This is a genomic window from Gracilibacillus kekensis (assembly GCF_900143085.1).
Taxonomy (GTDB): domain Bacteria; phylum Bacillota; class Bacilli; order Bacillales; family Amphibacillaceae; genus Gracilibacillus; species Gracilibacillus kekensis.
On the sequence record NZ_FRCZ01000003.1, the window covers coordinates 230,686 to 346,028 of the forward strand.

Genomic DNA, 115,343 nt, shown 5'->3' on the forward strand with positions numbered 1-115,343 from the left:
TTATGGGTTTTTGGAGGAGTCATGGAAACAGATGAATATGGGGCAAGACCTCTTAAAGAAGAATGGCTTGTTACCATCGCGGGGCCGATGCAACATATTATTATCTTTATCTTTCTGTATGTAATGGAATATACGAACCTATTACCAGACTCAACGATCGCTTTAGCCTATCACTACAATACATTTATACTTATTGGAAATCTGTTGCCTATATGGCCACTTGATGGCGGAAAGCTTGTCCAGCTATGTTTGGATTCTTTTTTTTCTTACCAGGTCTCCCATCAATGGATGATTTCGATATCTTTGGTTAGTATTGTTGGTGTAAGTGTATTGGTTTATCTGCTGGATTGGTTTTCTTTAAGTTTTTGTTTACTTATGATTTTTTTTATTTTGGAAAATCGATTAGAATGGAAACAAAGATATTATAAATGGTGGCGGTTTCTATGGAATCGTTATAGTGAAGTCACCTATTTTCCAAAAGTGCAAATATTAGAAGTATCAACAGATATTCGTTTGATCGATGTTTTCCGTTTATTTAAAAGGGATACTTTTCATCAAATTAAAATGTACGATAAACATGGAAACATACACCTTTTAACAGAAAAGCAATGTTTACACAATTATTTTGAGAATAAAAACGTTCATGCACGCATGGAACAACTAATTACAAGCTAGGAAGAGAAAAAAATGAAAAAATTACATTTCCATACAAGTTTATCAGAAAAAATTGGATTCTTATTTGAAGATCAGCAATGTAAGGATATCTTTATTGATCGAATTACGGATGAGGCACGGTTAGGTTCTATTTATCTTGGAAAGGTACGTAACGTGGATCGAAGTATTCAAGCAGCATTTATTGACATTGGTTTAAATAAGGTAGGATTCTTACCATTAAAAGAAATACCTTTGTTAAAGAATAAGTCTGATCAATTAACAGATGGCGCTAGTATAATTGTACAGGTAGTGAAGGAAGCATACCAAGATAAAGGGCCACGCTTATCTGCAAACATTACACTTACAGCGTCACATATCGTTTACTTACCGTATGGCAGTCATATTGCAGTTTCCAAGAAATTATCCAATACTATAGCAGATCAGTACAAGCAAGTTATGAAAGAAGTGCTATTAGATTATGAAGGTTTAATTTTACGCACTAGTATCGAAAAGACCACAGAGGAAGAATTGAAACAAGAACTTAACAATGCAAGGAATCGCTGGCAGGAATTCAAAGATCTCGCCAAAGCTAAAAAAGCACCAGCTTTACTATTTCAAGTTCCTTTAGTGCCAGAGCAGATGTTAAGTCAATATCAAAGTATGGAATTTGATGATATAACTTTTGATAATCGTAAAACACTTCAAAACATGCAAGTGGCCTTTCCAAAGTTATCTGATAAGATGAGGGTTAGAAAAGAAGAGAACCAAATTGCTGGTAAAGATATGCAACATTGGTTGATAGAAGCTATTGAACCTGTGGTACGGACGCCGAATGGTATCACTCTCAGTATTGAACAAACAGAAGCCTTAACAGTAATTGATATTGATAGTAGTAGATTTTCAAGCCGACAAAATAAACAAGATACAGTTTTTCTCATTAATCAACAAGCCATTCCTTATTGTGCAGAGGAAATTCAAAAGCGTAATTTATCAGGAATAATCATGATCGACTTTTTAAAAATGGGTAAAAAAGAAGAAACAGCTCTCCTAAAACAAATGAAAGCCGCCTTAAAAGAAGACCCAATAAGCACAGAAGTATTTGGCTTTACACGGCTCGGTTTAATGGAAATAACAAGAAAAAGAGAACGAACGGGTTTACTCCAATTACTAACTAATTATTCCTCTCGTCTTCAACATCCGTTATCAACAGAAACAGTTGCTTATCAGTTGGAACGTGAATTAATTGGCTGGAATAATTCAAACATCGAAAGTCTGATAATAAGTTGTAATCATGAAGTGGCATCATTTTTTATGCGTAATCTGAAAGAATGGATAGAAGCTAAAATACATTATAATCTCTATTGGCAGTTAGACGAAAGCTGTAACGGGTATCACGTGATCCGTTCTGGAAGTAATCCTTTGATAGAGGGTTATATCAAGGAGAATAAGGAAAAAGTGATTGACAGGTTACTGTGAAATATGGTAAGATCGTCATGTTGTTTATGTAGCACCCGCTACTACAACCGCGCAGAACAGGTTTTAAAAGCTGGTTAAAAAGCTACCTGTATGGCGAGTCTGAGTTATATGAGGAGGTGCAAGAGAATGTACGCTATTATTGAAACTGGTGGAAAACAAGTAAAAGTAGAAGAAGGTCAAGTAATTTACGTAGAAAAGCTAGCTGCTGAAGCTGGTGAATCTGTAACACTTGATAAAGTACTTGCAGTAGGTGGAGATGACGCTAAGTTTGGTACTCCATACGTTGATGGAGCTTCTGTAACTGCTAAGGTAGAAAAACAAGGCCGTCAAAAGAAAATTACTGTATTCAAGTACAAGCCAAAGAAAAACTATTCACGTAAACAAGGTCACCGTCAGCCATATACAAAACTTACAATTGAAAAAATCAATGCGTAAGGTTTTTGTTTTATGATTAACGTGACAATTGAACGTGAGCAATCGTATATTAAATCATTTACACTGACAGGACATGCAGAAAGTGGTCCAGAAGGGCATGACTTAGTTTGTGCAGCTGTTTCTGGAATTACATTTGGGGCTGTCAATGCAGTGTTTGCGTTATGTGAGATTGATTTGGACATTGACCAGGCTGGCGATGAAGGCGGATTTTTAAAAGTTATTGTTCCTGATCTCAACAATGATTCACTTTTAAATAAAGTATCATTGTTATTCGAAGGAATGGTAGTCTCTTTACAAACCGTTGAGCAGGATTATGGTCAATATATATCCATCTCTGAAAAATAAGGAGGTGCAAAAACATGTTACGTCTAGATTTACAGTTTTTCGCAACGAAAAAAGGTGTAGGTAGTACAAAAAACGGTCGTGACTCTGAGTCTAAACGTTTAGGTGCTAAACGTGCGGACGGTCAAATCGTTTCTGGTGGTTCAATCCTTTATCGTCAACGCGGTACTAAAATTTACCCAGGTGTAAACGTTGGCCGTGGTGGAGATGACACACTTTATGCTAAAACAGATGGTGTAGTTAAATTCGAACGCCTTGGACGCGATCGTAAAAAAGTTAGTGTATATCCTGCATAAGGATATCAAAAAAGGCTCTAATCTTTTGAGGTTAGAGCCTTTTGTTTTGTAATCAAGGAAAGTATATAATCAGCGGTATCAAGACTTTTGTTATCAAAGTAGTCATTTTGAAATGTAGTGTATATGAATGCACCGCTCCGACTGTCTACTTCCCTTTCCATGTCGTTTTCCCTTCAGCTAACTTTTTCGAGAACAAACCGCTCAAAAAAGTGGATCTTCAGGTAAAACAGATGCCATAGGAGTGGAAGCGGACGGCCTACGCTATAAAGTGGTTCTACAACGATTGTGACAGCTAACTTGTTGAGGTTTATGAACAATATGAAGTAAAAGTCGCCATTTTACTACTTACACCCAGTGTAGCGCAATAATTAGCGTAGGCGCCCACTTCGACTCCTGGGGGATCAGCGTGATCTGAAGATCCACTTTTGTAAAGTGAACTTCTTTACAAAAGTTAGCTGAAGACACGCCCCCCGGAAAGCGAAATGGGCAAGCCGTAGCGGATTTTAAATCTATCAAACATTTCAAAATTACCACTAAAAAGATCGGGAGGGCTTTCCCGGTTTTTTTTAGATAAAGTAACAAAGCTTTTATACATATAGATGAAACAATAGCTTTAATGTGCTATAATTTGCTTATTGTGTGAGGAGTGAGCGGTTTGAAAGAACAAGATGTAGTCGAAATGTTGCGTCATTATCGACATGATTGGTTAAATGATTTACAACTGATTTTAGGCTATGCTCAATTGGGGAAATTAGATAAAATTCAAAGTAAGATAACCGATATTATAGAAAGATCAAACCAGGAACGTGGATTAGATCGCCTCAACATACCAAAAACGTTTGTGTGGCTCTATCAATTAAACTGGAGATCTGACGCTTTTGAACTGCAATTTCAATCTTTAATGGATCAAGAGACTCTATTTATCGATGATGATGCTTTGTTATCTAAAATACAAAAGATATTTCAAATATTACCTTCCTACCAGAAGGAATATCATCAATATAACGGCACGCTTATTTTTAAAAAAGTGAATCATACGATACATATTCACTTAACCTTCGATTTGGACTGGAATGATTTATCCGCACTAAAACAGGAGTTACAATCATTACCATTTATTAATGAAGTAAAAGAAGAGAAACTATTACGTATCGAATGGCAAGAATAACGAAAGAAGGTGAGACAACATGTTTGTCGATCAGGTAAAAGTATATGTAAAAGCTGGTGATGGTGGGAATGGTATGGTTGCCTTCCGCCGTGAGATATATGTTCCAATGGGGGGACCTGCTGGCGGAGACGGTGGAAATGGTGGTGATATCGTCTTTGAAGTTGATGAGGGTTTAAATACATTAATGGATTTCCGCTATCAAAGGCATTTTAAAGCAAAACGTGGCGAGAACGGTATGAGTAAAGGCATGCATGGAAAAAACACTGATCCACTAGTGTTACCTGTTCCACCTGGTACGACGGTTCGTGATGTGGCAACAGGGGAAGCGATTGCCGATTTAATTGAACATAAACAACGAGCAGTGATCGCTAAAGGCGGAAGAGGAGGAAGAGGTAACATTCGTTTTGCCTCTCCCAGAAATCCTGCGCCAGAAATTGCTGAGAATGGCGAACCAGGTGTAGAACGAGATATTCAAATTGAATTAAAATTAATTGCTGATGTTGGTTTAGTCGGATTTCCAAGTGTCGGTAAGTCCACACTATTATCAACTGTAAGTGCTGCCAGACCCAAAATTGCGGATTACCATTTTACCACTCTAGCTCCTAACCTTGGGGTTGTAGATACAGCAGATCAGCGTAGTTTTGTTTTAGCTGATTTGCCAGGATTAATAGAAGGTGCACACGAAGGAATTGGACTAGGACATCAATTTTTACGACATGTAGAAAGAACACGTGTTATTTTACATGTTCTGGATATGGCTTCAACTGAAGGTCGTGATCCTTATGACGACTTCGTGACAATTAATAAAGAATTAGAGCAATATGATCCAACATTGTTAGAACGCCCGATGATCATAGTTGCTAATAAAATGGATTTACCTGAAGCAGAGGAGCATCTTGCCTTTTTCAAGGAACAATTAGAAGAAGAATATCCGATTTTTCCAATTTCAACGGTAACTAAAACTGGTATACGTGACTTATTATTTGAAGTAGCCAATAAGCTAGAGGAAATACCGAAAAATTATCAGCCGATTGAAGAAAAAGAAGATCGAGTTGTCTACCGATTTGAAAAAGAAGAAAAAGCTTTCTCCATTACAAGAGATCCTGATGGAGCTTATGTATTATATGGAGATAAAATTGAGAAGTTATTTAAAATGACTGATTTTAGTCGTGATGAATCTGTCCAACGTTTTTCCAGACAATTACGAGGTATGGGAGTCGATGAGGCGTTGAGAAAAAGAGGCGCAGAGGATGGCGATACCGTTCGACTACTTGATTATGAATTCGAGTTTATGGAATAATAGTAGAGATGCTTTGAAGCGTGATCATCCGGTTAAATAAAGGGGAATAGGGATGTCTGCGAAAAAAGAAAAGTTCTATTTAGTAAGAGAAGATTTTCTGCCCGACGGTATGAAGAAGACGTTGGAGGCCAAAAAGTTATTGGAAAGCCAAAAAGTAGATTCGATTCATGAAGCGGCACGTCAGGTTGGAGTGTCTCGCAGTGTTTTTTATAAATATCGTGACGCTGTTTTTCCATTTCAACACATGGTGAAAGAACAGATGATTACATTATTTTTTCACCTAGAAGATCAAACAGGCGCTTTATCACATTTATTATCTGTGGTTGCACAAGCAGGTTGTAACATTCTAACTATTCATCAAACGATACCGATACATGGAAAAGCAAACGTCACTTTATCCTTAAATACAAATGGAATAACAATAGAAATTGATCAACTATTGTACGATCTTAAACAAATTGAATTCGTTAACCAAGTTGAAATTTTAAGTTCAGGTGTTTCATAAAGATACTTTAATCAGACATCCAATTGATAGCGAAACTTTAGGGGGAGCAAGCGATGACAGAAACAATCGGATATTTAGGGCCAAAAGGTACTTTCACCAAAATAGCGGTGGATTCAATGTTTAATGGTGAGGTAAAAAATGGTTACAGTACGATTCCTGAATGTATTGATGCTGTTGTAAATGACGAGGTAACTTATGCTGTTTTACCTTTAGAAAATGCAATTGAGGGTACTGTAAATATAACATTGGACTATTTAATTCAAGCTGAAAAAATAAAAATAGTTAGCGAAGTGATTGTTCCAATCCGTCAACATTTAATGGTGCATCCAGATAATGTTGAAAAATGGGAATCTCTAGAAACAATTTATTCTCATTCTCATGCAATTGCACAGTGTCACCGTTTTTTACGGAAGGAATTAGAGACTGTCCCAGCCCAGTCGATGACTTCAACTGGTGCAGCAGCAGAGTTTGTAAGTAAGCATCCTGAGCAGCGTATCGCAGCTATCGCGAATCACCTAGCGGCCAAAGAATATGGACTTTCAATTGTCAAAAAAGATATTCATGATTTTGATAATAATCATACTCGCTTCGTTGTTTTACATAAAGATCAAAGTGAGTTAACATCCAATAAACTTGAAGAAAAAGGTTATAAAACGACAGTGACGATCACTTTGCCTTCTGATCAACCTGGTGCATTGCATCAAGTTTTATCTGCCTTTGCATGGCGTAATTTAAACCTATCTAAAATAGAATCCCGGCCAATGAAAACGGGCTTGGGAAATTATTATTTCTTAATTGATATTGAACAGAAAATGGATGAAGTGTTAATACCGAATGCCATCACAGAAATGGAATCATTAGGTTGTAAAGTATCGGTATTAGGGAGTTATCCTTATTATTTACACAGTGGAAATGGTGTAACGCTTGCGGTATAATCCGCAAGCGTTTTGTTTTATAAGGTAGGAAAGCATATAAACAGCGGTATCAAGGCATTTGTTATCAAACTAGTAATTTTGAAATGTAGTGTATCTGAATCCACCGCTCCGGCTGTCCACTTCCCTTTTACCACGGGCACAAGTGCAACATCTACTCAAGCAAGCTTTCGTAGTGTTTTCTATGCAGCGGCGTTTTCCCTTCAGCTAACTTTTTCGAGCACAAACCGCTCAAAAAAGTGGATCTTCAGGGAAAACAGATGCCACAGGAGTGGAAGCGGACGGCCTACGCTATAGAGTAGTTCTACAAGGGATGTGACAACTAACTTGTCGAAGTTTAACAAAAAGTGAAGTAAAAGTCTTCATATCACTATTAACATCTATTGTAACGCATTATGTAGCGTAGGCGTCCACTTCGACTCCTAAGGGATCAGCGTGATCTGAAGATCCACTTTTGTAAAGTGAACTTCTTTACAAAAGTTAGCTGAAGACACGCCCCTTGGAAAGCGAAGTGGGCAAGCCGAAGCGGGTTTTAAATCTATTATCCATTTCAATATCACTACTAATAAGACCGGGTGGGCTTTCCCGGTTTTTCTCATTCTACTACAAAGCCTTTTTCTTTTAATGCTTCACAGGCTTGATCGAGTTTGCGTTCTTCGCTGGCAACAATGGTATGATTATGGACGCCATTAGTAAGTTCTAGTAAGTAAGGTGCATTTTTATCCTCTATTTTATTTACAAACTGATCAACATCTGCGCGGCTACTTATCATAAGAGAGGCCTTCAAGTCCCCATAAATTGGATGCTCAATCACTACGTTCTCAACGGTTGCACCAAAGTCAACAATTGTGTACAACTCTTCTTTCGTTTCATTTCGATCATGTTTGCACGCAATAACACGACGATAGTCCTCATTAGCACCATCAGTTTTCATATAAAGATATCCATTGCTAGTGGCAATAATCGGGTGATTCTGAGCTTTTAATAAGGATATGTCCTGGACAATGACCTGTCGACTTACATTCGCTTTTTCGGCGAGGTCTGTTCCGGTTAAAGGGATAGAGCTGTCATTTAACCAGGTAACAAGGCTTTCACGTCGCTCCTTACCAGTTAATTTTTTTCTCATAATTAGTTCTTTCCTCCTTCATTCGAACAAAAATTCTGTTTGATATTTCTACAATTTGTGATATATCCTGTTCTGTTGTTAGATGGCTAAAGGAAAAACGTATGTAACGATTACCTTCTTCTCTATCAGAGATAAAAGGCGAAATCGATCTTGGTATATTAGTGTATCCAATACTACATGCGCTGCCTGTTGAAATGTCAATACCATTACGATTATATTCTAGCATGACATAGTCTCCTTGCACAAAGTCTGCGATACAACCGACAATACTTGGACATTGTGCAGGACTAGTGATAGGTCGTAAAGGCACTTCTAGATTCTTTAATTTTTCACAAAAAAGCTCTCTAATATAGGTTAAGTGTTTTTTATTATGACTGATCTGTTGCTTTTGCTGGAGAGCAGATGCTGAAAAGGAAGCAATAGCTGGCACATCTACGGTTCCAGGTCTCAATCCATGTTCATGATTCGTGATGACAGGATGTGGCAAGAGAGTGACTTGTGGATGAAAATAAATAGCTCCCACACCTTTTGGACCAAATATCTTGTGGCTTGAGATCGTTAAACAATCAACATGAGGTAAAATGGGTTCTAAATCTATCTTACCAAACGATTGGATTGCGTCACTATGAAAATAGATATCTTGCTCTTTTAATTTCTTTCCTATGTCTGCAATTGGTTGTATGACTCCTGTTTCACCACTAACATGCTGGATGGAAACTAAGCTTGTATGAGGCTGAACAGTTTGTAACAACTCCTCAATATCAATTTGTCCATCCACGCCAAGTGGAAGAAAGGTCACTTCAATATCTTCAGATTTTGATAATTCCTGAAAATAATAGTAGAGAGAACTATGTTCTGCTTCTGAAGTAATAATATGCTTTTTTTCTTTAATAGGGGATGCACGAAGTAAGCTATCAACTGCTAGTAGGTTACTTTCTGTGCCACCACTGGTAAAAACTATCTGTCTTGGTTGAGTATGAAAGATATCTGCTAGTATTGCTCGTGCTTGATCTAATATATCCATCGCTTTCCCGCCTGTATCATGCAAACTACTTGCATTCCCAAAAAAGTTTTTAGCAACATCTTGATAAACTTCTAAGGCAATATCAGACATTGGAGTTGTTGCTGCATAATCACAATAAACCATGTAATCTTCCTTCCGTGGAAAAAATGCTTGTCATATTACATATTATATGTAAAGATAACTGTAAAGACAACTGTAAACTGAGGTGGAAGAATTTGCAACAAAAAGTGGTTATTATTGGAGCAGGAATCGCAGCACACGCATTGGCAAATCAATTGTACAGTCAATTTGACGTCACCATGATTACGAAGAAAAAATGGAAAAATAGTAATTCTTTTCGTGCGCAGGGAGGGGTTGCAGCGGCTATTGCTTCCAACGATCATTGGCGTATACATTTAGAAGATACATTAAAAGCAGGTGTGTATCATAATGACAAAGCACTAACTGAGTTGATGGTAAAAGAAGGGCAATCGATTTTAAAAACTTTGCTTCGCCAAGGATTTCCAGCTGATAAAGACGTTAGTGGTCAATTATTACTGGGAAAAGAAGGGGCACATAGTAAGCGAAGAATTATTCATGCAGGCGGTGATCAGACAGGTAAGTATGTAATCCAATACTATCAGCGGATTTTGCAAAATAAAATACATATTATCGAAAATCAATTAGCTGTTGATTGCGTCATTGAAAATGGCCACTGTACCGGTATCATAACAATCGATAACAAGGAACAGTATGTATTTCATCCAGCAGATCATGTTGTGCTTGCTACGGGTGGATATGGAGCTATTTATGATACGACATCCAATGACGAAACAACGACAGGAGATGGGATCTCGATTGCCTATAGGGCAGGTGCTGCAATTAGTGACCTGGAATTTGTTCAGTTTCACCCGACCATGCTTTCTGTTCCTGAAAAGCAAAATATTCTCATTTCAGAAGCAGTACGAGGGGAGGGAGCGATCCTGATAGATCGTGAAGGGCGAGCAATAATGAAGGATCAACATCCTCAAAAAGACTTAGCACCGAGGGATGTCATCTCAAGAATCGTTACAGCTGAAATTTCAAAGGGTAAAGAGATATTTTTGGATATATCTAAAGTAAAAAATTTTCCTCAAAGATTTCCTTTTATTACATCAATATGTGAAAGGTATAACATAGATTGGAAAAAAGGTACTATTCCGATTCAACCAGGTGCCCATTTCACAATGGGGGGAGTGGAAACGAATGAACACGGGGAGACCAGTATTCCCAGACTGTATGCGGTAGGTGAAGTCGCTTGTAATTATGTTCATGGCGCAAACCGTCTTGCCAGTAATTCCTTATTAGAAGGTATAGTTTTTGCTACAAGGTTAGCGGAACTTATACGTAATCAAAAACCGCTCACATCTAGTACAACAGCTCCAGTTACACATCGAGCAGCTATAAGCAGTTTCGCTCTTCCAGAAAAAGCTGATCTTAGAAAAAGGATGACTGCTTTTGTTGGCATTAATCGAAAATCTAATACTCTAAGAAAAATGTCAGATTGGTTAGGTCAATATACAATCATCAAAGATCAACCTCTTTACAATATTTCTTTATCAAAGAAGCAAATTGAATTGCAGCACATGCTGCTGGTCGCAAATTTAGTTACCAATGCAGCCGAAAGCAGGACAGAAAGCAGAGGTGCACATTATCGCATAGATTATCCAGATAGTGTAGTATCCTGGCGAGAAAAAAGAATTTATCATCAATTAAAAAGAGGTGTCGTAGTATGAACCATCTTGCATTAAAGCAACGTTTAACAGCTTTCTTTAATGAAGATATAGGTAGCGGGGATAAAACCTGTGAGGCACTGTTTCACGACCACTATCAAGTGGGGAAGGGGACATTCACCGCAAAACAAAATGGTGTATTTGCAGGAGAAAAAATTTTACAAGAAGCTTATTCACTGTACGATCCTCACATTAAGGTAAACCTGTATAAAAGAGATGGGGATATTGTGCAGAAAGGAGACGTAATTGCAGAAGTAACCGGTATGTATCACCACTTATTGACATCAGAAAGAGTTATTTTAAATGTAATTCAGCGTATGAGTGGAATAGCAACAATGACAAATAGAGCAGTGAAAGCTCTAGATAACGACAGAATTAGGGTAGTCGATACTCGAAAGACTACACCAGGCTTACGAATGATTGAAAAATATGCCGTTCGTTGTGGTGGTGGCTTCAATCATCGATTTGGTTTAGATGATGCCATTATGTTGAAGGATAATCATATCGCTGCTGTCGGTTCCATTGAAGCAGCTGTAAAGAAAGTAAGAGAAGTGTCTGGTCATATGGTGAAAATTGAAGTCGAAATTGAACAGGAACAGCAGTTAGAAGAAGCAATCAATGCCGGTGTGGATGTAATCATGTTCGATAATATGTCGCCAGATCAAATTAATCGCCTTATGGATCAGGTGCCAACTCATATTCTCACAGAAGCTTCAGGTAACATTACAGTAGAGAATATCCATCAATATAAAGAAACACGGATCGATATGATTTCGCTAGGTTTTTTAACACATTCGGCCCCAGGCTTAGATATTAGTTTTAACCTTACGGAGGGAACGAAATGAGTATAGCGTCATTATTTACAACACATCAACAATTACCAAATAAGTATCAACAAATGGATGAAAATGAAATGAAAGAACGAATTGCAACCATTAAACGCCAAATGGGTCATTCATTATTTATACCAGGGCATCATTATCAAAAAGATGAAGTCATCCAATTTGCTGATGCCAGAGGGGATTCATTACAATTAGCTCAAGTGTCTGCCCAGCAAAGTGCGAAATACATTGTTTTTTGTGGGGTCCATTTTATGGCAGAAACAGCAGATGTTTTAACCAATGATCAACAAAAGGTCATTCTACCAGATATGCGAGCGGGATGTTCGATGGCAGATATGGCGGATGATCAGCAAACCGAAGAGGCATGGGAAACATTAACGGGATATTTTGGTGACACCATACTGCCACTTACTTATGTGAATTCAACAGCAGCGATTAAAGCTTTTGTAGGTGTACACGGTGGTGCAACCGTTACTTCATCTAATGCTAAAAAAATGGTCAAGTGGGCATTTGAACAAAAGCAACGATTATTATTTTTACCTGATCAGCATTTAGGTCGAAATACAGCCGTAGAATTGGGAGTTCCTCTCGAACAAATGGCAGTCTGGGATCCAATTGCCAAGCAATTAGAATATGAAGGAAACAGAGAGGATGTTCGAATTATATTATGGAAAGGACATTGCTCCGTACACGAGAACTTTACTGTTAACAATATCAAACAAGTTCGTGAAAACCATCCAAATATGAACATTATCGTTCATCCTGAGTGTACATATGAAGTGGTTCAACAATCGGATCAATCAGGGTCAACGAAGTATATTATTGAAACGATTAAGAATGCACCGGCAGGAAGTGAGTGGGCGATTGGTACTGAAATGAATTTAGTTAACCGAATTATTAAAGAACATCCGGATAAACGTATTATTTCCTTAAATCCTTTTATGTGTCCGTGTCTAACGATGAATCGTATTGATTTGCCTCATTTACTTTGGTCACTAGAAGAAGTGCAACAAAATAAATCAACGAATCAAATAAAAGTTGAGAACAATATTGCTACAAATGCAAAGCTGGCATTAAATAGAATGTTATCTCAATCATAATGAGTGAAGAAGGATATCAAGATAATTACAGTTATCCTTCTTTTTTTATTCAACTTTTTAGGCGTATTGCATATGTTGATAAAGAAGATGGATTAGACCGAGACAAATGCAGTTCCATACTTAACATATAGAAAGGAGAAATTATTTTGAAAATTCATATTGTGCAAAAAGATGAGACATTATGGAAAATTGCGCAAAAATATGGTGTGAGTTTAGAGAATGTGATCGCGGCTAACCCCCAAATTTCAAATCCTGAAATGATCATGCCGGGAATGAAAATCAAAATCCCTACTGCTTCAGACAGTAAACAACAACCAGCACCAGGAAATAAAAAACAGCAAGTTGCACCAACACCAAGTCCTACTGCCAAAAAAGAGAAAAAGGAAGTAAAACCACCAAACCAAATTTTACCTTCTATTGAAGAAGACGAAGACAAGAAATGGGAACCACTTAAAAAGGAGATGCCAGCATTGCCAATTCATTTTAATAAGCAACAACCAGCACCACCTCAGCCAGCTCCAACGCAAACATCTCAAGATTTAAAATGGACCCAACTGACCAATAATTTTGAAACAAATATTCATCCGATGCAAATGATGGAGGATGAAAATGATGTGGCAGGGGTGCAAGAACAAATGAAACCTCAATACCAACCTATGCCACAACCGCAACAAATGCCGATGCCTTCACACCATCAAATGCCAATGCAAGCGCCTTGTTATTCAAAAGATGGTATTCCATACGGATTTGGCAACAGTGGACCTGGTCCCATGGGGCAAATGCAGCCATATCCTTTCCCAGATGGATCACAGCCTCAAGTAATGGGGGCACAACAACAACCAATGCACGGTTGGAATCAAGGTCAAATGCCAACTATGAATCAGCCACAAGGTCAATATGGTCAACAAATGCCATGGGGACCTTCACAAATGCCACAAAATCAAGGAATGCCAAATATGGCACAACAACCAATGCAGCAAATGATGCCACAACAAATGCAGAATCAACAAAATATGCAACAGCAGCCACAACAAATGCCTGGGGAGCCAATGATTCCACAACCAGGAATGCCTAATTATCCTTTAATGCCGATGCCATATGGTATGCAAGCACCACAGCAGATGCCTTACCAACCTTATGGTCCAGGTCAATCAATGAATGACGATTGTGGTTGCGGTGGAAACAGAGAAGAATAAAGATTAAAGACGATTCTTTAATAGAATCGTCTTTTTTTATGAGTAAAAAAAGGATATATGAAGGGATTCTTCAATAAGAAAAATCGGGAAAACCACTTTGTCCTTGTAGTAGTAATCCAGAAATGGATAATAGGTTTAACACCCGCTACAGCTTGCCCACTTCGCTAAATAAAGCGATACAACGGGTGTAAGTAGTGATATCGTTACATTTATTTCATATTGTTTATAAACCTCGACAAGTTAGCTGTCACAAAGGATGTAGAATCACTAGATAGCGTAGGCCGTCCGCTTCCACTCCTATGGCATCAGTTTTACCTGAAGATCCACTTTTATGAGCGGTTTATGCTCGAAAAAGTTAGCTGAAGGGAAAACGCCTTGGAAAGGGAAGTGGACAGCCGAAGCGATGGACTAATAGTCACTATATTTCAAAATAGCTACATTGAAAAAGCGTTGATAAAAATTAGAACATACTATACAAAAATAACTTATCTCTTTCATACTGATTTCTGTCTTATTTTCAGCTGAAAATGAATTTACATACTAGAGATTAGATATGTAATAAGTTTTTTTATTGAAAATATAGTTTGAAAAACTTGCAATAAGTGAATGAATGAAAGTAGGGAGCTGATTGGAATGTGGTGGAAGGGTTCTTATTTTAAGTATATTACGGCGTTAATTCTTTTATTAATTACTATCTTTTTTATGAAATTGATGAATATGTTTGATCCTTTTTTGACGATATTTAAAACTTTATTTTATCCGATTTTAATCGCTGGATTCTTATTTTACATACTACGACCAGTTGTGGAGTTCATTTCTGATAAGTTACATGTACCAAACGTCGTGGCGATTGTCATTACATTTATCTCGGTGGGTGGCATCTTGTACGGTGCGGGATATTTTTTAGCATCTACGATAAGGAAGGAAGTAGAGGACTTTTCCCATTTACCGAGTAAGCTAAGAGAAATGGCTGATAAAGCGAAAATGGAAGTGGAGAAAAAGGATATGGGACTGCTTTCGCCGAATTCAATTGAACATGAAATAACCAAGTATTTTAGTAATTTAACACAGCGGATGGGCGAGCACTTCACTGAAATTTTTACGACGGTCATGGGGGCTGCTACTCTTATGATTATAGTTCCTATATTAGTTTTCTTCTTTTTGAAGGATGGAAATAAGTTTAAGCTGTTTGCCACCAAATTTTTAAAAGATGAGAAGAAACAGGAGGCAAAATCACTGTTGTCGAAAGTAGATAAAACGATTGCTGCTTATATTATCGGTCAAGTAACCGTGGCGTTTGTTGATGGGGTACTGATGTACCTAGGCTATCTCATTATCGGAATACCGTATGCACTTCTTCTCGGGATTTTTGTGATGGTGACTGCTGTCGTTCCATTTTTCGGACCTATTATTGGGGTAATTCCTGCCTTGATTGTGGCGTTAATGCAAGATCCTGTAATGGCAATTTATGTATTAATTATTTTAATCGTAGTGCAACAGCTGGAAGGGAATTTAGTGGCACCTACCGTGCTGGGATCTCGTCTGAAAGTTCATCCCCTGACGATTATATTATTACTGGTGATCGCAATGCCACTAGCTGGATTTATAGGTATGGTGATAGCAGTACCTCTATATGCAGTAGGAAAAGTACTAGCGATTAATTTAGTGAAATATATTAAATTATACAGAGATACGATTCGTCTGGAAAAGGGCTGAATGAATAGACAAGCTTAAAGATGTTGTAACAAAAGTAAATAGGTCAGTAAAGTAATCTGCGAACATAATGTTTTTGATATTCTCACTTTTCTGAAGATATAATTTAAAATCAAGAGTATGAATAGCACGTTGATTTTAAATTGTCAGTTGTTATGATAAAGTAAGGATAGAAATAATTAAAAGATAGATTCAGAGAGGTGAGAAAGCATGGCAGGGCATTCTAAATGGAAAAATATCCAGAGACGAAAAAATGCACAAGATGCAAAACGTGGTAAAATATTTATGAAACATGCAAAAGACATTTATATTGCAGCAAAACAAGGTGGCGGTGATCCGGATATGAATCCTGGCCTTCGTTTGGCTGTAGATAAAGCAAAGTCAGATAATATGCCAAACGATAATATTGATAGAGCGATTAAAAAGGCAACAGGTGACTTGGACGGAGCGAACTTTGAAGAATTAACCTATGAAGGGTATGGACCTGGCGGAACAGCTGTCATGGTAGAGGTTTTAACCGATAATAAAAATCGTACAGCATCTGAACTGCGTCATGCCTTTAGCAAAAATGGAGGCAATTTAGGTGAAAATGGCTGTGTTGCTTTTATGTTTGATCGTAAAGGGTATATCGTAATTGATCAGGATAAAACGGATGCAGATGAAGACACCATGATGTTAGAAGTAATTGAAGCTGGAGCAGAAGAAATGGAAACCACTGAAGGAGCCTATGAGATATATACAGACCCAGAGGATTATCAAGACGTAAAAGGTGCCCTTGAAGAAAGTGGCTTCACACTAGAAACAGCAGAAATCACGATGATTCCGCAAACATTATCAGCTGTAGATGAAAGTGCCGGAAACAAAATGATCAAGCTAGTCAATATGTTAGAAGACATGGAAGATGTACAGGAAGTACATCATAATATGGATGCTGAAGATGAAATTATGGCACAATTATAATATCCTATGCTTTTTAAGTAGTTAACGGAGCAAGAACAAAAGAATTTTATAACTTAGTAAAATCCAGATGATTATTCGAGTTGACATCGAAATCATTTGGATTTTCTTTCGTATAAGGAAGATACTGCTCAATAACTGATTAGGAAAAGTAGTAATTTTGATATTGACAACATGGATATATTTCCTAAAACTGGACACCCTAATTAGTAACATAACTCGAATGGAGGGGTCCTAATGGGAAAGTTGTGGTTAGTATTAAACGGCATAGTTGTGATAATCATAGGGGTTATCGGGGTTCAAGCTCTTATGAATACAGAAGAAAATAAAAAGGCGGAAGTAGAAGAAGTACCTGTAGTTGCTCAAAATCCATTAACGATTGAACTTACTTTAGAAACGCATTATATAGATGGGAAAGTTGAACGGGAACATTTGGAAGAAACCATAGCATCAATGGAGGATTTTTGGTCTGAGTATGAAGACTGGCAAGTGATGGAGCAAAAAGAAGGTTTTATGCGTTTTCGAAAAGAAGTGGATGATATTTCCCCTTATTTGAAAGCAAATGGCTACTTTGGCATCAAGGATGGAAAGTTGACCATTTTTGAAGGCGTTCCACTGCAAGAAGCAGCAGTTCAATCCTTTTACCAAATTGACACAGAAGAGTTAGAATCACATCTTTTTGAAAAGCTTAAAGAAGGTATTAAAATTGACAGTAAACACGATTATACGAAAGTGTTAGAAACGTTTCGATCTTATCAAAATGCGGAAGCAGTAAATAGTTGAACGATGAGAAGTCATCGTTCAACTTTTGTTCTTTTATAGATAATAAATATACCTATCATGGCAATAAAAGTCATAGCGGCCATTATTTGATACATCGTTTGAGAGCCGAAATTGTCAAAAATAGTACCACCTGTTGTACCGCCAACTGCACCACCTAAACCAAAGCAAGTGGACATTAACAATGCTTGTCCCGTACTTCTTAATCGATTAGGTACAAAGCTGACTGCTGTTTGTAATGCCACTAACCAGAATAATCCAAAGGTAAGCCCTTGAGATATTTGTAAAAGGACAATCCATTCAGCAGATTCAATGAATCCGTACAGTAGCCACCGCAACGTAAATAACAAAGCTACAATACTTAATAAAAACAAATGATGAAATTGCATTATTTTTTGCGTTAAGAAATAAAAGACAGGGACTTCACTAAATGCTGCAAGTCCCCAAGCCGCACCAATCAAGAAAGTTGTTGCTCCTAAATTTTCTAAATGTAGTACAAGCATTGTATCGTTCATTCGGTGAGGAATCATAACTAAAAAGCAGAGAAATAGAAATAGCATGAAGTTTTTATTGCTCAATACTTCTTTTACTCCTGTTAAGGAGACCGGATCTGCTGAATGGTTATTATCTTTTAAAAATAGAGTCAATGATATTAATAATAGAATTAGCACCCAAAAGACAATATAAATGTTCTCGATGCCGATTAACGCTAGAACAGGACCTGAAGCAACTGCAGTCAACGCAAAACCAATAGATCCCCATAAGCGGATTTTGCCATACTCTCCGCGATTTTTAGTACCTAAGCTTTTGATTGCCATACTGTCAAGTAAAGGTCCAGCAGGTGACATCACAAAATGAAATAATAGAAAAGAGATAAAAACAACAATATAAGATGTGCTAAAAAAGATACTAAAGCTTACAGCGATCACAGCAAAATATAAAAATAGTAATAACCCTTTAATTGTTTTATATTTATCACTAATGAATCCAAAAAAAGGTTGCGCAATAATACTTACCATTGGCGCTATCCCTAATATCGTTCCAATCTCAATAGGTGAAAATCCTCTAAAACTTAAAAATAAAGGTAAAAATGGTAGTATAAGTCCTTTGTTACTCATATTAAGAAAAGTTAACGCTTTCAAAAATCTCAGCTGTCTTGTCCTTGTCATAAAAGCCCATCCTTTTTCTTTTTTCATTGTAATACTGTATCATAAAAGAAGAGATGATTTCATTCTTTTTGTCTCACACTACCTTGATTAACGATAAAGAATAAGCTATCATGAATACGAACGTATGATTGTAGGCGACAATAGAATTGGTTCAAAGAGGAGAACATGATATGATTGCATACATACAAGGAGAAGTATCAGAAATTACTGATCAAGCTGTTATATTAGATGTCAATGGGCTAGGTTACGAGGTGATATGTCCTAATCCATTTCGTTTTCAAGCAGACGTAGGTCAAAAACAAAAAATATATACCTATCATTACGTAAGAGAAGATGCACAAATATTATACGGATTTCAAAACCAGGATGAAAAATCACTTTTTTCCAAAATATTAAACGTTTCTGGAATTGGACCAAAAGGTGCACTGGCAGTACTAGCCACCACATCTGTACAAGATTTTGTTGTAGCGATTGAACAAGAAGATGAAAAGTTTTTAACCAGTTTTCCAGGGGTAGGAAAGAAAACAGCACGTCAAATGATATTAGATCTAAAAGGGAAATTACCTTTTGACTATCCTGAAGATAATTTATTCATAGAGAATAAGAGTACAGCGAAAGATAACCAAGCATTATTAGAAGCTGTCGAGGCTTTAAGAGCACTAGGATATTCTGACAGAGAAATCAATCAGATTAAACCAGCTTTAGCTAAAGAACAAAGTGATACAGCAGATACATACATCAGAAAAGGATTATCTTTATTAATGAAGTAAGAGAGAAAGGAGCTTCAAGATGGAAGAGCGGATCATATCACAAGAGACACTTGAAGAAGACATATCTGAAGAGCTCAGTCTCCGTCCACAATTATTAAAACAGTATATTGGGCAACATAAAGCTAAAGAAAACTTGTCAATCTTTATTGAAGCAGCCAAAATGCGTAATGAAGCATTGGATCACGTCCTATTATATGGTCCACCAGGACTTGGGAAGACAACAATGGCACAAATTATCGCCAATGAAATGGGGGTTCAGTTTAAACAAACGTCAGGACCTGCTATTGAACGATCGGGTGATTTAGCAGCTATTTTATCTTCATTGGAAGTCGGTGATGTGCTTTTCATCGACGAGATTCATCGTTTACCTAGAGCTGTGGAAGAGATTCTCTACCCAGCAATGGAGGATTTTTGCCTTGATATTGTAATCGGACAAGGGCCTAGTGCTCGCTCTGTTCAATTAGATCTTCCACCGTTTACATTAGTTGGTGCGACTACAAGAGCAGGATTATTGTCTGCTCCATTACGAGATCGTTTTGGTGTATTAAGTCGATTAGAGTTTTATGAAGTTGTAGATTTGTGTGCGATTGTTGAGAGAACGGCAGATATTTTTCAAGTGGAAATTGATAAAACAGCAGCCCTGGAGGTCGCTAGAAGATCACGGGGTACACCTCGAATTGCCAATCGTTTGTTGAAAAGAGTGCGAGATATTTCTCAAGTAAAAGGTGAATCGTCTATTTCGATTGAAACAACGCAAAAAGCATTACAAATGCTTCAAGTCGATCAAGAAGGATTAGACCATATCGACCATAAGTTATTGTTAGCCATGATGGATGGTTTTAAGGGTGGGCCTGTTGGATTAGACACAATAGCTGCTTCAATCGGAGAAGAATCACAGACAATTGAAGATGTCTACGAGCCGTATTTATTACAACAAGGCTTTATCCAACGTACACCAAGAGGAAGGTTAGTTACACCGAAAGCATATGCTCATTTTGACCGGGAGGTGCCACAGACTTGACGGAATTTGGCAAAATCTTTATCGTTATAGGAGTTGTCTTTATTATCGTTGGTCTTTTATGGGGTTTTATTGGGAAATTACCAGGGGACATCAGTTTCAAAAAAGGAAACGTCTCCTTCCACTTTCCAATCATGACCTCGATCATAGTGAGCATTATCTTAACACTAATATTCGCCCTAATCGGCCGTTTTAAATAAGCCCCGTATTCGTATTGAATTTCATTGTAAAACTAAACTGCGAAGTAAGAGACATAATTTTGAAATGATTTATCTATTAGTCAGCCGCTCGGGCTGCCCACTTCCCTTTCCGTGGGGTTTTCCCTTCAGCTAACTTTTTCAAGCATAGACCGCTTGAAAAAGTGGATCTTCAGGTAAAACGGTCCCACAGGAGTGAAAGTGGGCGGCCTACGCTATAAATAGTTACTACAACGGTTTTAACAGTTATAAACTTGGACTTTCTAGAAATGACGAGATAGTAGTTCAATATTCTTAACTCTTGCATCCACTGTAGAATTTTATCTAGCGCAGGCGTCCACTTCGACTCCTGGGGGATTAGCATGATCTGAAGATCCACTTTGAAAAGTGTTTTTCTTTTCAAAGTTAGCTGAAGAGCATGCCCCCTGGAAAGCGAAGTGGGCAAGCCGTAGCGGCTATTACGCAAATACTTTCATTCAAAATTACAACTCTTTTTATTACGCAGTTCGTGTCTACTATGATGTATTATTATTATTGTTTACGAAGACGGTGGTAGAGTAGAAGGAGTAGAAAGATGGAGATTGAAGATTTTGATTTTGACCTGCCAGAAGAACTAATTGCACAAACACCATTACAAGAAAGAGCAAGTTCTCGTTTAATGGTGCTAAACCGAGAAAACCGCAAGATTTCACACCACCATTTTTACGATATATTAGACTTTCTAAACGAAGGCGATTGTCTAGTATTAAACGATACAAAAGTATTACCTGCACGTCTCTATGGTATCAAAGAAGAAACCGGAGCAAAAGTAGAAGTCCTGTTATTAACCCAAATGGAAAATGATGATTGGGAAGTCTTAGTAAAACCAGCAAAAAAAATAAAAGCAGGAAGTAAAATCACCTTTGGTGACGGGCAACTTATCGCGACTTGTCTCGAAATCAAAGAACACGGTGGAAGAATACTTCGTTTTGAATACCAAGGTATTTTTTATGAAGTACTGGATCAATTAGGCGAGATGCCCTTACCGCCGTATATCAAAGAACAATTAGAAGAAAAGGATCGTTATCAGACCGTCTATGCAAAAGAACAAGGATCGGCAGCAGCTCCGACAGCTGGTTTACATTTTACCGAAACGTTATTGAGAAAAATTAAACAAAAAGGCATAGACATTGCTTTTATCACCTTACATGTTGGCTTAGGAACTTTTCGCCCTGTTAGTGTTGATAATATCAAAGAACACGAAATGCATGCCGAATTTTACCAAATGACACAAGAAACCGCGGATCAACTAAATGAAGTGAAAAAGAGTGGTAATCGAATCATTTCCGTTGGCACCACTTCAACGCGCACATTAGAAACGATAGCTCGAGATACTGGAGGCGTTTTTGAAGAGAGAAATGGATGGACTGATATTTTTATTTATCCACCGTATCAGTTTAAGGCGATAGATGGATTGATAACCAATTTCCATTTGCCTAAGTCTACGTTAATCATGCTGGTTAGTGCTTTAGCGGATCGTGATTTTATATTAGAAGCTTATCATAAAGCAGTAGATGAACGTTATCGATTTTTCAGTTTCGGTGACGCTATGCTGATTATTTAAGGAAGGGACATGAATCATGACAGCAATTAGATACGAACACATTAAAACGTGTAAACAAACAGGAGCGCGTTTGGGGAAAGTCCATACTCCTCATGGTACTTTCGATACACCAGCCTTTATGCCAGTTGGAACGTTGGCAACAGTAAAAACGATGAGCCCAGAGGAATTAAAAGAGATGGGTGCGAATATGATTCTATCAAACACCTATCATTTATGGTTGCGTCCTGGTGAAGATATTGTCAAAGAAGCTGGCGGACTGCACAAGTTTATGAATTGGGATGGTGCCATTCTTACAGACTCTGGAGGTTTCCAAGTATTTAGTTTAAGTGATTTGCGTAAGATTGAAGAAGAAGGTGTTCATTTTCGTAATCATTTAAGTGGTGAGAAGCTCTTTTTATCACCAGAAAAAGCGATGAATATTCAGAATGCATTGGGGTCTGATATTATGATGGCCTTTGATGAATGTCCGCCATACCCAGCGGAACATGATTATATGAAAAAATCCGTTGAACGTACAAGTCGTTGGGCAGAGCGGTGTTTGGAAGCACACGATCGCAAGGATGTACAAGGTTTATTCGGTATTGTTCAAGGTGGAGAATATGAGGATTTACGTCGATTAAGTGCACAGGATTTAACATCGATGGATTTCCCAGGCTATGCAATTGGAGGACTTTCGGTAGGTGAACCAAAAGATGTGATGAATCGTGTGCTGGAGTTTACGACACCATGGTTACCAACAGACAAACCACGTTATTTAATGGGGGTGGGTTCACCCGATTCATTGATTGATGGTGCTATTCGTGGTATTGATATGTTTGACTGTGTCTTGCCTACTCGCATCGCCAGAAATGGTACATGTATGACTTCTGAAGGTCGTTTAGTTGTGAGAAATGCTAAATTCGCACGTGATTTCTCACCATTAGATCCAAATTGTGATTGTCATGTATGTCAAAACTACACTCGTGCCTATATCCGACACCTAGTTAAAGCAAATGAAACATTCGGCTTCAGACTTACTACTTATCATAATCTATATTTTCTGTTAAAATTAATGGAGCAAGTTCGTGAAGCGATTATGCAAGACCGACTTGGTGATTTTAAAGAGGCATTCTTTGAACAATATGGTTTTAACAAACCGAATGCGAAGAATTTTTAGAAAGGGGGGGATTTTGATGGAAGCTTTAGCTACCTTTGCACCACTAGTATTAATGGTTGTGATTTTTTATTTTCTATTAATCAGACCACAACAGAAAAAACAAAAGCAAGTCCGTCAAATGCAGTCAGAGCTGAAAAAAGGGGACAAAATTGTTACGATTGGTGGTCTCCATGCTACTGTACATGCAATTGATGAAGATGCAATTGTATTAAGTGCTGGTGATGGTTCAAAACTTACATATGACCGTTCAGCGGTACGTGAAGTTACGGAACAAAGCTAATAATGAAAAAATAAAAATACCATGGCATTCAAATATGCTGTGGTATTTTTATGTGAAATTATAGAATGTGTGCTTTAAAGAATAACACTCTATCTCGACGGGATAAGTCTTTCGCTTTACGGGATATCAAAACTTATCCAGTGAAGCGACTACTATATCCCGTAAAGACATACGGTTATCCCGTTAATAGCTTTCCTTATCCGGTGAGGAGATGTAAATTGTTACAATAAATAATTTGTTCGTGACTGTCACTAATCAACACTTTCTTCCCCCGAAGATAAGTTAACCCCTATGATGGCTCCAATAATGGCAAGTAATAGATAGGCAATGTGGTTAACTAATTCGACTACTGAAAATCCTAGATGAAGGCCAAGAAATCGATAACAAAAAACGATAAACGTAAACAGTAAACTAGTGATGCTTCCAACTAAAATTCCTTTATGCTTCGCTTTTAAACCTGCAATCAAACCACCTGTAAATAATGCAATAAAACTAATAAATAACGTTGCCATTTTCAAAGTAGACTCGCCTAACGATGTAAAGCGCAATAATAATGTGAGAACAACACTAGCCAAAAGCATTACAACAACAACACCAACCCAGCCATATAACACACTCACTAATGTCTTCAACTTAATTCACCTCCAGAATAAGATAAAACTCCTCTTTCATTATGTATGCATGTCCGAAAAAAATAGAAGGGTAGGTTTTCGAATAGTTCTTAAAATTTCGAATATAGTTGATAATATAGCTTGTCAATCTATGTATTAGTCAGAAAGGAGACAATCCATGTCTGTAATTATCGCCATAGCTGTTTTTATAATAAGTTATATTTTCATAATGTCAGAAAAAATAAATCGAGCATTAGTTGCCCTTGCCGGTGGTGTTTTGCTGTTATTAACTGGTGTTTATGGTTGGGAGGATGCCATAACTTCATATATAGATTGGAATACAGTAGCGCTTTTATTTGCGATGATGGTTCTTGTTGCCATAACGAAAAAAACAGGGATTTTTAGTTTTATTGCAATTAGCTTAGCTAAGTTAGTGAGGGGGAAGCCAATTCCATTACTAATTGGTATCGGTTTTTTAACTGCATTAGGTTCAGCTCTACTGGATAATGTTACTACTGTTTTATTATTTGTCCCTGTGATTCTTACCTTAACAAATTTATTGAAATTACCATCTTTACCCTATCTTATTACTATTATTATGATGGCGAATATAGGTGGCACTGCAACATTAATTGGAGATCCACCGAACATTATGATAGGTCAAGCTGTCTCACACTTAACTTTCCTATCTTTTTTACAACACACTGCACCAATTGCTATTATTTTGTTTGTTTTAGTTACGTTTATTTTGTCTATTGTTTTTAAGAAGCAATTGAACAAAATAGATGAGAGTAATATAAAAGAATTAATGAAAATGAATGAATTTAGTTATATTATAAAATCCCCTTTATTATATCAATCAATTTCTATATTATTGTTAACCATTATCGGGTTTCTGCTACATCCGGTTTTTCATATTGATTTAACGATTATAGCTTTATCTGGAGCCATTTTATTATTGATTATTAGTGAGAAAGAAGTCGAAGCTGAAAAAGTATTCGAGCAAGTAGAATGGGTAACCTTGTTCTTTTTTATTGGATTATTTATGCTGGTAGGTGGATTGGAAGAAGTTGGTGTGATCGATGAATTAGCCCGATCGATCATGTGGATAACTGAAGGGGATATGACGTATACAGCACTGTTATTGCTTTGGGTTTCAGGTATTTTTTCTGGAATCATAGATAACATTCCATTTGTGGCAGCAATGATTCCTGTTATCAAAGAATTTGAATCTTACGGCATGGCCAATCTCGATCCTTTATGGTGGTCATTAGCTCTAGGAGCATGTTTAGGTGGTAATGGTACGTTAATTGGAGCTTCAGCAAATGTAGTAGTGGCGGGATTAGCAGATGCTCAAAATAAATCTATCGCTTTTTTAAAATTTATGCTCTATGGCGTTCCAATTGTGCTTTTATCATTAGTTATCGCAACCATCTATATTTATTTTCGTTATTTATTACCATTTCAACAACCGTTATAAGCATATAAGTTCTTTCTATGGGAAAACTAGCTATTACGGTGTAATCGTCCGTAATAGCTGCAATTCGAATTTTGAGTTCAATGACATACGGACGCTAACATCCCGATGAATGTAGTGTTACTCTATATCGTTTATTGAAGGATGTGGCTATGTTGGCAATAGATGAAATGTTTATGTTGATTTTTCGAACATTTTTTTATTATGTGATCGTTGTAATCATTTTTAGATTAATGGGGAAACGAGAAGTAGGAGAATTAAGTCTATTAGATATCGTTGTTTATATAATGATTGCTGAAATTGCCGTGTTGACGATAGAGGACTTAGATATTTTTTTTGGTTATGGCTTAATTCCTATGATCCTTTTACTAATTATTCAACGATTAACAGCGTGGATTTCTTTGAAAAGTCCTCTTTTCCGTACTTGGTTTGAAGGTAAACCCTCTATTATCATTGCTCAAGGAAAGATTGATGAATATGAAATGAAAAAAAATCGTTTCAATTTTGACGACCTTCTCCAGCAACTTCGGGAAAATGGTACAGAAAGTATTAATGATGTTTCCTATGCTATTTTGGAACCCTCAGGAAAGTTATCGATTATAGAAAAAGTAAATCAAAATAAAATACAAGGTAAAATGAATGGACTGGTTCTACCATTGATCGTGGACGGAAAAATACAAGAAAAAGCTTTAGCGGAAATAAGTGAAAGTGAAAAATGGTTACGTTCAGAATTAAAAAATCGTGGCTATGACAATATTAATAAAATTTCATTCTGTTCCATCGATGTCAATGATGAATGGTATGTCGATAAGAAAAATGAGATGTGATTAAACATATAAGAGTTATCTAAATTTAAATCCGAACGACTAATCATTCGGATTTTTTAATTGCATAAAAGAAGGATTATGCGACACTATTGTAGTGGTAATTATGAGATATTATATGTGCTTTACAATCGCTCCGGCTTGTCCGCTTCCCTTTCCGCGGTTTTTTTTCCTCAGCTAACTTTTTAAGCAAAGTGCGCTTAAAAAGTGGATCTTCGGATAAAAACTTCCCGCAGGAGAAGAAGCGGACGCCTGCGCTTTTCTAAGCTCTACAACTAAAGCAGAGGATGCATTTTTGCTTTAAATCACTATCTTTTGTGGTAATTATTTGTAGAAATAACCCCTAATATTAGCATTTGCAACAATTGTAGAATCTCATTGAGCGTAGGCGGCCACTCCAACTCCTATGGGACTCGTTTTTCCTGAAGATACACTTTTTCATGCGTTTTTTGCATGGAAAAGTTAGCTGAAGGAAAAACCCCATGGCATAGAAAACACTACGAAAGCTCTGCTTGAGTAGATGTTGCACTTGTGCCCGTGGTAAAAGGGGAGTGGCCAAGCCGAAGCGGTTACTACGCACATATATCATTTCAAAATTACTACATATCTAATTGCACACTTTCCTTCTTTTGCTCATTATTAAATCGAAGCGTGATTTGTTATGTGAATAGTGTTTTTCAGCTACGATTTTTTCGTAGTTGCTGAAGTTCATCTTTGCTAATGAATTGTAGACTGAAAAGAAAGATGATATATCCTACAAATAATAGTACAAGTAATAGAAAGAAGCTAACAATATCAGAAACTTGAAAAGAAAAAATCTCAATTAATAAAATGCCAAGCCAAAATGTTAATGCAATTAATAGAACCATTTTGAGTATCATTTTCAAAGGAATATAAAAGTGAATCGTTCGGTATAAGGTTATTAAATGAAAAACAGTTCCAATCATTACACCAACACACATTGCAATCGCAGCACCGTATATACCAACCTGTGGATTCGTCGCTAAACTAATTAAAATCGTAAATTTAATCATCGTTGCACCAATATTATTCCACATCGCCTGCTTCGCTAAATCTAGAGCCTGTAAGGTTGCGTTTAATGGAAATTGAATATACATGAATAAAAAGCACGGTGCCATAATTTTCAGGAAAAGACTTGCACTACTAGTTCCGTACATATACTGTAGGATACTGTCTGCAAAAAGCGTAAGCAATACTGTTGCAATCGCTCCAGAAGCGAAAGAAAGACGAATTGCCTGATGAATACGATAATGAATTAACTTTTTATGCTGATTTGCTTCTGCCTCACTGATATTTGGAACAAGAGCAACGGCGAGAGAGTGTGTGATAAATGTCGGTAAAAATAATAACGGCAGCGCATAACCTGTTAATGCCCCATATTGTTTGGTAGCGACTGAAGCTTGGAATCCTGCTAAAGCAAGACTTTGAGCAACTAAAATCGGTTCTAAAAAGTTGGATATCGAGTTAACAAGACGACTAGCTGTACTTGGAATAGCAATCGAGAAAAGTTGATGCAAAGTTTCTTTGCCACTAATCAAATAATTCCAAACATTTTTCCTCAATTTAATGCGTTTTTTGATTTGAAACATTCGTAACATAAATAATAGCGAAACTGCTTCACCGATAATAACAGCAACCATAGCGCCAGCTGCAGCAACTTCAATTCCATATGGAGCCAACCAACTCACAAGTATCATTATAAAGCCAATTCTTACTATTTGTTCAATTACCTGAGCATAACTTTGTGGTTTCATATTTTGTCTTCCCTGGAAGTATCCACGAATGACGGACCCAACTGCACTAATTGGTATGATTGGAATGATTGCCATCATTGGATAAAGTACACGGGAATCTGTTAATAAATAATTTGCAATATAAGGAATGATTAAAAACATTAAAACAGAAGACAGCAGACTAAGGCTGACAGTGATGGATAATGAAATGATTAAAATTTGTTTAATTTTTTTAGTATCCTTTTTTGCATCTGCTTCAGCCACTCGTTTTGCAATCGCGATCGGAAGTCCGATTTGAGAAATAGTATACATTAGAAAAAGGGTTGGCAATGCCATATTGTAAAGTCCGATACCTTCCTCACCCATTAATCTTGCCACAACAATTCTATTAATAAATCCTAAGAATCGAGTAATCATTCCTGCGATAATTAAAATAATGGTCCCTCTCAAAAAATTTTGTTTGGTCACTTTATTCGACCTACCTTCTCAAATGGAAAATTTTCATATACAATGAAGTATATGCATGATATGAGGACAAGCATGACACATTCAGATAGATTTTTAATAGAATATGGAGGAAACTACGATGACAACTAAAAAAGCGGTATCACTTTGGAAGAAAGAACTGCAAAGTGTTTTGGATAGTAAGGTAAGTGAATTTCAACTTTTAGAATATTCGAAAGCAACAAAAGATGATATTTGGAATTGTTTAGTGAACAAAGTATGGAAAGGAGATCCTGAAAAAGCATTACACGAGGTCGTTCAGGATATTTTTCATTTGCCGTCTAATGTATATATGATGTATTTAACACAACAATCATGGCAGGATAACAATTTACAGGAATCTTTAGATGCTTTGTTAGGAAACAATTAAAAGTGTCTAGCTTACTTGTCTAATGATCGATTAGTATAGTATTATAAGTGTGTTGTGAAATTCTAGGGAGGCTTTACATATGGTGAAAAGAGGAAGGCTCGTTGCTTTTTTTCTAATTGTACTGGTATTAGGAGCAACGATAGGGACGACCTATTCTGATGTAGCAAGTAAAATTAAACTTGGATTAGACTTACAAGGTGGTTTTGAGGTCTTATATGATGTCAAACCATTAGATGACGGTCAAGAAGTGACAACAAGTGTTCTAGAGGCGACCGTTGAGAATTTAGAACGACGTGTTAATGCTATTGGTATAAGTGAGCCAAATTTTAATATTGAAGAACCTGATCGGATTCGCGTTCAACTTGCGGGTGTCGAAGATCAAGACGAAGCACGTGAGATGTTAGCAACTACCGCTGAATTAACGTTCCGTGATGTCAATGGTAAGAAGTATTTAGATGGTTCAGATATTAAAGAAGGAAGTGCAAGGCAGGATTTTGATCCTGATACCAATCAACCCATCGTCACTTTACAATTTAAAGATGCAGATCGTTTTGGTGACACAACGAAAGAAATATATGAGGATCCTAACTTGGCGAATCAAGTTGTCATCTGGATGGATTACGAAGAAGGCGATACATACGAAGAGGAAATTCAAAAAGGGGAAGATTCAAAAATAATATCTGCACCTAGTATAGATGGTGTGATAAGAAGCACTGATATCATGATAGAAGGTGGCAACTTTACCATTGATTCCGCTCAACAACTTGCAGATCTTTTAAACGCAGGCTCTTTGCCCGTTGAATTAGAAGAAGAATATTCTACTTCAGTAGGTGCGCAGTTTGGTCAACAAGCACTAGATAAAACAGTGTTCGCGGGTATTTTAGGCGTATTATTAATTTTTATTTATATGATATTTTATTATCGATTCCCTGGTGTTATTGCTTCCATCACATTAAGTATTTATGTTTATTTAGTGTTATTAGTATTCCAATTAATGAATGGTGTACTAACATTGCCGGGTATTGCTGCGCTTGTACTAGGTGTTGGTATGGCGGTTGATGCCAACATTATTACCTATGAACGGATTAAAGAGGAATTGAAAGAAGGTAAATCTATTAAAGCAGCCTTCAAAGCAGGTAATAAGCATTCATTATCCACGATATTTGATGCTAATATTACGACAATGATTGCAGCTGCTGTATTATTTATATTTGGTACAAGTTCTGTCAAAGGTTTTGCGACATTGTTATTGGTTAGTATTGTATTAAGCTTTGTAACAGCAGTATTTGGTTCAAGGTTATTCCTGAGTTTTTGGGTCAACAGTAACTTTTTAAATAAGCGACCAGGCTGGTTTGGTGTGAAGAAAAACCAAATTTTAGATAAAAATAGTAAAGAAGAAGTGCAACCAACATTCTTTGGACGACAATTTGATTTTGTCAAACATCGCAAGAAATTTTTCCGTATTTCCATGGCTTTGGTAGTCTTGGGGATTGCTTGTCTAGCAATTTTCAGGTTGAATTTAGGCATAGATTTCACTGCAGGATCGCGTGTCGAAATATTGGCTGATCAATCCTTAACTTCTGAGGAAATAGAAGAAGGATTAAAAACGTTAGATTTAGAAGCAAGTGCACCAATCGTCTTATCAGGTGACGATCAAAACATTGCAGTGGCCCGTTTTTCAACGGAGTTATCACAAGAAAAAGTGTCCGAAGTTCGTAACTTTTTTGAAGAAAAATATGGAAGTGCACCAACCGTTAATACAGTGTCTTCTGTAGTTGGTAAAGAATTAGCTAAAAATGCGGTGTTAGCTGTTTTATACGCTTCGATCGGTATCATTATCTATGTCACCATCCGATTCGAATTCTATTCGGCTTTAACTGCAATTTTAGCCCTATTACATGATGCATTCTTCATTATTGCGTTGTTCAGTATTACAAGGCTCGAATTTGATATTACGATTATAGCGGCAATTTTAACAATTGTCGGTTATTCGATTAATGATACGATTGTAACGTTTGATCGAATTAGAGAAAATTTAAAGAAGAAGAAGCGAGTCAAATCGTTTGCCGAATTAGCTAAAATTATTAATCTTAGTTTAATGCAGACGTTAGCAAGAAGTATTAATACGGTCTTAACAGTAGTTTTTGCTGCCGTGATGTTACTTGTATTTGGTGCTTCAGCGATTACTAACTTCTCGTTTGCCTTAGTAGTTGGCTTAATAGCAGGTACTTACTCATCCTTATTTATTGCAGCACAGCTCTGGTTAGTATGGAGAGGAAAGTCAATCAAGGAAAAACCAATCGTTTATACAGAGAAAAAATACAACGACGGCCCCCAAGTATAATCCAAAAAGCAGAGCATGTCCAAAATGCTCTGCTTTTTAATTTGCCGTATAATAACTAAACTGCGAAGTAAGAGTCGTGATATTTTTGATCGAAAATATGTGCGTAACACTCGCTCCGACTTGCCCACTTCGCTTTCCGGGGGGCATGCTCTTCAGCTAACTTCGAAAAGAAAACCACTTTTCAAAGTGGATCTTCAGATCATGCTAATCCCCCAGGAGTCGAAGTGGACGCCTGTGCTAGATCTAGTTCTACAATGGATGCAAGAGTTGATAATAATGACTTCTATTTCGTTATTTAAGAGAAACACCTTATAGAAATCTTAAAATGATAACTGTCGCAAACGTTGTGGTATATATTCATAGCGTAGGCCGCCCACTTTCACTCCTGTGGGAATTTTTTCTCAGAAGATCCACTTTTTCAAGCGATCTTTGCTTGAAAAAGTTAGCTGAAGGGAAAAACCCACGGAAAGGGAAGTGGGCAGCCGAAGCGGATGTCTAGTAAATAAATCGTTTCAAAATTACTACTTCAGCAAATAAATATGCAAAAATTTACTTCGCAGTTTGTGTCAACTAATAATTATGAATCGAAAGTCTTATGATTAAATCGACATTGTTTACTTCATCCTATATAATGGGTATAGGAAATGTGAGATCATCGAAGGAGGTTGCATATGAAAGGACAAACGTACATCTTACTAGCGGTAGTTTTCGCTGTAGTAATTGCCATTTTTGCTGTTATAAATGTAGATGCGGTCGAAGTAGATTATCTCTTCGGAACTGGAGAAGCACCTTTAATTCTTATTATATTATTTTCAGTATTAATGGGTGCCATAATAACTGCATCTGTTGGCGTGATTCGTGTTATACGCTTGCAAAAAGAATTACGAGCAGCAAAAGCAGAAATTAATAACCTGAATTCACCTGAAAATCCTGTGCTGGACGTTGAATCTGAGCCAACTGAAACAAATGATTTAGAAGAAAACGACGATAAAGTAAAATAATTCTGTTTGCTACCCTTGATACACTTTTGTATAATAAGTGAGTCAGGGGTGAATTTATGTTAGAAAGTCAATCAAACTGGATTTTTACATATAACGAATCAAATAACGAAAATTTGGAAGAGTTGGCAGATGTAAACGTTTCTCCTGTTGTGAAACAATTATTACTTCAAAGGGGAATCAATACTACTGAAAAAGCCAATCATTTTCTGAATCCACAATTAGATCAATTACATGATACAACAGGATTTTCAGATATCGATAAAGCTGTTAATCGCGTGAAAAAAGCAATTGATGAAGGCGAAAGTATTCTTGTCTATGGAGATTATGATGCAGATGGGGTCACCTCTACCACAGTGATGGTGGAAGCATTGCGAGAAAGTGGAGCAATGTGTGATTATTATATTCCAAATCGATTTAAAGAAGGATATGGACCGAATGAGGACGCTTTTCGTGAAGCGCATCAACAAGGTTTTCAACTCATTATAACTGTAGATAATGGAATCGCAGGTGTAAACGAAGTGACAGTTGCTAATGAACTAGGAATAGATGTTATTATTACCGATCACCATGAAGTGCAGGAGAAACTACCTGAGGCGTTTGCGATTATTCACCCAAAATTTTCTGAGCAGTATCCATTTAAAGAATTAGCCGGTGTCGGAGTAGCGTTTAAATTTGCTGAACATTTATTAGGTTACTTTCCGAAACAATTCCTTGATTTGGTCGTAATTGGTACCATAGCTGACTTAGTGCCATTAAAAGAGGAGAATCGTATATTAGTTCATTATGGATTACAAGCTTTAAGTCGATCCGAAAGAAAAGGATTAAAGGCACTAAAGAAACTTTGTCAAATCGAAGGAAATGTAACTGAAGAGGATATTGGATTTCGCATTGGTCCTCGTTTAAATGCGGTTGGACGATTGCAAGATGCTAATATGGCAGTGGATCTTTTATTAACGGATGACCCACAAGAAGCAGAAGACTTTGCAAACTATGTCCAGCAGCTCAATACGGAAAGACAAAATATTGTATCATCTATTACAAAAGATGCTATTGAGCTGTTTGAACAAAGCAAAAATGACCATAATGTAATAATTGTAGCGAAAGAAGGTTGGAATCAGGGTGTATTAGGTATTGTTGCTTCTAAATTAGTACAAACTTATTATCGACCTGCAATTGTTCTAACAATCGATCCTGAAACAAAACAAGCCAAAGGATCCGCTCGAAGCATTGATGGATTCGATATGTTTAAAAATTGTATGGAACACAAAAACTTATTTACTCACTTTGGTGGCCATGCACAAGCAGCAGGAATGACCTTACCTGAAGAAAACATTCTTGATCTACAACAGGAATTAGATACATGTGCTGAAAAACAGCTAACAGAGGAAGATTATCGTCCACAACTCCAAATTAGTAGCAAACTAAATATTGTGGATATTGATATGAAACTATTAGAAATGCTTGATCAATTAGCTCCATTTGGTATGGGGAATCCAAAACCACTTTTTCATGTAGAAGCCACTCCAACCGACATTCGGCAAATAGGTGCCACAAAAAATCATTTAAAAATGAAATTCGTCGATTCTGGTGTTCAGATAGATAGTATTGGTTTTGGACTCGGTGATAAACTCCCACTAATAGCGAAGCAAACACCAATTGAGGTAATTGGTGAGTTGCAAGTAAATGAATGGAATGGGATACGTAAACCACAAATGATGCTAAAAGATATTGCTGTCAACAGTTGGCAACTTTTTGATTTCAGAGGCTCTAGAAGTTGGAAGCAAAAGGTTGATATCAGTCAACCTAATCAGATTTTTTTAAGTTTTCAAGGAATCGATAATCAAGATTTTCCTATTGTCGATATCGATTCGATATTAAACAGTGAAAAAACGATTGATAATTTATATTTAATAGATCTGCCTAATTCCCTGGAAGAAATACGAAAAATTTTTAAAAATGTTAATTTTAAACGATTGTTTGTTTGTTTTTCAACAGATGAAAATAACTATTTTCGATCATTGCCAACTAGAGATGAATTTAAGTGGTTATACCAACAACTATTAAATCGAAAATATTTTGACTATAAAGTAGATGCTCCAAAACTTGCAAAATTCAAAGGATGGAAACTAGAAAAGATTAAATTTATGTTTCAGGTTTTTCACGAGCTTCATTTTGTTACAAGAGAAGAGGGGCTCATTGTTCCAACGAATCAACCATCTAAAAAAGATCTAACAGAAGCGCAAGTATATCAAGAAAGAAAGCAATGGATCGAACTGGAAGAAGTATTAATTTATTCATCTTATACACAATTAAAAACATGGTTATCTGAACAAACAGACGTTGAGGAGCCTGAGGAGGAAATGGTTTATGGATTATAAAAAATATATTACGGTAGTAGAAGATTGGCCAAAGAAAGGTGTTAAGTTTAAAGACATTACAACGTTAATGGATAATGGTCCTGCCTATAAAGCAGCAGTAGATGAAATTGTAACGTATGCAAAAACAAGAGAAATAGACCTTGTTGTTGGTCCAGAGGCAAGAGGATTTATTGTAGGGTGTCCTGTATCTTATGCCCTGGAAATTGGTTTTGCGCCGGTTCGTAAAGAAGGTAAATTGCCTCGTGAAGTAATTAAAGTGGATTATGGGTTAGAATATGGAGAAAACGTTCTAACAATTCATAAAGATGCTATAAAACCAGGTCAACGCGTACTAATTACCGATGACTTATTAGCAACAGGTGGAACGATTGAAGCTACCATAAAATTAGTCGAAGAATTAGGTGGCATTGTCGTAGGATGTGCGTTCTTAATCGAATTAACATATTTAAATGGACGTGACAAACTAGAAGGTTACGATGTATTGACATTAATGGATTACTAATCCCGGCATAAAAAGATGACTTCAAAATAGAAGTCATCTTTTTTCTTGAGGCAAGAAAGTATAAAAATTCGAAGGTGTCTAGCTCCGAGCGCCAGAAACTAGGGGACTTCACGCATCGTCTTACGATAAAGAATATTTGCCGATTGGTGAAATCAGAGGCTTAGTCGCCCTTACGCCTTCAGTTGAAAGTCATCATCGGTTCGTAATCTCACCGTGATTCCTTTATCTCAGTTGATGCGCTCCAGTCGCTACGTTTCTAAGCAGGCGCTCTGCGCTTTTCTCAATACTATGATTTCATTAGCAGGTAAATGAAATAGATTCCTCCTATTAAAGAGACGATTAAACCAACAGGTATTTCAGAAGGAGACAGTATATTTCGGCCTATTGTATCTGCAGCTAGTAACAACAATGCTCCTAATAAAGCAGAAGTAATGAGCATCTGTTTATGACCTGCTCCAACTAATTTACGAGCTAAGTGAGGGACTACAAGACCAAGAAAGGCAATCGCTCCTCCGACAGCTACACTTGCACCTGCAAGTGCAACTGCAATAAAAAGCAGGAGCATCCTTTCCTTTTCTACATGCGTACCAAGACCTTGAGCCGTTTCATCCCCTAAATGCAACGTATCCAACGTTCTTGCTTTAAAAAATGTAATCGGGAGTAGAAATATAATCCAAGGCAATAATGCTAAGGTGTAGCTCCAATCCGTTCCAGCGATATTACCTGATAACCAGATCGTAGCTTGCGTAAAATTATCAGGATCCATTTTCAATTGATAGACAATAATTAAAGCTGAGAAAGCTGCGTTTATACCAATACCAACTAAGATTAATCGGATCGGAGAGACACCATTTTTCCAGGAGATCAAATAGATTAAAATAGCAGCCACTATTGCTCCTGCAAGCGCAGCTAAAGGTAGTACAAGAACTTGTGACGTCGGATTTCCTTGTGTTAAGTAAATAAATAACACGACTGCAAAACCTGCTCCGCTATTTATTCCTAAAATACCAGGATCAGCCAATTCATTGTGTGTCACACCTTGTAATATGGCACCGGAAATTGCCATGCCGGATCCGATTAAGAGTGCAATCACCATACGCGGAAGTCTGAAATCAAATAAGACAAGTTGATTCTGATCACTTCCTTGGCCGATCATGGTTTTCCATACATCACCCGGTGCGATGCGCATGGTGCCGATATTAAGAGAAATTAATAGTGTTATAATAATTGCGAGTATTAGTCCTACTATCAAAAATCCTGTTCTGCTTTTTCGAGAAGTCATTATATTCCTCTCCCTTCACGCCGAGCAAGGTAGAGGAAGATTGGAACCCCTACTAATGCAGTCATCGTACCTACTGGTGTCTCAAATGGCGGGTTTATCATTCGAGATGCGGTATCGGCTAGTACTAGCAGTAGTGCTCCTAAGATAGCTGCTGCAGGAATAATCCATTGATAATTTACACCAACAAGAAAACGTGTAATGTGTGGAATCACTAGACCGATAAAACCAATGGTTCCTGCGACTGCAACTGCTGCTCCAGTTAAAAAGAGTACTACTATTGTTGCAGTTACCTTAAGTACAAAGGTTTGTTGCCCCAATCCTTTTGAAACATCATCTCCTAAGTTTAGTACTGTAATAGATTTTGATAATAATAGGGCGACAACGAGACCGATTAAAACAATCGGTGCCAGCAACTGTACATGAGTCCATTGGACACTGGCCACTCCACCTGCATACCAAAAGCTCATATCTTTCGCAATATTAAAATGAATCGCTATACCAGACGATAGAGCACTTAACATAGATGTTACAGCAGTACCAGCTAATGCTAATTTAACAGGGGTAAGACCACTTTTAGAAATCGAGCCTACTCCAAAAACAATACCAGCTCCTAACCCTGCTCCTGCAAACGCCCATATCATCATAGAAAATGATGAAACTTGCGGTGTAATGGCCATAGCAACTGCGATCATAAAACTTGCACCTGCTGTCACTCCCATAATGGAGGGCGATGCCAACGCATTTCGAGTCATTCCCTGCATAATTGCTCCCGATACAGCGAGAGCAGCTCCAATTAATGCGGCGGCCAATCCGCGAGGTATACGTAAATTACGAATAATCTGATGTGCAGTTTCATTTGGATTATATTGTATAAGACTTTTCCATATTGTAGGTAAATCAACTTTTGCTGCACCATATAATGTAGATAGCCCAAGTGATAGTAACAATATAATAAACCCGCCTATAATTACGAAGGAAGCAATCAAAGGTCTAGACTTTTGTTTGTTTTTTTTATATAAAGACATTTTCAAGATACTCCTTAAACATTGAGAACAATTTTCACCGATTCTAGTATAATCGAAATATTAGGATTATGGTAGTAGAGCGGTTTTAAATTTGAAAAATATTTCTTGTAATTGAAAATGAAAATTGTTATCATTTATAAGATAAGATTACATCATGATAATTATAAGTGTATTACATATCAAAAGGGGGACATTTAAAATGAAATCATACAAAAAAAGTTGGTTAATAGTATTAGTCACAATGTTCTTGCTGTTTTTAGTAGCTTGTGGCGATGGAGGAGAAACAGATTCTACAGAAGCTACTGGAGAAGATAACGAAGATACAGCGACTCCAGCTACTGACAGTGAAACTGAAGAACAAGGCACACGAACAGTAACAGATGCGATGGGCAATGAAGTAGAAGTTCCAGCAAAACCAGAAAGAGTGATTGGGTCATATCTCGAAGACTATTTGATTGCATTAGGAATTGAACCCGTTGCCCAATGGTCGGTTCGTGATGGAGAAGATGTTCAGGATTATTTACAAGATGATTTAGAAGGTGTTCCAACGATTCCAAGTGAATTACCTTATGAAGCTGTAACTTCTTTTGATCCAGACTTAATATTAATGGATTCTGCTAGTATGGTTGAAGACAATAAGTATAATCAATATAACAAGATTGCACCGACATTTGTTGTAGGTACAGAAGAAAATAACGATTGGCGAGAAAAATTTCAGATTATTGCTGAAGTATTCGGGATGGAAGAAAAAGCAGAAGAAGTATTAGCGGAGTATGATACAAAAGCAGAAGAGGCTAAAGAGCAAATTCAAGCATCTATTGGTGATGAATCTGTTGCTGCATTATGGTTATTTGCCGATACTTTTTATATAGTTAGCGAGAACTTGTCGAGTGGTGATTTATTATATAATGAATTAGGATTGACAACTCCAAGTGTAGTATCGGAGATCTCTGAGACCACAACAGCAAATTGGTCGGAAATTTCTTTAGAGAAATTGGCGGAATTAGAAGCGGACCATATTTTTTTAGTAAATAGTGAAGATGGTTCAAGTGTATTAGAGGATCCAATCTGGCAAAATATTCCCGCTGTACAAAAAGATAACATTTATGAGTATGACCGAAGCGCAAGCTGGTTATATGGAGGACCAATAGCCAACAGCCAAATGATAGACGACGCTCTAGAAAGTCTAGTTGAATAATAAACAAAACGTTGAGCAATCACTGCTCAACGTTTTTTATGTAAAGGATTTATGTCACCTCAGTTACTGCACAAAAGCAGGAAAGTGTTCAGTAAGACTTGTGGTGATTTTGACATGAAACATGAGCATAATATCCGCTCAGGCTTGCCCACTTCCTTTTCCATGGGCTTTTTCCTTCAGCTAACTTTTCCAAGCAAAAACCGCATGGAAAAGTGGATCTTCAGGAAAAAGGACCCCATTGGAGTGAAAGTGGCCGCCTTTGCTGAATGAAACACTACAAATATTGCAAATGCTAACATTTTGAGTTGTTAAAGATGTGAACATATTTTTGTTAATTATTATAAGTAATCTAAAGATAAATTCATAGACGATACTGAATGCAAACATGATTATTCTTAATTGAGTTGTAGAACATTTCATAGCGAAGGCGTCCGTTTCCACTCCTGCTGGAAGTCTTTTCCACGTTGCTAACGGTCCGTAACAACCTGATAAGTTTCGCTAACAATCAGTGGCAACACCCCACTGATTGAAGTCTCACTTTATCCGAAGATCCACTTTTTAAGCGAACTGTGCTTAAAAAGTTAGCTGAGGAGAAAAACCCGCGGAAAGGGAAACGGACAAGCCGGAGCGGTTGCTACACACATAATATCTCATAATGACCACTACAGTTATGTCAGATAATCCATCTTTTGTTCAAAAGTATTTGCTTTTAAATTACGAGGAGATATTATTCTAAATCAGAGAAATGTATAAAATGTCGAGAAATGAAAAAGAATTTAAGGAAATATTAGTGTTTTTTTGATATGATAGATAAAACACTTTATAAATAGTGGAGTGGGACAGTCTAATAATAAAAGGTGATTACATGGCAAAAGATAAAATTTTAGCGCCTGAAGATATTTTTGAAAAAGCAAAAAGCTATTTGAATGACGAAGATATAGCTTTTATTAAATATGCCTATCAATATGCAGAAAAAGCACATGAAGGTCAATTTCGAAAATCAGGGGAACCCTATATCATTCATCCCGTACAGGTTGCTGGAATCTTACTCGATTTAAAATTGGATCCAGAAACAATCGCTGGCGGTTTTTTACATGATGTAGTAGAAGATACAGAAGTAACCGTTGAAGACTTAGAAGAAGCATTTAACGAAGAAGTCGCCATGCTTGTCGATGGTGTGACAAAGCTAGGTAAAATTAAATACATGTCAAAAGAAGCACAACAAGCTGAGAATCACCGGAAAATGTTTATTGCAATGGCTAAAGATATACGAGTTATTTTAATCAAACTTTCTGATCGTCTGCATAATATGCGAACCTTGAAACATTTACCTGCTGAAAAGCAACGCCGCATTTCCAATGAGACGATAGAAATATTTGCTCCATTAGCACACCGTTTAGGGATTTCAGCTATCAAGTGGGAACTAGAAGATACTGCACTTCGTTATTTGAACCCACAACAATACTATCGAATCGTGCATTTAATGAAACAGAAACGCGAAGAACGTGTCTATTATATTGAAGAAGTAATGGACGAGGTGAAAAAACAATTAGAAGAAGTTAATATCGAAGCAGAATTTTCTGGTAGACCAAAACACTTATACAGTATTTATCGCAAAATGATGCTTCAAAAAAAGCAATTTAATGAAATATATGACTTGTTAGCAGTTCGGATCATTGTTTCCAGTATTAAAGATTGTTATGCCGTTTTAGGTATCATTCATACTTGCTGGAAACCAATGCCTGGTCGTTTTAAAGATTATATCGCAATGCCAAAGCCAAACCTTTATCAATCATTGCACACAACGGTGATTGGGCCTAAGGGAGCCCCACTTGAAGTGCAGATTCGAACGAAAGAAATGCATGAAATTGCAGAATATGGGATTGCTGCACACTGGGCTTATAAAGAAGGTAAATCGGTAAAGCCATCACAACAATCAAATGAAGATCGGCTTGCTTGGTTCCGTGAAATATTAGAGTGGCAGAATGACGCAGATGATGCGGAAGAATTTATGGAATCATTAAAAGTCGATCTTTTTTCAGATATGGTCTATGTTTTTACTCCAAAAGGTGATGTCATAGAGCTACCAAGAGGCTCTGTACCATTAGATTTTGCTTATAAAATTCATACCGAAGTTGGCAACCATACGATTGGCTCAAAAATTAATGGCAAGATGGAACCACTTGATTACCAATTGAAAAATGGTGATATTGTTGAAGTCATGACTTCTAAGCACTCTTATGGTCCTTCTCAGGATTGGCTGAAAATGACGCAAACATCACAAGCAAAAAATAAAATAAAACAGTTTTTCAAGAAACAACGTCGTGATGAGAACGTAATAAAAGGCCGTGAAATGATTGAAACAGAAATTAAACACGCTGGTTTTGAACCTAAAGAAGTGTTGACTGAAGATAATATTCAACTTGCATTAGAGAAATTCAATTTTGCTACCGAGGAAGATATGTCTGCAGCAGTGGGGTATCATGGAATTACAGCTGCGCAAATTGTCACACGTCTTACAGATAAAATCAGAGAACAACAAGAAAAAAATAAAGATATTGAAGAAACGATTGAAGAAGTAAATGCTAGCGGACAATCGATGAAGAAAAAATCGAAGCGTGACTCAGGTGTGCGTGTCGAGGGTGTCGACAACATGCTGATACGTGTTTCTAAGTGTTGTAACCCTGTTCCAGGCGATGAGATCGTTGGCTATATTACGAAAGGTCGAGGTGTATCTGTACATCGTAAGGATTGTCCTAACGTCAATACAGCAGAAGCAGAGGATCGATTAATATTTGTTGAATGGGAGAACGAAGAGTCCGAAACAAAATCTTATCATGTGGATCTAGAGATCTCAGGTTACGATCGTCGAGGTTTACTAAATGATGTCTTGCAAGTTATTAATGAATCGAAAACAAACATCATAGCAGTGACAGGGAAATCAGATCGGAATAAAATAGCGATCATCCATGTTACCATTTTGATTCATAACATTAACCATTTACGGCGTATTGTTGATCGTTTAAAACAGATACAAGATGTATATACCGTTGAAAGAACAATTCAATAAAGGTAGGGAACGGATATGAAAGTAGTATTACAACGTGCATATGACGCTTCTGTTGTGGTTGGGAAAGAAATTATCGGAAAAATCGACCATGGATTTGTTGCATTCATTGGAGTAACCCATCAGGATACAGAAGAGGATGTCGATTACTTAGTTAATAAAGCCGTGCATTTGCGTGTGTTTGAAGATAAGGAAGGAAAGATGAATTTGTCTTTAAAAGACGTAGAAGGTAGCATCTTATCGATTTCTCAATTTACACTATATGGTGACACGAGAAAAGGTAGAAGACCTAACTTTATGAATGCTGCGAAACCAGAGCTTGCAGATAAGTTGTACCAAGAATTTAATGAAAAAATCCGATCGATGGGAGTTCATGTCGAAACAGGTTCTTTTGGAGAAATGATGGATGTTTCACTCACAAATAATGGACCTGTAACCATGATAATTGACTCAGATGAACGTAACAAAAAGAAATAATTTTATAGTATCAATAATAAACAGAAAGCTTGAGTTAACTAACTCAAGCTTTCTGTTTTTCAATAATTGCACATTATTTAAAATATGCCTGTAATCCTGCTACAATTCCTCTGCTTATTGCTTCTAAATAAACGATTGATTGTACATGCATTTCTTCGGTTTGATTGGAAATAAACCCTAATTCCAATAGTAAAGATGGCCGATGATTCGTTCGTAAAACTTGCAAATCACGTTGTTCGATTCCACGATCACTAGTATCTGTTTGACTAATGATACCTTCATGAACATATTCAGCTAATGGCTGATCGCGATCAGAATAATAATAAGTATCAATTCCTTTAACAGTCGGATATTCAGGGGTGCTATTATAGTGTAGACTTAGGAAAACATCCGCACGATGTAGATTGGCAAAAGTTACCCTGCTTGTTAATGGAATATATTGATCTCTGGTTCGTGTAAGAAACACTTCCGCTCCTTGATCCTCCAAAATCTCCTTCATCACATTTGCAGTTCGCAGTGTATAAAGGCTCTCATATCCTTCCGATGCTCCAATAGCACCAACATCTCTTCCCCCATGTCCCGGATCAATTACAATTCGTTTACCAGTAAGGTTACCACTTTGATTTATTTCCTTCGATTCACTAATTTTCGCTTTCTCCGTCTCACCATCGTCAACTTGTTCAGGCTCTTCAGTTTCAATTGAAGTTTCTGACTCAAGAATAGAAAAATAATCCTTATGTATCCATCCTTCTTCACCTGTTACTTGTATTTTTACCCAATCACCTGATTCCTCTAGTATTGGGTAGTTTTCTGGAGGATTGACTTGTGCTATAACATCATATTCTGTTCCAGGTCCAGTTCGTACGTTTAAATTTTCTCCTTCAATTTGGGCCTCTTTTGCATAAATAAGAACGGACATAGAAAAGATAAGAACAATACCGACAATTGTAACAAAACTCACTTTTTTCAAGGTAGGATTACATCCCTTCAACTAAGTATCACTTCTATCTTATCGAAAATAGAATAAAAAGTAAAAAAGGAATGAAAAAAGTCATGCGCACAAGCTATAAACATAAAAGAACTGCTGCTACAAATCATTTTCAGACAAATCATACTCATCAATACAAAGAATATCAGCAAAGAGATTATCAGACTGAAATTGCCGCTCAGTTCGATATCGCTTTACATTCTACACAGAAAATAGCGAAAAATAAAAAACGAACTTGACAACTCAGTAAATAAACGATTATGATATAAACAATTCTTAAATTTAAATGTAAATGAAAATACCATAGAAGGAAAAAGTAACGGAGCAAACAGTAACGAAGAGAGAGAATTCCCTGGCTGTAAGAATTCTTGTTAACTGACTCACGTGAAAGACATTCTGGAGGTTTCGTGCTGAAGTTGAGTAAGTATGAACGTAGGCAGGCGTTAACTGTTTGAGTGGGAGTATGCGTACTTCAACTAGGGTGGCAACACGGGTAATCTCTCGTCCCTTTTTTAGGGGTGGGAGTTTTTTTGTGCAAAAAATTCACTAAGTAAGTGGGGGAGATTAGATGAAAGCGCCTAGAGGAACACAGGATTTATTACCAGGTGTAACAGAAAAATGGCAATATGTTGAAGAGAAATTAAAAGAATTAAGTGGTCGTTTTCATTACCAAGAGATACGCACGCCAATTTTTGAACATACAGAATTGTTTCAACGTGGTGTAGGGGATACAACTGATATTGTGCAGAAAGAAATGTACACCTTTTTAGATAAAGGAGAGCGAAGTATTACTTTGCGTCCAGAAGGTACAGCTTCTGTTGTTCGATCATTTGTGCAGCATAAATTATTTGGGTCTCCAAATCAGCCAACAAAATTATTTTATATCGGACCTATGTTTCGATATGAGAGACCACAGCAAGGTCGAATGCGCCAATTTGTTCAATATGGTGTGGAAGCATTAGGGAGTGCTGATCCTGCTATCGATGCTGAGGTAATTTCGTTAGCAATGAACGCTTACCAAACATTAGGTCTGAAATCATTAAAACTAGCAATTAACAGTCTTGGTGATCAGGAAAGTCGCGAGAATCACCGTCAGGCATTAGTTGATCACTTTACACCAGTAAAAGAAGAATTGTGTGGGGATTGTCAAAACAGATTAGAGCAAAATCCATTACGTGTACTGGACTGTAAAAAAGATCGAGATCATCCGAAAATGCAAGATGCACCATCGATTTTGTCTTATTTAAACACGAATTCCAATGTCTATTTTGAAAAAGTCAAAGCCTATCTAGATGTAATGGGTATAGAATACCAAGTAGACCCGAATTTAGTTCGAGGGTTAGATTATTATAACCACACAGCCTTTGAAATTATGAGTGATGCTGAGGGATTTGGTGCTATTACAACGTTATCAGGTGGTGGACGATATAATGGCCTTGTACAAGATCTTGGAGGTCCAGAGACTCCGGGTATTGGTTTTGCATTAAGTATCGAGCGCTTATTGATGGCATTGGAAGCTGAAGGTGTTGTACTACCAATCGATGAACAATTGGATTGTTATGTGGTCGCATTAGGTGAAGATGCCAATTTAAAAGCGGCTGCGATTGTTAATGATTTACGTCAAGCTGGGATTCAAGTAGATAAGGATTATCAGGATAAAAAATTCAAAGGTCAATTTAAAGCAGCAGATCGCTTAAAAACAAAGTTCGTTTTAGTACTTGGTGATGATGAATTATCTAAAAATCAGATTGCTGTTAAAAACATGGAAACAGGTGAACAAGAAACAGTAGCTATAGATCAACTAATCAGACATATGCAAGGGATATTATAAGGGGGATAATTATGCGCACGCTAGCAGGAACATTACGAAAAGAACATGTAAATCAAGAAGTTACTTTAAAAGGTTGGGTCCAGAAGCGACGTGATTTAGGTGAAATTATTTTTATCGATTTGCGTGACCGTTCTGGTGTCGTACAAATCGTATTTAATGCTGAAAATGGCAAAGAGACGCATGCCATTGGTGACAGTGTACGAAGTGAATATGTAATAGAAATTAAAGGGAATGTCGTTGAAAGAGATCCAGAAACGGTTAATCCAAAAATTGATACAGGGGACATTGAAGTTTTTGTAACAGAAATCAATGTATTAAACGAAGCAAAAACACCACCTTTTTCATTAACAGATGATATTGATGTTGCTGAAGACGTTCGACTCAAATATCGTTACTTAGACTTGCGTCGTGAGGTAATGCAAGAAACATTCAAGCTACGTCATCAAGCAACACAATCAATACGTGAATTTTTAAACGAAGAAGCCTTTTTAGAAATGGAAACACCGATGTTAACGAAAAGTACTCCTGAAGGTGCTCGTGACTACTTAGTGCCCAGTCGTGTTCATGAAGGTTATTTTTATGCATTACCACAGTCACCACAGTTGTTTAAACAATTATTAATGGTATCAGGATTTGAAAAATATTATCAATTTGCCCGTTGTTTCCGTGACGAAGACCTTCGTGCCGATCGTCAACCGGAATTTACGCAAATCGATATCGAAACATCTTTCATGACAATGGATGACATTATTGAAATGACCGAACGTATGATGACTAAGGTAATGAAAGATGTAAAAGGATTAGATATCCAGACGCCATTTACACGGATGCCATATGATGAGGCAATGGAGCGTTTTGGTTCAGATAAACCAGATGTTCGTTTTGAAATGGAATTAGTTAATATGTCGAAAGTTGTTAAAGAGTCTGGCTTTAAAGTATTCCGCCAAGCTGTTGAAAACGGTGGAAAAGTGAGTGGCTTGAACTTAAAAGGCAAAGCAGACCTCTACTCACGAAAAGATCTGGACAATATGACAGACTTTGCTAAAATTTATGGAGCAAAAGGATTAGCTTGGTTGAAGGTCGAAGAAGAATCACTAGTTGGTCCAATTGCTAAATTTTTCTCTGAAGAAGAACAAGGACAATTCCGTCAGTTGTTAGATGCGCATGCAGGAGATATCCTATTCTTTGTAGCAGACAAGAAACAAGTTGTCTACGATACACTAGGAGCATTGCGCCAGAAATTAGCGAAAGATCATGATTTAATTGATGAGAGCAAATTTGAGTTTCTCTGGATTACGGATTGGCCATTATTAGAATATGATGAAGAAGCTGGACGTTATCATGCAGCACACCATCCTTTTACAATGCCATTCGAATCTGATTTTGATAAATTAGATACAGATCCTGGCGAAGTGCGTGCACAAGCGTATGACTTAGTATTGAATGGATATGAACTAGGTGGAGGATCGTTACGTATTTATAAACGTGAGATGCAAAATCAAATGTTCGAAAAATTAGGATTTACAACAGAAGAAGCAGAATCTCAATTCGGATTCTTGTTAGATGCATTAGATTTTGGCGCACCACCACACGGAGGGATAGCTTTAGGGTTTGACCGCTTTATTATGCTACTTGCAGGCCGTACAAATCTAAGAGATACCATTTTATTTCCGAAAACAGCTTCTGCTTCAGATCCAATGACAGATGCGCCAAGCGCTGTAGATCATAAGCAACTAAATGAACTGCATTTGAAATTAAAATAATGTAAAGAAATGGTTATGTAATTGTAAAGAAATTCGCTTGAATTAGCTTAAACAATATGCTATTATTTAACTACAAACTAATTGAAAAACAATCCTGATGTGTTCGTCGATTAATTGACGTTTTGACCGAACACCATTAACATCGGGAGCCTGGTGTTCTTATGTGGAGTGCAAGCCGCATTTACTTACGAATTGCATGCGGAAGCGTGAAGTATAGGACAGGGCACCCACCTGCTAGGAGCGGGATCAAAACTCATCACAGCGACGGCATAATTGGGATTGTCGATTTAATAGTTCAAGGCACATTAACCTATCTAGGTTAATGTGCCTTTTTGGTGGTATAGCATGAGCAAACTCGTGCCTATAGTCGTGAGTAAGCAAGCTTCGGTTGAGACACGTTTTAGCTGTTCATCAACATCCAAATGCCAACGAGAAAAGATCTCATCGGCATTTGATAGTAAATAAGTGATGAAAAAGCCGACGAGAAGTGATCTCATTGGCATTTGCTAGCTAATTAGTGGTGAAACTACTGATGATGAACCGTCTCATCTTCAATTCTCGAGTACTATTAATCAAAAAATAAGATACTATTAGCAATATTCCTATTTGCTAAGTATAAACTATCAAGATAATTCTTTTTAGTTACTTATCATTTTTTTATTAGTACATTTCACAGCGTTTATTTAGCAACCTGCTCTAAATTCCCGTTTTTGTCCATTCGGAATTTTGGAATTGGACGAGGTTCTTCTTCATCGAAAACGACCATTTTTCTAGCACGTTCAACTATTTGCATGAAAGCTTGGTAGTCTTCTTTCATTGTTTTAAGTTCATTTTCCAATTGTTTTGCTCTTTTTTGTTCAGTTTCTAGTTGTTGTTGTAATATTTCGTTTTCTTGTACTAGTTTCTGATGGTTCACTTGAGAAGATTGTGCTAGTTTTTGTTCCTTTTTCAAATATTGAAGATATCGAATGACTTGTTCAAGGTTAAGACTGTATTCTTCTTGTTTCGGTTCTTCTTTTGGTTTAACCTGTTTGTGATTGGAACTCCAATTCAATAAAGAATATACTTCGTCTTCAATCGATCTAGTTTTCTCCGTATCTTGTTGTTCAGGCTCTCTGACAACAGGTGGTGTATAAACATTCGATTGTTTAGCAATCGCTCGTTTTCTATCTTTTCGTTGTTTCTTCGCAATTTGCACCGCTTGTTCATAGTTTTGACGCACTTCTGCATTCCAACGGAAACCACAGGCAGCAGAAGTTCGGTTTAATTTATCCCCGACTTCATCAAAAGCTGTAAGTTGTGTACTCCCTTCTCGTATGTGACGTAAAACAGTTTCTGCTAATAACAGGTCATCTTCATGTGACCAGGCATCTTGACGTACTTTCGCCATGTATGTTCACTCCTTGCTTAATTCTGGTATATTTTTTAATAGATTTATATCGTACAAATCAATAAGCTTATTTGCTATTTTGACCAGAAAAGGAGTAAATTAAACACTATTTCTTCAACTTTTGATATATTTGTTGTAAATTTTTCTCAAACTTACCGGTATCTTTGGGGTGGTAATATTGTTTATTCTTTATTTTATCCGGTAGATACTGCTGTTTCACCCAACCGCTATCGTATGCATGAGGATATTTATAATCTACCCCGCGCCCGAGCGTTTCTGCTCCTTTATAATGTGCATCTTTTAAATGTGCAGGAATTTCGCCGGTGTCCCCACTTCGAATATCTGAGAGTGCCGCATCTAAAGCAGAATAAGCAGTATTCGATTTTGGTGACAAACACAATTCAACAATGGCAACCGATAATGGAATCCGAGCTTCTGGAAAACCAATTCTTTCAGCGGTTTCAACGGCAGCTAGTGCTCGTGGTCCTGCTTGTGGGTTGGCTAGACCAATATCCTCATAAGCACAAACGAGCATGCGACGAGATATACTTTCTAAATCACCGGCTTCAATCAGCCTAGCTAAATAGTGAAGTGCTGCGTCGACATCACTGCCGCGAATTGATTTTTGAAAAGCAGATAGAACATCATAGTGAGCATCGCCACCTTTATCATGTGAAAAGCTTTTCTTTTGCATACAAGCTTCGGCATTCGCTAAATCAATCACGATTTCGCCATCTTCACTCGGTGTAGAGTACGCAGCTAATTCTAAACCATTTAGAGCTGCCCGCAAATCACCATTACAAGCATTGGCAAAATGTTCTTTGGCTTCTTTTTCAACAACAAGCGGTAGATCCCCGAGACCATTTTGATCATCTGAAATGGCACGTTCGATTGCTTCAATAATATCAGATGGTTCTAAGCGGTATAATTCAAAAATATGGGACCTGCTTCGAATCGCAGGGTTAATCGAATGATATGGGTTGGCAGTTGTACAACCGATTAAGGTAATTAAATTGGATTCCACATGGGGCAGTAAAAAGTCCTGTTTTGCTTTGTCAAGACGGTGCACTTCATCTAAGATGACCACTAATTGTCCCGACATTTTAGCTTCTTCTACCGCAATTTGCATATCTTTTTTCTTATCAATTGCTGCATTTAATAATTTAAATCGAAGTTCTAAACTATTAGCAATCCCCATCGCCATCGATGTTTTGCCTGTACCAGGTGGCCCGTATAATATCATGGAATGAAGCCGGTTTGCTTCTACCATTCTGCGGATTGTATGTCCTTCACTGACTAAGTGTTGTTGTCCAATCACTTCATCAATATTTTTTGGTCTCATTCTGAATGCAAGTGGTTGCTTCACCATGTATGACATCCTTTCTTAATTATCAAACAAGCAACTTGACATTTTTTAGCTGCTTTTTTAATATAGGCAAGTATGTAATGACAAGTAACTTACTAAGAATTATTCTGCAAATAGTATACCATTCATGCTATAATAACAACTAATGACAAACATTGTATATAGATATTTTGAAGGGGAAAAATGAGGTGTAACCATGAAAATTTCGACAAAAGGGAGATATGGTCTTACCATTATGATTGAGTTAGCGAAGAATAATGGAAATGGTCCGATGTCGTTAAAAAGTATCGCAAAAGAGAATAATTTATCGGAGCATTATTTAGAGCAATTAGTTGCACCATTAAGAAACGCAAGCTTAGTAAAAAGTATTCGTGGTGCATACGGAGGCTATGTACTTGCGAAAGCACCGAATGAAATAACAGCTGGTGATATTATCCGTATTTTAGAAGGACCAATTACTCCTGTTGAAGGCATTGAAGAAGAAGAACCTGCAAAACAGGAACTTTGGATTCGTATTCGCGATGCCGTCAAAGACGTATTAGATACAACAACATTAGAGGATCTATCCACTTACGGGGAAAAAGGTACCCAGGATCCATATATGTTCTATATTTAAAGAAAAGGGTGGAACCATATGAACGCGATCTACCTAGATCATGCTGCAACCACACCGGTCCATCCGGAGGTTGTTAACGCCATGACAGAAAGCTTAAAAGAGAATTTTGGAAATCCTTCTAGTATTCATTCATTTGGGAGAAAAGCTAGACAGGTTTTAGATAAAGCAAGAACAATTGCAGCAAAGTCCATTCAAGCATCGGAAAAGGACATCGTATTTACGAGTGGTGGAACGGAAGCAGATAATTTAGCCATCACGGGCGTGGTAGATGCAAATAAGGAAAAGGGTAAACACATTATCACGACGAAAATCGAGCACCATGCGACATTGCATGCTGTTGAGAATTTAGAAAAAAACGGATATGAAGCTACCTACTTAGATGTAAATGAGCAAGGGTACGTCGATATAAATCAGTTAAAATTAGCCTTACGCCAAGATACGATTTTAGTAACTGTAATGATGGTTAATAATGAAACAGGCGTCATTCAACCAATAAGAGAAATTGGCAAGCTTTTAAAAGATCATCAAGCCTATTTCCATACCGATGCGGTCCAGGCGTATGGGATGCTGCCGATTAAAGTAAAGGAATTACAAGTTGATTTATTAACGGTGTCCTCTCATAAGATAAACGGACCTAAAGGTTTGGGTTTTTTGTATGTTGCACCTGATGTGGCACTGCACGCCTTGCAACATGGTGGTGAGCAGGAACGAAAGCGACGTCCGGGAACAGAAAACATGTCGGCAATCATTGGTTTTGCTGAAGCGATCAAACTTGCTCAAGATGAAAGAGAAACACGATATCAAACGTATCAAGCTTATCGAGATAAGTTTTTACAAATTTTAAGTGAGCAGGATGTAACTTTTTCAATAAATGGTGAAAACGGTGAACGGATACCGTCTATTATTAATTTGAGCTTTCCTGGTGCAAATGTCGAAGCATTGTTAACCAATTTCGATTTGAGTGGTGTTGCAGCATCAAGCGGTAGCGCTTGTACGGCAGGATCTGTAGAGCCGTCACATGTATTAAGTGCGATGTTCAGTGAAGAGAGTGCTTGTACAACAAATTCGATCCGGTTTAGCTTCGGACTTGCTAACGATAAAGCTAATGTGCAAGAAGCAGCAATGAGAGTTGCGAAAATAGTTAAAAGACTAACAAAATAAGGTGGTGAAAACATGAATAAAAACGAAGATACAAGAGTAATTGTCGGAATGAGTGGTGGAGTAGATTCATCCGTTACAGCTCTATTATTAAAAGAACAAGGTTATGACGTTGTCGGTATTTTTATGAAGAACTGGGATGATACCGATGAGTTTGGTGTATGTACCGCAACCGAGGATTTTGACGATGTTGTAAGAGTATGTAATCAACTTGATATCCCTTATTATGCGGTTAACTTTGAAAAACAATATTGGGATAAAGTATTTACGTACTTTTTAGATGAGTATAAAGCTGGCCGTACACCGAACCCTGATGTTATGTGCAATAAAGAAATTAAGTTTAAAGCATTCTTAGACCACGCCTTATCGCTTGGTGCAGACTATGTGGCAACAGGTCACTATGCCCAAGTAAATCGTAGTGAAGGCCGGGTCGAAATGTTGCGCGGTGTCGATGATAATAAGGATCAGACTTACTTTCTTAATCAATTATCTGAAGATGTTTTACAGAAAGTAATGTTCCCGCTTGGCCATTTACCTAAATCGGAAGTACGCCGAATTGCTAAAGAAAATGACTTAGCAACAGCGAACAAAAAAGACAGTACTGGAATTTGTTTTATCGGTGAACGAAATTTTAAAGATTTTCTTAGTGAATACTTGCCAGCACAACCTGGTAAGATGATGACATTGAACGGTGAAGTAAAAGGAGATCATGACGGTTTGATGTATTATACCATTGGTCAACGTCAAGGATTAGGTATTGGAGGTCCAGGTGGTCCATGGTTCGTCGTTGGTAAAAACTTAAAAGAAAATGTGTTATATGTTGGAGCAGACTACCATAATGATGCGCTTTATTCTGACGCACTGATTGCTGTGGATATCAATTGGATTAATGAAACACCGACAGAACCGTTCCATTGCACAGCAAAATTCAGATATCGTCAAAAGGATAACGGGGTAACCGTATATCCGAATCAAGATGGCACAGCAAAAGTCATATTTGATCATCCAGAACGCGCCATTACTCCAGGACAAGCCGTTGTCTTCTACCAAGATCAAGTTTGCTTAGGTGGCGGAACGATCGATGACATTATAAAAAACGATAAATTTTTAGATTATGTAGGTTAAAAAAATAAAGGGACAGCATGCATGTCGTGCTGTCCTATTTGTTTGTAACCCAATCTTAGCTAAAGCTTGTTAGTTGAAGTTTTGAAAAAAGAGATTAATCTAACGGACAAAATTCGTGTAAAAGTGAAAAAGTGTCCATAAGAATGATTCTAACGGACAAAATTTGAGCAAAAGTGAGAAAAGTGTCCATAAGAATGATTCTAACGGACAAAATTTGAGCAAAAGTGAGAAAAGTGTCCATAAGAAAGAATCTAATGGACAAAATTTGCAGAAAATCAAAAAAGTGTCTGTAAGAATGCGTCTTACGGACAAAATTCAGTGAACGACGAAAAAAGTGTCCATAAGAGTAGCTTCCGTAAAATAACCGACATTTGAATCAAACTTTTTTCACTAGACACAAGTTGCACGTCTGTTCATAATTAAGCTAAAATAATAAAAGGAGGTTTTACTATGTCAGATATCGATCAAGGGATTCAATATATGAAAGAAGGAAAATTAGAAGAAGCGGCACAGTATTTTACGGAGACAATCGAAAAAAACCCGAATGATCCCGTTCACTATATTAACTTTGGTAATCTACTTTTACATATGAAAGATTATGATCGCGCATTAGGATTTTACAAAAAAGCAATCGAGCTTGATGACCAAGCTGCAACTGCTTATTACGGATTAGGTAATGTCTACTTTGAACAAGATGACTTTAATCATGCAAAAGAAAACTTCCAAAAGGCGATCAATCTAGGATTAGAAGAAGCGGATGTCTACTTCATGTTAGGGATGACATTTTTATATGATGAGCAATTTAAATTATCATTACCTTATTTACAACGAGCAAGTGAATTAAATCCAGATGATGTTGATGTTAAATTCCAGTATGGGCTTGCCTTGGCTCAAACACAACAACTCGACCAAGCAAAAGAAACGTTCAATAAGGTACTTCATATAGAAGAAGAACACAGTGATGCACATTATAACTTAGGGGTAATTGCTTTATTCGATGAAGATGTCGACAAAGCGCTAGAACATTTTGACAAAGCATTAGAGATTCAACCTGACCACCTTTTAGCAGGAAATGGTAAAAAGCAAATTGAGAAAATGTTAGAAGAAAACGAGTAATGAGGGAGGGACTTTGCAATGGAAACTGGACAAATAGTTGAACAAAAAAGCTTTATTAAAGGTGAAATGATCCATACGATTTTTGAAAACAAACAAGAGCATTTTTCCATTGCAAAGATTAAAATCCTCGAGACGAATCAAAAATTCGATGAAGAGGAAGTCGTTGTAAAAGGTTATTTCCGCAGATTAGACCCAGGAGAAACGTATGAATTTTATGGAAGGGTGGTCGATCACAAACGTTTTGGCCGCCAATTTCAAGTGGATAGCTACCAACGATTTTTACCTGAATCAAAAGAAGGAGTAATCGCCTATTTATCTAGCGAACTCTTTCCAGGCGTAGGAAAAAAAACAGCAGAACGAATCGTGGAGACGTTAGGGGATTCCGCCCTTTCGCAAATCTTAAATGACCAATCCGTGTTAGGAAAAGTAAAAGGGTTACCTAAAGAAAAACAAGAAAAGATCTATCGTATCTTACAGGAAAATCAAGGTTTTGAGCATATTGTCGTTCAGTTATCAAAATATGGTTTTGGCTTAAAGATGGCGCAAAAAATGTATGCATCATTTAAAGAAGAAACACTAGAAACTTTGCAAACGAACCCATATGCATTTGTTTTCGAGGTAGAGGGTTTTGGTTTCTTGCGTGCCGATCAAATGGCACGAGAACACAATATTTCTCATGATCACTCAACTAGATTGCAAGCAGCATGTTTTTACCTTTTACAAAATAGTATTCAAGATGGGCATGTTTATCTTCCACTTGACCAATTAGTATACGAGATGGATCAGCTATTAGATGGTGAAGCAAATAACATTGCGGTAGATAAGATGACAAGCGAAATTGTGGAACTAAATAAGGATAAGCAGATTATCGCATTAGAAAAGAAAGTGTATTTACCTTCTTTATATTATTCTGAAACAGGCTTCTGTTCACAAATCAAACGAATCGCTGAGAAAAAAATAGAGCGTTCATTCACAGATGCGGAATTATTAAAAATTGTCGGTGCGATTGAAGAAGAAGAAACACTGAGCTATGGAAAAGAGCAATACCATGCAATGGAAACAGCTTTATCAGAGAAAATGTTTATCTTAACCGGTGGACCTGGTACAGGAAAAACAACGGTTATCAAAGGGATTATTAATGCGTATGCCGAAATTAACGATTATTCCTTAGACCCTGATGACTATAAAGAAGATGAAGAGTACCCATTTGTTCTAACAGCACCTACTGGTAGAGCAGCCAAACGAATGAAAGAGTCAACAGGTATTGAAAGTGTAACGATTCATCGATTATTAGGATGGGATGGACAAGAGACATTTGACCGAGATGAAAATAATCCATTAAAAGGAAAAATTCTTGTGGTTGATGAGTTTTCAATGGTTGATATTTGGCTTGCCTATCAACTATTCCGAGCGATACCTGACGATATGCAAGTATTAATTGTTGGTGATGAGGATCAGTTGCCATCTGTTGGACCTGGCCAAGTGCTTGCTGACTTATTACATAGTGGTGTGGTAAAATCGGTATCCCTGAAAGAGGTTTATCGTCAAAAAGAAGGTTCCAAAATCATTCAATTAGCACATGAAATTAAGAACAATCAAGTCAGTCCCGATACACTTACTAAGGCGAATGACTTTAATTTTTTCAGTTGTCCTGATTATCAAGTGGTTGACATTGTCAAACAAGTAGTGAAGAAAGCATATGATAAAGGTGTCGATCAACGTCAAATTCAAGTATTAGCTCCAATGTATCGTTCAAAAGCAGGCATTCATCGTCTAAATGAAGAATTACAAGCAATCATAAATCCTTCCCAACCGGGTAGGAGAGAAATGAAATTCGGTGATACGGTTTTTCGAAAAGGAGACAAGGTCATTCAACTAGTGAACCAGCCAGATGATGGCGTTTTTAACGGTGATATTGGTGAAGTTGTGGCAATTTTTGAAAAGGACGAAAATGTTGAACAAGAAGAACAAATTGTTGTCGAGTTTGACGAAAAAGAAGTCAACTATGCAAAAGCAGACCTAATGAATCTTATGCATGCCTATTGCACATCGATTCATAAATCACAGGGTAGTGAATTTTCAATCGTTATCGTCCCGATCATCAGAGGGTATAATCGTATGCTTCGCAAAAATTTAATATACACTGCAATTACTCGTGCCAAGCAGTCTCTTGTGATGTGCGGGGACAAACAGGCATTTTTGCGTGGGGTAAGAACAGAAGATACGAATCAAAGATACACTTCACTGGTTCACTTTTTACATGAACTATTTGATATAAGTGATACAAATGAGAAAAAAGTAGAAGATAAACCAAATGTAACAGCTGATGATAAATTATTGGCAGTCGACATTGGCCAAGAAAATTTCTCCCCATATGATTTCATGGAATAAGACACCTGTACGAATCCGTATATGTGTCTTATTTGTATATTTACAAAACATTTATTATGACAAAATATACCTTGCTACTGAAAACAAAAGCTCAGCTCAGGATAAAAGAAGAATTATGAGACATAACTCTAGGGGTAATTATGAGATGGTGTATGTGCTTAAAAACCGCTCCGGCTTGTCCACTTCCCTTTCACCACGGGCACAAGTGCAACATCTACTCAAGCAGAGCTTTCGTAGTGTTTTCTATGCCATGGGCTTTTTCCTTCAGCTAACTTTTCCAAGCAAAAACCGCATGGAAAAGTGGATCTTCAGGAAAAAGAATCCCATAGGAGTGGAAGTGGCCGCCTTCGCTTAATGAAGTTCTACAAAGATTTTAAGTGCTAATTTTTGCTTATTACAGATATGAGAATATTTTGTTAATTATGATAAGTAATCTAAAGACAAATTGATAGGTGATATTAAATGACGCCAACATGATGATTCTTACTTAGTTGTAGAGCATTAAAAAGCGCAGGCGTCCGCTTTCACTCCTGCGGGAAGTTTTTTCCACGTTGCTAACTGTCCGTAATCCCATTCTAGAAATTCTCATAATTCAAAAAAATAACTAATGGGATACGGTCAGTAACAACCTGATAAGTTTCGCAAACAACCAGTGGAAAAACCCCATTGATTGAAGTCTCACTTTATCCGAAGATCCACTTTTCAAGCGAACTTTGCTTTAAAAGTTAGCTGAGGAGAAAAAACCGAGGAAAGGGAAGCGGACAAGCCGGAGCGATTGTTACGCAGTTATAGAATCTCATAATTACCTTCTAAATTATTTCGCATTTTTCACTAACGTTATTTTAATAAATAAAAAATTATGTATAAATACGATCAAATGGGAAAGGATGATAACTAAAATGGAAAAGTGAGGGAATGTCTTGTGATCTGTCCGAATTGTCGCAGCAAGAATATTGGCACCATTGGTTCTCAGCAATACTATTGTTGGGATTGTTTTATTGAATTAACGGTACAAAATGATATCGTACACCTCCATGAAGTAGAAGCAGACGGTTCATTAAGTTCATTAAATGACTTATTTTCAGATGAGGAAAGACGTGTGGAAAGATGATATATGTTTAATCACTCAAAAATTCAAATAGCTCTAGGGCTAGTTATTCTTTGCCTTTCTGTCTTGTTTTTATATCTTATGTACATTCTTTTTCCTTTTTACAAGCATGTACTAATTGTTATGCTGCAAATTCTAGCACCTTTTTTAATTGCAGGTTTAATCGCTTATATTTTACATCCTATCGTTGAAAAAATACACGATTACCGCATACCAAGACCACTTGCCATTATTTTTATCTATCTTCTCTTTTTTGCGTTGGTCGGATATGGTATTTATGTATCTTTACCGATTTGGATTAAACAAGTTCAAGAATTAAGAGAAAATATTCCTCAATTCGTAGATTCTTATCGTAATTTTATTTATGATCTTTACCAACAGACTTCTTTTTTACCAGAAGAATTTCACAATAAATTAGATCAATTTTTCTCGAACATAGAAGAGACTCTTGGAGAACGACTTAGCATAATTATTAAAAATATACCTATGCTATTTGATATTTTTGTTGTGTTAGCAGTGGTTCCAATATTAGCATTTTATTTTTTGAAAGATTATAAGTTATTACAAAAAGGAATATTAAAAATAATACCTGAAAAATATCAAAACTTTACCAAAAGATTGGCACATGACATGGAAAATAGCTTAGGACAATATATACGCGGTCAAATACTTGTTTGTTTTCTAGTTGGATTGGTCAGTTATTTTCTATTAAAGTGGATCGATATGAGATATGCGATTGTGTTAGCAACAATTATTGGATTGACTAATTTTATACCGTATTTTGGTCCGATTATTGGAGCAATTCCAGCACTGTTGATTGCCTTCACGATTTCAACAGATATGATTATCTCTGTTTTTTTCGTTGTATTAGCCGTCCAATTGCTGGAAGGGAATTTACTGTCACCCTTTATAGTTGGTAAAAGTATTCATATTCATCCGGTGTATTTGATCCTTACTTTATTTGTTGCTGCTAAACTCGCAGGAATTATCGGAATGATATTTGCGATTCCGTTGCTGGCAGTGGGAAAAGTAGCCATTCCATTAATTTATCAAACTGCTAAACGTTCGTAATCTGGCTATTTAATATTGTATTACCAAGCAAAAGCAATTGACAGATAACCAAAACTTTTCTATAATATGCTAGCGAAGTCAATAAATAAAACGTTGAAAAACTCTAGTACTTGACCATCATTTGTAAGAGAGGAATTTCCTTAGGCTGAAAGAGATTCCAAATGCTCTGTTCTAGGAAGCTAGTTTGAAGTGCAGCTAATCCCTGCCGTATACCTGCGTTACAGGTGCTAAGGTGACAGTCTATTATGGCTGTAATTAGGGTGGTACCGCGGAAATAACTCTCGTCCCTGCTAGTATGTAGCAGGGATGGGAGTTTTTTGCTATATGTTAAACGAAAATGACCTAATTAAAAATGGAGGCGATAGATAATGAAAAGCTTAACATCTGCTCAGGTTAGACAAATGTTTTTAGATTTTTTTAAAGAAAAAAAACACGGCGTAGAACCGAGTGCATCATTAGTACCAAAAGATGATCCGACATTATTATGGATTAATAGTGGTGTGGCGACATTAAAAAAATACTTTGATGGTCGTGTTGTTCCAGAAAATCCACGTATTACAAATGCCCAAAAATCGATTCGTACCAACGATATTACTAACGTTGGATATACAGCAAGACACCATACATTCTTCGAAATGCTTGGGAACTTTTCGATCGGTGATTACTTCAAAGAAGAAGCGATTGATTTTGCTTGGGAGTTTCTAACCGGAGATAAATGGATCGGGTTTGATCAAGAAAAATTGTCGGTAACCGTGCATCCAGAAGACGAAGAAGCATACGTACTGTGGCGTGATAAAATTGGTCTTCCCGAAGAACGTATCATTCGCCTTGAAGAAAACTTCTGGGATATCGGCGAAGGACCAAGTGGACCTAATACGGAAATTTTCTATGATCGTGGAGAATCTTATGGAAAGGATGAAAGTGATCCTGAACTATATCCTGGTGGTGAAAATGAACGCTATTTAGAGATTTGGAATCTTGTATTTTCTCAATTTAATCATAATCCAGATGATACGTATACGCCACTACCGAAAAAGAATATTGATACGGGTATGGGGTTAGAGCGATTAGTTAGTGTAATTCAAGATACAAAAACAAACTTTGAAACAGACTTATTTTTACCAATCATCAAAGAAACAGAAGCATTAGCGAATACCAAATACAATGCCAGTGAAGAAACCGATGTTGCCTTTAAAGTAATTGCAGACCATATACGTACTGTGACTTTTGCAGTCAGCGATGGCGCTCTACCTTCAAACGAGGGGCGTGGTTATGTATTACGTCGTCTTTTACGCCGAGCGGTAAGGTACGCTAAGCAAATTGGAATCGAAAAAGCATTTATGTACCAGCTTGTACCAACAGTTGGGACAATAATGGAAGCTTTCTACCCAGAAGTAAAAGATAAGAAAGATTTTATTAAAAATGTTATTAAAACTGAAGAAGACAGATTCCATGAAACATTACAAGAAGGCCTTCAAATCCTGAATACGATTATTAAAGAAGAAAAATCTAAAGGGAATAAATTATTTCCTGGTAAGGAAGTCTTCCGTCTTTATGACACATACGGTTTCCCTAAAGAACTTACGGAAGAGTATGTGGATGAAGCAGGTTTTACAATCGATGAAGCAGGCTTTGAAAAAGAAATGGATAAACAACGTGATAGAGCGCGTAACGCCCGTCAAAAGGTAGACTCGATGCAGATCCAGGATAGTGTTTTAAGTGATATTAATGTGGAAAGTACTTTTGTTGGTTACGACTATTTGCAAACAGAAACAACGGTATTGGAACTTGTTGTTGAAAAGGAACGTGCTGAAACAGTGTCATCAGGTAATGAAGCCTATGTTATTCTAGCAGAAACCCCTTTTTATGCAGAGAGTGGTGGTCAAATTGCTGACAAAGGTACGATAACATTTGATAATGGTAAAGCGGAAGTGCAAGATGTTCAGAAAGCACCAAACGGGCAGAATCTGCACCGTATTCTTGTTCAAGAAGGGAATCTTTCCATAGGACAAGCAGTAAAAGCAGAAGTGGACCAAACATCACGTCAATATATTATTAAAAATCACACGGCTACACATCTTCTGCACCAAGCTCTTAAAGATGTGCTAGGAGAACATGTCAATCAAGCAGGTTCGTTAGTCGCAGGTGAACGCCTCCGTTTTGACTTTTCCCATTTCGGAGCTGTGACTGAGCAAGAAATCGTTGAAATCGAACAAAAAGTCAATGAAAATATTTGGGCATCTATTCCCGTTACGATAAGTAATAAATCGATACAGGAAGCTAAAGATATGGGTGCAATGGCCTTGTTTGGTGAGAAATATGGAGACATTGTTCGAGTGGTGGAAATTGGTGAATACAGTATCGAATTATGTGGTGGTTGTCATGTGCAAAATTCAGCAGAAATTGGTCTGTTTAAAATTGTTTCAGAATCAGGAATCGGTGCTGGAACGCGAAGAATAGAAGCTGTCACAGCTAAAGGTGCCTATCAATATGTCAATGGTAAGCATCAGTTGTTACAAACAGCAGCTACACAATTAAAAACGAAAGAAGAACAAGTACCAGAACGATTAGGTCATGTCTTTAAAGATATGAAAGAACAACAACGTCAAATAGAATCCTTACAAGCAAAACTTTCTCAATTGGAAGCTTCTTCGATTTTGGATGAGGCAAAAGAAATTAAGGGCATACATGTATTAGCTCAAAAAGTAGATGTGACAGACATGAATCAATTACGTCAAATGGTAGATGATATGAAGCAAAAGCTAGAATCAGGTATTATTTTACTTGCTTCCGTTAATAATGACAAAGTACAGTTAGCATCTGGAGTAACGAAAGATTTAGTTAACAAAGGCTATCATGCTGGAAACTTAATTAAAGAAACTGCCAAAATTTGTGGTGGTGGCGGTGGGGGCCGTCCGGATATGGCCCAAGCTGGTGGAAAAGATGCTAGCAAATTGCCGGAAGCTCTTGCGTTTGTAGAAAAATATGCTCAGGAACTACAATAATTTTGGTAATTTTTACGAATAACAGGTATAATAAATAGATACAAACACTAATCAATACAAGTGATGTAATCTAAATTTGGGGGTGCTTCCATGGATGGAATGGACAAGACAATGAAATTTGATTTTTCAGAAGAGCCCATCGAGCAAAACGTCGAAGAAGTATTACTATTAGTGTATAACGCGCTTGAGGAAAAAGGCTATCACCCAATTAATCAAATTGTAGGATATTTATTATCTGGTGACCCTGCATATATTCCAAGACATAAGGACGCACGAAATTTAATGAGGAGAATAGAGCGTGATGAGATAATTGAAGAATTAGTCAAATATTACATCAGCGCCAATCATAAGTAATGACAAAAGTATTAGGATTAGATGTAGGATCCAAAACGATTGGTGTTGCGATTAGTGATGCTTTAGGTTGGACGGCACAAGGATTAACCACCATTTATTGGCAAGAACCAGAGTACAAATCGATAGAGGATACGTTTAAACAGTTAATAGATGAACATACTATAGAAAAAGTAGTACTGGGATTACCAAAGAATATGAATGGATCGATTGGTTTTAGAGGTGAAGCTTCTCAAGATTTCGCTAAATTTTTAGAGGATACGTTTTCTTTAGATGTCGTACTGTGGGATGAACGTCTTACAACAATGGCTGCAGAAAAAGTATTGTTGGAAGCTGATATGAGTCGATCGAAGCGAAAAAAAGTAATCGATAAGATGGCAGCTGTGATGATTTTACAGGGCTATTTAGATAGTCAATCATAAGGAGGGTTATATAATGGCACTAGAAGAAAAAGAACGGATTATCATTCCGGACGAAAATGGGGAAGAACACCTATTTGAAGTGCTGTTTACATTTGATGTAGATGAAACAGAGCAGTCTTACGTAGCAGTTGTACCTGCTGAACAAAAAGAGGATGAAGAAGTTGAAGTATTTGCGTTCAGGTACGAAGAAAAGGAAAATGATGACGACTTAGCCCTTTTCCAAATCGAATCTGATGATGAATGGGATATGGTCGAAGAAGTACTAAACACCGTAGCAGATAACGACGATTTAGCTGAATAAACACCAAAAGCTGACTAGGATTACCTAGTCAGCTTTTTCATATAAATCAAGAAACAACTAGTTGAACCAAAGTAGGATATACTACACAACTTTGGTGGTAATTATGAAATGATTTGTGTGTGTAAAAACAGCTCCGGCTTGCCCACTTCCCATTCCATGGGCTTTTCCCTTCAGCTAACTTTTCCAAGCAAAAACCGCATGGAAAAGTGGATCTTCAGGGAAAAGTGTCCCATAGGAGTGGAAGTGGCCGCCTACGCTGAATGAAACTCTACAAATATTGCAAATGTTAGCATTTTGGATTGTTACAAATATGAACATTTTTGTTAATTATGATAAGTAATCTAAAGACAAATGCATAGATGATATGGAATAACGCCAATATGATTATTCTTTCTTTAGTTGTAGAGCATTAAAAAGCGCAGGCGTCGGCTTCCACTCCTGCGGGAAGTTTTTATCCGAAGATCCGCTTTGGTAAGTGGACTTTGCTTACCAAAGTTAGCTGAGGAGAAAAACCCGCGGAAAGGGAAGCGGACAAGCCGGAGAGATTGCAAAGCACATATAATATCTCATAATTACTACAAAAATAGTGTCGTATTGTCCTTTTTCTATGAGACTAATAAAGTCGGTTTTTGGTGTTTGTTTACGTGCTAGTATTGAAGTGTGTATTACAAAAGCGTTTGTCGTCTGGTTTCCCTTTTTTATATTTTATAGTATAATATACCGGGTGAGAGGGGGAAGTCTTATGAGCGACGATAAAAAAGACCAAAATGAAAAGTCGAAACCAAAACTTACATATAAAGAAATATCACAAGAGAGAGCGAAAGAAGCTAGTATTGCCAGAAAAATTATTATACTTGTCTTATTTTTGTTGACAGCATTAATTATCTTTGGGGGTTACACGGGCTATAATTATGTTAAAAAAGGTGTATCTCCAGTTGATCCCAATAGTGAAGAAACGATTGATGTGACAATTCCCTTAGGATCGAGTAGCTCAGACATCGCGAATATATTAGAAGATAATGGTGTTATCAATAACAGTTTAATTTATCGATTCTATGTAAAATTCAACAATATTTCCAATTTTCAAGCCGGAGACTACGCTTTGTCGCCGTCAATGACTTTAGCGGAAATTACTTCAGAATTGGAAACAGGATCTATTCAAGAAGAACCAGAATTAAGAGTAACAATTCCAGAAGGGCGCAATATAAACGAAATAGCGACCTTATACCAAGAAAACGCTGGTGTAGATAAGGAAGAGTTTTTAGAAAAAATGCAAGATACTAGCTATATCAAAGAGCTAATTAGTGAGTATCCAAATATTCTATCTGAATCTATATTACATGATGATATCATTTACCCTTTAGAAGGTTATCTGTTTCCTGCTACGTACGAATTTTATGAAGAGGAGCCTACAATAGATCAAATTGTGACACAAATGTTGAATAAAACAAACAATGTGATTGTTGCGTATTTTGATCAGGTGGATGCCTTAGACTTTACTATTCATGAAATTATGACCTTTGCTTCTCTTGTGGAAGAAGAAGCTCCGTCAGCTGATGATCGAAAGTTAATTGCTGGAGTGTTTTACAATCGAATGGATCAGGGTATGATGTTACAGACGGATCCAACAGTAATCTATGCTCACGGTGAACATATTTCTCGTTTAACGTACGATCATTACGAGATTGATTCGCCATACAATACGTATCAGGTAGAGGGATTGCCAGTAGGACCAATATCCAATTTCGGTGAAAGTTCATTAACAGCAATATTTAAGCCAAACAGAAGCGATAATTACTTGTATTTCTTAGCAGATTCTGAAGGAAATGTTTATTACTCGAGATCTTATGATGAGCATCAAGAATTAGAAGATCAGTATATTCATAATCAATAGTGTAGTGGAAAAGCAGGGGAGAAACTATCCCTGCTTTTGCCCTGTTTATCAGGTGAAACTGTTCGTATTGCATACACTAATCTACTAGTACTAACTATGAATGGTTATGTGGGTACTTGAATGTGTCCTTCCTGATGAGTTTCGTAAACAAATAATTTATAACCACCATTGACTGAAGTCTTATTTTATAGAAGGGAATGTTCATGTTTGATCGAAGAGAATATACTACATTACCTTGATCAAATTACACCATCATCAGATGATTGGGTAAATAAAATAGAAGCAGAAGCAGAAGAAAACCATGTTCCAATTATGGACAAGCAAGGGATTTTACTACTGCAACAACTTATCCGTCTCCATCAACCAGACAAAATACTTGAAATCGGTACTGCAATCGGGTACTCTGCTTTAAGAATGTTAGAAGCAAAGCCAGAAGCACAAATTGTCTCAGTTGAACGAGATAACGAAATGTATCAAAGGGCAATTCATAATATCCATAATCAAAATAAACAAGGACATATAGATGTGATTTTAGGGGATGCTTTAGAAGTAGAAGATTTGATCCATGATAAAGGTCCATATGATCTAATATTTATTGATGCTGCCAAAGGACAATATCGCCACTTTTTTGAAAAGTACCAATCTACTTTAACAGATAGTGGTTGTGTTGTGACTGACAATGTACTGTTCAGAGGGTTGGTTGTCCATCCGAGTGATGCTCCTAAACGGTTACAAAATTTAACGGCTAAAATTGATCAATATAATCAATGGTTAATCGAACATCCAGATTATCACACCACGATATTACCAGTTGGTGACGGCGTGGCAATTAGTTTGAAAAAGAAAAAGTAGAGGTGCGCAATCATGAGTAAGAAAAAACCCATAATTATTGGAGTTGCAGGTGGTTCCGGTTCAGGTAAAACATCGGTTACAAAGGCGATTCAAAATCGTTTCGTCAATCAATCTGTATTGGTAATTGAACAAGATTATTATTATAAAGATCAGTCCGAAATACCAATGGAAGAACGATTACAAACGAATTACGATCATCCGTTAGCTTTTGATAATGATCTATTAATTGATCACATCCAACAGTTATTAGATCATCAGACCGTTGATAAGCCTGTTTACGACTATACGAAGCATACACGCTCTGATCAAGTTATTCCAATCGAACCAAAGGATGTTATTATCATTGAAGGGATACTAATTTTAGATGATCCTCGCTTAATGGAATTAATGGACATTAAGGTTTTTGTCGATACAGATGCAGATTTACGTATTATTCGCCGGTTATTAAGGGATATTAATGAGCGTAGTCGTTCCATCGATTCTGTAATTAACCAGTATATACAGACAGTACGTCCTGCACACTTGCAGTTTATTGAACCATCGAAACGATATGCAGATGTAATTATTCCAGAAGGCGGACAAAATATGGTTGCAATTGATTTATTAGCAACAAAAATCGAAAAGGTACTTGAACGGGAGTAAAGTGATTATTAGAACAGAGTCAAGATTCTTATCACGATGAAATTAACTTGTGATCCTCTTACCGAAAAGATTCGAAGGTACAGCCTGATAAATTTTGGCATCAATCAGAGGCTGATCTAACCTTTCAGTGATGGAAGGCTCACATTATCATTACTATTCATTTGCCAAAATACTACAAAGAAAACTATTGAAAAAAAAGTGAAAATCTGAGATAGTAGTGTTTAGTAAATATTAAAGCAGTTACATAAGGGTATATGCTAATTTTCAGTGCTATTTAAATATAACAAATCATACAATGAAAATAATATTTCGAACACTGTTTATTAGCAATAGATAGAAGGAGTGTAGGATAATGCCAGAAGAAAAAGAATTTTACATGACAGAAGAAGGCTTACAAAAATTAGAAAATGAGTTAGAATATCTTAAGATTGAAAGAAGACAAGAGGTAGTAGAGCGAATCAAAATTGCAAGAGATTTCGGGGATCTATCGGAAAACTCTGAATATGATGCAGCAAAAGATGAGCAAGCATTTGTTGAATCTCGTATTGTACAAGTCGAAAATATGATTCGTAATGCGGTTATCATTCAAGATGAAAATGTAAGTCCAGATATTGTTTCATTAGGTAGAACGATTACATTTCAGGAATTACCAGATGGTGAAGAAGAAAGTTATACAATTGTTGGTAGTGCGGAAGCAGATCCATTTGAAGGCAAGATCTCCAACGATTCACCAATTGCAAAAAGCTTATTAGGTCATTCGATCGGTGAAGAAGTTGTAGTACCGACTCCAGCTGGTGAAATGAACGTAAAAATTATTAATGTAGAGTAATACAAATGGATGTCTTTAATAAAGACATCCATTTTGCTAATTATGTTGAAATAAGAAAGGTTTTAGCTTACGCTCAATAAAATAATCTTTGTTTTTCTCTAAGATAAATTGAAAGACGAGATTTTCTGGAACAGCATTGAATTGTAACGTAGTGTCATCAAGAAAATGAATAAATAAGAGCTGTTTTTCCTTATCATAGCTTATAGATTCAAACGTAGTAAGTTGCCATAGTTTGCGATCAAACGTAGTGGTTCTCAACATATCACACGCTCCTTGCATTTTCTTTCATTTATTATATTCCATATATATGGACAAACTCCTGCACGTATGACAAAAATAGAAAAAAATCGATCAATTTTCCTAAAAAGTTAGTTGCTTGTAGTGAAAAAAATTGTTTTTTAGTATAATGACGATTGGGAGGGTGGAACAATGGCAGACGAATTTGGAAATATTACGAGAAGAGACCGTTTTGAGAAAAAAAGAACGAATACTAAAGCGATCACTTGGTTTAGTATTGTTGGCGGTGTGTTAATCATCGTTATTATTTCGCTTATTGTTTTTGGAGGTAATGATCAAGATACCCCAATAGCGACAGAAGATCAGGATAATGAGGAAACAGAGGAAACACAAGGTCAAGATCAAGAAAATCAAGATGATACAGACCAGCCTGTTGAAACACCATCAGAAGAAGAGTCAGACCAACCAGATGAATTGGAAATCCCAGATGAAACCGAGGTAGACCAAGAGCAGGATTCAGGTACTGAGGAAGAGGAAGAAATTCAAGAAGTCGAATCTGATAATGAAAATGTCAGCTATGCTTATGAAGGTAATTGGGAGCCAATCGGTACAGAGCAACAAGGACCACATACCACTATATTTGAGAAAGAGTCGCAGGACTGGAAGGAAAGAATGCAAGCGATTGAGGTTGCAACTGGAATTCCAGTAGAAGAGCAAATTTCCTGGTACCATGGTAATGGTGGAGATCAAACGGTAGAAGCAACCGTTTCTCCAGATTCCAATCAGGATGAAGCGTACAAAGTAACTCTTGTCTGGATTGAAAATGAAGGTTGGCAACCGACATTAGTTGAAGAATTAATTGAAAATAAATATAATGAAAATTCAAGTAACAATACATCGGAAGGTAATGAAGGTGAGCAATCATCATCAGATGATCAATCAGCAAATCAACAGGAGGAATAAAATTGATCGGTATAATCGGTGCAATGGATGAAGAAGTAGAATTATTAAAGGAAAGAATAGAGATTAAAGAAACTACTAGAATAGCTAATAGTGACTTTTTTGTTGGTAATTTAGAAGGTAAAGAGGTTGTTTTATTAAAATCAGGCATCGGAAAAGTCAATGCTGCAATAGCTACGACGATTCTGTTTGAAAGATATCAACCAGATTTTATAATTAATACTGGTTCTGCTGGTGGATTTCATGCAGACTTAGAAGTTGGCGATCTAGTAATTTCTACTGAAGTAGTACATCATGATGTTGATGTTACTCCATTTGATTATAAATATGGTCAAGTACCTGGGTTACCGCCAACTTATCAGGCAGATCCGATTTTAATTGAAAAAGCAATGTTAGCTGCTAAACAATTAGAAGGAATCGAAGCAATGAAAGGTCTTATCAGTACTGGTGATGCTTTTATGCAGGAAGTAGAAAAAGTGAACTTTGTGCGCGATAAATTTCCAGAAATGATTGCTGCAGAAATGGAAGCAGCAGCTATTGCACAAGTTTGTTATCAATACTCTCGACCTTTCGTAATTATTCGTGCGCTATCTGATATAGCTGGAAAGGATTCTTCGGTATCCTTTGATACCTTCTTAGAAAAAGCAGCAACAAATGCCGCAAATTTAATTATCGATGTTGTAAAAAATACGAATTAAAAAGAAAATAGCTGTCGAATTATCGACAGCTATTTTAATTCATTTCGGTAATATTCATGAAAAACTTTCATTAAAGCTCTTTTTTCAATACGAGAGACGTAACTACGGGAAATTTTTAATTTTTTTGCTATTTCTCTTTGTGTCAATTCATCGGTATTTCCTAATCCAAACCGAGCAATAATAACTTCTTTTTCTCGCTTGTCAAGAACACGTAAGTATTTTTCGATCTTTTTTAATTCCATATGCAATTGAATAACTTCAGTAATATCCTCATTTTCTGCTTCTAAAATATCAATTAAACTAATTTCATTTCCTTCTTTGTCCTGGCCAATTGGATCTTGTAAGGAGATATCTTTTTTTGTCTTCTTCAACGCCCGTAAATGCATCAAAATTTCATTTTCTATACATCTTGCAGCGTACGTAGCTAATTTGGTCCCTTTATCACTAGAAAAGCTCTCAATGCCTTTTATTAGCCCTATAGTGCCAATTGAAATTAAATCTTCAGCATCTTCTCCAGTATTTTCAAACTTCTTCACAATGTGTGCGACAAGACGGAGATTGTGTTCAATTAATTTATTGCGTGCATAGTCATCGCCTTCTTGCATTTTTTTAATCATTTTTGCTTCTTCTTTTGCAGGTAGAGGTTGAGGGAATGTATTATTTTTAACATAACCAACAAAGAATAGTGCTTCTTTTATAATTGCTAAAATCCCAAACAAAATTGACAACATGACACCTCCCAGACACTAGGTATTAGCCCATAATTCATCATATGAGCAAACCTCGTCCATTGTGCCACATGGTCAAGCTAATAATTTACAATTAAAAAATGAGTGAACAATAGAAAGAAAGGTCGACATAAATTTAATGGTAATTTTGACATGATACAATTACATAGAAACCGCTTCGGCTTGCCCACTTCCCTTTCCGTGGGGTTTTCCATTCAGCTAACTTTTCCAAGCAAAAAGCGCATGGAAAAGTGGATCTTCATGGAAAACGCTACCACAGGAGTGGAAGTGGCCGCCTACGCTGAATGAAACTCTACAAATATTGTTAATGCTAGCATTTTGGATTGTTAAAGATATGAAGATATTTAGCTAATGATGATAAGCAATCTAAAGACAAATTCATGGGCGATATGGAATAACGTCAATATAATTATTCTTACTTTATTTGTAGAGCTTTATAAAGCGCAGGCGTCCGCTTCCACTCCTGCGGGAAGTTTTTATCCGAAGATCCACTTTTTAAGCGCACTTTGCTTAAAAAGTTAGCTGAGGAGAAAAACCCGCGGAAAGGGAAGCGGACAAGACGGAGCGATTGCAAAGCACATATAATATCTCATAATTACCACTACAATAGTGTCGCATAATCTTTCTTTTATTCATCAAAAAAGCCTAATATCCCAAAGGATACAAGGCTTAAGATTACTGTTGTTTCTTTTCAGCTAATGAGTCGGCATAGGCGTCTCTTGTTTTTCCGTCGTGTGACCATGGTTTAACGCCAGATGAATGGGCAGCGCGACCAATCATATGAGCAGAAACAGGAGCAGTTAATAGTACAAAAATGATCCCCAGGATAAGTTTGCCACTAACAATGCCGTGCTCCGCATATAAAAAGATAAACGCACCAATCATAATTCCTGCAATACCCAAAGTTGCTGCTTTTGTTGAGGCATGCAAACGGGTGTATACATCTGGAAAACGAATGACGCCAATTGATGCAGAAAGAACAAAAAATGTACCAGTTATTAAGAAAACTATGACGAATATGTCTAAGATGAATTCAATCGTCTCTGTCAATGATAACACCCTTTTCTAAATATTTTGCTAAGGCAATCGTACCTATAAATAATAAAATACCAATCAACAAGATGACATCATTTAATCTGGTGGTGGCAATCATAATCGCAACTAATCCGGCCATTCCCATTAAATTAATACCAATAGCGTCTAATGCAACCGCCCGGTCTGGGTTTGTTGGTCCTTTGACGACCCGATATAAAAGTAAAGCAATCGAAATAGTGATGACAACCATACAAATAGCAGTAACAGTTTCAATTATTTCATTCATCTTGTCACCTCCATGATCGCATCTTCAAATGTAGTTTTGATTGCTTCAATAGCTTCTTCCGTTGTATCAATATCCATTGCATGAATATAAATTGTATCGTTAGTATTAGATACGGAAACAGATAGTGTACCAGGTGTTAAAGATATCAACGATGTTAACATTGTAATCTCCCAGTTGCTTTTTAGCTCAGTAGGTAAAGCGAAAATACCTGGTTTATAATCTTTATGCGGTTTGTAGACCCATTTTACAATATCAATATTTGAGATTAATAATTCTTTTATAAAAAGTAGAACTAATTTGATCATTTTCCAGACACGAGTGAGATAAAACGCATCTGGAATGAATCTTCTTAACATAAATAACAACAATGCCCCAATAATAAAACCTTTAAGAAAGGACACTACTGAATAGGTCTCAGCTAAAAACATCCACATAATCGCAATAACTAAATTTAAAATTATTTGCAGAGCCATAATGATTTACTCCTTTAATACAGATTCAATATAGTTTTGTGGATTCATTAAATATTCACCAATACCTTCAATACTTGGATAGAACCATTCAGCTCCAACCCCAAGTAAAACCGAGAAGAATAGTAAAAAGGCAACCGGTAAAGCAAATCCTCTTGCTGCTTTTTTATCAGGAATGATCGATTCGTCTTTCTCTCCCCAAAACCCTCTTATAAAGATGCGTATAACAGACAACAGAATGAGTAGACTAGACGCTAAACCAATAATCGCGACTACTATGTGATTTGCTTCCATAGCACCTTGCAATAAGATCAGTTTACCGATAAATCCACTAAACGGTGGAATCCCCGCTAATACGAAAGCAGAAATGAAAAATAGCCAACCGAGTAGAGGATAATGATGAATTAATCCACGCATTTTTCTAAGGTCACTTGTACCTGCGAGATAGGCGATCGCGCCAACTAGTAAAAATAAGGCTGCTTTAATAATCATGTCATTAATTAAGTAATAAATCGCGCCTGTAAAACCTGTACTGTTATAAACGCCAATTCCAAGAAGCATAAATCCTACTGCTGGTATAATGTTGTAGGCTACCACTAATTTAATGTTATTCGTTGACAATGCGCCGATTGCACCAAAGATTAAGGTTAAGGCTGCAATCCAAACAAAGAATTCATGCGTAACATCTCGTTCATGTACAAAAATTAAAGAGAAAACACGGATGAGAGAATAGACCCCAACCTTCGTTAATAATGCACCAAATAATGCGGAAATCACCGGGTTTGGTGCGATATACGGTCTAGGTAACCAGTAATACAGCGGGAATAAAGCTGCTTTTGTACCAAATACAAAAAACAACATAATCGCAATTGTTGTAAGAATACCAGTTTGTTCAACTTCGCCTACACGTTCAGCAATTTGAGCCATATTAACCGTCCCTACTACTGAATAGAGGAAAGCAATTGTTGTTACAAATAACATAGAGGAGAATAAGTTAATTAACACATACTTGATCGATTCTCTTAATTGTACTTTTCCTCCGCCTAAGACAATTAATCCGTACGATGCCATTAATAATACTTCAAAGAAAACAAATAGGTTGAACAAGTCTCCAGTAATAAAAGCACCTGATACACCTGTAATTAATAAAAAGTAAAACGTGTAAAAATAAAATTCCTCTTGTTTTTCGTCTAAGGATTTCGGTGCATAAAACACACAAGCGATCGCCACAATATTAGTGGTTAAAACAAGTGCGACGGATAGCATATCTGCTACTAGAACGATCCCAAACGGTGCCATCCAATCTCCTGATTCTAATACAACCGAGCCATTTTGATGTACATAGAATAATATATATGTCACGACTGCCGTGTTGATCAATGTCAGTACTTGCGAATAAATACGCACTACTTTTAACTTTTTATGGAACAATGCCGCAAGCACACCAGCGATCAAAGGTATGACTATTGGTAATACTGCTAAGTTACTAATCATTTTCGCTACCCCTTAATTTATCCATATTATCTGTTCCGTTCTCTTTTGATGCTCGGTATGCAAGCACTAATAATAAACTAGTCACACCAAAACTGATGACTATAGAAGTTAAAATTAATGCTTGTGGTAATGGATCTGCGTAATTCTCGATTCCATCCTCAAGTATCGGAGGAGCACCTCTCTTTAATTCACCCATTGTTAAAATAAATAGGTGTGCACCATGTGAGATAAGTGCTGTACCAATAATAATACGAAGCATTTGTTTCTGTAACAGATTATAGACCCCTGTTGTAAACAAGACACCTGCAAGAATCGACATTATGATTTCCATCTATTCTGCCTCCTTCTTGTTACGCAGCTTGATCAGACCATAAATGGCAAGTGCTGCAATACCTAAAACGACAATTTCAAATAGGGTATCAATTCCACGCATATCTACTAAAATAACGTTGACAACATTATCGCCGCCACCTAATTTGTAGGATGTTTTTAGGAAATAGTCAGAGATTTTATCAAACAACTTCGTGCTGTGTGCGGATATCGCAACCACTGTCATTAAGGCACCAAATGCAATAGATATGACTAAATTGACAGCTTTTTGAGAGCCGGATTCCGTGCGTTCTCGTAAATTTGGTAAATGGTAAAAACATAATAAGAAAAGCGCAACAGTAATGGTTTCTACTACTAGCTGTGTTAATGCTAAGTCAGGAGCACGGTAGACAACAAATAATAGTGCGAGTCCGTACCCGACAACACCTAATATCAAGATCGCACCAACTTTATTGCGAATAAAGATCGTGCTAACAGCAGCAACTGCCATTACGATTGCGATAAGTACCTCATGAACAGTAATTTTAGCAAGATTGCTTGTATCCCAGGCAAATCCATCGGTGATAGCTAAGACGGTAAACGTACAAACAAGAATAGCGATCAAAATTAATGCCATATAACGACGAATCGATCCATTCATATAGGAGTTTGTAATTTTTGCTGAAGTTTTTTCCGATTGATCAAGTAAAAAGTCATACACTTTATTAAAGCTTAATTTACCAGGGAAGAAGCTATAGATACTTGACCAATTTTTTCTAAAGAAAGCAAGAAAGATTCCGACACCAACTACAATTAACGACATTATAAAAGGCGTTTCAAAACCATGCCAATAGTAAATATCTTTTTCAACTGGTGAGCCATAAATAGCTTCCGCTGTATGGGCAATAAAGCTGCCATTCACTAAATTAGGGAACAAGCCAATTACGACAACTCCAACAATTAAAATAATTGGTGAAATGAGCATTCCAATTGGAGCTTCATGTGGCTTAACCGGTAATTGGTCGAGTTTCTTTTCACCCATAAATGTACCGAATACGAGATACATCGAATAAACAAAAGTGAAAATACTGCCAAAGACCGCTAAATAGGGAATAGCTTGACTTAATACTTGTGAAATCCACATCGAATGATCATGTAATTCTAATGACGTCGTAAAAAACATTTCCTTACTATAGAACCCATTTAAGAATGGAAAAGGTACACTTGCCATCGAAAAGGTACCGAAAAAAGCGAGAGTAGCTGAAATTGGCATTAATGTTACTAATCCACCAAGTCTGCGAATATCTCTTGTACCTGTCTCATGATCGACAATCCCTGCAATCATAAACAGACTACCTTTAAATGTCGCATGATTTAAAATGTGGAATACAGCAGCAAAAATCGCCGCTTTGGTACCAAAACCAAGCATCGCCATAATCATTCCTAATTGACTGATGGTAGAAAAGGCGAGAATACCTTTTAAGTCTGTTTGTCTGACAGCCATATAAGAGCCCCAAACAAGTGTTAAAATACCAATTCCACTAACGAAAACGAAGAACCATTCATTTCCAGAAAAAATAGGTGTGAATCTGGCAACAAGGAATATCCCTGCTTTAACCATCGTTGCGGAGTGCAAGTAGGCACTAACGGGAGTTGGAGCTTCCATTGCATCCGGTAACCAGATATGAAATGGAAACTGTGCAGATTTTGTAAAGGCACCAAGTAAAATCAAAGCTAAGATTAAACCAAAATAGTCACTAGAAAGTATAACATCAGCTTGAGCAATCATTGCTTGAATACTAGTCGTTTCGGTAATAATAGAAAGTAAAATAAAACCACCAAACATACTTAATCCACCGAAAACCGTTATCAGCATTGATTTTAACGCGCCGTATCTGGAACGTTCTTTATAATTCCAATAACCGATTAATAGGAATGATGAAATAGAAGTTAATTCCCAGAATCCATAGAGTACAAATACGTTATCTGAAAGGACGACCCCAAACATGGCAGTCATAAATAACAGCAAATAAACGTAAAACTGATCTAATCTTTCTGAAGTATGAAGATAGAAAATTGAATAAAGTGTAACTAATGACCCAATACCACTAATCAATAAAACAAATAATAAGCTTAAACCATCTAAATAAAAATCCAATCCGATATTTAACGATGGTATCCAACTGTACGATTGACTAATCGGTGTAAAATTATTTCCAAGATTCGGAATAAAATAAATAAATACGGCTAACGGTGCTAGTAAAACGAAATAACCGGTATGTATTTTCTCTTTCCATTTGCTAAAAAACGGGATAAAAATGGCCAGCAATACTGGCAGAAATACAGCAAATAACATCTAATGGTGATCCCCCTTATGTAAATTTATACACTTTATCAAGTTGAAATCGCCCGTACTATCCCTTATCAAGAATCAAGTTTAGCTAATAAGCTAAGTGGGGATTTACGAACGCTAACTTCATGTAACGTTTTGCTTTCATTTAATAATTAAAATTTTAACATCATCCTTTTATATTTTAATCTAAAAATAGAACAGAATACAAGGGAGAGTTCTTGTCGTTACGATACTTAGAAGGATTTAGACGAGAAACTACCTATTTATATTATGCAAGCAAAAAAAATTTTCATGTACTGAAAAAAAGAAGCTGATATTTATTTGCAACTATCCCGTTTAATTACATAAAAAAACACTTAGACGGGTGCATAACCGACTAAGTGGGAATCCAAATTATTTAGTTGGTATAGTCGAGATGTTTCACTAATGAGCGTCGTTTCATCTCTTCCTCCATTAATTGTATAAATTCATAGCTAAGCTGAAGTTCCGTGGCTTTTTTATAGGATTCAATTAGCAATTCATCCGATAGGTTTTCCAATGCTTGTCCCTCCAATAGATAGGATGTTAGCTACATGTTATAGTTAATGTAGCATGAAATGAAAAAACGGACAACTGCAAACTTATCTACACCCGCCTGTTCATAACTTGTGTATAATTGATTGAAAAACCGCCCTAAACTTGATAGTACAAGTGTGGATAGTGTGCATAAAGTTATCCACAAGGATTTTTTTGTTGTAAAATGTCGTACGATTATCGGAATATAATTCATAATACCTGTAAATTTAGGGCGATTTGTAATATTATGTGGTATAATTTCGTTTTCTGGTAAATTCCTTTGAACAAACTTAAAAAATTGTTTATGATAGGGAAAGATATGTATATTAATCGGAAGATAGTTGAGGTGTAAACGCATTGCTGAAAAAATTTTTACCAAATGAACATGTACCCCGTGTATTAGATATAACTCCGGCTAAGTTACGTGAAATGGGAATAAAAGGTGTAATTACTGATTTAGATAATACCTTAGTTGCTTGGAATGTAATGGATGCAACCCCTGAAGTAATTGAATGGTTTAAGGAAATGAATGAAAATGATATAAAAGTTACGATTATTTCGAATAATGAAAAAGAACGTGTTCGTGTATTCTCTGAACCGTTAGATACACCATACGTATATAGTGCTAAAAAACCACTAATTCGAGCCTTTAATCAAACAGCAAAACAGATGGGCTTTAGAAAAGAAGAGATTGTAGTAATAGGTGATCAACTGATGACTGACGTTCTCGGTGGTAATTTTGCCGGGTTTCATACAATATTAGTCGTTCCAATTGTGAAGACTGATGGTAAAATAACACAATTTAACCGAATGATTGAACGAAGAATTTTAAATTGGATGCGAAAAAAAGGCATGATCACATGGGAGGAAAAATAATGGAAGAAGCATTACATTGCGAAGGTTGCGGTGCAGAGATACAAACAGAAGATAAAACGAAATCAGGTTATGTGCCAAAGAGCGCACTTAATAATGAGCATATTATATGTCAAAGGTGTTTCCGTTTAAAGCATTATAATGAAGTACAAGATGTTGAATATACGGATGATGACTACCTACGAATGATCAACCAAGTTAGTAATACCGATAGCTTAGTAGTTAAAGTAGTCGATATATTTGATTTTAACGGAAGCTTTATTACCGGATTACAACGATTAACAGGTAACAATCCGATCATCTTAATAGGAAATAAAGTCGATCTTTTACCAAAATCGACAAATCGAAACAAATTAATTCATTGGATGAAAAAAACAGCGAGTGATTTTGGTTTAACGGTACAAGATGTATTTTTGGTTTCTGCTGAGAAAGCTCAAGGTTTCGATCAAGTCGAGAAAGAAATAGAGGCACGCCGAAACGACAAAGATGTCTATATTGTCGGTTGTACAAACGTTGGTAAATCTACGTTTATCAATCAATTAATTCGTCGTTCAAGTGGCGTTAAAGATGCGATAACTACGTCCTATTTTCCTGGTACTACATTAGGCTTTATCCAAATTCCTTTGGATAGAAAATCTTACATGTACGATACACCTGGCGTCGTGAATCGCAGACAACTTGTTCATTATGTAACAGATAAAGATTTAAAAGTTATTACACCAAAGAAAGAAATTAAACCAAAAGTCTATCAGTTACAAGACCAACAGACCTTATTTTTCGGAGGTTTTGGCCGATTTGATTTTGAAAAAGGGATGAAACAATCGTTTGTTTGTTATTTTTCCAATCAGCTAATGATCCATCGTACAAAGTTAGAACAAGCAGATGAATTTTATCAAAAACATGTTGGTGAACTACTACAACCACCTAGTCCAGAAACCTTGGAACAATTGCCGGAGCTAACAAAACAGACTATAAAAATACCTCTAAAAAAAACAGATATCGTGATACCTGGACTTGGCTGGATTACCGTTCCAGATGGTGGTGTAACCATTTCGATTCATGTACCAAAAGGTGTCAACATATCATTACGACCTGCATTAATTTAGGGGAAGGGGAAAGAAAATGGCGTATAAACTTGGATTGATTGGCCATCCAATCGGACATTCACTTTCACCATGGATTCATGATCAATTTTTGGATTTGGCTCGATTAGATGGGGAATATAAATTATATGAGGGAGACCATCAAGCACTCCCAAATGTTCTAAAACATTTAAAAGAAAAAGCAGTTGATGGCTTTAATGTGACCGTTCCGTATAAACAGGTGATTGTCGATTATCTGGATGAAATGAATGAGGATGCTAGAATTCTTGGTGCCGTTAATACGGTTGTAAATGAAGGTGGAAAATGGAAAGGGTATAGTACAGACGGTGAAGGATATGTTCGATCGATTGTAGAGCCATTTCCAAACCTTTTAAAAAATCAAACATCTGTGTTATTATTGGGGGCTGGTGGAGCAGCACGCGGGATTTACCGTGCACTCGTTCAGCAACAAGTAAAAACTGTAGACATTGCTAATCGTTCTAAGGATAAAGCAGAAGCCTTTTTGTCTTTACGAACAGGTGAGGTGAAAACTTCTGTATTAAGCTATCATGAGGCAGAGGCACAGCTTTCCGAATATGATCTTATTGTCCAAACAACTTCTGTTGGTATGAAACCAAATGTAGAGGATCAGATTATACAGTTGGATAATTTACGCAATGACACAGTTGTGAGTGATATTGTCTATCAGCCGATCACAACTTCATTACTAGAAGATGCGAAACAGCGTGGAGCCAAGATACATCATGGACACGCGATGTTACTATATCAGGGTCAATTAGCTTTTGAGAAATGGACGAACAAAAATTTAGATGTCGCACATTTAGTCGACCGCTTAGAAAATAAATTAAGAGGTGAATAATTTGAAATTAACAGGAAAGCAAAAGCGCTTCTTACGTGCCCAAGCCCATCATTTAAATCCGATCTTCCAAGTCGGTAAAGATGGTGTCAATGACAACATGATCAAACAAATCAATGAAGCATTGGAAAAACGCGAGCTGATCAAGGTTTCCATTTTACAAAATTGTATGGAAGAAAAGGACGATGTTGCAGAAGCATTAGCAGAAGGAACGGATGCTTACATCGTGCAAATTATTGGTAACACGATCGTCTTGTATAAAGAATCTGAAGAAAATAAGCAAATCACATTGCCATAGAGAAGGTGTGACAATGAAGCGAATTGGACTATTCGGCGGCACCTTTGACCCACCACATTACGGTCATTTATTGATGGCAGAACAAGCCTATCAGCAATTGGAATTAGATGAAATTTGGTTCATTCCGTCTTATCAGCCACCACATAAAGACGATGCGAAGACAACGGCCAAAGACCGGGTTGATATGACGACAGCAGCAATTTTTGATAACCCTGCCTTTAAGGTTGATACGATTGAAGTGGAACGTGAAGATAAATCATATACGCTCAACACGATTAAACGGTTAAAAGAATCCTATCCAGTTCATCAGTTCTATTTCATTATTGGTGGTGATATGGTTGAGTATTTACCAAAATGGCATCGAATCGATGAATTAATCGGAATGCTCACTTTTGTTGGAGTAAATCGACCAGGATACAAAATGGATACACCTTTTTCAGTAAAAGAAGTGAAAATGCCATTAATCGATATTTCGTCGACGATGATCCGTGAAAAAATGGGTCAGGGACAGTCGATCCGATATTTGACGCCACCAAGCGTGATCGATATTATTAATAAATACAAGTTATATTCATAACATGTAATAGTGTTTCCTTTTTGTCAGGGGAGAGTGAAGAAAGTGGAAGCCGATAAAGCGCTGAAAATAGTAGAAAAACAACTAACTAAAAAAAGATATGAGCACACTGTCCGTGTTATGGAGACAGCTTTGGATTTGGCAAAGCATTACAAAGTAGACGAGCAAAAGATCGAATTAGCAGCCATACTCCACGATTATGCCAAGTATCGTGATCCCAAAGAGATGAAGCGCTGGATTATCGAAGAAAAATTACCCCATGATTTACTGGAGCATCATCCAGAATTATGGCATGCACCAGTTGGAGCAAAAATGGTTGAGCGTGAATTGGGAGTTAGCGATCCACAAATAATAAGTGCTATTCATTGGCACACTACAGGTAAACGGCATATGTCTGTCATGGACAAAGTGATTTTCATTGCAGATTATATTGAACCAGGTCGTGATTTTCCTGGTGTCGATGAAGTTAGAGGGATCGTGTATCATGATCTCGATCAAGCGTGCTGGTTAGCTGCACGCAATACGATAACTTTTTTAATGAGTAGAAATCAACCGATTTATCCAGATACATTTCAGTTATATAATGAAAAATTAGGGAGGAACATGAATGGAAAGTAAACAATTAGTAGATCTAGTAGCAAAAGCGTGTGATGATAAAAGAGCAGAGGACATTGTTATATTGGATATGAACGAGGTATCTTTAATAGCAGAGTATTTTTTAATCTGTGAAGGTACTAACGAACGTCAAGTCCAAGCGATCGCACGTGAAGTGAAAGATGTAGCAGATCAGCAAGAAATTAACGTCAAACGTATGGAAGGCTTCGATCAAGCAAGATGGATACTTGTAGATCTTGGAGGTGTTGTCTGCCATATCTTCCATCGTGATGAACGTAATTATTATAATTTAGAAAAGCTGTGGGGAGACGCCCCGCAATTAGAAGTGAAATTATAAAAATGGCTTACTCGAAACTAGCTTACGTCTATGATCTCCTTATGGACGATGCCCCATATCAAGAGTGGCAAGCCTTTGTCGAGCATTTTGTGAAAGATGGAAAAATGCTTGACCTCGGCTGTGGCACAGGTCGGTTGTCAGAGCGTTTTTCTCGCGCTGGCTTTGACGTTACAGGAGTTGACTTTTCAGAAGATATGCTGGCATTCGCTCAATCCCATACATCAGGCGTTCAATATATTCAGCAAGATATCCGTGAACTGGAAGGATTGACTGATTTCGACGTAGTTGTTAGCCTGTGTGATGTGATCAATTACATTACTAATGAAGAAGATGTAGAAAAAGTATTTCAAAATGTCTGGAATAGCTTAAAAGAAGGTGGAAAGTTTATCTTCGATGTTCATAGCCTTAAACATTTTGAAGAGGATATGATCGGTGAAACGTTCTCTGAAATTTACGATGATATTTCTTACGTCTGGTTTTGCGAAGCTGGAGAAGCACCTGGAAGTGTTGAACATGATCTAACTTTTTTTCTCCAGGATGAAGAATCCGGAAAGTATGAGAGATTCGATGAACAACATAGTCAGCGAACTTTTGAGGTGGCCGTCTATAAGCGACTACTAGAAAAAGCCGGATTCCGAGATATCTGTGTTTATGGCGATTTTTCAACCGAATTAATAGATGATGTGGAGAAAAGTGAACGTATTTTTTTCGTATGTAGCAAATAAGAAGGCTAGAGATAAAACTCTGGTCTTTTTTTTGGGTTTACGCGAGCTCTTATTCGGTGGAAAGTAAGCATTATTGACGAAAAAGAGTCTCATCGGCAATAGCGCATCGAAAAGCCAGTAAGGTGCAGACGAGAGAGAGCCTCATCGGCAATAGCGCATCAAAAAGCCAGTAAGATGCAGACGAGAGAGAGCCTCATCGGCAATAGCGCATCGAAAAGTCAGTAAGATGCAGACGAGAGAGAGCCTCATCGGCAATAGCGGAAAAGAATCTAACGAATCAATTGTTAACTGCACACCAAAGTGACTCCATGATGAATCAAAAACCCGAATATACTTTAGTAGAATTGAAAAAAGGTATCGTTTGCGAAAATTGTGGTTCACTTGAAACAGAAATATCCAATCAATATCTGTACTGTAATCATTGTCAGACAAAAGAAGATGCTACAAAAGCGATCGTCCGAACTATTGAGGCATACGCCACATTATTTCCAACAAGCGCGATTACTACAAAACAAATGGAAATTTGGTGCGGTTATACAGTGACTATTAACCGTATTTACCGTGTCCTTCAACGTTATTATCATCCCCAAGGTAAAAACCGCTGGATCTACTACACACGAAAACAAACTTAAAATTCCACCGTATAAAACTTTATGTTTATTTGAAAAAGCCTGAGGGAATTTAAACAGAAAAGCTGATAGGAGAAAAGGAGCCTGTAAAAATGAGTATATTTTCAAAAGATGCATTAGCGTATGAACATATCGTTATCACGGGTGCAACTGGTGATATTGGATTTGATACAGCAAAGGTTATCGCAAGTATGGGTGCCAGAATCACCATCAATGGCCGAAACGAAATAAAACTAGAAAATCTAAAACAGGAATTACTCGAAATAACAAATGAAGATTCGATTGCCGTGATCGCAGCTGATATAACAAAAGCTCAAGAACGAGAAAAGCTAGTATCTAAAGCAGAAAAACGCTTAGGTGTGATAACAGGTTTAGTTAATGCAGCAGGAATTTCTGGTGGTGGAACCGTTGACCAATTAAGTGAAGAAGAAATAGAGAAAATCATGCAAGTAAATTACTTATCAACCTTCAGTTTAACCAAAATGATTTACCAAAACATGATTAAACAAAAGAAAGGCCATATCGTCAACGTTGCTTCCTTATCCGGATTACGTGCAACCCGTGGAAACAGTGCGTATGCATCAAGTAAATTTGCACTCGTTGGCTGGACCCAGTCGTTGGCGGTTGAAGCTATTGAACACAATATAAGAGTAAATGCAGTATGTCCAGGGTTTGTTGATTCTGAAATGGCAACTCAAGCTATTGAAAGAAAAGCAGAACAGAATGGCATCAGCTATGAAGATCAATTGGAAAAAGTGAAGCAAGGACTACCATCGGGACGTTTAACAACCACGACAGAAGTAGGAAATACAATTGCATTTCTATTAACAGATGCGACACCAAACATCGTCGGTGAATCAGTTAAAATTTCTGGAGGTAGTGTTATGCGCTAATATAATAAAAAAAGCCCATGCATTGAGGGCTTTTTCTTTGAGTCCTAATTAATGACAGCATTACTGATCTTTACCGTCATCCTTATAATATAAATAAAATGCAACAATAATTACCAATGCGATCGATATAATAACAGAGGTCTGTAACAATTTTTGTATGTATTCAAAAATACTTAAGCTTCTTTCTGTATACCAACCATCGTTAGATCTTATTTGCTCTGAATCAGATATAGTTAATATACTGAAATAAATTCCAATTATAAGCCCGTATATTAAGGATTTTACAAGTTTTTTTTCATATTTCACAAAAAAGCGGATATTAACCTCTCCCTCCTATGTCACTTTATCACGATGTAATTGTGTGTGTCACTCCCACTGCTTTTAAAATTATACTGTAACACATATTTTTTATGGGATCATGCACAGAAACGATCGAACAACATGTAGAAATTGAACGAAGATTGCGGAAGATGAGAGGAGAGGGACAAATTCATTGCCCCACCTTTAATAGTAATATATCTCTGTCTGTACTTAGATGGAGTTATAAAAACAGAATGTATGTTCTTATTCTGATTTTAATATAAATCACAAATATAAGCAAGTATTTATGAACAAAGGAGCGATAGAGTTGAAAATTTTTTTCCGTATATTATATTCGATTCTTTTATTTGGAGCAGGTGTCTTACATTTTCTTCGTGAACGTGACTTTCGAAGAATTGTACCAAAAGCACTTCCGTTTAGACGTGCGATTGTGTTAATCACGGGAATTTTCGAAATGATTTTTTCTATTACCCTTTGGGTGAAAAAAGGCCAGCACATCACAAGCAAATTACTAGCTCTTTTCATGATTGCAATTTTCCCAGCCAACATTTACATGACTGTTAAAAGAATTTCTTTTCGTCCATGGCTAGAACTGGTAATGGAAAATTTTTCTTGAATTTTCTTAGCTAGGGAGGATAGTATGAGTGAAAAACAATGGGATATAAAAGAAGTTAAACGAATGAAAAAGAAAAAATTATTTCAATATAATTTTGTAATGGTATTTATAAGCCTGCTGATCAGTTATTTTATTGCAAATGATTCAGCAATTATCCTCTGCGGAGTATTTTGTGTGATCTTCTGGCTACTTGCCGCTAACTCGTTATACATCTTGATTACTGAAAATACGATTGGAACAAGTACAAGCAGACGATTAAAGGAATATGACAAAGATCGATTGGGAAAAAAACGCTGGAGACGTAATACCCTTGTTCAAGCTATATTTATCAATCTGTCAGCCATTGGTATGACATGGTTCTTATTTGTTATAGATTTTGACTCTATCACATTGAACTTTCCTTGGAGTTTTTTCCATTTATTGGTGGTTGGATCGGTTATAATATAGGTGAAATATTTAGAATGAGTGAATTATAAGTAGTATCAGAATGATGACAAAGGGAGTAACAGATATATGTCAAAATATAAAGACGATTCTTCTCGTGATTTGAAAGAAAAGGTGGCCACAGTTGCAGGAATAACTTCCCTTGCTATCATGGTGCTGGTCTTTGTATTAGGGTTATATTTTTTTGGAATGGCTGGACTTTTTGATCTGCTTGGTGTGCAATACAAATCGATCTGGTCAATAGTCATCTTTGTTATAAGTTACTTTTTACTAGGTATGATTTCAGACTTGTTTTTCAAAGTTATTTTCAAATTGTCAATTCGAAATATAACAGGAAAATTTAAAATACTTGCTATGAAATTTAGTTTGGTAGCAATCTCTAATTGGTTGGTCCTGTTTACTGTGGATGAGTTCATGGAAAGTATTATTCTATCCATAAGAACGGAAATTATTATAACCTTAGTGATAGTGTTATTAGAAATTGTTTTTGATGATAAAAAGGATTCGATTGCTAAAACCGATTAATATAGTGATAACTTGTCCAAGTACAACATTTTTACATACTGCTATAAAATATAGGAGAACAAGTTGCTCATCATCTACTAGTAATAGTTTTATATTCTAAAAGGTATTTAGTCCTCCTATGAAATACTTGCCATCATACTAGTTTTTTTACAGTCATAGCAATAACCAACAAACCTTCATGGTAACAGTATCACTGATGACAAGTGTTTGCACCATCATCCATGGATTACTTCTCTACATCTATCAAATCATTTGAAAAGAGCACCATAAGGGACGCAGGAACAGTGTCCCGTCTTGATATAGATAGGGTGGAACGAAGAACCTGTCCCTCTGTCCCTCCGAAGATAGGGTCTACAAAACCAAACGGCAACTGTTATAATGGAAGAAGGATATTTTTTCTAGGGAGAGTTGCGACGATGAACTGGAGAATGTTTTTTAAACGAGACTTAAAATTTCGGAAGCGGCTTGTCAGACTGCATCACTCAAACGCTATTCTATTTTTCTTATTAAGTATTACCGGATTACTTCTCTATTCAACTTACTTCCGTTCTATTTTTCCTGCTACTCGTGTGTGGATGAAAGATGCTCACATATGGATCGGGTTTATTAGTGTGTTGCCAATCTTGTTTTATTTACCGAAAATGGGAAAGCATTTGTTAACGCTCCGAAAACGGAAGAATCACCGCATCAATCTATACTTCATTTTTGTGATTATTTTTACATTAATCTTTTCAGGGCTTATCCTAACCTTTCAACGACATTTCCCGCCACTGATGAGCTCCTACTCGTTAATCATTCATGATATAGCGACCTGGATAGGGCTACCATATGTTATCTACCACAGCGTGACCAGAAGTCTTTGGTACAAACGATTACTTTATCCAAAAGAAGAGTCTACCAACGAACAAGACCAAGAACCCACGATAATTGATAAAAGGAATCCACTTTTGAAACGTCGTACATTTTTACGTCGATTATCAGGTGGCATTATAGCGTTTTTTACTATTATAATAGTTGGGAACTGGTTAAAAACGTATTTCCCAGTGAATAAATCTGATCTATCTGGTGGAAATAAAATGGTCCCATTACCAGAAACCGATAATAAGCTATTATCTTCCAATGGGAAACAAGGTGAATTTCGTTATTATACTATTACGGAAATGCCTACATTTACCAATGAAAATTGGTCGTTAACCGTTGATGGATTAGTCGATAAAAAATTAGAGTACAATTGGGAACAATTTTTGAAATTAGAACGAAGCTCTCAATTAAGTGACTTTCACTGCATTACAGGATGGAGTGTTTATGATATTACATGGGAAGGCATTCCATTAAAAAAATTACTAGAGAAAGCAGGTGTGAACCAGCAAGCGAAGTATGTGAAATTTTATTCAGGGGATGGTGTATATACTGATACACTATCACTCTCAGAAGCAATGATGGAGGATATGATGGTTGCAGTATTAATGGATGGTAAATTAATTTCTCAAGAAAATGGAGGACCTGTAAGACTAATTACGCCAAGACTGTATGCATACAAATCAGTGAAATGGCTTGTGCAAATCGAGTTAATTGAACAAGAACATATTGGCTACTGGGAAAAAAGAGGTTATCCTCAAAACGCTTGGGTTAGAAAGTATTAATAAGGGACAAGGGGACAGGTACCGTGTCCCGACCTGATATAGATAGGATGGGACGAAGAACCCTCTGTCCCTACATATAAACATAGAGGATTCTTTCTTATATATCTATATACTATTGATTATTTTTCTTAATAAAATCTTTAATCAAACGATCAGTTTCTTTTCTCTCCTCCTGTGACTCATGGGGATAGGCATATATACCTTTATGGTTTTCATCAATACATCGAGTTGTTTCCTCTAGTGTCTTCTCTTTGTTAGTGTACTCATGCTTTATCATGATATCTCTCTCATTTCCTATATTATAACCTAACTAGCTGATGCGAGGAAACTGTATCCATTACCATTCGGCTAGGAAGACCCATCAGCTAACAAACAATAACTGACAAAAATAATGCCACAATACATGATATAATAATACTATTGTAAAAATACTATAAAAGGAAGATTACTCATGAGTAAATTAAGCAATTGTCTACAGATGATTCAACTTCTGATGGCGCGACCGAAATTGAAAATTAACGACCTGGCAGAAGAACTAGAAGTGAAGCCTAGAATGGTACGAGTCTATCGTGATGAACTAGAAAAAGCAGGTATCTACATCGAAAGTGAACGCGGCACTAATGGTGGGTATTCGCTTGATAGAAGGTCGATTTTGCCGATACGAAATTTCAATTCTACAGAAGTGCAAGAGCTGCAAATTGCAATACAATCCTATCTTTCTAAGCAACCAGACCTGGAAACAACATTAAGCAACGCCTTAGAAAAAATTAAAGCATCACAGCGCGACCAATCCTTAAGCAGTAAGCATTTTTATTTTGCCAATGATTATTTAATAAACTCAGAAGTTGGTAATGAATCGGAGCATTATAAAAACCTTTATCAAGCCTTTAATCAACGAAAAAAAGTAATGATTACATATGAAGCAGCATCAACAAATACCGTTACCATTAGAACGATACATCCATATGCATTTGTTGTTTATGATGAGAATCTATATTGTGTTAGTTATTGTGAGGAAAAAGAAGCGATGCGGACATTTAAAATATTACGAATTCATGATGTTAAAGTACTCGATCAAAACTATTATTTACCAGAAGATTTTGATATTAGAGAACAGTTTCCTCATCTAGGGTTTATTCGAGATCCACAAAAGGTGGAGTTGATCATTGAAACACCATTTTCCAATCAAGTAAAAGAGTCGATTTACAATGATGATCAGGTAATTGAAGCATTACCGCAAAATGCCATTCGATTTAAGGCTACGTTAAATGGGGAACAATCCATAAAAAAGTGGATCCTAGGTATGGGTACAAAAGCCAAAGTGATCGCTCCAGAAAAATTAAAAGATGAAATACAAAAAGAAATAGAGCAAATGTTAGCACATTATAATTAAACTAGAAGCTAATTGTAGAATCTGTTCAACAAGTACGCATTCATCTAAAAAGGAGAGAAGATTCATGTTTAAACAAATTATTTTCTCGAGATCTATTTGTTATGGCACGTTTCCTGAGTTTGAGGTGACAGTAAAACAAGACGGTAATGTAAAATGGCTTGGCGGCATGCATGTGAAGCAACATGGAGAAGCTGAATTTAATCTTGGTAATGACCAAATAATCCAGTTAAATCAATTGCTGCAATCGTTTGACTTTCGCAACTTTGAATATCCCAGTCCTACGATATCTGCTACCGATCTACCATTTTGTACAATCTTGGTAACTTATCAAAATGGAGCGATGAAAGAAGTGGAACATTATTTAGGAGATTTTGCAGAAGAAGGGTCACAAGCACATGAAACATTTCAGGCATTAGAAGGTTTTGAAAATAAGATAGAAGAAATCATTGATCTAGAAAATTTCATTGGGGCGGAATAATGTTGATGAAATTAAGGGTAAATATTATATATAAGAAACCACGCTACATGTGTTTTAACACGTTATGTTGCAATATATGATTTTATCAAAGATATGCAGAAATTAGAAAAAGTAACTTCCGGGCTTTCAGAACATAAAGGTTACGCTATTATAATCACAAATGATCAAGCATACTGGAACCCTGGTAAGAAAATGAATCCTGTTGATAAAGCCTTTCATATCCATAATGGTGCTGAAATAACTGGGACATTATCTTGGGGTGAAGAAGCTTCGGAAGGTACAAGGAAAAATAGAGAAGCGGATTTATTCCTGAATCAAAGCTATCGACCGAGTTGGCGGCCTTATTTATCTTTAGACGTAGAAAAGAATGGAGAAGTTCAGGTGTAACTAATTGAATTTTAGTCACATTCTTGAATAGTATGGTACTGGCCGGAGTTGAAATTTGGACCGATTAAAACGAGTGAGGAATATTATTTTAATAATTTAAAGTATTTAATTTTTTTGGAGGTACACTATGAATGATCTTGTAAATAATCAAAAAGAAAAATATAAAGCTTGGGTGACGGAAAACTTAGGAGAAAAAACAGGGATGTGGTACACTCCATATCTTGAAAAACTTGGACACCTTTTAGAAAAGTATGGATTAGCTAGCGGCTATCAGGAAAATTTCTTTGAATATCAATCCTATTCGGAATTTAAAAAGATCTATCAACAAATGATGGAACAAAGAGATGAAGATATTGAGAGACTAGTAGCAGGTAAAAGTACACCTCGATATCCAGAAAAATTTGGTAAAAAAAGAATTCAATTTAGAAAAAAATATGCGGAAGATGAATATAATCGTAGCGAAAGAAGTAAGCCTGATAATATTGGTGGGATACCTGACTGGGGCGTTTTAATGCGGTCCTATTTAATATTTTTATATTATGATGAAAATCCTACTTTAACTTATCCTAAAAAAGAAAAGAAAATCGCAAATCAAGAAGATGAAATTGATAACAGCATTAATTATTGGGTTATTTCACCAGGTGAAAATTCGAGATTATGGGATCAGTTCCACGCAGAAAATATGATTGCACTTGGTTGGGACTATTTAGGGAGTTTAATAAACTATGATTCTAAGGAAGCTGTTGAACGAACAATAGCTGAACAAAGAGCGGATGGTGTTCGACCTGTTAATGATACAAAGGCCGTGTGGGATTTCTATCGTGAAATTCAAATAGGCGACGTTGTATATGTAAAAGCAGGAATGAAAAGAATCCTTGCACGTGGAGTCGTTACGGGAGCTTATTACTTCGATGATGAAGCATCAGAGTATAAACATAGAAGAAAAGTAGAATGGGTTCAAGTTGGAAATTGGGAACTACATCAGTCTTTTGCTCAAAAAACGCTAACATGCCTAAATGCTTATCCGAATTTTATTCAAGAAATTGATCAAGTAATGAATGAAGATTTTATTGATCCGAAAATTGCTGAAGTAAATGAATTTCGAAATTGGTTATCCAATCAAGTTACAGATACAGGAGCTGGCTTGAATGATAATACAGTTACCCAAAAAGTAAATGCGTTAAAGGATATAGAGCAATATTTTGATGCTCCAATTTTTGGTGAAACTGATATTGAGCAACTAAAACGGTTGAAAGATGCCGTTGTATCAGATGAAGCCTATAAAAAGTATAAAGGGGTATCGGGAAGCTCAATTGACTACTACATTCGATTTATTGAGTCTAAGCCTACTGTTCAAGAAAATGAATCTTATACAATAGAAGAATTTCTTTCGGATGTTTTTATCAAGGAGAAAGAGCTTAGACGTCTAATTTCTCTACTTGAAAATAAGAAGAATCTTATTTTGAAAGGTGCACCGGGAGTAGGTAAAACGTATATTGCCAAACGTTTAGCGAATGTAATGATGGAAGAAAAAGATGAAACACGAATCCATATGGTTCAGTTTCACCAAAGCTATAGTTATGAGGACTTGATTGAAGGATTCCGTCCAAAAGCTGAAGGAGAAGGCTTTGAACTTAAACAAGGTCCGTTTGTGAAGTTTGCTAGAAAAGCAGCACGAGATCCAGAACGAGACTATTTCTTTATTATTGATGAAATTAATCGGGGGAACATGAGTAAAATATTTGGAGAATTAATGATGCTGATCGAAGCTGATAAGCGAGGCGAGAAAATCAACCTCCTATATTCTAATGATATGTTTTCGGTGCCATCGAATTTATACATAATTGGAATGATGAATACAGCCGATAGAAGTTTAGCTTTATTAGACTATGCACTGAGAAGAAGATTTTCGTTTTTTGAAGTTAAACCAGCATTCCACAATCAGACATTTAACTCGTATGTAAATGGATTAAATAATCCAGAAGTGTTAAATCGTATCATTGCTGAAATTAAAAGCTTAAATAATCAAATTGTGGAAGAGCTAGGGACAGGCTTTGTAATTGGGCATAGCTATTTTGTAGGTGATGCTTATAAAGTTGATACGGCAGCTCGTGTAGAAGAAGTAATCGAATTTGAAATTATTCCACAGCTATTCGAGTATTGGTTTGATGATGAACAGAAAGCAAATGATTGGGCAGAACGACTAAGAGGTTGTTACGATGGAAAGAAATAATAATATTCCAATTCGTAATATATACTATATGCTTTCTTATGCATATCAAACGTTAAATCTTGCCGAGTATAAACGAATTGGAACAGAAAAATTTGAGAACGTCAAAGAGCTTTACGCAGAAATTTTATCGATAGGTATACCTGTGTTGATTCGCGGTGGATTAAGTAAAGATTATATAAGTGTTGAAGAGACTTCCAATGTTATTAAGGGGAAAATCGACATCAATTCTACGATAAAGAAAAACGCTTTGGTAAATAAAAAAATCGCAGTCGTTTATGATGAATTTTCTGAAAATATTTTATTGAATCAAATTATTAAAGCTACACTTGTTTACCTATCGCGTTCAACTAAAATAGATCAAAAAATGCGTCGATTATTTTATGGTATGCTTCCTTATTTTACTAAAGTGTCAGATGTAGAGATAGATTTGAAGCTATGGAAAAACGTAAGATATAACCGCCAAAACATACGTTATCAATTTATTGTAGACGTGTGCAGATATCTTTATGAGCAGTTGTTATTTGATGAAAGCACTACGTCACAAATGATGAAAGAGGCTCAAGACGAACAAAGATTATCGTCTTTATATGAAAAGTTCATCTATGCATTTTTTAAACGTGAAACGAAATATAAGGTATCCCATCCTCAAATTAAGTGGATGGTTGATGATGATTTCACAGAAGCCTTACCGATGATGCAAACAGATCTTGTGCTTCAAAAAGATAATAAAACATTGATTGTGGATGCGAAATTTTATTCTGAGAATATGGTAGCAAGGTTTGAAGGCGGAGCTGCAAAACAAAAATCCAGTAACCTTTATCAAATATTTACATATATAAATAATTGGAAAAAAACACCGGATGAAACGGTTGCAGGTATGTTACTTTATGCGAAAACAACCGCATTAAATCAACCTAATCATATCTACCAGGTTAAAGGTAATCAAATTATAGTGGTATCTCTTGATTTACAACAAGATTTTAACAGGATAAAAGAAGACTTGTTAGCATATGTCAATCATTGGGACAGAGGGACAGGTTTCTTGTCCCGTTGATCTGTTTTTTAACACGATTCTAATAGTCTGTACCCCCTTCACTACAAGAATCAAGCAATAGCAAAGAGTGCAAGTTGGGATAAACGGACGCTAATTTTCTGATAAGTTTTGTTAACAATCAAACTCCCACTGATTGAAGTCTCACTTTATACTGTTAGGTTTTGTATGAAAGTAGATCCAATTCAACAAACAATATCTAAAGAAATTTAAAGAAGCAACTTTTTAGGAAGGGAATGCACGTTCGTATTATTTGTGTTATACTAAAAATTGGATAATGTTCTTTTAGGGTAAGGTCGGCTAATCCCCTTATGAAAGGGGGTGATGCTTATGAGTATGTATGAGAGTTTTATGGTACTATTTGGATTTGGTACCTTCTTGATTGCATTACTCGCATTGATCGTTTCGTTGATCAATAGAAAATAGACCTCCCTATTTGCCCTGAAAAGTAATTAGGAGAGGTCTAACTCTATGTGTTAGCCGATCCCACTGGGGGAACCGCTTATCCATAACCCGTAGTATCAGCTACGGGTTATATTATATGCATTTCTTATTGCAATTATAACATATAGAAAAGAAATTGTCATAATTGTAAAAATGAACCTATGTATGGACTACGGGGATAAAATTAGAAATATGCTAGTAATTAGATTCCTTTAACACGAATTTCGTGACTTTGCTAATGATAGTTCAATTGAAGGGTTCTATATCCAGAGGTGAATGAAAGATCCAATAGATAATGAATTTTATTTTGGCACATAGGGATAGGCCTTTTATTCTTAACTCTTTTAAGGTTTTTCAAACATCTTCTTGCTTTTTATTTAGATTTAATTTACAATAAAAATAGAACATATATTCGCATTTAGTCATCATTTCATTTAAGAAAGAAGATGATGATAGTGACGTTTCAAAATCCACACGATAAGTTTTTTAAAGAAACTTTTTCGAATGTGGAAGTTGCCAAGTCCTTTATCCAGCATTATTTGCCCACGAGTATTGTTAACCTCATTGATACAGAAAGTATCCAACCACAGAAAGATAGTTTCATCTCAAAGGAATTACGAGAATATTTTTCTGATTTGCTTTTTCAAGTTAAGTTAAATGAAACTGAAGCCTATTTGCATCTTTTATTCGAACATAAAAGTTATCCAAGTAAAACAATTGTATTTCAATTATTGAGGTACATGATCGAAATTTGGGAAGCAAAACTGGAGAAAGAAAAACAAAAAGAACTACCGATTATTATTCCTGTCGTTATTTTTCACAGTGAAAGAAAATGGACTTATCCGAAAAACTTAGGTGACATGGTGCAAGGTTTTGATGCGTTTCCTGAAGATATTAAACAATATATACCAGACTTTGCATACATTTTGTTTGATGTGTCAAACTACGATGATGAAGAGATTAAAGGTATCGCTCAACTTAAAATTATTTTAACATTTTTTCGAGATCTGACCACGAAAAATAAACAAAATTCAATTAAAGCAGTTAAACGATCTATCTACTATTTACAACAACTAGAAGATCAAGCAACAGCCATACAGTATCTAGAAACATTGCTACGCTATGTGTTTCACTTAGATCGTCAGCTTACAAAAGCGGATTTTCATGATATGATAAATTATGTAGAAAGTTCTTATTCTGAAGGGAGCGAAATGGTGATGACTTTAGCGGATTTATTCCGGGATGAAGGCAAAAGAGAAGGAATTAAAGAAGGTAAAAAAGAGGGAATGCAAGAAGGAATGCATAAAGGAATACAAGAAGGTTTAGCAAAAGGAAAAACACAAGCATTAACCAGCACCGTCATTCGTCTACTCACAAAATTTGTAGCTCCATTACCAGAAGAGTTGAATCAACAAATACAAAAACAAGATACCGAAACACTAGAAGCAATAATTGAACATATAGATGAATTTGACACATTAAATCAAGTGAAGAAGTACTTGAAATAAGAATTCACGAATTAGTTTTCGTGGATTTTTTTTACAAAAACTATTTATCATTTAAATAAACAATTAACAAAATACATAAAGAGTTATTAATTTTGATTATAATGAGACATTAGATTCGACCCAACGTTTATTCTTATGACAAAAAACGTCCTCAACTTACAAAACATGTTTTTCATGGTAGGATATACAATGGTGAGATTTTTATTCTAAAAGATTGATTATACATAAAGAACGTAAACACTAGGGGGAAATATGAAACGTTTAATTTGGATTGGGTCTTTTACATACTTACTTATTGGATTTACACACATTATTCTTGGATCAATATTGACCGAGATTTTGGATTATTATGATCGAAGTTACACAGATGGTGGTATTTTAATTGCTAGTCAATCGGTTGGCTTCTTGGCTGGGGTGATTTCAGCTTCTTATCTATCTCGAATCATTGGTAGAAGAAGGACACTTATATTTTCATTTGTATCAATAGCACTCTCACAAATCATGTTTATGTCGCTTGTGCCATGGGAATTTTGGTTTTTTATTGCAATATTTGCTGGATTTGGTTTTGGTATCATTGAACCGTTAGTAGGAGCGTTAATTATCGATGCGATCAATGATAAACCAGCGATTGCTTTTAGTAGATTAGAGGTGTTTTTTGGTCTTGGTTCTTTAATCATGCCAATTATCTCCGGATGGCTGGCATCCACTGATTTGTGGCGCTATTCCTTTCTCGTGTTAGGCATATACGCAGTAGTAATCTGTATCTTTTGGATGAAAACATCATTTGGTTCCCTGGAAGAGCATATGGGTAAAGTCAGCCAACCCAAAACAAAAGGTCAAGTGCAGTTTTCACCAAAACATCGTGTGATTTTAGCTATGTTTATGATTTTTTTCATCGTATATGTAGGTTTAGAGATTAGTGTTATGAATTTCTTACCATCCATTTTAGTAAATCAAGTAGAGGCAACAACATTTGCAGCAACATTATCTGTGACCATTTTTTGGGGAGCAATGGTTGCTGGTCGTTTAGCAGCAGGACATTTAGCGGAATGGATGCAATATGCTCGCTATCTCATCATTTGTTGTACTGGAACAGTTGTTTTTATAGCGATTCTAGGAATGGCAACTAGTCTTTGGCTAAGCTATGTGTTAATAGTGCTGATTGGTTTAATGATGGCGGGTGTATTTGGAATAGCGATCGTCTATGCGACTGCATTGTTACCTGGAAGCACGGATAAAATCACCAGTATTCTAATAGCCTCAGGTGGAGCGGGTGGTATATTCTTTCCTCTGTTAACAGGGAGTTTAATGGACCATGCGACAACAACAACGGTTGCGTTTGTGCTTGCTGGCTTATCAATTTTGATGATTATTATAATCCTTTATGCACGTAATTATCAAAAACAACAAGTTTAATTTGTGTCAAATATTTAAATGAAACTTTTACAGCTTGGTTAACGTATTTAATTTGCACAAGAAATATAGGAGGAGATATATAAATGAATCAAAAACGGTGGATTGCATTAGTTGTTGCTGCTGGGTTATTTTTGACTTCAATCGCTTTTCAGTTTTTCTCAAGTGTAGCAACAGCTGATTTTGAGAACTTATTTAAATTCGAAGATCCGAGCCAGAACTTTGGTGAAAAAGTTGTGGAAAATGGATCAGGTAACAGTAAAATAGCAGTGCTACATTTAAATGGTGTTATCCAAGATACGACACCGAGCTCATTAATTAATACGAGTTCCTATAACCATAAACGATTTTTGGATATGCTAGAACACGCTGGTGAAGATCGTCAGGTTGATGGCATTATACTACGTGTTAATACGCCTGGTGGCGGGGTCGTGGAGAGTGCTGAAATCCATGATAAAATCTTAGAAATTCAGGAAGAGCATGAGAAACCAATTTATATTTCCATGGGTAATACAGCTGCATCGGGCGGTTATTATATTGCTGCACCTGCAAATAAAATTGTGGCACATCAAGCTACATTGACGGGTTCGATCGGTGTTATTATGGAAAGTTTTAATTTTGCAGAGTTCGCCGATGAACATGGAATTGATTTCAATACGATTAAAAGTGGTGAATATAAAGATATTATGTCGATGTCTCGTGAAATGACAGATGGCGAACGTGAAATTTTACAAACGATGATCGATGATATGTATGCAGAGTTTGTGAACGTTATTGTCAATGGCAGAGAGTTGTCGGAGGAACGTGTCCGTGAATTAGGAGATGGTAGAATCTATACAGGAGCTCAGGCACAAGAAGTGGATCTCGTCGATGAGCTTGGTTCATTAGATGATACGATTGAAATGATGAAAGAGGATCATGAACTCGCCAATGCACAAGTCATTGAATACGAAGCCGGTCTAAATTTTAATCAATGGATTGGTGGAACGGTTCAAAGCATGTTAGGAACTGAATCAGATTTAATTGGAATTAAAGACTTGTTACGAGAAAATAATGCGCCACGTGCAATGTATCTTTATTCACAATAAGGAGGTATCGAAATGACTGAAGAAGTAAATTATCAAGATGCTCATTCAACATCTGATGTTCGCTATGCAGGATTTTGGATGCGTTTTTGGGCATATCTCGCTGATTTAATTATTGTTTTTAGTGTGAACGGAATTTTGCTTGTTCCTTTTCATTTTATCGACAATGGATTCCAGGTAGATATTGGATTTTGGACAGTTACAGGGATAATAAGTTCGATTGTCTTTTATCTTTATTTTTTATTGATGACAAAGTTTTATCATCAAACACTTGGTAAAATGATCTTCGGATTAAAAGTGATTCGTGAAGATAGTCAATCGTTAAAGTGGAGTGATCTTCTTTTTCGAGAGGTAATCGGAAGGTTTATCCACCGTGTCTTTTTTATCGCGAGCTTTTTATATTTGTTTGTGGCATTCACTTCACAAAAGCAAGGACTTCATGACATGATTGGTAATACCAGAGTTGTGATGGAAGCTAAATGATCGGTTTTATTCCTTCTAAAGAATAGTATGAACCCGTTTGGTGAATATAATAGGGTAAGCTATTCGATAACGGAGGTGTTCAAATGACGAAGGATTCCTATGCACCAAAAGAAAAGCTTCATGGCAAAGGCAAAAAGCCAGCTGAACAAAGACGTGGTAAAGCTTCCTCATCTGCACGAAATGTGGATAATTAATAAAATGGGACACGAGTTTGTGTCCCATTAAAAAAATTTCTAATAATCAAGTATTACTTCCACTGAACTTACTTTGTATCAATTTGTGGTATTGTTCTGTTTCTTCATCATTTAAATTTGTTGTTTTTTTCTTTAAAATCACCGCTTGAACATCTGACAAATATAAAAAGTATCGATGCTCATCACTCCTTAGCTTTACGAACTGTTCCCAATTAAAGAAATCTTGTTTATTTTTAATGATTCTTTCCAATCCATCCTCTTTAATGGTTATCGTTTGTGGTCCTAAAATTCCTACTGGTTTATTTTTTCTGTAGACTTTTCTAAAAATTAATAAAATTGCCCACCTGAAAAATCGTGGAAAAAAATAAAAAAAGAGAAACGAGACTAATATTATACTCGCGAATTCAAACCAGGAGAATGACCATTCATATGAATAAAGCATACTTCTGAAAAGAAAGATTGATAAAAGAAGAAAAACAGAAATGCTAAAAAGCCATTGTGTTATTTTTATATATTTTATGAAAAATTTAGAGTGAAGTAATAAATTTTCTTGCAAAGCTACGAAATCTTGTTCTGTTATTGTAAATTTAGTAATCAATTTTTTTTTCATTCCTTTCATTATATAGTAAAATATTAACATATTAGCTTATTATTTCAAAATAAATATTGATACAATCTACTTAAATTAAACAAGATTCATAGGAATACAACGTTAGGCTTGCTTGTATTCCGGTCAAGGAGAATTAAATGAGACTAAAAACTTTTGCCTTTATCATTATATTTTTATTATTAACAGCATGTGAGAATTCATTGACTCAAGAAGAAATTCTAGATGAGTCTGTTAACAACATGACAAAGTTAGACAGCTTTGCTTTTACTTTAAGCTCAGAATTTACCGATGGAATGGATAATATAACGACTCTCGAATTAGAAGGAGAGACGCGAATGGATCCACTAGAGGCTTCCATTGAAGTAGTGCAGGATATTTATGAGGAAGAGCAAGAGTCGAATACCTATTATGTAGATGATATGGTTTACTATAAAATGGGAGAAGAAGTAGAAGACTTAATCAAAGTGGAGTTAGATGAAACACCTTCCCAATTAATAACTGCTGTTCAAGTTTTCCAATCTGAACAAGATAAATTAGAATTTGAAGAAGAAGAAAATGAATATGTGTATACATATACCACCTCAGTTAATAATACATCTTTTTTAGAGTCTATATATCCCGATTACCTTCATTCAGCATCATTTGAAAGAATAGCTATGGATTTTGAATACACCGATAATATTGAATTGCACACGGCAATTAAGATTGATAAAGAAACGTTCCTAATAAATGAATTGGCTATTGAATATACAGGGGATTATAACGTTTTGAATAAGGATGATCCTCCGACGATTTCTGAGAAAATTCAATTTAACTTTACAAAACATAATACGATAGAGGAAATAAATTTACCCGAAGAAGACATTCAAAACGCTAAAACTTTTATGGAATTCTTTGGATTAGATGATGTGGAAATCGATGAAAATAAATTAATAGAAGAACGAAATATTGAAGAGGAAATTAAAGGTAATACAAGTGGCAATTTGATGAATGAGGGACGTTTGGCAACAGATGGAACATGGCTTTACTATTCAGTTTCTAAAAAGGGACTCTTTCGTAGTAAATTAGATGGAAATGAGAGAGAACAATTATCTGAAAGTGAAGTTTCTAGTATTAATATAGCCGATGATTGGTTATTTTTTATTGACAGAACAAAAGGACACCTTGTATACAGAATGAACAAAGATGGTTCGGGACAAAGACAAGTGAGTGGTGTTTATGCAGAATATTTAACAGTGGTAAACGGTTGGGTCTACTATATTCCTAATGTCAATAACCCCACTGGAGACACTCATATTTTGAGGTCAAAAACGAATTTAACAAACAATGATATTATTGTCGATCATTCCAGACAACTAATTGTGGCTAATGGTTATTTAATTTATAAGGATTATGGCCAAACATTGCGTGTGATTGACTTACTCGATGATGAACTTAGACCTGATTCACTATTTGCTAATGTAGAAGCGCGAAATTATGCTGTTTCTGGTGACTGGTTGTATTATGAAAATGTTGAAGATAATTATACTATTTATCGAAAAAATTTCAAAAGTAGAATAGAAGAAAAGTTAGTAGATCAGCATAGTGACAGTTTTAATATCGCGGGGGATAACGTGTTTTATCGAAACATGGATGATGATGGTAGACTATACAGATATAACATTACTAGCGATGCAAATCAAAAAATTTCAGAAACTGCAGTCCATAAATTACATGTTGTGGAAAATTACTTATATTTTACACTACTTGAGAATTATGAGCCCGAGTGGTATCGAATGAAGCTGGATGGTCATTATATTGAAGAGGCAGACTTTTAAAAAGTAACGGCTTTGTCCTGTCTCACGGTTCATTAGTTTAAGTCAACTGCTGACTCATTTTTACAAAGAAAGGAGTAGTCTATGACATTACAACAATTAAAATACGTCATTGAAGTGGTTAGAAGTCAGTCGATTAATAAGGCAGCACAGCGTCTTTTTATTAGTCAACCTAGCCTTTCGAATGCATTGAAAGAATTAGAGGAGGAAATCGGGGTTACGATTTTTTTGCGGACAAATAAAGGAATAACGATTACACCAGAAGGGTTCGAATTCTTAGGATATGCAAGACAAGTTGTTGAACAGGCTGAACTTCTGGAAAATCGCTATGACAAGAGCCGAACACCTCAGCAGAACTTTGCGGTTTCTTCACAACACTATGCCTTTGCTGTCAGTGCTTTTGTTCGATTGTTAAAAGACTATGACAGGGAAGAATACGAGTTTACCTTAAGAGAAACGAGAACCTATGAAATTATTGATGATGTTAAAAATTTGCGTAGTGAAATCGGCATTTTATATGTGAATGACTTTAATGAAAAGATCATACATAAATTTCTGCGCGAAGCGAATTTAACTTTTCATTCTCTGTTTATTGCTAATCCACATGTGTTTATTAGTTCTACTAATCCATTAGCAAAAAGGGAATCAGTAACATTAGAGGATTTGAATCCTTTCCCATACTTATCCTATGAACAAGGGGAATACAATTCATTTTATTTTTCGGAAGAAATTTTGAGTACGCTGTCTAGGCCGAAAAATATTCGGGTTAGTGATCGTGCGACATTGTTCAACTTACTTATTGGTCTTAATGGTTATACGATATCAACTGGTGTCATAAGTCACAAATTGAATAGTAAAGATATTATTGCCGTGCCATTGGACGTGAATGAAGAAATTCATGTTGGCTATATTACTCATAAAAATGTTACCAATAGTAAACTGGCAGAGATTTATATTCAGTATTTAAAAGAAATAATTGATGAAGAACTAGATTTGTTATAGTTTTAAACTATAACAAAGGATAGATTATTTATGTTACTTTATAATACTCTTATTATGCTAGACTTACTTTAAATCACATAATATGTAAGTTAACTAAGGGAGAGTTTTTATGACACAGACAAATTTCAAAGCACCATTCAGAGCAGACCATGTCGGAAGTTTATTACGACCAGAACGGATTCATCAAGCAAGAAAGGATTTCCATGAAGGAACGATTGATGCGGAGCAACTTCATGTAATAGAAACTGAAGAAATTAAGAAAATCGTTGATAAGCAAATTGAAGTAGGATTAGAAGCAGTGACAGATGGGGAATTCCGTCGTCGTTTTTGGCATACAGATTTCCTCGAACATCTAACTGGAGTAGAGGGCTACGTACCAGATCACGGATTCGCTTTTAAAGGGGAAGAAACAGAACGATATGATGTACGCGTGATTGATAAGATTTCATTTAATCAGGATCACCCACATATTAAAGAATTTATTGAATTTAAAGAAATAGTAGGGGACCGTGCAGTAGCAAAACAGACCATTCCAAGTCCAAATCAATTATTTAATGCAGGAATCCGAAATAAGGATATTTACCCGGATGTAGAAGAGTATACGAAGGATGTAATCCAAGCCTACCGTGATGCAGTACAAGCTTTTTATCAAGCTGGATGCCGTTACTTGCAGTTTGATGATGTTTACATAGCCGGACTAAATGCACCAGAAATTCCTTTTAATGATAGTGGCTATTCACGTGAAGAGTTGATTGATTTAGCCTTGCGTGTAGTGAATGGGGTACTAGAAGTAAAACCAGATGACATGACAATTACGACACATCTTTGTCGTGGAAATTATCGTTCGAAGTGGGCATTTGAAGGAAGCTACGCTAAAATTGCTCCTACCTTATTTGCGAAAGAAAATGTAAATGGCTTTTTCCTTGAATATGATGATGATCGCTCAGGAGATTTTACGCCACTGGAGTTCATTCCAAACGGAGGGCCGAGGGTAGTCCTTGGTGTATTTACCTCAAAGCATGGGGAATTAGAAGATAAAGAAAACATCCTAGCTCGTGTCGAGGAAGCTACACAATATGTCTCATTAGATCAGTTGTGTATCAGCCCACAATGTGGCTTTGCCTCCACTCATCATGGAAACATCCTAACAGAAGAGGAACAATGGGCTAAATTAAAATATATTGTAGATATATCAAAAGAAATCTGGAATTAAGTTGAATCAGTTTTTTTGATTAATGAATATAAGAGAGCCATTGAGTTTATGTGAACTTGATGGCTTTTTTATATTGACGAGAGCACATCTCATCGGCATTTCAGCAGTAATTAAAGAGTAAAATGCAGACGAGAGCACATCTCATCGGCATTTCAACAGCAATTCAAGGGTGAAATGCAAACGAGAGCACATCTCATCGGCATTTCAACAGTAATTCAAGAGTAAAATGCAGACGAAAGCATGTCTCATCGGCATTTCAGCTGTAATTCGAGAGTGAAATGCAGACGAGAGCACATCTCATCGGCATTTCAAAAGTAGTTTTGGCGGATGTCCCAGACGAGTGCTCATTGTACCAGAAAATTAACAAGTAATTCATTATAATCCCAAAACTCCATGAAAGCCTGCCATAGAGAAACATCACATCCAGTATATAAATGTATGAAGCTTATAAGAACAAATTAAGCATAGATATCAAGTACTAAGTATTACTTTTTCTATTGTAAAATAATGATATAATGGTAGAAAATGAGAATAGAAGATTTGACAGTTATGAGGATGTGATGGATATCTTACAATCAGAACGTGAAAAAATTGTAGGTCAAGAGATGGTGAAGTTGTTAAAACAAGGATATTTAAGTGAAGAAGAGTTCATGAGAGTGATGAACTCCTACAAACAGTACGTTAACGATCAAGAGCAAGAATTAGCTGATATACATACTGTAATTCGTGAAACTGATTCAGAAATTAACAACAAAGAGGACAAGCAACAATTGGCAATAAATAAAGAAGTTTCAAACAAAAAAGAACCAGAAATAAAACAAAAGGTAAAACCACAAAAATCGAAGGAACAAATTAGAGAAAGAAATATCACATGGCTTTTAATTTTAGGGGTGGCTTTCCTTTTAATTAGTGGTTTGGTGGTGGCAACTAGTACTTGGGAACAAATGGGTGCATTGTTAAAGGTTGTTACACTGGTTGGTGTTTCGGTATTTTTCTTAGGATTAAGCGGCATTTCTTCATCTGTATTAAAGATTGAAAAAACAGCTTTTGCCTTTTTAACACTAGGCAGTTTATTGTTTCCGATTGCTATCATAGCTATTGGCTACTTCGGATTATTTGGTGATTATTTGACGTTGACTGGTGAAGGGAAATATCTACTTGGTATTATTTGTACACTACTGCCATTGCCTTTGTATGCAAGAAACGCAGTGAAAAATAATTCTAGATTATTTGTTTGGATTTTCTTCTTGTTTATGTCTTGTTTCGCAGGATTTGTTGTTGCAGCAATGAATGTATCTGTAGATTTGTTTTATTTTCTTATTATGGTCTACAATGCTGTTTTATTATACGGATATCACCGTTATCGTCATCTTGAAAGCATTCGTTTATTTATGAAGGAGTTACCAGCATACGCACAGTTGAATTTGGTGATCTCTACCTTATTGATGCTTTTTGTGTATAACGATTCACTCTTTTATAGCTTTAATGTTTTATTAACGGCACTTATTTATATATCAATGGTATATGTCTATAATACAAAATCTTACCAGCTTGTCTTCAGTGGGTTATTTGCATACGGTGTATATCAATTCACGGAAAATTCCTGGTTACAATCGGTAGATTTATTTGTATATGGTTTGCTTGGTGCAGCATATCTTGTCTTCGCTTATTTAATGAGAAAGGATGCTTACTTAGCTAAAGTATTTCATTATACAAGTGGGGTTATTTCACTGTTTGCCTTTATCTATATTAGCTATCAAGGTTTACTAATCAGAGGAAACGAGCAATCCTGGACCCTATTATTCGCATATTTAACGATAGCAGGTACATACATTTACTTATCGTCAATTACAACAAGACAAGTATTTCGATGGCTGGCTTCGATTTTTATATTCACGAGTGGTCTTGAACTTTGGGATTTAATGTTTGAATCTTTCTTAAGTATCCAACTATTTAGTTTTATTTTTGCCAGTCTATTGTTTATCTGGATAGGTGATCGAACGAAATTAAGCTATTTACAGACGATAAAAACGAGCACTTACTATCTATCAATTATCGTGATGTTACTAGCCATTGTTTATGGTTTAATCCTAGAAACGTACTTTGAGGCTTCATTCATGTTCTTAATAAGTGGTTGTCTGGCATTAATTGTTACGAAATCCCGATCTAACACAACAAAACAAATTGGCCTATGGTCGCATGCGATTAGTTGGCTATTAGCGTTTATTGTCTTATATCCTGAGATTATCAGTCGTTTTATGACATACTATAATGAACTGAATATTGCATTTCACACGGCTATTGCCGGAATATTATTATTAGTTATCAGTCTTATCTGGAAAAAGGCAAATAATGTATTACTAGCTGAGACGACATTTTACACAGGTCAGGCTAGTTACTTAATGGCGATGTTTTTACTATTGGTAAACTATCCAATTAATGAAGAATTCGTTCGTCCAGCTTTATTACTAATAGGTATTGGTGTGTTTGTCTGGCTTGTACGCTACGCACGAGTTGGGCCACTGTGGTTACTTGTAGCTGTGATCACCGTTTCTTTCTATGCTTCTTTAATTCGTACGTTTGCTATTGAAGAGTTTGAAGCTATCATGTGGTATATCATGTTTGCTCCAGTACTTTTAATAGTAATTGGGCGAGTAGCTGGAAAAGTGACGAAAGAGTTGAAGATATACTTCTTCTGGTTTGCTCATTTTATTCTAATCATGATAATAACTAGTATTTTAGCGGATTATATGTTTGAGCAGTTGCTTCATCCAACGATCTTAGTCATTCCATTTATTCTTTATCTGTATAGTATGGTGATCATGTCCGAAGAGTGGGAAAAGAAAGTGTTCCTATATGCAGCCATGTCGATGGTGCCCTTTTTAGTGACGGCAAATGTAGCTTATTATAATCTTGAACAGTATGTTTCCATTTCGTATAGTTTGATTGTATCTACTGTTTTATTTTTCGTGGCATGGCTATTTGTTCGCCCAATCTGGAAAAAGCGAGTGGAGTGGTACATGATCCCGTTTGCAAACTATAGTTTGTTGATGGTCATTGCGGTCGAACAAATAACACATGTAATAGAACTGATGATCATTGTCGGTTTTCTTTTACTAAATCTCTATTTATTACACATCCGAAAATGGTTAAACGTGCTTGTACTACCATTATTATTGACAATATTAATGTGGAATAGGCAGAGTTATATTGATAACGATCTTTCAATGTTTATCATAAGTATTGGTAGTTTTATAGTCTTACTTGTAGCAGGGCGTATTTTTTATCAAACCCTTGTTGAAATAGTCTCTAAAAAATGGATGATTGACTGGTACTCGGTTGTTGCCGTCCTCTATTTGGGATATTCCTTGAATTTTGCAGAGTCAATTGGGATCGTCTGGATTAGGATACTTCCATACGTATTGCTAGCTATTTGGCTATTTCTACAAGCGAATAGAATCCAACAGCAGTTAATGCAGAAAGTATTCATCACATCTGCTGGGATTAGTTTATTACCAGCTTATTATATTATCTTGCAAGAATATCTGGTACACATTTCTGACTTGTTTCATGCAGAGTTAATGGTATTACCGATACTAATATTGTCGATCGTAATGGAAAAGAAAACTTGGAAAAATCACAAACGTATTATGTCGCAAGTGCAAACAGTAATTCTCGTGCTCATAACCGTTTACTTAGTAGTGGATGCGATTCAAAGTAATACAGTATGGGATGCGCTTATTGTCGGAACACTATCGTTAGTCGCCTTATTAATAGGTATGAGTTTCCAGATTAAATCGTATTTCTTTGTTGGTCTGGGTACCTTATTATTTAATGTCATTTACCAAACGAAACCATATTGGGGCAACATGCCATGGTGGGGATACCTATTAATAGCAGGGATCACCTTAATCACGATTGCAAGTTACAATGAATGGACAAAACAACGGCAAACCGAAGGAAAGCTAATTAAAAAATTCAAACAATTAATGAACAGATTGAAAGAGTGGAATTAAAAAATGATTTTTTTTTGTGTTGATCAAAGATCCACTTTATAAAAGCCGAGGATGGAATCCATAGTTTAGCTATTGTATGATAAAGTTTGTATTAATTAGTAAAAGTAAAGAGGGGTTATATGAAAGATATTGGATTAGTATTAGAAGGTGGGGGAAGTAGAGGAGTATACACAGCGGGGGTTCTTCGCTTTCTGATGGAACAAGATCTATACTTTCCCTACGTAATTGGTGTATCAGCAGGTGCATGTAATGGTTCCTCCTATATATCTAAGCAAATCGATCGTAATCGAATCACAACTATTGATTATGTGGATCACCCTGAATATTTATCATTTCGAAATTGGCTGACAAAGCGCCAAATATTTGGAATGGATTTTATATTTGATAAACTCCCAAATCAGTTAGTACCATTTGATTATCAAACGTTTAATGATGCTGAGCAAGAATTTGTTGTAGGGGTAACAGATTGTCATACTGGAGAACCTTTGTTTTATCGTAAATCACAACATGCAGATGATATGATCACTTTACTAAGAGCTTCAAGTTCGTTACCTTTAGTTGCTCCAGTTGTTCAATTCGACCAAAAATCATTAATGGATGGTGGCATCTCTGCACCTATCCCAGTTCATCAGTCTCTAAAAGATGGGAATCATAAAAATGTAGTGATATTAACCAGAAACAGAGGATATTATAAAAAACCTCAATCATTCAGTTGGTATATTAATAAAAAATATCAGCAATATCCTGGTTTACTCAAAGCATTAAAAAGACGTCATCAGGAATATAATGACACAATTAATTATCTGTTTGAAGAAGAAGAAAAGGGAAACATTTTTATTATCTGTCCAACTGAAAAATTAACAGTGGGACGAATTGAAAAAAACAAAAAGAAATTGACTTCTTTATACAACAGGGGCTATCAAGATACCCAGGACTTACAGCAATCCTTGCGAGAATTTTGCAATACGAAATGAGGATATAAAAATGAACACTATTATCTTTGATGTGGACGATACCTTGTACGATCAGGCATTATCCTTTCATCAGACTTTTAGAAAATTAGTAAAAGAAAATAGTACATATCAAGAGTTGGATGCCATTTATCGCGCCAGCAGAAAATATAGTGAACGATTATTTGATCAGAGTGAAAAAGGCGAAATTACAACATTTGAATGGCAAACCGGAAGATTTATCAAGGCTTTAAACGACTTTAATATATCGATCAGTTCTGAAACTGCTTCTGATTTTAACGATGTCTACAAACAGCAACAAGGAAGAATAACACTTTTTCCTGAAATAAAAGAATTATTATCTATTCTAAAACAAAAAGGAACACAACTGGCTATTCTTACGAATGGGGAAGAACAACATCAAACGATGAAAATAAAACAACTAGAATTACACAAATGGATCCCTGAAGAAAATATTTTTATCTCGGGCTCACATGGAATTGCAAAACCGAATAAAGAAATCTTTGACATCGTCACAGACAAATTAAAATGTGATCCAGTGGAGACCGTTTATATCGGTGACTCGTTTGAAAAAGATATCATCGGAGCGAAACAAGCAGGATGGCAAGCCATTTGGATGAATCATCGGAACCGAAAAATACCTAAAGAGAGTACAGTTTTTCCAGATCTGGAATTACAACATGCTAGAGAAATATTATCCTATTTTGAAGATAATAAATATTAAGGAGATGGTAGGGATGGCCGAAAAACCTTCCGAGTTTAATAGTTTTAAAAAATGGACACCCCAAGACGGCACTCATGAAAATAAAATATCTATCTTATTATTTGTTATTGGCTGGGGATTGGTCTTCATTTGTATTTTGCTTAGTTTATTTGTAGTAATGAATAACATTAATTTTATGCCACTTTTGTTAGCTGCCGGGGCAGGAATTATTGCTGGTGTCGTTTTAATAGCTATTGCTGAAATAATCAAATTGTTAACTAGTATTAACGATCAATTGAAAAAGAAACGTTAATTGATTCATTTCATATAGAAAGGATGCAGCAAAAATGGACGAAAAAGTGGGTCAGTGTGCAGAATGTAATCAAGCGGTCTATTGTAAAGCTGGATTTCTGGATGGGGTCTATCAAGATGGGAAATTGTTATGCGCCAGCTGTGATGATAAAAAGGAATAATATTTGATTTTTCGTGCATACTGATATGCCTGGTAGGGTATAACAACCTTAGGAGGGAATCAGATGAGATATATTATTATAGGCGGCGTTGCAGCTGGAATGAGTGCAGCAATGGAGATTGTTCGTACAGATGAAAAAGCTTTTGTGACTGTATTAGAGCGGGGCAAAGACTATTCCTATGGCCAATGTGGATTGCCATACATTATTAACGGTGTTGTGCCATCTACCAAAGATGTAATAGCACGAACGGTAAGTACCTTTCGAGAGAAGTATGGTATTGATGCCAGGATATTCACTAAGGTGACGGGTATAAATGTAGAACAACAGATAGTACGTGGCATTCAAACAGAAACAAATCAGACATTTCAACTAGAATATGATCGCTTACTTATTGCTTCTGGAACAGATCCAGTCGTACCAGATTGGAAAGGCATCGATTTAAACGGAATTCATACATTAAAAACGTTAGTAGATACAGATAATTTAAAATATGACATATCAGATAATGTTCAAAACGTAACCGTAATTGGTGGAGGCTATATTGGGTTAGAAATGGCGGAAAGCTTTCAAACGTTAGGCAAGAAGGTGAAACTGATTCAACGCGGCAACCAATTAGCGACTATATTTGATAAGGATATGGCAAAGTTAATTGAAAAAGAGGCAGTCAGTAAAGACATTAATCTTATTTTAAATGAGGAAGTAACCGGTTTTTCTGGTGAGAACAGAGTGGAAACGGTTGAAACGGATAAAGGCTCTTACCAAACAGATTTAGTTTTGTTAAGTATCGGTGTTCGACCGAATACACAATTCTTTAGTGAAACAGAAATTCATAGGAATGGACAGGGTGCGATATTTGTAAATGCTCATATGGAAACCTCGATTCCAAATATCTATGCTGCCGGTGATTGTGCGACACATTATCATATTGTGAAACAATTAGACGATCATATTCCTTTAGGTACGACCTCAAATAAACAAGGGCGAATTGCTGGTGCCAATATGGCCGGAAATCCTTTAACATTTAAAGGGATCGTTGGAACGTCGATTATTAAATTCTTTGATCTAACGTTAGGTCGGACAGGTCTTACTGAAATAGAAGCGAAAAAGCTAACGATCCCATATGAAGTAGAAACGATGTCAGCACTTGATCATGCCGGGTATTATCCAGATAATGATAAATTAAAGATAAAATTGATATATAACAAGGATACTAAGTTATTATTAGGCGGACAAATTATTGGTAAAGAGGGCGTTGATAAACGAATAGATGTGCTAGCAACTGCTTTATACAATAAAATGACCGTTGAGCAATTGACTGACCTCGATCTTGCCTATGCTCCACCATATAATGGCGTATGGGACCCACTACAAACAATGGCAAGAAAAATTTAGTGGTAATGAAACCTTTTTATAATGAGTGTAAGTATTTCACATTTAAAAAACCCCAGTGCTGGGGTTTTTTTGCATTCAATAATAACAGCGTTTATAATTAGCGCTTATTTTTGATCACCCTGTTTTGGCTTCATGACGAAACCAGCCATAATAATACTTAATGCAAATAATGCAAAAGCTGTTAACCCCTTTTCAAGTAGTAAACCAAATACAATTACAGATAAACCACTAAGTATGAATATACATTTGAGTAATGTTGCTCGACTTAGCATCTATATCACCTTTTTTATTTACATTATTTGCAATTATACTATAATAACCTCCGTCTAAACAACTATAAAAAATGCGGATTTAACATAGGACAGCTATGCTAAGAAAGGCCTTCTTTAGCGATAGCTGCTAGTTGTAGCCTTTCCAGACTATGACAATAATCTGTCATAATATCTCCATTAACTTGCAATTTTTCTTTTTTTAAATAGAGGACTATTTTATCATGTGTATACCAATCGCCTTTCTCAGCTATTTTCTGTTTGGAATTTGGCCATGAATCAATTAGGGTTGGACTATATATCCGAGGTGAATTTGGTTTGATTGTGCAACCTTCGAGACTTGCATTTGTTACTTTGCCAGGCGTATTTTCATTAATTGTTTGAAACATGTTTGGCCAAAAGTCAGCTCTTGAGCCAGTATGTCGCTGCTTCTTTGCCCAATTAAAAATTAGAATATAATATTGCTGATCAAAAAGTAAGTGATATAATCGTTTACCTAGCTGAATTCGGTCATCAAGGGATGCGAAATGGAGCACAGATTGCCCGATTAGTTTCACTTCATGGTCAGCTTTAAAAGGTAAAAGAATGTGGTTTAACTGCAGTATTTCCTGTATTTTAAATTTTACGGATTTAAATATTTCTAATTGATAGTCACTGTGCTGTATCACCCTTTTTTCAATATAGCTTTGTTCATTGATAATTAAGGCAGTTGTAAGCAGATGACGATCCTTTTTTTGATAAAAGTAATTCCATACAACTTCCATAAAATAAGAGACATCCAATGCCGGTAACAGATGAAAAAGGTTTTGGCCGTTTCTCACGCTCTCTTTGAATAAAAGTAATTGCGGATAAGCATCTTGAAAGATCAACCAATTGCCACGTTCCAAAAATGCGAAAAAACGCTTAGCATCTTCGACGCTTAATATTTTGCCTAATAAACCGCCTTTTAGATCTGTCATATTCCAACCAGCATTTCGCGATACCATATGTGCTAAGAAAGCCCATTCAATTTCGGGAAACTGTTTATAAATTTCGAGATAGGCCGCCGTCCTCGTAATATTGTTCCTATTATGTTTGATTGTTTCTTGATGGATTGTTTTGATGACATTTCTTTCACTGGAGGAATATGATGGGTTGTTTTGCTTTTGATGAAGCATTTCTTTTAATTCTTTTAAGACAGGGTCTCTTTTGAAAAAGTTAAAAATGTGAAATCCCCCCTGAGTAACTTCTTACTATCAATGTATTACATCAAATTAACTATATTCCTATTATGATATAGAAAACGAAGGATTATACCAAAACCGAGTCCATTGTTAATAAATGAACAACAATTATATACAATTATTTACAAAAATATCACCGTCTTTTAATGTTGCTGAAGTATTATGAAATCGTACATATTAAAAGGAGGGAAATGTTTTGAAGTACAAAGCAAAGTTTAAACGAATGTCCGTAGTACTTATTGCTTTATTGTTGTTTTCTAATTTGTCACCATATGTTACGGTACTGAACGCTAATACGGTTCAATCGACAGATTCTGTTGAAGATGTGCTTACTCAAGAAAGTACTTCGAAGGAGCAAAACATAGAAGTAGAATCAAAAGAGCCACCGTCTGAAAAAACAACAGAACCTGAAAAAGAAAAAGAATTACATATAACTGATGATCGTTCAGAAGTAAGTGAACCTTTTTTAGAAGAGGAAGAAACGAAGGATACGGATGCAATAGAACAACATAACTCCGAAGAACCCACAGAGAAACCTCAACAAGAAAGTAACAAAAATGAAAAATCTCAACCTAAACAGCAGTTAGAAACAACCACAACTATTGATTTTCAAACATTACCATCACTTCTTATCACGGAAATTATGCCAAATAATGATGGAGCAGATAATTATGAATACTTCGAAGTCTATAATAATTCAGATCAAACCATCGTTTTGGATTATTACACTATTGCCTTACGCTATTTAGATGGAAGTACGAAAGATGACATTCCATTTGAATTTCCAGAAGTGAAGATTGACTCCGGTGAAACACTGGTGTTTTGGCGCAATCCAGGACAATTATCGGTAAATGATTTTAATTCATTTTATCAGACAGATCTCCCAAGTGACAAAATTGTTATGTATCAAGGAACCGGTTTTTACAATAGTGGAGATAGAGGCATTGTGATTGAAGATGCGAAAGGGGAAGTAGTAACGATCGGCTATCTTGGATCTGACATTGATTCCGGAAAAGTCGTGACATATCAATTTCCCACTGAAGGAATAGAGATGGAGAAATATCAAACATTAGTAGATCCATCCCCCGGGCAAGTTGAAGAAGAACAAATCCCAGCGGAGCGTGTGGTAACAGATCGTCACACACAACCAACGATTGATCATCAACAAGCAGAAGAGGTGGAGGAAGGAAAATCGGTAACCATTCAAGCCACGATAACCGACGATCAACAAAAGGTAAATGCGGAGTTGTTTTATCGTTCGAACAATGAAAAATATAAACAACTCGAGATGAAAGAAAAAGATGAGAATATATATGAAGCTTCGATCGAGGCCGAAAATGTTACAGTTGGCACGTTGGACTATTATATAATAGCGAAAGATCCAAATCATACGGTGCGCTTACCTAAAAATGAAGATTTTTCAGTAGACGTTATGACAACGGAAGAATCAGAAGAGGATTTTCAACAATATCCACATTTACTTATAACAGAGCTTTCACCTAATACAGCTGGACCAGGCACAGATTATTTTGAGTATTTTGAAGTATACAATAACAGTAATCAAACGCTTCCTTTACAGCAATACGCTTCTATTTATTATTATACAGACTCTGGAAAAGAAGTTTCTTTTCAAGTTCCTGCTGTAGAGATCGCGCCTGAAGAAACGCTTGTATTTTGGTATAATAATGGTAATCGAACATTAGCAGATTTCAATAATAATTTTTCTACCAATTTATCAAATGATCAAGTAGTACAGGTAACTGATTCTTCTTTTCCTGGTTTTGCGAACGGAGGTAATCGTGCTTTAATTATTCGTAATGCAGAACAAGAAGAAGTTGTTTACGCTGATTATGACGGAGCGGATAACGATAACACAGGAGCGGTTATCCAGTACAAATATCCATTAGAAGGAACATCCATGTTAAAGTGGCGACCATTGGCTGCCCCTACTCCAGGGACAGTAAATGTCGATCAAGTACCAGTAAAACCTGTCGATCTGCCGGAACCAGAAATGGATACATCGCCCCCGGAGATTCATCATGAGCCAATTAAAGAAGCAAAGGAATTTTCAAGTATTCTGGTAGAAGCAACTATTACTGATGATGTCGCGATTCCTACTGCAACATTGTATGTAAAAAGTGCAAATGAGGAATATCGTAGTATATCCATGACATCTTCTTCGGATGATCCATCAAAATATAATGTAGAAATAGCAGGTACGTTTGTGGATGGAGATTTAACCTATTATATTGAAACTACTGATGGTGTGAATATCTCAAAATCAGATGAGTTCGTAATCAAAATACAACGAGAAGAACTTGATACAAACAACTTACCACCGTTATTGGTAACAGAGGTTGTGCCTGATTCTACGAATGTGGGATCTGCTGATGGTTACGAATTTATTGAAATCTATAATAATACCAATCAACCAATTCCATTTGAACATTATAAAATGCAATACAGGTATGGTAGTGATCCTGCAAGTGATGTCATTTGGCCATCCGTACCCGATGATCTTATAATACCTGCCCAGGAAACGTTAGTTTTTTGGATCATTAATGGACAAAATAATGAAAAGACAGTGGCGGATTTTAATGCCAATTACGATTCTAAGTTAACAGAAGGCGAAGATATTGTCAGAATAGAATCAGCAGGTATGGCGAATGGAAGTATGAGAGGGTTGATCGTAGCTTCCAATATCGGTCATGAATACGCAATTGCCTATTATAATGATGCAGATACAGAAGATGATACACTTCCCAATAAAGGTATTGTCTATAAATATCCATCTGATGGTTCAAACAATATGGAAAAAATAAGTGCCGGATCATTGGATGCAACTCCAGGTATGGTCGAAGAATATCAAATCCCAAATCAGCCAGTACAAGTTATCAATGATACAACACCACCATCTATAGAGACAGTTTCAGAGCAAAGTACTATTAAACAAACAGAAAACCTTGATATAACAGCAAAAGCTTTTGATGCAGAAGAACTAAAGACCGTATCTGTTTATTATCGTACAAATCCAAATAAAGAGTTTATCAAAGCAAATATCGAGCAAAGTGATCAAGAGGATCAATTTTCTTACCGTATATATGCGCCAGAAATGATTGGTCAAACAGTGGTAGAATATTATTTTACGGCCTCTGATGGAGTGAATACGGTGGAAACAGAAATAAAAACAGTTTCCATTGAAAATAACGCAAATGATGATCCATTGCGATTAAATGTCTCTGATCAGGAAATTATCAATGAAACATTTATTCTAAAAGGAACTTCTGAGCTTGATGACCCTTCCAATTTAAACTTAATGATTGACGAAAATCAACTGGAAGGTGGTTATCGTGCTATTGAAAATACAGCCTATTTTGCTTTCGAAGTAAGTGGGATTAATACCTATTTCCAAAATGGCGTCACAATCGGGGATGAAGTTATTCATATCTTTGATGATTGGATGGCACAATGGGAGACGATAACAGTACCTCTTGATCCAAATTTTTTAGCAGTTGGAGAAAATATAATTTCAATTCGTGCAGGAAATAAAGCAAGTCCTTGGGAAGGTGATCCAGATGAAAATCGAGATGATTTTAATTTGAGAAATGTTCGCCTTGTGTTAGCGGATGGCACGATATTGACGGATCCTAATCATATTAATCAAGACAATGTGCTGGATATGGGAGATGATGGAACAGATCGAATTGTAGAGGATTTTACATTCACGATAAGTGAAGACATCGCTAATTCTTATGCCTATGCGTGGGACACCACTAATGTTTCCGATGGTACTCACCAGATAACAATTTCCGACTCTAGTAATGAAATCAAGAGAGAAGTATACGTGGATAACACGGGTCCTAGTATTGAATCAACTATCGTAAATGGTGAAACGATTAAAGGAAGCTTTACCATTGATGCTGTGATAACTGATGAAATTGCCGGTGTTAAAGATTTCGAGGTTGTATTAGATGGTAAACAAATTCAATTACCTTATCAAACATCATCGGGAGATCTATCACCTGGAGAGCATGTGTTGACGATTAATGCGACAGACGAAGTAGGAAATGACACCGAAAAAGTATATACTTTTGAGACAGTAGAAGAAAATCCATTAAAACCTGAAAATAGTACAGTTGATAAAGCGAAAGGTGATCCCACATTAAAGGTTCGAGTAAACGATCCAATGGGAGACAAGCTCGATGTTGATTTTTACCAAGGTTTTCAATATAAACCTTCTGATACAGAGGTAGTAGCTTCTTATCAAGGTTCGTCGCCCATTGAGCCACCTGATACAAATCAGTTATCGGATGCAAGCGCATTTGCAGAAAATGACATTTCTGCCGTTTCAGAAAAAGATGGTAAGTATGTCGTTACAGATGATACGGATCAGTTCCCTTATCACCGCTTTGATGTGGAATTAGATCCTTCGATTGATGAGGAAGATCAGGTTGAATTAGAATGGCATGGAAATTCTCTAGAAGGACGCAAAGTAACGATGTATGCCTGGAATTTCACAACTTCTAAGTGGGATATAGTAGACTATCAAATTGCAGGAAGTGAAGAT

General features: G+C 36.3%; 109 protein-coding genes, 1 other RNA gene and 2 other annotated features (2 of these 112 only partly in view). Of the genes, 87 read left to right on the plus strand and 23 right to left on the minus strand.

Annotation, left to right across the window (positions count from 1 at the left end; translation table 11 throughout):
- The 9 genes from BUC25_RS08970 to pheA all read left to right on the plus strand — a co-directional run.
- Nucleotides 1–675: the 3' portion of a site-2 protease family protein gene (locus BUC25_RS08970; RefSeq protein WP_073201536.1), read on the plus strand. The gene continues 180 nt to the left of window position 1, outside the view; only the last 675 of its 855 coding nucleotides appear in the window; its start codon lies off the left edge, out of view; its stop codon occupies nt 673–675.
- A 12-nt stretch (nt 676–687) separates the two neighbouring features.
- Nucleotides 688–2,130 carry a ribonuclease E/G gene (locus tag BUC25_RS08975; protein WP_073201537.1) on the plus strand — a complete coding sequence of 481 codons (1,443 nt, stop codon included), beginning with the start codon at nt 688–690 and terminating at the stop codon, nt 2,128–2,130.
- A gap of 35 nt (nt 2,131–2,165) precedes the next feature.
- Nucleotides 2,166–2,241, plus strand: a sequence feature (ribosomal protein L21 leader region).
- Nucleotides 2,242–2,256: 15 nt separating this feature from the next.
- Complete coding sequence (rplU, locus tag BUC25_RS08980) at nt 2,257–2,565, plus strand: 50S ribosomal protein L21 (protein WP_058307251.1); 309 nt, start codon at nt 2,257–2,259, stop codon at nt 2,563–2,565.
- A 12-nt stretch (nt 2,566–2,577) separates the two neighbouring features.
- Nucleotides 2,578–2,910 (plus strand): ribosomal-processing cysteine protease Prp, encoded by a 333-nt coding sequence (locus tag BUC25_RS08985; RefSeq protein WP_073201538.1) that lies wholly within the window; start codon nt 2,578–2,580, stop codon nt 2,908–2,910.
- Between the two features lie 14 nt (nt 2,911–2,924).
- Nucleotides 2,925–3,203: a 50S ribosomal protein L27 gene (gene rpmA / locus BUC25_RS08990; protein ID WP_073201539.1), complete on the plus strand. Its 279-nt coding sequence runs from the start codon at nt 2,925–2,927 to the stop codon at nt 3,201–3,203.
- Nucleotides 3,204–3,858: 655 nt separating this feature from the next.
- Complete coding sequence (locus BUC25_RS08995) at nt 3,859–4,371, plus strand: Spo0B domain-containing protein (RefSeq protein ID WP_073201540.1); 513 nt, start codon at nt 3,859–3,861, stop codon at nt 4,369–4,371.
- A gap of 19 nt (nt 4,372–4,390) precedes the next feature.
- Nucleotides 4,391–5,671 (plus strand): GTPase ObgE, encoded by a 1,281-nt coding sequence (obgE, locus tag BUC25_RS09000; RefSeq protein WP_073201541.1) that lies wholly within the window; start codon nt 4,391–4,393, stop codon nt 5,669–5,671.
- Between the two features lie 52 nt (nt 5,672–5,723).
- Nucleotides 5,724–6,176, plus strand: coding sequence for an ACT domain-containing protein (locus BUC25_RS09005; RefSeq protein WP_073201542.1), 453 nt, complete (start codon nt 5,724–5,726; stop codon nt 6,174–6,176).
- 53 nt (nt 6,177–6,229) lie between these two features.
- Nucleotides 6,230–7,111, plus strand: coding sequence for a prephenate dehydratase (pheA, locus tag BUC25_RS09010; RefSeq protein ID WP_073201543.1), 882 nt, complete (start codon nt 6,230–6,232; stop codon nt 7,109–7,111).
- A gap of 592 nt (nt 7,112–7,703) precedes the next feature.
- Here pheA and BUC25_RS09015 read toward each other — a convergent pair.
- On the minus strand, nt 7,704–8,234 hold the full coding sequence (locus BUC25_RS09015) for a transcription repressor NadR (protein WP_073201544.1): 531 nt from the start codon (nt 8,232–8,234) through the stop codon (nt 7,704–7,706).
- A complete protein-coding gene (locus BUC25_RS09020) occupies nt 8,212–9,381 on the minus strand; it encodes an IscS subfamily cysteine desulfurase (protein ID WP_073201545.1) in 1,170 nt (389 codons plus the stop codon). Before BUC25_RS09020 ends, BUC25_RS09015 begins: the two co-directional genes overlap by 23 nt.
- A gap of 92 nt (nt 9,382–9,473) precedes the next feature.
- Between BUC25_RS09020 and nadB the strand changes: the two genes are divergently transcribed.
- The 7 genes from nadB to BUC25_RS09055 all read left to right on the plus strand — a co-directional run bounded on the left by nadB (nt 9,474) and on the right by BUC25_RS09055 (nt 17,600).
- Complete coding sequence (gene nadB / locus BUC25_RS09025; protein ID WP_170862669.1) at nt 9,474–11,012, plus strand: L-aspartate oxidase; 1,539 nt, start codon at nt 9,474–9,476, stop codon at nt 11,010–11,012.
- A complete protein-coding gene (nadC, locus tag BUC25_RS09030) occupies nt 11,009–11,854 on the plus strand; it encodes a carboxylating nicotinate-nucleotide diphosphorylase (RefSeq protein ID WP_073201546.1) in 846 nt (281 codons plus the stop codon). Before nadB ends, nadC begins: the two co-directional genes overlap by 4 nt.
- Nucleotides 11,851–12,951, plus strand: coding sequence for a quinolinate synthase NadA (nadA, locus tag BUC25_RS09035; protein WP_073201547.1), 1,101 nt, complete (start codon nt 11,851–11,853; stop codon nt 12,949–12,951). The genes nadC and nadA overlap by 4 nt, the downstream gene beginning before the upstream one ends.
- Nucleotides 12,952–13,097: 146 nt before the next feature.
- On the plus strand, nt 13,098–14,147 hold the full coding sequence (safA, locus tag BUC25_RS09040) for a SafA/ExsA family spore coat assembly protein (protein ID WP_073201548.1): 1,050 nt from the start codon (nt 13,098–13,100) through the stop codon (nt 14,145–14,147).
- 633 nt (nt 14,148–14,780) lie between these two features.
- Complete coding sequence (locus BUC25_RS09045) at nt 14,781–15,863, plus strand: AI-2E family transporter (RefSeq protein WP_073201549.1); 1,083 nt, start codon at nt 14,781–14,783, stop codon at nt 15,861–15,863.
- Nucleotides 15,864–16,070: 207 nt separating this feature from the next.
- Nucleotides 16,071–16,820, plus strand: coding sequence for a YebC/PmpR family DNA-binding transcriptional regulator (locus BUC25_RS09050; RefSeq protein ID WP_073201550.1), 750 nt, complete (start codon nt 16,071–16,073; stop codon nt 16,818–16,820).
- A gap of 234 nt (nt 16,821–17,054) precedes the next feature.
- Complete coding sequence (locus tag BUC25_RS09055) at nt 17,055–17,600, plus strand: BofC C-terminal domain-containing protein (RefSeq protein WP_073201551.1); 546 nt, start codon at nt 17,055–17,057, stop codon at nt 17,598–17,600.
- Between the two features lie 11 nt (nt 17,601–17,611).
- Here the strand turns inward: BUC25_RS09055 and BUC25_RS09060 are convergent, their stop codons facing one another.
- Entirely contained in the window at nt 17,612–18,766 is a 1,155-nt protein-coding gene (locus tag BUC25_RS09060) for an MFS transporter (RefSeq protein WP_073201552.1), read from the minus strand.
- 170 nt (nt 18,767–18,936) lie between these two features.
- Here BUC25_RS09060 and ruvA point away from each other — a divergent pair, with 170 nt between their 5' ends.
- The 6 genes from ruvA to yajC all read left to right on the plus strand — a co-directional run bounded on the left by ruvA (nt 18,937) and on the right by yajC (nt 23,790).
- Entirely contained in the window at nt 18,937–19,536 is a 600-nt protein-coding gene (ruvA, locus tag BUC25_RS09065; protein WP_073201553.1) for a Holliday junction branch migration protein RuvA, read from the plus strand.
- 19 nt (nt 19,537–19,555) lie between these two features.
- Nucleotides 19,556–20,557, plus strand: a complete 1,002-nt coding sequence (gene ruvB, locus BUC25_RS09070; RefSeq protein ID WP_073201554.1) for a Holliday junction branch migration DNA helicase RuvB — start codon at nt 19,556–19,558, stop codon at nt 20,555–20,557.
- Nucleotides 20,554–20,754: a DUF2905 domain-containing protein gene (locus BUC25_RS09075; protein ID WP_073201555.1), complete on the plus strand. Its 201-nt coding sequence runs from the start codon at nt 20,554–20,556 to the stop codon at nt 20,752–20,754. The genes ruvB and BUC25_RS09075 overlap by 4 nt, the downstream gene beginning before the upstream one ends.
- A 571-nt stretch (nt 20,755–21,325) precedes the next feature.
- Nucleotides 21,326–22,354, plus strand: a complete 1,029-nt coding sequence (queA, locus tag BUC25_RS09085) for a tRNA preQ1(34) S-adenosylmethionine ribosyltransferase-isomerase QueA (RefSeq protein ID WP_073201557.1) — start codon at nt 21,326–21,328, stop codon at nt 22,352–22,354.
- A 16-nt stretch (nt 22,355–22,370) separates the two neighbouring features.
- Nucleotides 22,371–23,510, plus strand: a complete 1,140-nt coding sequence (tgt, locus tag BUC25_RS09090) for a tRNA guanosine(34) transglycosylase Tgt (protein WP_073201558.1) — start codon at nt 22,371–22,373, stop codon at nt 23,508–23,510.
- Nucleotides 23,511–23,526: 16 nt separating this feature from the next.
- On the plus strand, nt 23,527–23,790 hold the full coding sequence (gene yajC, locus BUC25_RS09095) for a preprotein translocase subunit YajC (RefSeq protein ID WP_073201559.1): 264 nt from the start codon (nt 23,527–23,529) through the stop codon (nt 23,788–23,790).
- 251 nt (nt 23,791–24,041) lie between these two features.
- On the opposite strand, the gene BUC25_RS09100 is transcribed toward yajC, so the two are convergent.
- Nucleotides 24,042–24,422: a TIGR04086 family membrane protein gene (locus BUC25_RS09100; protein WP_073201560.1), complete on the minus strand. Its 381-nt coding sequence runs from the start codon at nt 24,420–24,422 to the stop codon at nt 24,042–24,044.
- A gap of 157 nt (nt 24,423–24,579) precedes the next feature.
- On the opposite strand from BUC25_RS09100, the gene BUC25_RS09105 reads away from it, so the two are divergent.
- The gene (locus tag BUC25_RS09105) at nt 24,580–25,881 is read left to right on the plus strand and encodes an ArsB/NhaD family transporter (protein ID WP_073201561.1); all 1,302 of its coding nucleotides are present in this window, start codon (nt 24,580–24,582) and stop codon (nt 25,879–25,881) included.
- A 152-nt stretch (nt 25,882–26,033) separates the two neighbouring features.
- Nucleotides 26,034–26,705 carry a DUF421 domain-containing protein gene (locus BUC25_RS09110; RefSeq protein ID WP_084543440.1) on the plus strand — a complete coding sequence of 224 codons (672 nt, stop codon included), beginning with the start codon at nt 26,034–26,036 and terminating at the stop codon, nt 26,703–26,705.
- Between the two features lie 674 nt (nt 26,706–27,379).
- Here BUC25_RS09110 and spoVB read toward each other — a convergent pair.
- On the minus strand, nt 27,380–28,924 hold the full coding sequence (gene spoVB, locus BUC25_RS09115; RefSeq protein WP_073201562.1) for a stage V sporulation protein B: 1,545 nt from the start codon (nt 28,922–28,924) through the stop codon (nt 27,380–27,382).
- A 118-nt stretch (nt 28,925–29,042) separates the two neighbouring features.
- Here spoVB and BUC25_RS09120 point away from each other — a divergent pair, with 118 nt between their 5' ends.
- The 5 genes from BUC25_RS09120 (at nt 29,043) to BUC25_RS09140 (ending at nt 35,555) form a co-directional block, all read left to right on the plus strand.
- Nucleotides 29,043–29,330 carry a post-transcriptional regulator gene (locus BUC25_RS09120; RefSeq protein WP_073201563.1) on the plus strand — a complete coding sequence of 96 codons (288 nt, stop codon included), beginning with the start codon at nt 29,043–29,045 and terminating at the stop codon, nt 29,328–29,330.
- A gap of 79 nt (nt 29,331–29,409) precedes the next feature.
- Entirely contained in the window at nt 29,410–31,674 is a 2,265-nt protein-coding gene (secDF, locus tag BUC25_RS09125) for a protein translocase subunit SecDF (RefSeq protein WP_073201564.1), read from the plus strand.
- 671 nt (nt 31,675–32,345) lie between these two features.
- Nucleotides 32,346–32,675, plus strand: a complete 330-nt coding sequence (locus tag BUC25_RS09130; protein ID WP_073201565.1) for a LapA family protein — start codon at nt 32,346–32,348, stop codon at nt 32,673–32,675.
- Between the two features lie 56 nt (nt 32,676–32,731).
- Nucleotides 32,732–35,053, plus strand: coding sequence for a single-stranded-DNA-specific exonuclease RecJ (gene recJ, locus BUC25_RS09135; RefSeq protein WP_073201566.1), 2,322 nt, complete (start codon nt 32,732–32,734; stop codon nt 35,051–35,053).
- A complete protein-coding gene (locus BUC25_RS09140) occupies nt 35,043–35,555 on the plus strand; it encodes an adenine phosphoribosyltransferase (protein ID WP_058307281.1) in 513 nt (170 codons plus the stop codon). The genes recJ and BUC25_RS09140 overlap by 11 nt, the downstream gene beginning before the upstream one ends.
- A gap of 286 nt (nt 35,556–35,841) precedes the next feature.
- Here the strand turns inward: BUC25_RS09140 and BUC25_RS09145 are convergent, their stop codons facing one another.
- Nucleotides 35,842–36,837, minus strand: a complete 996-nt coding sequence (locus BUC25_RS09145; protein ID WP_073201567.1) for a FecCD family ABC transporter permease — start codon at nt 36,835–36,837, stop codon at nt 35,842–35,844.
- Nucleotides 36,837–37,862: a FecCD family ABC transporter permease gene (locus BUC25_RS09150; protein ID WP_073201568.1), complete on the minus strand. Its 1,026-nt coding sequence runs from the start codon at nt 37,860–37,862 to the stop codon at nt 36,837–36,839. The genes BUC25_RS09145 and BUC25_RS09150 overlap by 1 nt, the downstream gene beginning before the upstream one ends.
- A 199-nt stretch (nt 37,863–38,061) precedes the next feature.
- Between BUC25_RS09150 and BUC25_RS09155 the strand changes: the two genes are divergently transcribed.
- From BUC25_RS09155 to dtd, 3 genes are all read left to right on the plus strand, one after another.
- Complete coding sequence (locus BUC25_RS09155; RefSeq protein WP_073201569.1) at nt 38,062–39,060, plus strand: ABC transporter substrate-binding protein; 999 nt, start codon at nt 38,062–38,064, stop codon at nt 39,058–39,060.
- An 865-nt stretch (nt 39,061–39,925) separates the two neighbouring features.
- Nucleotides 39,926–42,130 carry a RelA/SpoT family protein gene (locus tag BUC25_RS09160; RefSeq protein ID WP_073201570.1) on the plus strand — a complete coding sequence of 735 codons (2,205 nt, stop codon included), beginning with the start codon at nt 39,926–39,928 and terminating at the stop codon, nt 42,128–42,130.
- 15 nt (nt 42,131–42,145) lie between these two features.
- Entirely contained in the window at nt 42,146–42,604 is a 459-nt protein-coding gene (dtd, locus tag BUC25_RS09165; protein WP_073201571.1) for a D-aminoacyl-tRNA deacylase, read from the plus strand.
- A 73-nt stretch (nt 42,605–42,677) separates the two neighbouring features.
- Here the strand turns inward: dtd and BUC25_RS09170 are convergent, their stop codons facing one another.
- Nucleotides 42,678–43,565 (minus strand): N-acetylmuramoyl-L-alanine amidase family protein, encoded by an 888-nt coding sequence (locus tag BUC25_RS09170; protein ID WP_244535169.1) that lies wholly within the window; start codon nt 43,563–43,565, stop codon nt 42,678–42,680.
- 92 nt (nt 43,566–43,657) lie between these two features.
- On the opposite strand from BUC25_RS09170, the gene BUC25_RS19150 reads away from it, so the two are divergent.
- The 4 genes from BUC25_RS19150 (at nt 43,658) to ssrS (ending at nt 47,470) form a co-directional block, all read left to right on the plus strand.
- Nucleotides 43,658–43,831 carry a hypothetical protein gene (locus BUC25_RS19150; protein WP_170862670.1) on the plus strand — a complete coding sequence of 58 codons (174 nt, stop codon included), beginning with the start codon at nt 43,658–43,660 and terminating at the stop codon, nt 43,829–43,831.
- Between the two features lie 56 nt (nt 43,832–43,887).
- Nucleotides 43,888–44,104, plus strand: a binding site (T-box leader).
- Nucleotides 44,105–44,160: 56 nt separating this feature from the next.
- Nucleotides 44,161–45,423, plus strand: coding sequence for a histidine--tRNA ligase (hisS, locus tag BUC25_RS09175; protein ID WP_073201572.1), 1,263 nt, complete (start codon nt 44,161–44,163; stop codon nt 45,421–45,423).
- An 11-nt stretch (nt 45,424–45,434) separates the two neighbouring features.
- A complete protein-coding gene (gene aspS / locus BUC25_RS09180; protein WP_073201573.1) occupies nt 45,435–47,186 on the plus strand; it encodes an aspartate--tRNA ligase in 1,752 nt (583 codons plus the stop codon).
- 88 nt (nt 47,187–47,274) lie between these two features.
- Nucleotides 47,275–47,470, plus strand: a non-coding RNA gene (ssrS, locus tag BUC25_RS09185) — 6S RNA.
- Nucleotides 47,471–47,865: 395 nt separating this feature from the next.
- Here the strand turns inward: ssrS and BUC25_RS09190 are convergent.
- Nucleotides 47,866–48,576 carry an RsfA family transcriptional regulator gene (locus BUC25_RS09190; protein ID WP_073201574.1) on the minus strand — a complete coding sequence of 237 codons (711 nt, stop codon included), beginning with the start codon at nt 48,574–48,576 and terminating at the stop codon, nt 47,866–47,868.
- Between the two features lie 106 nt (nt 48,577–48,682).
- Nucleotides 48,683–49,945, minus strand: coding sequence for a replication-associated recombination protein A (locus tag BUC25_RS09195; protein ID WP_073201575.1), 1,263 nt, complete (start codon nt 49,943–49,945; stop codon nt 48,683–48,685).
- Nucleotides 49,946–50,138: 193 nt separating this feature from the next.
- Here BUC25_RS09195 and cymR point away from each other — a divergent pair, with 193 nt between their 5' ends.
- The 15 genes from cymR (at nt 50,139) to greA (ending at nt 66,823) form a co-directional block, all read left to right on the plus strand.
- The gene (gene cymR / locus BUC25_RS09200; RefSeq protein WP_073201576.1) at nt 50,139–50,558 is read left to right on the plus strand and encodes a cysteine metabolism transcriptional regulator CymR; all 420 of its coding nucleotides are present in this window, start codon (nt 50,139–50,141) and stop codon (nt 50,556–50,558) included.
- 18 nt (nt 50,559–50,576) lie between these two features.
- Nucleotides 50,577–51,719: a cysteine desulfurase family protein gene (locus BUC25_RS09205; RefSeq protein ID WP_073201577.1), complete on the plus strand. Its 1,143-nt coding sequence runs from the start codon at nt 50,577–50,579 to the stop codon at nt 51,717–51,719.
- 12 nt (nt 51,720–51,731) lie between these two features.
- Nucleotides 51,732–52,841: a tRNA 2-thiouridine(34) synthase MnmA gene (gene mnmA / locus BUC25_RS09210; RefSeq protein ID WP_073201578.1), complete on the plus strand. Its 1,110-nt coding sequence runs from the start codon at nt 51,732–51,734 to the stop codon at nt 52,839–52,841.
- Nucleotides 52,842–53,291: 450 nt separating this feature from the next.
- On the plus strand, nt 53,292–53,957 hold the full coding sequence (locus BUC25_RS09215; RefSeq protein ID WP_073201579.1) for a tetratricopeptide repeat protein: 666 nt from the start codon (nt 53,292–53,294) through the stop codon (nt 53,955–53,957).
- Nucleotides 53,958–53,975: 18 nt separating this feature from the next.
- Nucleotides 53,976–56,348, plus strand: a complete 2,373-nt coding sequence (recD2, locus tag BUC25_RS09220; protein ID WP_073201580.1) for an SF1B family DNA helicase RecD2 — start codon at nt 53,976–53,978, stop codon at nt 56,346–56,348.
- Between the two features lie 922 nt (nt 56,349–57,270).
- Nucleotides 57,271–57,459 (plus strand): hypothetical protein, encoded by a 189-nt coding sequence (locus tag BUC25_RS09230; protein ID WP_244535163.1) that lies wholly within the window; start codon nt 57,271–57,273, stop codon nt 57,457–57,459.
- Nucleotides 57,460–57,462: 3 nt separating this feature from the next.
- Nucleotides 57,463–58,527, plus strand: a complete 1,065-nt coding sequence (locus BUC25_RS09235; protein WP_073201583.1) for an AI-2E family transporter — start codon at nt 57,463–57,465, stop codon at nt 58,525–58,527.
- Between the two features lie 368 nt (nt 58,528–58,895).
- Nucleotides 58,896–61,532 (plus strand): alanine--tRNA ligase, encoded by a 2,637-nt coding sequence (alaS, locus tag BUC25_RS09240; RefSeq protein WP_073201584.1) that lies wholly within the window; start codon nt 58,896–58,898, stop codon nt 61,530–61,532.
- A 90-nt stretch (nt 61,533–61,622) separates the two neighbouring features.
- The gene (locus BUC25_RS09245; protein ID WP_073201585.1) at nt 61,623–61,886 is read left to right on the plus strand and encodes an IreB family regulatory phosphoprotein; all 264 of its coding nucleotides are present in this window, start codon (nt 61,623–61,625) and stop codon (nt 61,884–61,886) included.
- Nucleotides 61,886–62,305, plus strand: coding sequence for a Holliday junction resolvase RuvX (gene ruvX, locus BUC25_RS09250; RefSeq protein WP_073201586.1), 420 nt, complete (start codon nt 61,886–61,888; stop codon nt 62,303–62,305). Before BUC25_RS09245 ends, ruvX begins: the two co-directional genes overlap by 1 nt.
- Before the next feature lie 13 nt (nt 62,306–62,318).
- On the plus strand, nt 62,319–62,606 hold the full coding sequence (locus BUC25_RS09255) for a DUF1292 domain-containing protein (RefSeq protein WP_073201587.1): 288 nt from the start codon (nt 62,319–62,321) through the stop codon (nt 62,604–62,606).
- Nucleotides 62,607–63,348: 742 nt separating this feature from the next.
- A complete protein-coding gene (gene mltG / locus BUC25_RS09260) occupies nt 63,349–64,500 on the plus strand; it encodes an endolytic transglycosylase MltG (protein ID WP_084543424.1) in 1,152 nt (383 codons plus the stop codon).
- Nucleotides 64,501–64,707: 207 nt separating this feature from the next.
- Entirely contained in the window at nt 64,708–65,352 is a 645-nt protein-coding gene (locus BUC25_RS09265; RefSeq protein WP_139251801.1) for an O-methyltransferase, read from the plus strand.
- 12 nt (nt 65,353–65,364) lie between these two features.
- Nucleotides 65,365–65,994, plus strand: coding sequence for a uridine kinase (udk, locus tag BUC25_RS09270; protein ID WP_073201588.1), 630 nt, complete (start codon nt 65,365–65,367; stop codon nt 65,992–65,994).
- A gap of 352 nt (nt 65,995–66,346) precedes the next feature.
- Nucleotides 66,347–66,823, plus strand: coding sequence for a transcription elongation factor GreA (gene greA / locus BUC25_RS09275; protein ID WP_073201589.1), 477 nt, complete (start codon nt 66,347–66,349; stop codon nt 66,821–66,823).
- 36 nt (nt 66,824–66,859) lie between these two features.
- Here the strand turns inward: greA and BUC25_RS09280 are convergent, their stop codons facing one another.
- Complete coding sequence (locus BUC25_RS09280) at nt 66,860–67,084, minus strand: KTSC domain-containing protein (RefSeq protein WP_073201590.1); 225 nt, start codon at nt 67,082–67,084, stop codon at nt 66,860–66,862.
- Nucleotides 67,085–67,252: 168 nt separating this feature from the next.
- On the opposite strand from BUC25_RS09280, the gene BUC25_RS09285 reads away from it, so the two are divergent.
- A complete protein-coding gene (locus BUC25_RS09285; protein WP_073201591.1) occupies nt 67,253–68,023 on the plus strand; it encodes a YrrS family protein in 771 nt (256 codons plus the stop codon).
- 2 nt (nt 68,024–68,025) lie between these two features.
- Entirely contained in the window at nt 68,026–68,718 is a 693-nt protein-coding gene (gene mtnN / locus BUC25_RS09290; protein WP_073201592.1) for a 5'-methylthioadenosine/S-adenosylhomocysteine nucleosidase, read from the plus strand.
- Nucleotides 68,719–68,747: 29 nt separating this feature from the next.
- On the opposite strand, the gene sigK is transcribed toward mtnN, so the two are convergent.
- The 8 genes from sigK to sda all read right to left on the minus strand — a co-directional run bounded on the left by sigK (nt 68,748) and on the right by sda (nt 75,952).
- Entirely contained in the window at nt 68,748–69,449 is a 702-nt protein-coding gene (gene sigK / locus BUC25_RS09295) for an RNA polymerase sporulation sigma factor SigK (RefSeq protein ID WP_073201593.1), read from the minus strand.
- A gap of 693 nt (nt 69,450–70,142) precedes the next feature.
- Nucleotides 70,143–70,517 (minus strand): monovalent cation/H(+) antiporter subunit G, encoded by a 375-nt coding sequence (gene mnhG / locus BUC25_RS09300; protein WP_244535164.1) that lies wholly within the window; start codon nt 70,515–70,517, stop codon nt 70,143–70,145.
- Nucleotides 70,501–70,788 (minus strand): Na(+)/H(+) antiporter subunit F1, encoded by a 288-nt coding sequence (locus BUC25_RS09305; protein WP_073201595.1) that lies wholly within the window; start codon nt 70,786–70,788, stop codon nt 70,501–70,503. The genes mnhG and BUC25_RS09305 overlap by 17 nt, the downstream gene beginning before the upstream one ends.
- On the minus strand, nt 70,785–71,261 hold the full coding sequence (locus BUC25_RS09310; RefSeq protein WP_073201596.1) for a Na+/H+ antiporter subunit E: 477 nt from the start codon (nt 71,259–71,261) through the stop codon (nt 70,785–70,787). Before BUC25_RS09310 ends, BUC25_RS09305 begins: the two co-directional genes overlap by 4 nt.
- A 6-nt stretch (nt 71,262–71,267) precedes the next feature.
- Nucleotides 71,268–72,749, minus strand: coding sequence for a Na+/H+ antiporter subunit D (locus BUC25_RS09315; RefSeq protein ID WP_073201768.1), 1,482 nt, complete (start codon nt 72,747–72,749; stop codon nt 71,268–71,270).
- Nucleotides 72,745–73,083, minus strand: a complete 339-nt coding sequence (locus tag BUC25_RS09320; RefSeq protein WP_073201597.1) for a Na(+)/H(+) antiporter subunit C — start codon at nt 73,081–73,083, stop codon at nt 72,745–72,747. Before BUC25_RS09320 ends, BUC25_RS09315 begins: the two co-directional genes overlap by 5 nt.
- Complete coding sequence (locus tag BUC25_RS09325) at nt 73,084–75,417, minus strand: Na+/H+ antiporter subunit A (RefSeq protein WP_073201598.1); 2,334 nt, start codon at nt 75,415–75,417, stop codon at nt 73,084–73,086. It abuts the gene before it with no gap.
- A 394-nt stretch (nt 75,418–75,811) separates the two neighbouring features.
- The gene (gene sda, locus BUC25_RS09330) at nt 75,812–75,952 is read right to left on the minus strand and encodes a sporulation histidine kinase inhibitor Sda (protein WP_073201599.1); all 141 of its coding nucleotides are present in this window, start codon (nt 75,950–75,952) and stop codon (nt 75,812–75,814) included.
- A gap of 374 nt (nt 75,953–76,326) precedes the next feature.
- Here sda and BUC25_RS09340 point away from each other — a divergent pair, with 374 nt between their 5' ends.
- From BUC25_RS09340 to BUC25_RS09410, 14 genes are all read left to right on the plus strand, one after another.
- Nucleotides 76,327–76,845 carry a YqeG family HAD IIIA-type phosphatase gene (locus tag BUC25_RS09340; protein ID WP_073201601.1) on the plus strand — a complete coding sequence of 173 codons (519 nt, stop codon included), beginning with the start codon at nt 76,327–76,329 and terminating at the stop codon, nt 76,843–76,845.
- Nucleotides 76,845–77,948 carry a ribosome biogenesis GTPase YqeH gene (gene yqeH, locus BUC25_RS09345; protein ID WP_073201602.1) on the plus strand — a complete coding sequence of 368 codons (1,104 nt, stop codon included), beginning with the start codon at nt 76,845–76,847 and terminating at the stop codon, nt 77,946–77,948. Before BUC25_RS09340 ends, yqeH begins: the two co-directional genes overlap by 1 nt.
- Before the next feature lie 16 nt (nt 77,949–77,964).
- A complete protein-coding gene (gene aroE, locus BUC25_RS09350) occupies nt 77,965–78,804 on the plus strand; it encodes a shikimate dehydrogenase (protein ID WP_073201603.1) in 840 nt (279 codons plus the stop codon).
- Nucleotide 78,805: 1 nt separating this feature from the next.
- Nucleotides 78,806–79,099, plus strand: coding sequence for a ribosome assembly RNA-binding protein YhbY (yhbY, locus tag BUC25_RS09355; RefSeq protein WP_073201604.1), 294 nt, complete (start codon nt 78,806–78,808; stop codon nt 79,097–79,099).
- 13 nt (nt 79,100–79,112) lie between these two features.
- On the plus strand, nt 79,113–79,676 hold the full coding sequence (locus BUC25_RS09360) for a nicotinate-nucleotide adenylyltransferase (protein WP_073201605.1): 564 nt from the start codon (nt 79,113–79,115) through the stop codon (nt 79,674–79,676).
- A 42-nt stretch (nt 79,677–79,718) separates the two neighbouring features.
- Nucleotides 79,719–80,291, plus strand: coding sequence for a bis(5'-nucleosyl)-tetraphosphatase (symmetrical) YqeK (yqeK, locus tag BUC25_RS09365; RefSeq protein ID WP_073201606.1), 573 nt, complete (start codon nt 79,719–79,721; stop codon nt 80,289–80,291).
- The gene (rsfS, locus tag BUC25_RS09370; protein ID WP_073201607.1) at nt 80,281–80,625 is read left to right on the plus strand and encodes a ribosome silencing factor; all 345 of its coding nucleotides are present in this window, start codon (nt 80,281–80,283) and stop codon (nt 80,623–80,625) included. Before yqeK ends, rsfS begins: the two co-directional genes overlap by 11 nt.
- Before the next feature lie 2 nt (nt 80,626–80,627).
- On the plus strand, nt 80,628–81,350 hold the full coding sequence (locus BUC25_RS09375; RefSeq protein ID WP_073201608.1) for a class I SAM-dependent DNA methyltransferase: 723 nt from the start codon (nt 80,628–80,630) through the stop codon (nt 81,348–81,350).
- A gap of 311 nt (nt 81,351–81,661) precedes the next feature.
- The gene (locus tag BUC25_RS09380) at nt 81,662–81,982 is read left to right on the plus strand and encodes a hypothetical protein (protein ID WP_073201609.1); all 321 of its coding nucleotides are present in this window, start codon (nt 81,662–81,664) and stop codon (nt 81,980–81,982) included.
- A gap of 89 nt (nt 81,983–82,071) precedes the next feature.
- Entirely contained in the window at nt 82,072–82,872 is an 801-nt protein-coding gene (locus BUC25_RS09385; RefSeq protein ID WP_073201610.1) for an SDR family NAD(P)-dependent oxidoreductase, read from the plus strand.
- Between the two features lie 628 nt (nt 82,873–83,500).
- Complete coding sequence (locus BUC25_RS09395) at nt 83,501–83,809, plus strand: DoxX family protein (protein WP_211619567.1); 309 nt, start codon at nt 83,501–83,503, stop codon at nt 83,807–83,809.
- Nucleotides 83,810–83,833: 24 nt separating this feature from the next.
- Nucleotides 83,834–84,256 (plus strand): hypothetical protein, encoded by a 423-nt coding sequence (locus BUC25_RS09400; RefSeq protein ID WP_073201612.1) that lies wholly within the window; start codon nt 83,834–83,836, stop codon nt 84,254–84,256.
- A gap of 66 nt (nt 84,257–84,322) precedes the next feature.
- A complete protein-coding gene (locus BUC25_RS09405) occupies nt 84,323–84,778 on the plus strand; it encodes a YrvL family regulatory protein (protein ID WP_073201613.1) in 456 nt (151 codons plus the stop codon).
- A gap of 416 nt (nt 84,779–85,194) precedes the next feature.
- Entirely contained in the window at nt 85,195–86,421 is a 1,227-nt protein-coding gene (locus BUC25_RS09410; protein WP_139251802.1) for a molybdopterin-dependent oxidoreductase, read from the plus strand.
- Between the two features lie 112 nt (nt 86,422–86,533).
- On the opposite strand, the gene BUC25_RS19345 is transcribed toward BUC25_RS09410, so the two are convergent.
- Nucleotides 86,534–86,698, minus strand: coding sequence for a hypothetical protein (locus tag BUC25_RS19345; protein WP_170862671.1), 165 nt, complete (start codon nt 86,696–86,698; stop codon nt 86,534–86,536).
- Between the two features lie 174 nt (nt 86,699–86,872).
- Here BUC25_RS19345 and BUC25_RS09415 point away from each other — a divergent pair, with 174 nt between their 5' ends.
- The 10 genes from BUC25_RS09415 to BUC25_RS09460 all read left to right on the plus strand — a co-directional run bounded on the left by BUC25_RS09415 (nt 86,873) and on the right by BUC25_RS09460 (nt 96,896).
- Nucleotides 86,873–87,814, plus strand: a complete 942-nt coding sequence (locus BUC25_RS09415) for a helix-turn-helix transcriptional regulator (protein ID WP_073201614.1) — start codon at nt 86,873–86,875, stop codon at nt 87,812–87,814.
- Between the two features lie 64 nt (nt 87,815–87,878).
- Complete coding sequence (locus tag BUC25_RS09420; protein ID WP_073201615.1) at nt 87,879–88,292, plus strand: DUF6438 domain-containing protein; 414 nt, start codon at nt 87,879–87,881, stop codon at nt 88,290–88,292.
- 93 nt (nt 88,293–88,385) lie between these two features.
- Entirely contained in the window at nt 88,386–88,679 is a 294-nt protein-coding gene (locus BUC25_RS09425) for a hypothetical protein (RefSeq protein WP_073201616.1), read from the plus strand.
- Nucleotides 88,680–88,806: 127 nt separating this feature from the next.
- Nucleotides 88,807–90,912 (plus strand): AAA family ATPase, encoded by a 2,106-nt coding sequence (locus tag BUC25_RS19155; RefSeq protein WP_139251803.1) that lies wholly within the window; start codon nt 88,807–88,809, stop codon nt 90,910–90,912.
- Complete coding sequence (locus tag BUC25_RS09435; protein WP_073201617.1) at nt 90,899–91,966, plus strand: 5-methylcytosine restriction system specificity protein McrC; 1,068 nt, start codon at nt 90,899–90,901, stop codon at nt 91,964–91,966. The genes BUC25_RS19155 and BUC25_RS09435 overlap by 14 nt, the downstream gene beginning before the upstream one ends.
- A 327-nt stretch (nt 91,967–92,293) precedes the next feature.
- A complete protein-coding gene (locus BUC25_RS09440) occupies nt 92,294–92,389 on the plus strand; it encodes a putative holin-like toxin (RefSeq protein WP_073200242.1) in 96 nt (31 codons plus the stop codon).
- A gap of 467 nt (nt 92,390–92,856) precedes the next feature.
- On the plus strand, nt 92,857–93,915 hold the full coding sequence (locus BUC25_RS09445) for an Rpn family recombination-promoting nuclease/putative transposase (protein ID WP_073201618.1): 1,059 nt from the start codon (nt 92,857–92,859) through the stop codon (nt 93,913–93,915).
- 252 nt (nt 93,916–94,167) lie between these two features.
- Complete coding sequence (locus BUC25_RS09450; protein ID WP_073201619.1) at nt 94,168–95,331, plus strand: MFS transporter; 1,164 nt, start codon at nt 94,168–94,170, stop codon at nt 95,329–95,331.
- Between the two features lie 83 nt (nt 95,332–95,414).
- On the plus strand, nt 95,415–96,416 hold the full coding sequence (gene sppA, locus BUC25_RS09455; protein WP_073201620.1) for a signal peptide peptidase SppA: 1,002 nt from the start codon (nt 95,415–95,417) through the stop codon (nt 96,414–96,416).
- A 12-nt stretch (nt 96,417–96,428) separates the two neighbouring features.
- The gene (locus BUC25_RS09460) at nt 96,429–96,896 is read left to right on the plus strand and encodes an RDD family protein (protein ID WP_073201621.1); all 468 of its coding nucleotides are present in this window, start codon (nt 96,429–96,431) and stop codon (nt 96,894–96,896) included.
- Nucleotides 96,897–97,136: 240 nt separating this feature from the next.
- Here the strand turns inward: BUC25_RS09460 and BUC25_RS19350 are convergent, their stop codons facing one another.
- Nucleotides 97,137–97,340, minus strand: a complete 204-nt coding sequence (locus BUC25_RS19350) for a YcxB family protein (RefSeq protein WP_170862672.1) — start codon at nt 97,338–97,340, stop codon at nt 97,137–97,139.
- A 497-nt stretch (nt 97,341–97,837) separates the two neighbouring features.
- Here BUC25_RS19350 and BUC25_RS09470 point away from each other — a divergent pair, with 497 nt between their 5' ends.
- The 9 genes from BUC25_RS09470 (at nt 97,838) to BUC25_RS09505 (ending at nt 109,284) form a co-directional block, all read left to right on the plus strand.
- Nucleotides 97,838–99,517 carry a DUF6612 family protein gene (locus BUC25_RS09470; protein ID WP_073201623.1) on the plus strand — a complete coding sequence of 560 codons (1,680 nt, stop codon included), beginning with the start codon at nt 97,838–97,840 and terminating at the stop codon, nt 99,515–99,517.
- Between the two features lie 81 nt (nt 99,518–99,598).
- Nucleotides 99,599–100,516, plus strand: coding sequence for a LysR family transcriptional regulator (locus tag BUC25_RS09475; protein WP_073201624.1), 918 nt, complete (start codon nt 99,599–99,601; stop codon nt 100,514–100,516).
- A 109-nt stretch (nt 100,517–100,625) separates the two neighbouring features.
- Nucleotides 100,626–101,729, plus strand: a complete 1,104-nt coding sequence (locus BUC25_RS09480) for a 5-methyltetrahydropteroyltriglutamate--homocysteine S-methyltransferase (RefSeq protein ID WP_073201625.1) — start codon at nt 100,626–100,628, stop codon at nt 101,727–101,729.
- Nucleotides 101,730–102,289: 560 nt separating this feature from the next.
- On the plus strand, nt 102,290–105,745 hold the full coding sequence (locus BUC25_RS09485; RefSeq protein WP_073201626.1) for a hypothetical protein: 3,456 nt from the start codon (nt 102,290–102,292) through the stop codon (nt 105,743–105,745).
- Between the two features lie 119 nt (nt 105,746–105,864).
- Nucleotides 105,865–106,719, plus strand: a complete 855-nt coding sequence (locus BUC25_RS09490; protein ID WP_073201627.1) for a patatin-like phospholipase family protein — start codon at nt 105,865–105,867, stop codon at nt 106,717–106,719.
- Between the two features lie 10 nt (nt 106,720–106,729).
- Nucleotides 106,730–107,440, plus strand: coding sequence for an HAD family hydrolase (locus BUC25_RS09495; RefSeq protein WP_073201628.1), 711 nt, complete (start codon nt 106,730–106,732; stop codon nt 107,438–107,440).
- 13 nt (nt 107,441–107,453) lie between these two features.
- Entirely contained in the window at nt 107,454–107,732 is a 279-nt protein-coding gene (locus BUC25_RS09500; protein WP_139251806.1) for a hypothetical protein, read from the plus strand.
- Between the two features lie 34 nt (nt 107,733–107,766).
- Nucleotides 107,767–107,892 carry a hypothetical protein gene (locus BUC25_RS19695; protein ID WP_280174051.1) on the plus strand — a complete coding sequence of 42 codons (126 nt, stop codon included), beginning with the start codon at nt 107,767–107,769 and terminating at the stop codon, nt 107,890–107,892.
- Nucleotides 107,893–107,955: 63 nt separating this feature from the next.
- Nucleotides 107,956–109,284: a CoA-disulfide reductase gene (locus tag BUC25_RS09505; RefSeq protein WP_073201630.1), complete on the plus strand. Its 1,329-nt coding sequence runs from the start codon at nt 107,956–107,958 to the stop codon at nt 109,282–109,284.
- 104 nt (nt 109,285–109,388) lie between these two features.
- Here BUC25_RS09505 and BUC25_RS19355 read toward each other — a convergent pair whose 3' ends face one another.
- Nucleotides 109,389–109,556: a hypothetical protein gene (locus BUC25_RS19355; protein ID WP_170862673.1), complete on the minus strand. Its 168-nt coding sequence runs from the start codon at nt 109,554–109,556 to the stop codon at nt 109,389–109,391.
- Between the two features lie 98 nt (nt 109,557–109,654).
- Entirely contained in the window at nt 109,655–110,710 is a 1,056-nt protein-coding gene (locus BUC25_RS09510) for a DUF2515 family protein (protein ID WP_084543427.1), read from the minus strand.
- Between the two features lie 262 nt (nt 110,711–110,972).
- On the opposite strand from BUC25_RS09510, the gene BUC25_RS09515 reads away from it, so the two are divergent.
- Nucleotides 110,973–115,343: the 5' portion of a lamin tail domain-containing protein gene (locus BUC25_RS09515; protein WP_244535165.1), read on the plus strand. Its footprint extends 1,497 nt past the window's final position; 4,371 of the gene's 5,868 nt are visible here — the first part of the coding sequence; the start codon lies at nt 110,973–110,975; its stop codon lies beyond the right edge, outside the window.

Excerpts from the sequence above, each read along its gene's own strand:
- BUC25_RS08975 (WP_073201537.1), top strand. The coding sequence starts at position 688 with ATGAAAAAATTACATTTCCATACAAGTTTATCAGAAAAAATTGGATTC.
- rplU (WP_058307251.1), top strand. The coding sequence starts at position 2,257 with ATGTACGCTATTATTGAAACTGGTGGAAAACAAGTAAAAGTAGAAGAA.
- BUC25_RS08985 (WP_073201538.1), top strand. The coding sequence starts at position 2,578 with ATGATTAACGTGACAATTGAACGTGAGCAATCGTATATTAAATCATTT.
- rpmA (WP_073201539.1), top strand. The coding sequence starts at position 2,925 with ATGTTACGTCTAGATTTACAGTTTTTCGCAACGAAAAAAGGTGTAGGT.
- obgE (WP_073201541.1), top strand. The coding sequence starts at position 4,391 with ATGTTTGTCGATCAGGTAAAAGTATATGTAAAAGCTGGTGATGGTGGG.
- BUC25_RS09005 (WP_073201542.1), top strand. The coding sequence starts at position 5,724 with ATGTCTGCGAAAAAAGAAAAGTTCTATTTAGTAAGAGAAGATTTTCTG.
- pheA (WP_073201543.1), top strand. The coding sequence starts at position 6,230 with ATGACAGAAACAATCGGATATTTAGGGCCAAAAGGTACTTTCACCAAA.
- BUC25_RS09015 (WP_073201544.1), bottom strand. The coding sequence starts at position 8,234 with ATGAGAAAAAAATTAACTGGTAAGGAGCGACGTGAAAGCCTTGTTACC.
- BUC25_RS09020 (WP_073201545.1), bottom strand. The coding sequence starts at position 9,381 with ATGGTTTATTGTGATTATGCAGCAACAACTCCAATGTCTGATATTGCC.
- nadC (WP_073201546.1), top strand. The coding sequence starts at position 11,009 with ATGAACCATCTTGCATTAAAGCAACGTTTAACAGCTTTCTTTAATGAA.
- nadA (WP_073201547.1), top strand. The coding sequence starts at position 11,851 with ATGAGTATAGCGTCATTATTTACAACACATCAACAATTACCAAATAAG.
- BUC25_RS09045 (WP_073201549.1), top strand. The coding sequence starts at position 14,781 with ATGTGGTGGAAGGGTTCTTATTTTAAGTATATTACGGCGTTAATTCTT.
- BUC25_RS09050 (WP_073201550.1), top strand. The coding sequence starts at position 16,071 with ATGGCAGGGCATTCTAAATGGAAAAATATCCAGAGACGAAAAAATGCA.
- BUC25_RS09055 (WP_073201551.1), top strand. The coding sequence starts at position 17,055 with ATGGGAAAGTTGTGGTTAGTATTAAACGGCATAGTTGTGATAATCATA.
- BUC25_RS09060 (WP_073201552.1), bottom strand. The coding sequence starts at position 18,766 with ATGACAAGGACAAGACAGCTGAGATTTTTGAAAGCGTTAACTTTTCTT.
- ruvA (WP_073201553.1), top strand. The coding sequence starts at position 18,937 with ATGATTGCATACATACAAGGAGAAGTATCAGAAATTACTGATCAAGCT.
- ruvB (WP_073201554.1), top strand. The coding sequence starts at position 19,556 with ATGGAAGAGCGGATCATATCACAAGAGACACTTGAAGAAGACATATCT.
- queA (WP_073201557.1), top strand. The coding sequence starts at position 21,326 with ATGGAGATTGAAGATTTTGATTTTGACCTGCCAGAAGAACTAATTGCA.
- tgt (WP_073201558.1), top strand. The coding sequence starts at position 22,371 with ATGACAGCAATTAGATACGAACACATTAAAACGTGTAAACAAACAGGA.
- yajC (WP_073201559.1), top strand. The coding sequence starts at position 23,527 with ATGGAAGCTTTAGCTACCTTTGCACCACTAGTATTAATGGTTGTGATT.
- BUC25_RS09105 (WP_073201561.1), top strand. The coding sequence starts at position 24,580 with ATGTCTGTAATTATCGCCATAGCTGTTTTTATAATAAGTTATATTTTC.
- BUC25_RS09120 (WP_073201563.1), top strand. The coding sequence starts at position 29,043 with ATGACAACTAAAAAAGCGGTATCACTTTGGAAGAAAGAACTGCAAAGT.
- secDF (WP_073201564.1), top strand. The coding sequence starts at position 29,410 with ATGGTGAAAAGAGGAAGGCTCGTTGCTTTTTTTCTAATTGTACTGGTA.
- BUC25_RS09130 (WP_073201565.1), top strand. The coding sequence starts at position 32,346 with ATGAAAGGACAAACGTACATCTTACTAGCGGTAGTTTTCGCTGTAGTA.
- recJ (WP_073201566.1), top strand. The coding sequence starts at position 32,732 with ATGTTAGAAAGTCAATCAAACTGGATTTTTACATATAACGAATCAAAT.
- BUC25_RS09140 (WP_058307281.1), top strand. The coding sequence starts at position 35,043 with ATGGATTATAAAAAATATATTACGGTAGTAGAAGATTGGCCAAAGAAA.
- BUC25_RS09145 (WP_073201567.1), bottom strand. The coding sequence starts at position 36,837 with ATGACTTCTCGAAAAAGCAGAACAGGATTTTTGATAGTAGGACTAATA.
- BUC25_RS09150 (WP_073201568.1), bottom strand. The coding sequence starts at position 37,862 with ATGTCTTTATATAAAAAAAACAAACAAAAGTCTAGACCTTTGATTGCT.
- BUC25_RS09155 (WP_073201569.1), top strand. The coding sequence starts at position 38,062 with ATGAAATCATACAAAAAAAGTTGGTTAATAGTATTAGTCACAATGTTC.
- BUC25_RS09160 (WP_073201570.1), top strand. The coding sequence starts at position 39,926 with ATGGCAAAAGATAAAATTTTAGCGCCTGAAGATATTTTTGAAAAAGCA.
- dtd (WP_073201571.1), top strand. The coding sequence starts at position 42,146 with ATGAAAGTAGTATTACAACGTGCATATGACGCTTCTGTTGTGGTTGGG.
- BUC25_RS19150 (WP_170862670.1), top strand. The coding sequence starts at position 43,658 with ATGCGCACAAGCTATAAACATAAAAGAACTGCTGCTACAAATCATTTT.
- hisS (WP_073201572.1), top strand. The coding sequence starts at position 44,161 with ATGAAAGCGCCTAGAGGAACACAGGATTTATTACCAGGTGTAACAGAA.
- aspS (WP_073201573.1), top strand. The coding sequence starts at position 45,435 with ATGCGCACGCTAGCAGGAACATTACGAAAAGAACATGTAAATCAAGAA.
- BUC25_RS09190 (WP_073201574.1), bottom strand. The coding sequence starts at position 48,576 with ATGGCGAAAGTACGTCAAGATGCCTGGTCACATGAAGATGACCTGTTA.
- BUC25_RS09195 (WP_073201575.1), bottom strand. The coding sequence starts at position 49,945 with ATGGTGAAGCAACCACTTGCATTCAGAATGAGACCAAAAAATATTGAT.
- cymR (WP_073201576.1), top strand. The coding sequence starts at position 50,139 with ATGAAAATTTCGACAAAAGGGAGATATGGTCTTACCATTATGATTGAG.
- BUC25_RS09205 (WP_073201577.1), top strand. The coding sequence starts at position 50,577 with ATGAACGCGATCTACCTAGATCATGCTGCAACCACACCGGTCCATCCG.
- mnmA (WP_073201578.1), top strand. The coding sequence starts at position 51,732 with ATGAATAAAAACGAAGATACAAGAGTAATTGTCGGAATGAGTGGTGGA.
- BUC25_RS09215 (WP_073201579.1), top strand. The coding sequence starts at position 53,292 with ATGTCAGATATCGATCAAGGGATTCAATATATGAAAGAAGGAAAATTA.
- recD2 (WP_073201580.1), top strand. The coding sequence starts at position 53,976 with ATGGAAACTGGACAAATAGTTGAACAAAAAAGCTTTATTAAAGGTGAA.
- BUC25_RS09235 (WP_073201583.1), top strand. The coding sequence starts at position 57,463 with ATGTTTAATCACTCAAAAATTCAAATAGCTCTAGGGCTAGTTATTCTT.
- alaS (WP_073201584.1), top strand. The coding sequence starts at position 58,896 with ATGAAAAGCTTAACATCTGCTCAGGTTAGACAAATGTTTTTAGATTTT.
- BUC25_RS09245 (WP_073201585.1), top strand. The coding sequence starts at position 61,623 with ATGGATGGAATGGACAAGACAATGAAATTTGATTTTTCAGAAGAGCCC.
- ruvX (WP_073201586.1), top strand. The coding sequence starts at position 61,886 with ATGACAAAAGTATTAGGATTAGATGTAGGATCCAAAACGATTGGTGTT.
- BUC25_RS09255 (WP_073201587.1), top strand. The coding sequence starts at position 62,319 with ATGGCACTAGAAGAAAAAGAACGGATTATCATTCCGGACGAAAATGGG.
- mltG (WP_084543424.1), top strand. The coding sequence starts at position 63,349 with ATGAGCGACGATAAAAAAGACCAAAATGAAAAGTCGAAACCAAAACTT.
- udk (WP_073201588.1), top strand. The coding sequence starts at position 65,365 with ATGAGTAAGAAAAAACCCATAATTATTGGAGTTGCAGGTGGTTCCGGT.
- greA (WP_073201589.1), top strand. The coding sequence starts at position 66,347 with ATGCCAGAAGAAAAAGAATTTTACATGACAGAAGAAGGCTTACAAAAA.
- BUC25_RS09280 (WP_073201590.1), bottom strand. The coding sequence starts at position 67,084 with ATGTTGAGAACCACTACGTTTGATCGCAAACTATGGCAACTTACTACG.
- BUC25_RS09285 (WP_073201591.1), top strand. The coding sequence starts at position 67,253 with ATGGCAGACGAATTTGGAAATATTACGAGAAGAGACCGTTTTGAGAAA.
- sigK (WP_073201593.1), bottom strand. The coding sequence starts at position 69,449 with ATGTTGTCAATTTTGTTTGGGATTTTAGCAATTATAAAAGAAGCACTA.
- BUC25_RS09305 (WP_073201595.1), bottom strand. The coding sequence starts at position 70,788 with ATGAATGAAATAATTGAAACTGTTACTGCTATTTGTATGGTTGTCATC.
- BUC25_RS09310 (WP_073201596.1), bottom strand. The coding sequence starts at position 71,261 with ATGGCTCTGCAAATAATTTTAAATTTAGTTATTGCGATTATGTGGATG.
- BUC25_RS09320 (WP_073201597.1), bottom strand. The coding sequence starts at position 73,083 with ATGGAAATCATAATGTCGATTCTTGCAGGTGTCTTGTTTACAACAGGG.
- BUC25_RS09325 (WP_073201598.1), bottom strand. The coding sequence starts at position 75,417 with ATGTTATTTGCTGTATTTCTGCCAGTATTGCTGGCCATTTTTATCCCG.
- yqeH (WP_073201602.1), top strand. The coding sequence starts at position 76,845 with ATGGAAGAAGCATTACATTGCGAAGGTTGCGGTGCAGAGATACAAACA.
- aroE (WP_073201603.1), top strand. The coding sequence starts at position 77,965 with ATGGCGTATAAACTTGGATTGATTGGCCATCCAATCGGACATTCACTT.
- BUC25_RS09360 (WP_073201605.1), top strand. The coding sequence starts at position 79,113 with ATGAAGCGAATTGGACTATTCGGCGGCACCTTTGACCCACCACATTAC.
- rsfS (WP_073201607.1), top strand. The coding sequence starts at position 80,281 with ATGGAAAGTAAACAATTAGTAGATCTAGTAGCAAAAGCGTGTGATGAT.
- BUC25_RS09375 (WP_073201608.1), top strand. The coding sequence starts at position 80,628 with ATGGCTTACTCGAAACTAGCTTACGTCTATGATCTCCTTATGGACGAT.
- BUC25_RS09380 (WP_073201609.1), top strand. The coding sequence starts at position 81,662 with ATGAATCAAAAACCCGAATATACTTTAGTAGAATTGAAAAAAGGTATC.
- BUC25_RS09385 (WP_073201610.1), top strand. The coding sequence starts at position 82,072 with ATGAGTATATTTTCAAAAGATGCATTAGCGTATGAACATATCGTTATC.
- BUC25_RS09400 (WP_073201612.1), top strand. The coding sequence starts at position 83,834 with ATGAGTGAAAAACAATGGGATATAAAAGAAGTTAAACGAATGAAAAAG.
- BUC25_RS09405 (WP_073201613.1), top strand. The coding sequence starts at position 84,323 with ATGTCAAAATATAAAGACGATTCTTCTCGTGATTTGAAAGAAAAGGTG.
- BUC25_RS09410 (WP_139251802.1), top strand. The coding sequence starts at position 85,195 with ATGAACTGGAGAATGTTTTTTAAACGAGACTTAAAATTTCGGAAGCGG.
- BUC25_RS19345 (WP_170862671.1), bottom strand. The coding sequence starts at position 86,698 with ATGATAAAGCATGAGTACACTAACAAAGAGAAGACACTAGAGGAAACA.
- BUC25_RS09415 (WP_073201614.1), top strand. The coding sequence starts at position 86,873 with ATGAGTAAATTAAGCAATTGTCTACAGATGATTCAACTTCTGATGGCG.
- BUC25_RS09420 (WP_073201615.1), top strand. The coding sequence starts at position 87,879 with ATGTTTAAACAAATTATTTTCTCGAGATCTATTTGTTATGGCACGTTT.
- BUC25_RS09425 (WP_073201616.1), top strand. The coding sequence starts at position 88,386 with ATGCAGAAATTAGAAAAAGTAACTTCCGGGCTTTCAGAACATAAAGGT.
- BUC25_RS19155 (WP_139251803.1), top strand. The coding sequence starts at position 88,807 with ATGAATGATCTTGTAAATAATCAAAAAGAAAAATATAAAGCTTGGGTG.
- BUC25_RS09435 (WP_073201617.1), top strand. The coding sequence starts at position 90,899 with ATGGAAAGAAATAATAATATTCCAATTCGTAATATATACTATATGCTT.
- BUC25_RS09440 (WP_073200242.1), top strand. The coding sequence starts at position 92,294 with ATGAGTATGTATGAGAGTTTTATGGTACTATTTGGATTTGGTACCTTC.
- BUC25_RS09445 (WP_073201618.1), top strand. The coding sequence starts at position 92,857 with ATGATAGTGACGTTTCAAAATCCACACGATAAGTTTTTTAAAGAAACT.
- BUC25_RS09450 (WP_073201619.1), top strand. The coding sequence starts at position 94,168 with ATGAAACGTTTAATTTGGATTGGGTCTTTTACATACTTACTTATTGGA.
- sppA (WP_073201620.1), top strand. The coding sequence starts at position 95,415 with ATGAATCAAAAACGGTGGATTGCATTAGTTGTTGCTGCTGGGTTATTT.
- BUC25_RS09460 (WP_073201621.1), top strand. The coding sequence starts at position 96,429 with ATGACTGAAGAAGTAAATTATCAAGATGCTCATTCAACATCTGATGTT.
- BUC25_RS09470 (WP_073201623.1), top strand. The coding sequence starts at position 97,838 with ATGAGACTAAAAACTTTTGCCTTTATCATTATATTTTTATTATTAACA.
- BUC25_RS09475 (WP_073201624.1), top strand. The coding sequence starts at position 99,599 with ATGACATTACAACAATTAAAATACGTCATTGAAGTGGTTAGAAGTCAG.
- BUC25_RS09480 (WP_073201625.1), top strand. The coding sequence starts at position 100,626 with ATGACACAGACAAATTTCAAAGCACCATTCAGAGCAGACCATGTCGGA.
- BUC25_RS09485 (WP_073201626.1), top strand. The coding sequence starts at position 102,290 with ATGGATATCTTACAATCAGAACGTGAAAAAATTGTAGGTCAAGAGATG.
- BUC25_RS09490 (WP_073201627.1), top strand. The coding sequence starts at position 105,865 with ATGAAAGATATTGGATTAGTATTAGAAGGTGGGGGAAGTAGAGGAGTA.
- BUC25_RS09495 (WP_073201628.1), top strand. The coding sequence starts at position 106,730 with ATGAACACTATTATCTTTGATGTGGACGATACCTTGTACGATCAGGCA.
- BUC25_RS09500 (WP_139251806.1), top strand. The coding sequence starts at position 107,454 with ATGGCCGAAAAACCTTCCGAGTTTAATAGTTTTAAAAAATGGACACCC.
- BUC25_RS19695 (WP_280174051.1), top strand. The coding sequence starts at position 107,767 with ATGGACGAAAAAGTGGGTCAGTGTGCAGAATGTAATCAAGCGGTCTAT.
- BUC25_RS09505 (WP_073201630.1), top strand. The coding sequence starts at position 107,956 with ATGAGATATATTATTATAGGCGGCGTTGCAGCTGGAATGAGTGCAGCA.
- BUC25_RS19355 (WP_170862673.1), bottom strand. The coding sequence starts at position 109,556 with ATGCTAAGTCGAGCAACATTACTCAAATGTATATTCATACTTAGTGGT.
- BUC25_RS09510 (WP_084543427.1), bottom strand. The coding sequence starts at position 110,710 with ATGCTTCATCAAAAGCAAAACAACCCATCATATTCCTCCAGTGAAAGA.